Source organism: Tsuneonella dongtanensis, assembly GCF_001698205.1.
GTDB classification, from domain to species: Bacteria; Pseudomonadota; Alphaproteobacteria; order Sphingomonadales; family Sphingomonadaceae; genus Tsuneonella; species Tsuneonella dongtanensis.
Genome location: NZ_CP016591.1, coordinates 1,180,457 through 1,291,245, shown reverse-complemented (window position 1 = coordinate 1,291,245; position 110,789 = coordinate 1,180,457). Strand labels below are relative to the sequence as shown.

The 110,789-nt window shown below is 66.6% G+C and carries 114 protein-coding genes and 2 tRNA genes (2 of these 116 running past the window's edge); 69 read left to right on the top strand and 47 right to left on the bottom strand.

All coding sequences use genetic code 11. The annotated features are described in order from the left end of the window. Both A6F68_RS06165 and A6F68_RS06160 read left to right on the top strand, forming a co-directional pair. Positions 1–374, top strand: partial view of an ABC transporter ATP-binding protein gene (locus A6F68_RS06165; protein WP_232308208.1) — the 3' portion only. The gene continues 316 nt to the left of window position 1, outside the view; 374 of the gene's 690 nt are visible here — the last part of the coding sequence; its start codon lies beyond the left edge, outside the window; it ends in the stop codon at positions 372–374. 10 nt (positions 375–384) lie between these two features. Then, positions 385–2,895, top strand: coding sequence for an ABC transporter permease (locus A6F68_RS06160; RefSeq protein ID WP_084001722.1), 2,511 nt, complete (start codon positions 385–387; stop codon positions 2,893–2,895). Here the strand turns inward: A6F68_RS06160 and A6F68_RS06155 are convergent. The 3 genes from A6F68_RS06155 to A6F68_RS06145 form a co-directional block, all read right to left on the bottom strand. After that, a complete protein-coding gene (locus tag A6F68_RS06155; protein ID WP_067677424.1) occupies positions 2,892–3,329 on the bottom strand; it encodes a DUF805 domain-containing protein in 438 nt (145 codons plus the stop codon). The two genes, A6F68_RS06160 and A6F68_RS06155, sit on opposite strands and share 4 nt — an antisense overlap. A gap of 64 nt (positions 3,330–3,393) precedes the next feature. After that, positions 3,394–3,846, bottom strand: a complete 453-nt coding sequence (locus A6F68_RS06150; RefSeq protein WP_067677422.1) for a DUF805 domain-containing protein — start codon at positions 3,844–3,846, stop codon at positions 3,394–3,396. Between the two features lie 114 nt (positions 3,847–3,960). Next, positions 3,961–6,621 carry a TonB-dependent receptor gene (locus tag A6F68_RS06145; protein ID WP_067677420.1) on the bottom strand — a complete coding sequence of 887 codons (2,661 nt, stop codon included), beginning with the start codon at positions 6,619–6,621 and terminating at the stop codon, positions 3,961–3,963. A 255-nt stretch (positions 6,622–6,876) separates the two neighbouring features. Between A6F68_RS06145 and typA the strand changes: the two genes are divergently transcribed. Further along, complete coding sequence (typA, locus tag A6F68_RS06140) at positions 6,877–8,706, top strand: translational GTPase TypA (protein WP_067677418.1); 1,830 nt, start codon at positions 6,877–6,879, stop codon at positions 8,704–8,706. On the opposite strand, the gene A6F68_RS06135 is transcribed toward typA, so the two are convergent. The 3 genes from A6F68_RS06135 to bufA2 form a co-directional block, all read right to left on the bottom strand. Then, positions 8,703–9,485, bottom strand: coding sequence for an HvfC/BufC N-terminal domain-containing protein (locus tag A6F68_RS06135; RefSeq protein WP_067677416.1), 783 nt, complete (start codon positions 9,483–9,485; stop codon positions 8,703–8,705). The two genes, typA and A6F68_RS06135, sit on opposite strands and share 4 nt — an antisense overlap. Further along, positions 9,482–10,318: an MNIO family bufferin maturase gene (gene bufB, locus A6F68_RS06130; RefSeq protein ID WP_067677414.1), complete on the bottom strand. Its 837-nt coding sequence runs from the start codon at positions 10,316–10,318 to the stop codon at positions 9,482–9,484. Before bufB ends, A6F68_RS06135 begins: the two co-directional genes overlap by 4 nt. A gap of 90 nt (positions 10,319–10,408) precedes the next feature. After that, positions 10,409–10,693: a BufA2 family periplasmic bufferin-type metallophore gene (gene bufA2 / locus A6F68_RS06125; protein WP_067682174.1), complete on the bottom strand. Its 285-nt coding sequence runs from the start codon at positions 10,691–10,693 to the stop codon at positions 10,409–10,411. Positions 10,694–10,856: 163 nt separating this feature from the next. Between bufA2 and A6F68_RS06120 the strand changes: the two genes are divergently transcribed. From A6F68_RS06120 to A6F68_RS06095, 6 genes are read left to right on the top strand one after another with little or no spacing between them, the layout of a single operon-like run. After that, positions 10,857–11,135: a BufA1 family periplasmic bufferin-type metallophore gene (locus A6F68_RS06120; protein ID WP_067682171.1), complete on the top strand. Its 279-nt coding sequence runs from the start codon at positions 10,857–10,859 to the stop codon at positions 11,133–11,135. Between the two features lie 5 nt (positions 11,136–11,140). Continuing rightward, the gene (locus A6F68_RS06115) at positions 11,141–11,614 is read left to right on the top strand and encodes a DoxX family protein (RefSeq protein WP_067677412.1); all 474 of its coding nucleotides are present in this window, start codon (positions 11,141–11,143) and stop codon (positions 11,612–11,614) included. Next, the gene (locus A6F68_RS06110) at positions 11,611–12,141 is read left to right on the top strand and encodes a sigma-70 family RNA polymerase sigma factor (RefSeq protein ID WP_067677410.1); all 531 of its coding nucleotides are present in this window, start codon (positions 11,611–11,613) and stop codon (positions 12,139–12,141) included. Before A6F68_RS06115 ends, A6F68_RS06110 begins: the two co-directional genes overlap by 4 nt. Positions 12,142–12,145: 4 nt before the next feature. After that, on the top strand, positions 12,146–12,784 hold the full coding sequence (locus A6F68_RS06105; protein WP_067677408.1) for an NrsF family protein: 639 nt from the start codon (positions 12,146–12,148) through the stop codon (positions 12,782–12,784). A gap of 55 nt (positions 12,785–12,839) precedes the next feature. Next, complete coding sequence (gene putP, locus A6F68_RS06100; protein WP_067677406.1) at positions 12,840–14,303, top strand: sodium/proline symporter PutP; 1,464 nt, start codon at positions 12,840–12,842, stop codon at positions 14,301–14,303. Positions 14,304–14,338: 35 nt separating this feature from the next. Continuing rightward, positions 14,339–15,016: an extensin family protein gene (locus A6F68_RS06095; protein ID WP_067677404.1), complete on the top strand. Its 678-nt coding sequence runs from the start codon at positions 14,339–14,341 to the stop codon at positions 15,014–15,016. Positions 15,017–15,020: 4 nt separating this feature from the next. Here A6F68_RS06095 and A6F68_RS06090 read toward each other — a convergent pair whose 3' ends face one another. From A6F68_RS06090 to A6F68_RS06060, 7 genes are all read right to left on the bottom strand, one after another. Beyond that, complete coding sequence (locus A6F68_RS06090; protein ID WP_067677402.1) at positions 15,021–15,638, bottom strand: response regulator transcription factor; 618 nt, start codon at positions 15,636–15,638, stop codon at positions 15,021–15,023. A 174-nt stretch (positions 15,639–15,812) separates the two neighbouring features. Continuing rightward, a complete protein-coding gene (locus A6F68_RS06085) occupies positions 15,813–16,571 on the bottom strand; it encodes a proteasome-type protease (RefSeq protein WP_067677400.1) in 759 nt (252 codons plus the stop codon). 65 nt (positions 16,572–16,636) lie between these two features. Continuing rightward, entirely contained in the window at positions 16,637–17,452 is an 816-nt protein-coding gene (locus tag A6F68_RS06080; RefSeq protein WP_067677398.1) for a transglutaminase family protein, read from the bottom strand. 16 nt (positions 17,453–17,468) lie between these two features. After that, positions 17,469–18,413 carry an alpha-E domain-containing protein gene (locus A6F68_RS06075; RefSeq protein ID WP_067677396.1) on the bottom strand — a complete coding sequence of 315 codons (945 nt, stop codon included), beginning with the start codon at positions 18,411–18,413 and terminating at the stop codon, positions 17,469–17,471. 1 nt (position 18,414) lies between these two features. Next, positions 18,415–19,842: a circularly permuted type 2 ATP-grasp protein gene (locus A6F68_RS06070; protein WP_067677394.1), complete on the bottom strand. Its 1,428-nt coding sequence runs from the start codon at positions 19,840–19,842 to the stop codon at positions 18,415–18,417. A 69-nt stretch (positions 19,843–19,911) separates the two neighbouring features. Beyond that, a complete protein-coding gene (locus A6F68_RS06065) occupies positions 19,912–20,673 on the bottom strand; it encodes an esterase/lipase family protein (RefSeq protein ID WP_067677392.1) in 762 nt (253 codons plus the stop codon). Between the two features lie 31 nt (positions 20,674–20,704). Next, on the bottom strand, positions 20,705–21,247 hold the full coding sequence (locus A6F68_RS06060) for a DUF3617 domain-containing protein (RefSeq protein WP_067677390.1): 543 nt from the start codon (positions 21,245–21,247) through the stop codon (positions 20,705–20,707). 114 nt (positions 21,248–21,361) lie between these two features. Here A6F68_RS06060 and uvrB point away from each other — a divergent pair, with 114 nt between their 5' ends. The 4 genes from uvrB (at position 21,362) to A6F68_RS06040 (ending at position 26,561) form a co-directional block, all read left to right on the top strand. Next, entirely contained in the window at positions 21,362–23,557 is a 2,196-nt protein-coding gene (gene uvrB / locus A6F68_RS06055) for an excinuclease ABC subunit UvrB (RefSeq protein WP_067677388.1), read from the top strand. A 105-nt stretch (positions 23,558–23,662) separates the two neighbouring features. Then, a complete protein-coding gene (locus A6F68_RS06050; RefSeq protein ID WP_067682168.1) occupies positions 23,663–24,448 on the top strand; it encodes a class I SAM-dependent methyltransferase in 786 nt (261 codons plus the stop codon). Positions 24,449–24,492: 44 nt separating this feature from the next. After that, positions 24,493–26,001: a S10 family peptidase gene (locus tag A6F68_RS06045; protein WP_067677386.1), complete on the top strand. Its 1,509-nt coding sequence runs from the start codon at positions 24,493–24,495 to the stop codon at positions 25,999–26,001. Then, a complete protein-coding gene (locus tag A6F68_RS06040) occupies positions 25,998–26,561 on the top strand; it encodes a hypothetical protein (RefSeq protein WP_067677384.1) in 564 nt (187 codons plus the stop codon). The genes A6F68_RS06045 and A6F68_RS06040 overlap by 4 nt, the downstream gene beginning before the upstream one ends. Here A6F68_RS06040 and A6F68_RS06035 read toward each other — a convergent pair. Continuing rightward, positions 26,524–28,578: a protein-disulfide reductase DsbD family protein gene (locus A6F68_RS06035; RefSeq protein ID WP_067677382.1), complete on the bottom strand. Its 2,055-nt coding sequence runs from the start codon at positions 28,576–28,578 to the stop codon at positions 26,524–26,526. The two genes, A6F68_RS06040 and A6F68_RS06035, sit on opposite strands and share 38 nt — an antisense overlap. A 25-nt stretch (positions 28,579–28,603) precedes the next feature. Here A6F68_RS06035 and A6F68_RS06030 point away from each other — a divergent pair, with 25 nt between their 5' ends. Further along, positions 28,604–29,818 carry a UbiH/UbiF/VisC/COQ6 family ubiquinone biosynthesis hydroxylase gene (locus A6F68_RS06030; RefSeq protein ID WP_084001719.1) on the top strand — a complete coding sequence of 405 codons (1,215 nt, stop codon included), beginning with the start codon at positions 28,604–28,606 and terminating at the stop codon, positions 29,816–29,818. Here the strand turns inward: A6F68_RS06030 and A6F68_RS06025 are convergent. The 5 genes from A6F68_RS06025 to A6F68_RS06005 form a co-directional block, all read right to left on the bottom strand. Further along, positions 29,815–30,399, bottom strand: a complete 585-nt coding sequence (locus tag A6F68_RS06025) for a JAB domain-containing protein (protein WP_067677378.1) — start codon at positions 30,397–30,399, stop codon at positions 29,815–29,817. The two genes, A6F68_RS06030 and A6F68_RS06025, sit on opposite strands and share 4 nt — an antisense overlap. Further along, the gene (locus A6F68_RS15195) at positions 30,339–30,851 is read right to left on the bottom strand and encodes a hypothetical protein (RefSeq protein ID WP_198152694.1); all 513 of its coding nucleotides are present in this window, start codon (positions 30,849–30,851) and stop codon (positions 30,339–30,341) included. Before A6F68_RS15195 ends, A6F68_RS06025 begins: the two co-directional genes overlap by 61 nt. Positions 30,852–30,870: 19 nt before the next feature. Continuing rightward, positions 30,871–31,209, bottom strand: coding sequence for a hypothetical protein (locus A6F68_RS06015; protein WP_067682160.1), 339 nt, complete (start codon positions 31,207–31,209; stop codon positions 30,871–30,873). A 32-nt stretch (positions 31,210–31,241) separates the two neighbouring features. Beyond that, positions 31,242–31,799, bottom strand: a complete 558-nt coding sequence (locus A6F68_RS06010; protein WP_067677376.1) for a helix-turn-helix domain-containing protein — start codon at positions 31,797–31,799, stop codon at positions 31,242–31,244. A 91-nt stretch (positions 31,800–31,890) separates the two neighbouring features. Next, positions 31,891–33,090, bottom strand: a complete 1,200-nt coding sequence (locus A6F68_RS06005) for an LL-diaminopimelate aminotransferase (RefSeq protein WP_067677374.1) — start codon at positions 33,088–33,090, stop codon at positions 31,891–31,893. 97 nt (positions 33,091–33,187) lie between these two features. Here A6F68_RS06005 and A6F68_RS06000 point away from each other — a divergent pair, with 97 nt between their 5' ends. After that, the gene (locus A6F68_RS06000) at positions 33,188–35,038 is read left to right on the top strand and encodes a PHA/PHB synthase family protein (protein ID WP_067677372.1); all 1,851 of its coding nucleotides are present in this window, start codon (positions 33,188–33,190) and stop codon (positions 35,036–35,038) included. A gap of 165 nt (positions 35,039–35,203) precedes the next feature. On the opposite strand, the gene A6F68_RS14990 is transcribed toward A6F68_RS06000, so the two are convergent. The 3 genes from A6F68_RS14990 to A6F68_RS05985 form a co-directional block, all read right to left on the bottom strand. Then, positions 35,204–35,422 (bottom strand): hypothetical protein, encoded by a 219-nt coding sequence (locus A6F68_RS14990; protein WP_157096672.1) that lies wholly within the window; start codon positions 35,420–35,422, stop codon positions 35,204–35,206. A gap of 76 nt (positions 35,423–35,498) precedes the next feature. Continuing rightward, positions 35,499–35,807: an addiction module antidote protein gene (locus A6F68_RS05990; protein ID WP_067677368.1), complete on the bottom strand. Its 309-nt coding sequence runs from the start codon at positions 35,805–35,807 to the stop codon at positions 35,499–35,501. Then, complete coding sequence (locus A6F68_RS05985; RefSeq protein WP_067677366.1) at positions 35,807–36,100, bottom strand: type II toxin-antitoxin system RelE/ParE family toxin; 294 nt, start codon at positions 36,098–36,100, stop codon at positions 35,807–35,809. The genes A6F68_RS05990 and A6F68_RS05985 overlap by 1 nt, the downstream gene beginning before the upstream one ends. Positions 36,101–36,764: 664 nt before the next feature. On the opposite strand from A6F68_RS05985, the gene A6F68_RS05980 reads away from it, so the two are divergent. Further along, complete coding sequence (locus tag A6F68_RS05980; RefSeq protein ID WP_067677365.1) at positions 36,765–37,616, top strand: phasin family protein; 852 nt, start codon at positions 36,765–36,767, stop codon at positions 37,614–37,616. 162 nt (positions 37,617–37,778) lie between these two features. Continuing rightward, positions 37,779–38,144, top strand: coding sequence for an ATP-dependent Clp protease adapter ClpS (gene clpS / locus A6F68_RS05975; RefSeq protein WP_232308207.1), 366 nt, complete (start codon positions 37,779–37,781; stop codon positions 38,142–38,144). A gap of 4 nt (positions 38,145–38,148) precedes the next feature. Here the strand turns inward: clpS and A6F68_RS05970 are convergent, their stop codons facing one another. Further along, complete coding sequence (locus A6F68_RS05970; RefSeq protein WP_067677363.1) at positions 38,149–39,417, bottom strand: hypothetical protein; 1,269 nt, start codon at positions 39,415–39,417, stop codon at positions 38,149–38,151. A 118-nt stretch (positions 39,418–39,535) separates the two neighbouring features. On the opposite strand from A6F68_RS05970, the gene A6F68_RS05965 reads away from it, so the two are divergent. The 3 genes from A6F68_RS05965 (at position 39,536) to A6F68_RS05955 (ending at position 42,237) form a co-directional block, all read left to right on the top strand. Then, positions 39,536–40,771 carry an LptF/LptG family permease gene (locus A6F68_RS05965; protein WP_074428284.1) on the top strand — a complete coding sequence of 412 codons (1,236 nt, stop codon included), beginning with the start codon at positions 39,536–39,538 and terminating at the stop codon, positions 40,769–40,771. 9 nt (positions 40,772–40,780) lie between these two features. Beyond that, positions 40,781–41,878 (top strand): LPS export ABC transporter permease LptG, encoded by a 1,098-nt coding sequence (lptG, locus tag A6F68_RS05960; RefSeq protein WP_067677361.1) that lies wholly within the window; start codon positions 40,781–40,783, stop codon positions 41,876–41,878. A 62-nt stretch (positions 41,879–41,940) separates the two neighbouring features. Next, a complete protein-coding gene (locus A6F68_RS05955; protein ID WP_067677359.1) occupies positions 41,941–42,237 on the top strand; it encodes a hypothetical protein in 297 nt (98 codons plus the stop codon). Between the two features lie 48 nt (positions 42,238–42,285). On the opposite strand, the gene A6F68_RS05950 is transcribed toward A6F68_RS05955, so the two are convergent. Next, complete coding sequence (locus A6F68_RS05950; protein WP_067677357.1) at positions 42,286–43,410, bottom strand: fatty acid desaturase family protein; 1,125 nt, start codon at positions 43,408–43,410, stop codon at positions 42,286–42,288. Positions 43,411–43,517: 107 nt separating this feature from the next. On the opposite strand from A6F68_RS05950, the gene A6F68_RS05945 reads away from it, so the two are divergent. Continuing rightward, positions 43,518–44,672, top strand: coding sequence for a hypothetical protein (locus tag A6F68_RS05945; RefSeq protein WP_067677355.1), 1,155 nt, complete (start codon positions 43,518–43,520; stop codon positions 44,670–44,672). A gap of 136 nt (positions 44,673–44,808) precedes the next feature. Beyond that, on the top strand, positions 44,809–45,270 hold the full coding sequence (locus A6F68_RS05940) for a response regulator (protein ID WP_067677353.1): 462 nt from the start codon (positions 44,809–44,811) through the stop codon (positions 45,268–45,270). A 253-nt stretch (positions 45,271–45,523) separates the two neighbouring features. Here A6F68_RS05940 and A6F68_RS05935 read toward each other — a convergent pair whose 3' ends face one another. Continuing rightward, complete coding sequence (locus tag A6F68_RS05935; protein ID WP_067677351.1) at positions 45,524–46,168, bottom strand: Crp/Fnr family transcriptional regulator; 645 nt, start codon at positions 46,166–46,168, stop codon at positions 45,524–45,526. 239 nt (positions 46,169–46,407) lie between these two features. On the opposite strand from A6F68_RS05935, the gene A6F68_RS05930 reads away from it, so the two are divergent. Beyond that, on the top strand, positions 46,408–47,199 hold the full coding sequence (locus tag A6F68_RS05930) for a response regulator (protein ID WP_067677349.1): 792 nt from the start codon (positions 46,408–46,410) through the stop codon (positions 47,197–47,199). Between the two features lie 37 nt (positions 47,200–47,236). On the opposite strand, the gene A6F68_RS05925 is transcribed toward A6F68_RS05930, so the two are convergent. Continuing rightward, positions 47,237–48,961, bottom strand: coding sequence for a CHASE domain-containing protein (locus A6F68_RS05925; protein WP_067677345.1), 1,725 nt, complete (start codon positions 48,959–48,961; stop codon positions 47,237–47,239). Positions 48,962–49,173: 212 nt separating this feature from the next. Here A6F68_RS05925 and A6F68_RS14985 point away from each other — a divergent pair, with 212 nt between their 5' ends. The 3 genes from A6F68_RS14985 to A6F68_RS05915 all read left to right on the top strand — a co-directional run bounded on the left by A6F68_RS14985 (position 49,174) and on the right by A6F68_RS05915 (position 51,221). Continuing rightward, the gene (locus A6F68_RS14985; RefSeq protein WP_198152693.1) at positions 49,174–49,314 is read left to right on the top strand and encodes a NepR family anti-sigma factor; all 141 of its coding nucleotides are present in this window, start codon (positions 49,174–49,176) and stop codon (positions 49,312–49,314) included. Beyond that, positions 49,314–49,925: a sigma-70 family RNA polymerase sigma factor gene (locus A6F68_RS05920; RefSeq protein WP_067677343.1), complete on the top strand. Its 612-nt coding sequence runs from the start codon at positions 49,314–49,316 to the stop codon at positions 49,923–49,925. The genes A6F68_RS14985 and A6F68_RS05920 overlap by 1 nt, the downstream gene beginning before the upstream one ends. 78 nt (positions 49,926–50,003) lie before the next feature. Beyond that, positions 50,004–51,221, top strand: a complete 1,218-nt coding sequence (locus tag A6F68_RS05915) for an AI-2E family transporter (RefSeq protein ID WP_067677341.1) — start codon at positions 50,004–50,006, stop codon at positions 51,219–51,221. 12 nt (positions 51,222–51,233) lie between these two features. On the opposite strand, the gene A6F68_RS05910 is transcribed toward A6F68_RS05915, so the two are convergent. Together A6F68_RS05910 and A6F68_RS05905 are read right to left on the bottom strand one after the other, a co-directional pair. Next, positions 51,234–51,845, bottom strand: a complete 612-nt coding sequence (locus A6F68_RS05910) for a superoxide dismutase (protein ID WP_067677340.1) — start codon at positions 51,843–51,845, stop codon at positions 51,234–51,236. A 50-nt stretch (positions 51,846–51,895) separates the two neighbouring features. Beyond that, positions 51,896–53,176, bottom strand: coding sequence for a dicarboxylate/amino acid:cation symporter (locus A6F68_RS05905; RefSeq protein ID WP_067677339.1), 1,281 nt, complete (start codon positions 53,174–53,176; stop codon positions 51,896–51,898). Positions 53,177–53,461: 285 nt separating this feature from the next. Here A6F68_RS05905 and glmM point away from each other — a divergent pair, with 285 nt between their 5' ends. From glmM to thiD, 3 genes are read left to right on the top strand one after another with little or no spacing between them, the layout of a single operon-like run. Continuing rightward, positions 53,462–54,799, top strand: coding sequence for a phosphoglucosamine mutase (gene glmM, locus A6F68_RS05900; RefSeq protein ID WP_067677337.1), 1,338 nt, complete (start codon positions 53,462–53,464; stop codon positions 54,797–54,799). After that, positions 54,799–55,026, top strand: a complete 228-nt coding sequence (locus A6F68_RS05895; RefSeq protein ID WP_067677335.1) for a DUF1272 domain-containing protein — start codon at positions 54,799–54,801, stop codon at positions 55,024–55,026. The genes glmM and A6F68_RS05895 overlap by 1 nt, the downstream gene beginning before the upstream one ends. After that, positions 55,023–55,847 (top strand): bifunctional hydroxymethylpyrimidine kinase/phosphomethylpyrimidine kinase, encoded by an 825-nt coding sequence (gene thiD / locus A6F68_RS05890; protein WP_067677333.1) that lies wholly within the window; start codon positions 55,023–55,025, stop codon positions 55,845–55,847. Before A6F68_RS05895 ends, thiD begins: the two co-directional genes overlap by 4 nt. 17 nt (positions 55,848–55,864) lie before the next feature. Here the strand turns inward: thiD and A6F68_RS05885 are convergent, their stop codons facing one another. Together A6F68_RS05885 and A6F68_RS05880 are read right to left on the bottom strand one after the other, a co-directional pair. After that, complete coding sequence (locus A6F68_RS05885; RefSeq protein ID WP_067677331.1) at positions 55,865–56,737, bottom strand: LOG family protein; 873 nt, start codon at positions 56,735–56,737, stop codon at positions 55,865–55,867. Positions 56,738–56,802: 65 nt separating this feature from the next. Further along, positions 56,803–56,876 (bottom strand) — tRNA-Gln (locus A6F68_RS05880). Between the two features lie 181 nt (positions 56,877–57,057). On the opposite strand from A6F68_RS05880, the gene A6F68_RS05875 reads away from it, so the two are divergent. From A6F68_RS05875 to A6F68_RS15370, 3 genes are all read left to right on the top strand, one after another. Next, a complete protein-coding gene (locus A6F68_RS05875) occupies positions 57,058–58,224 on the top strand; it encodes a Ppx/GppA phosphatase family protein (RefSeq protein WP_067677329.1) in 1,167 nt (388 codons plus the stop codon). Then, positions 58,221–58,895, top strand: coding sequence for an RlmE family RNA methyltransferase (locus tag A6F68_RS05870; RefSeq protein ID WP_067677327.1), 675 nt, complete (start codon positions 58,221–58,223; stop codon positions 58,893–58,895). The genes A6F68_RS05875 and A6F68_RS05870 overlap by 4 nt, the downstream gene beginning before the upstream one ends. Positions 58,896–59,015: 120 nt before the next feature. Further along, positions 59,016–59,150, top strand: coding sequence for a hypothetical protein (locus A6F68_RS15370; protein ID WP_257784461.1), 135 nt, complete (start codon positions 59,016–59,018; stop codon positions 59,148–59,150). Between the two features lie 31 nt (positions 59,151–59,181). Here the strand turns inward: A6F68_RS15370 and A6F68_RS05865 are convergent, their stop codons facing one another. After that, positions 59,182–59,871 carry a c-type cytochrome gene (locus A6F68_RS05865; RefSeq protein ID WP_067677325.1) on the bottom strand — a complete coding sequence of 230 codons (690 nt, stop codon included), beginning with the start codon at positions 59,869–59,871 and terminating at the stop codon, positions 59,182–59,184. A 168-nt stretch (positions 59,872–60,039) separates the two neighbouring features. Here A6F68_RS05865 and A6F68_RS05860 point away from each other — a divergent pair, with 168 nt between their 5' ends. Genes A6F68_RS05860 through A6F68_RS05830 form a run of 7 tightly spaced genes read left to right on the top strand, consistent with a single transcriptional unit; the run spans position 60,040 to position 67,125 of the window. Beyond that, positions 60,040–60,930 (top strand): prephenate dehydratase, encoded by an 891-nt coding sequence (locus tag A6F68_RS05860; RefSeq protein WP_067677323.1) that lies wholly within the window; start codon positions 60,040–60,042, stop codon positions 60,928–60,930. A 36-nt stretch (positions 60,931–60,966) separates the two neighbouring features. Further along, a complete protein-coding gene (locus tag A6F68_RS05855; RefSeq protein ID WP_067677321.1) occupies positions 60,967–61,626 on the top strand; it encodes a hypothetical protein in 660 nt (219 codons plus the stop codon). Continuing rightward, positions 61,623–62,894: a DUF4350 domain-containing protein gene (locus tag A6F68_RS05850; RefSeq protein WP_067677319.1), complete on the top strand. Its 1,272-nt coding sequence runs from the start codon at positions 61,623–61,625 to the stop codon at positions 62,892–62,894. Before A6F68_RS05855 ends, A6F68_RS05850 begins: the two co-directional genes overlap by 4 nt. After that, a complete protein-coding gene (locus tag A6F68_RS05845; RefSeq protein WP_067677317.1) occupies positions 62,891–63,853 on the top strand; it encodes an AAA family ATPase in 963 nt (320 codons plus the stop codon). Before A6F68_RS05850 ends, A6F68_RS05845 begins: the two co-directional genes overlap by 4 nt. A gap of 7 nt (positions 63,854–63,860) precedes the next feature. Beyond that, a complete protein-coding gene (locus tag A6F68_RS05840; protein ID WP_067677315.1) occupies positions 63,861–65,174 on the top strand; it encodes a DUF58 domain-containing protein in 1,314 nt (437 codons plus the stop codon). Next, on the top strand, positions 65,171–66,205 hold the full coding sequence (locus A6F68_RS05835; RefSeq protein ID WP_067677313.1) for a stage II sporulation protein M: 1,035 nt from the start codon (positions 65,171–65,173) through the stop codon (positions 66,203–66,205). The genes A6F68_RS05840 and A6F68_RS05835 overlap by 4 nt, the downstream gene beginning before the upstream one ends. Continuing rightward, a complete protein-coding gene (locus A6F68_RS05830) occupies positions 66,202–67,125 on the top strand; it encodes an RDD family protein (RefSeq protein WP_067677311.1) in 924 nt (307 codons plus the stop codon). Before A6F68_RS05835 ends, A6F68_RS05830 begins: the two co-directional genes overlap by 4 nt. A 36-nt stretch (positions 67,126–67,161) precedes the next feature. Here the strand turns inward: A6F68_RS05830 and A6F68_RS05825 are convergent, their stop codons facing one another. After that, positions 67,162–67,608: a hypothetical protein gene (locus A6F68_RS05825; RefSeq protein ID WP_067677309.1), complete on the bottom strand. Its 447-nt coding sequence runs from the start codon at positions 67,606–67,608 to the stop codon at positions 67,162–67,164. A 183-nt stretch (positions 67,609–67,791) separates the two neighbouring features. Between A6F68_RS05825 and A6F68_RS05820 the strand changes: the two genes are divergently transcribed. Beyond that, positions 67,792–68,256, top strand: a complete 465-nt coding sequence (locus A6F68_RS05820; protein ID WP_067677307.1) for a GNAT family N-acetyltransferase — start codon at positions 67,792–67,794, stop codon at positions 68,254–68,256. Further along, complete coding sequence (bla, locus tag A6F68_RS05815) at positions 68,253–69,167, top strand: class A beta-lactamase (RefSeq protein ID WP_067677305.1); 915 nt, start codon at positions 68,253–68,255, stop codon at positions 69,165–69,167. The genes A6F68_RS05820 and bla overlap by 4 nt, the downstream gene beginning before the upstream one ends. 4 nt (positions 69,168–69,171) lie before the next feature. Here bla and A6F68_RS05810 read toward each other — a convergent pair whose 3' ends face one another. Continuing rightward, positions 69,172–70,215, bottom strand: a complete 1,044-nt coding sequence (locus A6F68_RS05810) for an isoaspartyl peptidase/L-asparaginase family protein (protein WP_198152692.1) — start codon at positions 70,213–70,215, stop codon at positions 69,172–69,174. A 140-nt stretch (positions 70,216–70,355) separates the two neighbouring features. Between A6F68_RS05810 and A6F68_RS05805 the strand changes: the two genes are divergently transcribed. After that, positions 70,356–71,570, top strand: a complete 1,215-nt coding sequence (locus A6F68_RS05805) for a mechanosensitive ion channel (RefSeq protein WP_232308206.1) — start codon at positions 70,356–70,358, stop codon at positions 71,568–71,570. 39 nt (positions 71,571–71,609) lie between these two features. Further along, a complete protein-coding gene (locus tag A6F68_RS05800; RefSeq protein ID WP_067677301.1) occupies positions 71,610–72,128 on the top strand; it encodes a GNAT family N-acetyltransferase in 519 nt (172 codons plus the stop codon). 4 nt (positions 72,129–72,132) lie between these two features. Here the strand turns inward: A6F68_RS05800 and A6F68_RS05795 are convergent, their stop codons facing one another. Next, positions 72,133–72,891 (bottom strand): hypothetical protein, encoded by a 759-nt coding sequence (locus A6F68_RS05795; protein ID WP_067677299.1) that lies wholly within the window; start codon positions 72,889–72,891, stop codon positions 72,133–72,135. Between the two features lie 133 nt (positions 72,892–73,024). Further along, positions 73,025–74,047 carry a CorA family divalent cation transporter gene (locus A6F68_RS05790; protein WP_067677297.1) on the bottom strand — a complete coding sequence of 341 codons (1,023 nt, stop codon included), beginning with the start codon at positions 74,045–74,047 and terminating at the stop codon, positions 73,025–73,027. 70 nt (positions 74,048–74,117) lie between these two features. Here A6F68_RS05790 and ispG point away from each other — a divergent pair, with 70 nt between their 5' ends. Genes ispG through A6F68_RS05770 form a run of 4 tightly spaced genes read left to right on the top strand, consistent with a single transcriptional unit; the run spans position 74,118 to position 76,974 of the window. Further along, entirely contained in the window at positions 74,118–75,263 is a 1,146-nt protein-coding gene (gene ispG, locus A6F68_RS05785; protein ID WP_067677295.1) for a flavodoxin-dependent (E)-4-hydroxy-3-methylbut-2-enyl-diphosphate synthase, read from the top strand. A 2-nt stretch (positions 75,264–75,265) separates the two neighbouring features. Further along, positions 75,266–75,751 (top strand): GNAT family N-acetyltransferase, encoded by a 486-nt coding sequence (locus A6F68_RS05780; RefSeq protein WP_067677291.1) that lies wholly within the window; start codon positions 75,266–75,268, stop codon positions 75,749–75,751. Further along, entirely contained in the window at positions 75,748–76,236 is a 489-nt protein-coding gene (locus A6F68_RS05775; protein ID WP_067677289.1) for a thioredoxin family protein, read from the top strand. Before A6F68_RS05780 ends, A6F68_RS05775 begins: the two co-directional genes overlap by 4 nt. Before the next feature lie 24 nt (positions 76,237–76,260). After that, a complete protein-coding gene (locus tag A6F68_RS05770) occupies positions 76,261–76,974 on the top strand; it encodes a murein L,D-transpeptidase catalytic domain-containing protein (RefSeq protein ID WP_067677287.1) in 714 nt (237 codons plus the stop codon). Between the two features lie 7 nt (positions 76,975–76,981). Here A6F68_RS05770 and A6F68_RS05765 read toward each other — a convergent pair whose 3' ends face one another. Next, on the bottom strand, positions 76,982–78,397 hold the full coding sequence (locus A6F68_RS05765) for a L,D-transpeptidase family protein (RefSeq protein ID WP_067677284.1): 1,416 nt from the start codon (positions 78,395–78,397) through the stop codon (positions 76,982–76,984). A gap of 160 nt (positions 78,398–78,557) precedes the next feature. Between A6F68_RS05765 and A6F68_RS05760 the strand changes: the two genes are divergently transcribed. From A6F68_RS05760 to A6F68_RS05735, 7 genes are all read left to right on the top strand, one after another. Next, entirely contained in the window at positions 78,558–79,451 is an 894-nt protein-coding gene (locus tag A6F68_RS05760; protein WP_067682148.1) for a DMT family transporter, read from the top strand. 88 nt (positions 79,452–79,539) lie between these two features. Then, positions 79,540–82,212 carry an aconitate hydratase AcnA gene (acnA, locus tag A6F68_RS05755; protein ID WP_067677282.1) on the top strand — a complete coding sequence of 891 codons (2,673 nt, stop codon included), beginning with the start codon at positions 79,540–79,542 and terminating at the stop codon, positions 82,210–82,212. Next, positions 82,209–82,637, top strand: a complete 429-nt coding sequence (locus A6F68_RS05750) for a rhodanese-like domain-containing protein (protein WP_232308205.1) — start codon at positions 82,209–82,211, stop codon at positions 82,635–82,637. Before acnA ends, A6F68_RS05750 begins: the two co-directional genes overlap by 4 nt. 56 nt (positions 82,638–82,693) lie before the next feature. Beyond that, a complete protein-coding gene (locus A6F68_RS05745) occupies positions 82,694–83,392 on the top strand; it encodes a prolyl hydroxylase family protein (protein WP_067677280.1) in 699 nt (232 codons plus the stop codon). Positions 83,393–83,474: 82 nt separating this feature from the next. Then, complete coding sequence (locus A6F68_RS05740) at positions 83,475–83,822, top strand: hypothetical protein (RefSeq protein ID WP_067677278.1); 348 nt, start codon at positions 83,475–83,477, stop codon at positions 83,820–83,822. A gap of 39 nt (positions 83,823–83,861) precedes the next feature. Beyond that, positions 83,862–83,990 (top strand): hypothetical protein, encoded by a 129-nt coding sequence (locus tag A6F68_RS15365; RefSeq protein WP_257784460.1) that lies wholly within the window; start codon positions 83,862–83,864, stop codon positions 83,988–83,990. Then, on the top strand, positions 83,991–84,575 hold the full coding sequence (locus A6F68_RS05735; RefSeq protein WP_067677276.1) for a hypothetical protein: 585 nt from the start codon (positions 83,991–83,993) through the stop codon (positions 84,573–84,575). It abuts the gene before it with no gap. Positions 84,576–85,183: 608 nt separating this feature from the next. Here A6F68_RS05735 and ruvB read toward each other — a convergent pair. From ruvB to ruvA, 3 genes are read right to left on the bottom strand one after another with little or no spacing between them, the layout of a single operon-like run. Further along, positions 85,184–86,218, bottom strand: a complete 1,035-nt coding sequence (ruvB, locus tag A6F68_RS05730; protein WP_067677274.1) for a Holliday junction branch migration DNA helicase RuvB — start codon at positions 86,216–86,218, stop codon at positions 85,184–85,186. Continuing rightward, positions 86,215–86,631 (bottom strand): DoxX family protein, encoded by a 417-nt coding sequence (locus tag A6F68_RS05725; RefSeq protein WP_067677272.1) that lies wholly within the window; start codon positions 86,629–86,631, stop codon positions 86,215–86,217. Before A6F68_RS05725 ends, ruvB begins: the two co-directional genes overlap by 4 nt. After that, positions 86,628–87,224, bottom strand: a complete 597-nt coding sequence (gene ruvA, locus A6F68_RS05720; protein WP_067677270.1) for a Holliday junction branch migration protein RuvA — start codon at positions 87,222–87,224, stop codon at positions 86,628–86,630. Before ruvA ends, A6F68_RS05725 begins: the two co-directional genes overlap by 4 nt. 250 nt (positions 87,225–87,474) lie before the next feature. Here ruvA and aroC point away from each other — a divergent pair, with 250 nt between their 5' ends. Then, positions 87,475–88,557: a chorismate synthase gene (gene aroC / locus A6F68_RS05715; protein WP_067677268.1), complete on the top strand. Its 1,083-nt coding sequence runs from the start codon at positions 87,475–87,477 to the stop codon at positions 88,555–88,557. Positions 88,558–88,566: 9 nt separating this feature from the next. On the opposite strand, the gene A6F68_RS05710 is transcribed toward aroC, so the two are convergent. Then, complete coding sequence (locus A6F68_RS05710; protein WP_067677266.1) at positions 88,567–89,370, bottom strand: hypothetical protein; 804 nt, start codon at positions 89,368–89,370, stop codon at positions 88,567–88,569. A 9-nt stretch (positions 89,371–89,379) separates the two neighbouring features. On the opposite strand from A6F68_RS05710, the gene A6F68_RS05705 reads away from it, so the two are divergent. Continuing rightward, positions 89,380–90,009 (top strand): protein-methionine-sulfoxide reductase heme-binding subunit MsrQ, encoded by a 630-nt coding sequence (locus A6F68_RS05705; protein WP_084001709.1) that lies wholly within the window; start codon positions 89,380–89,382, stop codon positions 90,007–90,009. Here A6F68_RS05705 and A6F68_RS05700 read toward each other — a convergent pair. Next, the gene (locus A6F68_RS05700; protein WP_067677264.1) at positions 90,006–90,518 is read right to left on the bottom strand and encodes a helix-hairpin-helix domain-containing protein; all 513 of its coding nucleotides are present in this window, start codon (positions 90,516–90,518) and stop codon (positions 90,006–90,008) included. The genes A6F68_RS05705 and A6F68_RS05700 overlap by 4 nt on opposite strands. A 257-nt stretch (positions 90,519–90,775) precedes the next feature. Here A6F68_RS05700 and katG point away from each other — a divergent pair, with 257 nt between their 5' ends. From katG to A6F68_RS05675, 5 genes are all read left to right on the top strand, one after another. Further along, positions 90,776–92,980, top strand: coding sequence for a catalase/peroxidase HPI (gene katG / locus A6F68_RS05695; RefSeq protein ID WP_067677262.1), 2,205 nt, complete (start codon positions 90,776–90,778; stop codon positions 92,978–92,980). Positions 92,981–93,139: 159 nt separating this feature from the next. Next, entirely contained in the window at positions 93,140–94,753 is a 1,614-nt protein-coding gene (locus A6F68_RS05690) for a catalase (protein WP_067677260.1), read from the top strand. Between the two features lie 32 nt (positions 94,754–94,785). Next, positions 94,786–95,394, top strand: coding sequence for a Pr6Pr family membrane protein (locus tag A6F68_RS15190; RefSeq protein ID WP_067677258.1), 609 nt, complete (start codon positions 94,786–94,788; stop codon positions 95,392–95,394). Between the two features lie 68 nt (positions 95,395–95,462). Continuing rightward, positions 95,463–96,746, top strand: coding sequence for an MFS transporter (locus A6F68_RS05680; protein ID WP_067677256.1), 1,284 nt, complete (start codon positions 95,463–95,465; stop codon positions 96,744–96,746). A 129-nt stretch (positions 96,747–96,875) separates the two neighbouring features. Further along, entirely contained in the window at positions 96,876–97,595 is a 720-nt protein-coding gene (locus tag A6F68_RS05675) for a transglutaminase-like cysteine peptidase (protein WP_157096670.1), read from the top strand. Here A6F68_RS05675 and A6F68_RS05670 read toward each other — a convergent pair. From A6F68_RS05670 to A6F68_RS05660, 3 genes are read right to left on the bottom strand one after another with little or no spacing between them, the layout of a single operon-like run. Continuing rightward, complete coding sequence (locus A6F68_RS05670) at positions 97,592–98,170, bottom strand: Smr/MutS family protein (protein ID WP_067677252.1); 579 nt, start codon at positions 98,168–98,170, stop codon at positions 97,592–97,594. The two genes, A6F68_RS05675 and A6F68_RS05670, sit on opposite strands and share 4 nt — an antisense overlap. Then, a complete protein-coding gene (gene mltA, locus A6F68_RS05665) occupies positions 98,167–99,369 on the bottom strand; it encodes a murein transglycosylase A (protein ID WP_067677250.1) in 1,203 nt (400 codons plus the stop codon). Before mltA ends, A6F68_RS05670 begins: the two co-directional genes overlap by 4 nt. Before the next feature lie 22 nt (positions 99,370–99,391). Beyond that, a complete protein-coding gene (locus A6F68_RS05660) occupies positions 99,392–100,042 on the bottom strand; it encodes a Tim44/TimA family putative adaptor protein (RefSeq protein ID WP_067677248.1) in 651 nt (216 codons plus the stop codon). Positions 100,043–100,260: 218 nt separating this feature from the next. On the opposite strand from A6F68_RS05660, the gene secB reads away from it, so the two are divergent. The 5 genes from secB (at position 100,261) to A6F68_RS15185 (ending at position 105,683) form a co-directional block, all read left to right on the top strand. Beyond that, positions 100,261–100,794 (top strand): protein-export chaperone SecB, encoded by a 534-nt coding sequence (gene secB, locus A6F68_RS05655; RefSeq protein ID WP_067682139.1) that lies wholly within the window; start codon positions 100,261–100,263, stop codon positions 100,792–100,794. Positions 100,795–100,834: 40 nt separating this feature from the next. Continuing rightward, entirely contained in the window at positions 100,835–102,406 is a 1,572-nt protein-coding gene (murJ, locus tag A6F68_RS05650; RefSeq protein WP_067677246.1) for a murein biosynthesis integral membrane protein MurJ, read from the top strand. A gap of 29 nt (positions 102,407–102,435) precedes the next feature. Beyond that, positions 102,436–103,473, top strand: coding sequence for a tryptophan--tRNA ligase (gene trpS, locus A6F68_RS05645; RefSeq protein WP_067677244.1), 1,038 nt, complete (start codon positions 102,436–102,438; stop codon positions 103,471–103,473). Between the two features lie 149 nt (positions 103,474–103,622). Then, positions 103,623–104,339 (top strand): DUF4136 domain-containing protein, encoded by a 717-nt coding sequence (locus tag A6F68_RS05640; protein WP_067677242.1) that lies wholly within the window; start codon positions 103,623–103,625, stop codon positions 104,337–104,339. A 990-nt stretch (positions 104,340–105,329) separates the two neighbouring features. Beyond that, the gene (locus A6F68_RS15185; RefSeq protein WP_067677239.1) at positions 105,330–105,683 is read left to right on the top strand and encodes a UrcA family protein; all 354 of its coding nucleotides are present in this window, start codon (positions 105,330–105,332) and stop codon (positions 105,681–105,683) included. A 27-nt stretch (positions 105,684–105,710) separates the two neighbouring features. Here the strand turns inward: A6F68_RS15185 and A6F68_RS05625 are convergent, their stop codons facing one another. The 3 genes from A6F68_RS05625 to A6F68_RS05615 form a co-directional block, all read right to left on the bottom strand. Further along, positions 105,711–106,262, bottom strand: coding sequence for a GNAT family N-acetyltransferase (locus A6F68_RS05625; protein ID WP_067677237.1), 552 nt, complete (start codon positions 106,260–106,262; stop codon positions 105,711–105,713). Positions 106,263–106,264: 2 nt separating this feature from the next. Continuing rightward, the gene (locus tag A6F68_RS05620; protein ID WP_067677235.1) at positions 106,265–107,443 is read right to left on the bottom strand and encodes an amino acid aminotransferase; all 1,179 of its coding nucleotides are present in this window, start codon (positions 107,441–107,443) and stop codon (positions 106,265–106,267) included. 85 nt (positions 107,444–107,528) lie between these two features. Further along, complete coding sequence (locus A6F68_RS05615) at positions 107,529–108,329, bottom strand: DUF1134 domain-containing protein (protein ID WP_067677233.1); 801 nt, start codon at positions 108,327–108,329, stop codon at positions 107,529–107,531. Positions 108,330–108,513: 184 nt separating this feature from the next. Here A6F68_RS05615 and A6F68_RS05610 point away from each other — a divergent pair. The 3 genes from A6F68_RS05610 to A6F68_RS05600 form a co-directional block, all read left to right on the top strand. After that, positions 108,514–108,606: transfer RNA gene (locus tag A6F68_RS05610), tRNA-Ser, on the top strand. A gap of 103 nt (positions 108,607–108,709) precedes the next feature. Next, on the top strand, positions 108,710–110,341 hold the full coding sequence (locus A6F68_RS05605) for a site-specific integrase (protein WP_067677231.1): 1,632 nt from the start codon (positions 108,710–108,712) through the stop codon (positions 110,339–110,341). Between the two features lie 7 nt (positions 110,342–110,348). Continuing rightward, positions 110,349–110,789, top strand: the 5' portion of a protein-coding gene (locus A6F68_RS05600) for a hypothetical protein (RefSeq protein ID WP_198152691.1). Its footprint extends 132 nt past the window's final position; the window shows 441 of its 573 coding nt (coding positions 1–441); its start codon is at positions 110,349–110,351; its stop codon lies beyond the right edge, outside the window.

Sequence of the window (110,789 nt, the reverse complement as noted above, 5' to 3'; positions counted from 1 at the left end):
CGATCGAGAACGTCGCGACCCCGATGGAGCTTGCCGGGATGGCCGACGCGCGCGAGCGCGCCAGCGCCGAGCTCGATGCCGTCGGCCTGGGCCACCGCAAGGACCACTACCCCGCGCAGCTTTCGGGCGGCGAGCAGCAGCGCGTCGCGATCGCCCGCGCCACCGCGCCGCGTCCGCCCTTGATCTTCGCCGACGAGCCGACCGGCAACCTCGACGCCGCCACCGGCCACGCGATCATCGACCTGCTCTTCGCGCAGGCTCGCGACACGGGCGCGACGCTGTTCGTGATCACCCACGACGTCGAGCTGGCCGAACGCTGCGGCCGGGTCATCACCATCGGCGACGGCCGCATCGCGAGCGACGTCACGAAATGAGCTGGCAAAAGTGACTTGGGGCGCAGCCTGGCGCATCGCACGCCGCGACCTCTCGGCGCGGTTCAGGGGCCTGCGCCTCCTTCTCGTATGCCTGTTCCTCGGCACCGGCGCGCTCGCCGCGATCGGCACGCTGACCGGCACGATCGAGCAGCAGCTGGAGGAACGGGGCCGCGAATTCCTCGGCGGCGACCTCCAGGTCGGGGTATGGCAACGCGCCCTCGCGCCCGACGAACTGGACGCGCTCGAAGAGCTCGGCACGGTCTCGCAAGGCACGCGGATGCAGGCCATGGCCACCACAGGTGAGGCGGCCGCACCGGTCGAACTGAAGGCGGTCGACGACGGTTGGCCGCTCTACGGCACCGCGACTCTCGTCGGCGGCCGGTCGATCGGCGCTCCGCCCGCCGGGACCGCCTGGGTCGCACAGGGCGCGGCGGATCGTCTTGGCGTGGCCGTGGGCGACAGGTTCTCGGTGGGCACTGCCGAACTCGAGGTCGGCGGCATCCTCGATGCCGAACCCGACCGGCTGGGCGAAGGTTTTCAACTCGGCCCCACGGTGATCGTGCGGAGCGATGTGCCCGCCGCCGCCGGGCTCACCGCGCCGGGCGCGATGTATCGCACCAAGACCAACGTGAAGTTCGCCTCGGCACAGGATGCGCAGGCGGCGGAGGACGCGCTCAAGGCCCGCTTCCCGAACGCCGGGTTCGAGATCCGCACCCGCGATCGGGGCGCGCCGGGGGCGGACCGCTTTGTCGGCCGCATGGGCGAATTCCTCACGCTCGTCGGCCTCGCCGCGCTGGTCATCGCGGGGATCGGCATCGGCGGCGGGGTCTCGTCGTACCTCGACGCGCGGCGACAGGGCATCGCGACGCTCAAGGTGCTCGGCGCGACCAGTGCGGACATCGCCAGGATCTACGCGCTCGAGATCGGCGCGGCGGCCCTCGTCGGCAGCCTGGCGGGCATCGCCGTAGGCGTGGCGGTGACGCCGATCCTCGCCAGCGCTCTCGACGGGCTTCTGCCCGTGGGCAGCGGAGTGACCTTCGCGCCCGGGGCGCTCCTCACGGCGCTCGCCTATGGCCTGCTGGTCGCGCTGGTCTTCGCCGCGCCGCCGCTGGTGCGCGCGCGGCATTTTCCCGCGATGGCGCTTATGCGCGAGCGGGTCAGTCCGCTGGCGCGCGACCCCAAGGCGGTGATCCCGGTGCTTGCCGGCCTTGCCGCAATCGCCGCGCTGGCGCTCGGCACTGCGCGCGATCCCCTTCTGACCGCAGGGTTCCTTGCCGGAGCGGCAGGAGCGCTGGCGCTGCTCGCGCTCATCGGCTGGGGTATCCGCAAGGGGGCAGCCGCCCTGCCCCGCCCGCGCGATCCGCTGCGGCGCGCGGCGCTCGCCAACCTCCACCGACCCGGCGCGGCGACCGGCACGCTCGTGACGGCGCTCGGCTTCGGCCTTGCCGCGTTCGTCCTCCTCGCCGCGGTGCAGACGAGCATCGACGGCACCGTCGCCCGCCGCGTTCCGGCGCAGGCGCCCGACTACTTCGTGCTCGACCTGCCGAAGGACCGCGCGGCCGAGTTCGGCGCGATCGTCGAGAAGGACGCGCCGGGTTCTGAAGTGCGTACCGTCCCGGCCCTGCGCGGCGCGATCCTCGCCTATGGGCCAAAGGACGCGATGACGCGGGTGGCGACCCTGGGCGACAACCTGCCGGAGGGCGCCTGGGCCCTGCGCGGCGAGCGGGGGCTCACCTATTCGACGGCCGTGCCTGAAGGGAACACGGTGACCGAAGGCGAATGGTGGCCGGGAGACTATGCCGAAGAACCGCTTGTCTCCGTGGACGAGGACCTGGCGCAGGCGATCGGACTCGAGGTCGGGGACTACCTGACGATCGGCGTGCTCGGAGTCGAGCGGACCGCACGGATCGCGTCGCTCCGCCGGATCGACTGGCAGACGATGGGCTTCAACTACGTCCTCGTGTTCAGCCCCAACACGCTCCAGGACGCCCCGCACAACCTCGCCGCCACGGTCGAACTCAAGGATGAGGCGGGCAAGAGCGCGCTGCTCCAGTCGCTGGTGCGCGCCTTTCCCTCGTCGAGCGTGATCGAGACCGGGCCGGTCCTGCGCCAAGCGCGCGACCTGCTGGCGCAAGTGGGCCTCGCCACGCTCGCCGCGGCATCGGTCGCGGTGCTCGCAGGGCTTGCGGTGCTGCTCGGCGCGATCGCCGCGGCGCGGGCGCAGCGGATGTACGATACCGTGGTCCTGCGCGTGCTCGGCGCGAGCCGCAGGCAGGTGCTGGTCCTTGCGCTGGCCGAATACGGCGCGCTCGCCGCGGTGCTTGCGGGCGTGGCCCTCGCCATCGGGCTCGGCGCGGCGTGGTTCGTGGTCACGCAGATGTTCGAGTTCGAGTGGCTGCCCGCCTGGCCGGCCGTGTTCGGCGTGCTCGGCGCAGGCCTTGCGCTGGTGGTCGCCTTCGCGATGGTCGGTGCGCTGCCGCTCCTGCGCGCGAAGCCGGCGCAGGCCCTGCGGGCTCTTTAGGCGAAGACGTCGGCGACTTCGCGGGCGCCCAGCGGCGGGCCCCAGCGATTCTCGGTCCGCTGCCCCGGCAGGCCCATGGCCACGAAGTAGCCAAGCCAGCCAAGGATGTTGAGGAAGATCAGCGCCGCGAACACCGCAAGAAGCAAGACTCCACTCAGACCGATGTCGTGCAGGCGCCGGGTCGTGAGCGCCAGGCCCGGCACGAAGTTGGCGAGGAAGAAAAGGCCCCAACCGCCCATGAGCACCAGTCCTATGGAGGACTCTCCGGCACCCGATCCAGCGGCTATGACGCCCACTGCGAAAATGGCGAAATAGCCAAGGACAAGGAACAGGCAGTACCACCAGAACTCGCGCCGACCGGAACGGCCACGAAAGTCGGCGTAATGCCGCAGAGGCCTCAGCATCCAGCCGCGCCAGGTCGGGTTCTCCGTCATTCCACTTTCCCAAATACACGGCCCGCCTCCGCTCAGGAGGCGGGCGCGTGCTTGCTGACGGTGTTCAGGCGAAGGTTTCGGCTTCGCCAGCGCCCTTGGGATCGGGGCCGAACCGGTTGGAGCCGGGTGTGCCGGGCAATGCCAGCACCACCAGGAATGCGATCGAGGCGATGAACCCGACATAGGGCACCAATCCCGCGACAATCGCCCCGAGATACCACCAGCCGCTGAGATCGCGGTCGTGCAGGCGACGGATCGTTACCGCGATGCTGGGAATGAAGATCGCCAGGACATATAGCAACACGAGCAGCCCGAGGCCGCCGAAAAGGGCCGCAGCCCCTTCGCCCGGGTCGGCACTCGCGTCGAGCAGGCCGGCCGCTCCGCCCGCACCGAACGCCACGAACACGAGGACCATCATGACGATCAGGTTGAAGAGCGTGAACATCCAATATTCCATGCGGCGCGAACGGCCGGTGAATTCCGCGTAGCGCTTGAACGGCAGGATCATCCAATTCATGCCGAAACTCCCCCTTTGATTGTCGACAGGCAGCAGGAATCATACCCGCCCCGACCGCGCAACAAAAAAGGGCCCCGCGAACGGGGCCCTTCTTCTTTTCGTCGGATCAGGCGATCAGAACTTGAAGCGCGCCGCTACGCCGTAGGTGCGCGGCTGGTTGGTGTAACCCGAAACCGAGCCGTTCTGCGCTGTCGAATCGAAGATACCGGTGATGTTGCGGTCGTCGAGCAGGTTGCGCCCCCAGACGGTCAGTTCGAGACCCATCTCCATCGCATAGGTGAGCGACGCGTTGAGGTCGTTGACCTCGGCCCGGAACGGACGCGCCGCAGCGAGGTTGGCAGCGACGCTACCGAAGCGGACGAGGCCCTCGGCAACCTGGATCGGCGACTGATAGCTGAAGTCCGTCCGCGCAATGAGGCGGTCGCCACTGGCCAGCTCCTGGTCCCACTGCGCGCCGAACACCGCCGACAGCTTGGGGATGTTGACGATCGACGTGCCCGAGATGTCGCCGTACGGCGATGCCGTGTAACGCGCGTACTTCGGATCGAGGTAGGTCATCGCGAGATTGAACGTGAGCTGGTCGGTCGGACGGACGTACCCGTCGAATTCGACACCCCTCGTTTCCTGCTTCTCGGCGTTGCCGATCGCGAAACCAAGTCCGGTAAACACGTTGGTCTGGAAATTCTTGATCGACTGCTGGAACAGGGTGAGATTGGCGGCGGCGATGCCCCAGTTGCCCTTGATGCCGACCTCGTAGACCTCCGAATTCTCCGCAGCTGCGAAGCGCAGGCCGCATGTCAGATTGGTGACCGCAAGGCCGCCAGATATCAACGCAGCGCAATCACCGGCCGGCACACCATTGATAAATGTTGCGGGCCGGCTGTCGCGCGAGAGGTTGAAGGACGGTGCCTTGTAGCCCGTCGACCAGCTGGCGTAGGCGTTCAGCGTCGGGCTGAATTCATACGCAAGGCGCGCAGTCCAGCTCCAGTCGCCGTCGCGGGTACGGCATGCCTCGACCGCGTTGGGGCAGTTCTGGAAGGGTGGCAGGAACTGGAACGGCGTGAGCGCGAGGATTGATGCCGTTCCGGTCGTTGCCGCAGCCTGGATCGCAGCGAGCGTCGCGGCCTGCACCGGACCTGCGGCAGCGAACGCTGCGATCTGTGCCGGAGTGGCAAAGGCCACCGCCGGGGTCAGCCGCGCGCCGACCTGGCCCGCCACGGTTGCATTGATTGCGGTCTGCCGGATGGCGGGGAGGTTGAGGCCCGAGAAGACATCCGTGCTGACCGAATTGGTCGTCACGTCCTTCGCATCGTGCGTGTAGTTGGCGCCGAGGGTTATCGTCAGCGCGTCGGACACCTCGAAATCCACGTTGCCGAACAGCGAATACGCCTCGTTGTCCTGGCTCATGTCGTTGAAGAAGCCCTGCCCGGCGGCGAAGAAGCGGTTCGTGAAGTTCTGACCCGTAAGCGCGCCGAACTGGGCCTCGAGCCCCGCGACGGTCGTACCGGGGGGGGCCTGCTGCGACAGCAATGCTCCGACATAATTGCGGAAGTCGGCGCCGAAGACGATCTGGTCGGCGCTGCGGGCCTTCTCGTTGAAATAGTAACCGCCGAGCAGGAAGTTTAGCGGACCGTCGAAGTCCGAAGCGACGCGCAGTTCCTGAGTGAAGGTCTTCAGGCTGACCTGACCGATGTTCGCACCGGTCGCGAGGCGCGCGCTCGAGAAATCGACGTCCTGGTCTGCGTCGAACTGTGTATCGCGATAGGCCGAGATCGACGTCAGCGTCAGCGCGCCGAGTTCGAGGTCACCCTGTCCGGAGATGCCCAAGTTGCGGACCTTGCTGAATGGTACAACGTCCGAATAGACGACATCGGCATCGGGAACATCGCGGAAATCGTTGATGCGGCCGCCGACGGCTTCGACCGCAGTGGTAAAGCCGAACGGCGATCGCTGCAGGTTGAAGGCCGCGCAGCACTTCTCGTCGATCTCGTCGTAGTCGCCGATAACCCGGAACTTGAAGGTGTCGCTGGGTTCGATGAGCACCTGCCCACGGGCGAACCAGCGGTTGCGATTGTTGAGGTCGTCACCGTTGAACAGGTTCGTGACGTATCCGTCGCGGCGGTTGTAACCCGCAGCAAGGCTGGCGGCGATCGAATCGCTGATCGGACCGGTTACGTAACCCTTGACCACCATCGCGTCGTAATTGCCGTAGCTCGCCTCGAGCGAGCCTCCGAACCGGAAGCTGGGTGCCTTCGTGACCAGGGAAATCACGCCCGCCGAGGCATTCTTGCCGAACAGGGTCGACTGCGGGCCGCGAAGGACCTCGACGCGCTGGATGTCCGGAAGGTCGGAAATCTGCGCGATCGCGCGGCTGCGATAGACGCCGTCGACGAACATGGCGACCGACGGTTCGAATCCGATGTTGTTGCCCGACGTGCCGAAGCCGCGGATGGAGTAGGTCGTGGCCACCTGGCTCTGGCTCTGCGTCACGCGGAGCGAGGGGACGACGGTGGCAAGGTCGGTGACGTCGCGGATCTGCGCGCGCTCGATCGTTTCGGCGGTGGTCACGCTGACCGCGACCGGGACTTCCTGCAGCGTCTGTTCGCGCTTCGTCGCGGTGACGACGATCTGGTTGCCGCTCGCTTCTTCTTCCTCGACGGCCGCATCGTCGGCCGCGTCCTGGGCGTGTGCGATGCCCGGCAGCGCCAGGGCGGCGGCCCCCGCAAGCAGGGTGAATCGGGCCGAGCCGGCGAATCCGGTGCGCGTCTTGATCATGAAACGTCCTCTCCTAAGCGGGAAGATCGGCACCTTGCTTTGGTCGCCCAACCTGCCCCAACTGACAGCGCGGTCAATAAACTTGCCCGTAAGCCCGCTCAAGCGACATTTCGTAAGCCCGATAACGGTCTAGACACTGTGGCAGGAGCGACACACCTCTTGCAGGGCCGGGCCCGGTTGTGTTCGCGGGCGCGCTCGGCTAGGGGCGCGCCGACTTCGCAGGCCCACGGCCCGCCCCCGAACAAGAGAAACCCGATGTCCCTTCGCAACGTGGCGATCATCGCCCACGTCGACCACGGCAAGACAACGCTCGTCGACCAGCTTTTCCGCCAATCCGGCACATTCCGCGAGAACCAGCGCATCGAAGAGCGCGCGATGGATTCGAACGACCTGGAAAAGGAACGCGGGATCACCATCCTCGCGAAGCCCACCTCGGTCGAATGGGCACCCGAAGGCGGCGGCGAGACGGTGCGGATCAATATCGTCGACACCCCCGGCCACGCCGACTTCGGCGGCGAGGTGGAGCGCATCCTTAGCATGGTCGACGGGGTCATCCTGCTGGTCGACAGCTCCGAGGGCGCGATGCCGCAGACCAAGTTCGTCACCGGCAAGGCGCTCGCGCTGGGCCTGCGCCCGATCGTCGTCGTCAACAAGATCGACCGCCCGGACGAGCGCATCCAGGAAGTGCTCGACGAGGTGTTCGACCTGTTCGTGTCGCTCGATGCGAACGACGAACAGCTCGACTTCCCGGTACTCTATGCCTCGGGCCGCAACGGCTATGCCAACGAGGACCCGTCGTTGCGCGAAGGCACGCTGATCCCGCTGTTCCAGAAGATCGTCGACCACGTCCCCGCCCCCGAGGCCGATGTGCACGGCCCCTTCGCCTTCCTCGCGACGCTGCTCGACCGCGACAACTTCATGGGCCGCGTGCTCACCGGCCGCGTCCACTCGGGCACGGTCAAGGTCAACGACCCGATCCGCGCGCTCGACATGGACGGCAAGGTGATCGAGGTCGGCCGCGCGACCAAACTGCTCGCCTATCGCGGGCTCGACCGGGTGCCGGTCGACAGCGCGCAGGCGGGCGACATCATCGCGCTCGCGGGCCTCGAGAAGGCGACCGTCGCGAACACCATCGCCGATCCGTCCGTCAGCGAGCCCATCGCCGCCCAGCCGATCGACCCGCCGACGCTGTCGATGCGCTTTGCGGTCAACGACAGCCCGCTCGCGGGGCGCGAGGGCGACAAGGTCACCAGCCGCATGATCCGCGACCGCCTGATGCGCGAAGCGGAAGTCAACGTCGCCATCCGCGTGACCGAAAGCGCCGACAAGGACAGCTTCGAGGTCGCCGGCCGCGGCGAACTCCAGCTCGGCGTGCTGATCGAGACGATGCGCCGCGAGGGCTTCGAGCTCGGCATCAGCCGCCCCCGCGTTCTGTTCCGCGAGGAAGACGGCCAGCGCACCGAGCCGTACGAGACCGTCGTGATCGACGTCGACGACGAACACTCGGGCACGGTCGTGGAGAAGATGCAGCGCCGCAAGGCCGAGCTGACCGAGATGCGCCCGAGCGGCGCGGGCAAGACCCGCATCACTTTCAGCGCCCCCAGCCGCGGCCTCATCGGCTACCACGGCGAGTTCTTGTCCGACACGCGCGGCACCGGCATCATGAACCGCCTGTTCGAGAAGTACGACGCCTACAAGGGCGCGATCGAGGGCCGCCAGAACGGCGTGCTGATCTCGAACGCCACCGGCGAGGCGGTCGGCTACGCGCTCAACAGCCTGGAAGAGCGCGGCATCCTGTTCCTCGGGCCCCAGACCAAGCTCTACGAAGGCATGATCATCGGCGAGAACGCCAAGCCCGAGGATCTCGAGGTCAACCCGCTCAAGTCCAAGCAGCTGACCAACTTCCGCTCGACCGGCAAGGACGACGCGATCCGCCTGACCCCGCCCAAGATCATGACGCTCGAACAGGCCATCGCCTACATCGACGACGACGAGATGGTCGAGGTGACGCCGAAGAGCATCCGGCTGCGGAAGGCGATCCTCGACCCGCACGAGCGGAAGAAGGCCAAGCGCAAGGCGGACTAGGGCTTTCGGGGGCCGATCGCCGCGAGCATCCCGTCGCAGATCCAGCGCGTGAGCATTTCGCCCGCAGCGGCGGCGGCGCTCGCCTCGTCCGCGCGGCGTTCGCCGAGCAAAGCGCAGACCTCTCCGAAAGTCGCGCCCCCGGCCGCAAGCGCGAGGCAGTCCGCCTCGCCCGCGGAGGCGGGCCGGAACACCGATCGCAGCCCCTCGCGCCAGACGACGATGCCGGCGGCTTCGGCCAGCCGGTAGTCCGAGGGAAGCTCGGCGTTGGACGTGGCGGCGGTCCAGATCGCGGGGATATCGTGGGACACGCGCCGCGCGGCGAGTCCGGGGAGGGTCGTGAACCGCAGCGCTGCGATGTCCTCAGGATCAACCGTGCCTATCGCCGCGGCGAGCCCCGCTTGGTCGAGCGGCACCGCGTCGCGGGCGACGAAGGCAAGGTGCATATGCCATTCGAGCCATGCGAGTTCGGCGACCTCTGGATCGTTCGCGAACAGCTCTTCCAGCGTTTCGTCGAAGCCCGCGCCCAGATGGTCGAGCGACCAGCTCGAAGGAGGGTTGACGATCGCATGGTGCGCCGCGGCCCGGGCGAAGGATTCGTCGCCGACCCAGGCCTTCACCGCGGGAAACGTTTCGCCGAGGGCACCCACCAGTTGCGCGCGATAGGCGTTGCGGTAGATGGCCATCCCCGTCCGCTCGCGCGCCGACCAGTGCGGCGGCATGGCGGCATCCTCGTCGAGGACCTGGGCGAGAAAATCGTGTTGGACGGCGGCCAGGCTCACGCCGCGCGCCTTTCCACCGCGCTCGCGAAGCCTCGCGCGACGTCGAGTTCGGCGAGCAAGTCGGTGAGCGGCGGCACGTCGTCGTCGCGCTCGATCATCGTCGCTGCGTGGCCGAAGCGCTCGACCGCCCTGGCGTAGAGGTCCCAGACGCCGTCGCATACCGGCCGGTCGTGGGTGTCGATCAGGATCTCGCCGGGTGTATGCCCGGCAAGGTGCATCTGCCGCACCCGGTCGGCGGGGAGCCCGGCAAGAAAATCCTCGGCTTCGAATCCGTGGTTGTGCGCGCTGACGTAGACGTTGTTGACGTCGAGCAACAGGCTGCACCCGGTCCGACGCGCCATCTCGGCGATGAATTCCCACTCGCGCATCTCGTCCTCCGGGAAGGCGAGGTAGCTCGACGGGTTCTCGAACAGCATCGTGCGGCCCAGAGCATCCTGCGCGCGGTCGATGTTGCGGCAGACGAGGTCGAGCGCCTCGCGGGTGTAGGGCATCGGCAGGAGGTCGTGGGTGGTGTGCGCGTTGGTGCCCGTCCAGCACAGGTGATCGGACACCCATAGCGGCTCGATCCGGTCGGCGAGGTCGCGCAGCCGCCGGAGATACCCGTCGTCCAGCCCCTCGGCCCGGCCGATCGACAGGGAGACGCCGTGCATCGCCACCGGGTAGTGCGCGCGCACCTTGTCCAGCGTCGCCAACGGACGGCCGCCGTCGACCATGTAGTTTTCCGAGATGATCTCGACGAAATCGACTGCCACCCCGCCCTCGACGAAGTCGGCATAATGCTCTCTGCGCAAGCCGAGGCCGAAGCCGGAAAAGGCAGTGGGTTCAGTCGGCATGGAAATCTCGTTCGCTTCCTGCGGTAAAGCGTCCCGCCGGGGACGAGGAGGGGGGTACGGGACCCCGGCGGGACGCAGGGCCGACTGTCGTCAGCCAAGGTCGCCGATGGTGCCGCCCTTGGCGAGGCACTGGCCCGCGGCCATCGCCTTGAAGCCATGGCCCTTGCAGACGTTCTGGCCCTTGCACTCGTTGGCGGTGGTCTTGCAGTCCGCGTTGCCCTTGCAGCTGTGGACGCCGTAGCAATGCACCGTGTCCTCCTTTCCGAGGGCCCGGCCGGTGCTGCCGGCAGGCGGCTCGGCGGCGAAGACCATGGCGGACATCGCGAAGAGCGCGGCGGAAGCGGCGATGCTGGCGCCGCTGCGAATCGTGGTCATGTGGAAATCTCCCGTGTGCTTGCCGGTGATCGGCACGGGCTGGTTCGCCCCCATGGAGCGCGCCGTTACAGCGCAAGGAAAAAAGAAAGCGGCTGTAACCGCACCGGCAGACTTCCCGAATTGGCAGGGCGAGACCCACCCCGAACGAAAAGGGAAGACTGCCATGAACAAGACCTCGATTGCCGCCGGATCGATCGCACTGGCGGCCATTGCCGCCACCTTTGCGCTCGGCGCCCCCGCCCACGCCGCCGACAAAATGGAAAAGTGCTACGGCATCTCCAAGGCGGGCAAGAACGACTGCGCCGCCGGCCCCGGTACGAGCTGCGCGGGCACATCGACCCGCGACTACCAGGGCAATGCCTGGAAGCTCGTCAAGGAAGGCACTTGCGTGAAGACCCAGACCCCCAAGGGCAAGGGTTCGCTCACCCCGGTCAAGCGCTGATCGCCATGGGCACCCTCGTCCACCCTGGAATCCGGCACCATTGGGACCGGCTCGCCGGAATGCTATCGTCGGCCGCGGTCGAAGCGGCTGCCCTGCTGCTGACCCGTCTTGCGCTCGGCGGCGTGTTCTGGCGCTCGGGCCGGACCAAGGTGGTCGAGGGGACCTGGATGGAACTGAGCGACACCTCCCGCTTCCTCTTCGAGAGCGAGTACGCGGGCGTCCCGGTGCCGGCTGGGCTGTCCGCGCAGATGGCGCTGTGGGGAGAAACGGTCCTGCCGATCCTCCTCGTGCTCGGACTCGCCACCCGGCTCTCTGCGCTGGGCCTCATCGGCATGACGCTGGTGATCCAGCTCTTCGTCTATCCCGAAGCGTGGTGGCCGACCCACTCGCTGTGGGCGGCGATGGCGCTGGTACTTGTGGCGCGCGGCGGCGGCTTGCTCTCGCTCGATCACCTGCTCGCGCGGCGCGTGGTCCAGTGATCGCCGACGAGGCCACCCTCGCGCAATTGATGCGCGCCAGCCAAGGCGGCGACCGAACTGCCTACAACGCGCTCCTGCGCGAATGCGGTGGCTGGCTTACCCGCTACTTTCGCCGTCGGGTCGCACCGGAACAGCTCGACGACCTGGTGCAGGAAGTGCTTGTCAGCCTGCACGCCAAACGTGCCAGTTACGACCCGGCGAGGCCGTTCCTGCCGTGGCTCGCGGCGATCGCGCGGTATCGCTGGGTCGACCACTTGCGCCGCGTCTATCGCAACGAGGAAGTCGGCATCGAAGGATATGAGTTCGAGCAGTTGCCCGAGCAGGACGCCGTCGCCGCGCGGATCAGCCTCGATCGCCTGTTCGAAAGCCTGCCCGAGGCGCAGGCCACCGCCATCCGCCTTGTCAAGATCCAGGGCCAGCCGGTGAGCGACGCCGCCCGCATCTGCGGACAGAGCGAGTCGCTTGTCAAAGTGAACGTCCACCGGGGGCTCAAGCGCCTTGCCGCCCTCGTCGAAAAAGCGAATTGAAGACATGATGCACGACAATCCCCTGATCGACAGCCTGGTCGACGACCTCGCGCCGGTGCGGCCGCTCAAGATGCGCTCCGGGGCGGCTGCGGTAGGCCTTGCCTTCGCCGCGACGGTGGCGGCCGTGTTCGTGATGTTCGGACGGCCCGTATTTCTCGACGAACCTATGGCGGAGATGTCGATCGTCGCCAACGGGCTCCTCCTGCTCACCGGCATTTCATCGGCATTGGCGGTGGTCGCCATGGCGTCCCCGCGTGTTGGCGCCGCCTACGATGGGCCCAAGTGGGCCATGGCGGGACTGGCGCTGCTGCCGCTCGCCGCGCTGATCGCGTGGATGGCGCCGGGCGTTTCTCACGGCCCGACGATCGACCGATGGATCGACCTCGACTGTGCCTTGAAGGCGGGAGCATCCTCGCTTCTGGTCGCCCTGTCGCTTGGCCTGTGGCTTCGCCGCGGGGCACCGGTCGCGCCCGAACGAGCAGGACTTTTCCTCGGGGTCGCCGCGAGCGCCCTGGGGTCTGCGGCCTATGGGCTCACGTGTCCGCTCGATGGGCTGGCCCACTTGGGCGTCTGGCACATCGTGCCGGTGTTCGTGACGGGGCTCGTCGGCCGGATTGCGGGACCGCGCCTTATCCGTTGGTGACGATGCCGGCTGGCTCGCTGGCCAGTGGCCCGGGGAAGCGCTAACACCCGGCACCATGCAGACCGGCGTCCTCGTTTCCCTCGCGCTTTATTTCCTGCTCATGCTCGGGATCGGGCTCTACGCCTGGCGCAAGTCGACTGCGGACAGCGAAGGGTATCTGCTGGCCGGCCGCAACCTCTCGCCGGGCGTGGCGGCGCTCTCTGCCGGGGCCAGCGACATGTCGGGCTGGCTGCTGCTGGGCCTGCCGGGCGCGCTCTACGCGAGCGGTCTTGTCGAGGCGTGGATCGGGATCGGGCTTTTCGTCGGCGCCCTGGTCAACTGGATCGTCGTCGCCCCGCGCCTCCGCCGCCAGACCGAGGCGCTCGGCGATGCCCTGACGATACCGGAATTCCTCGGCAACCGCTTTCCCTCCCACGCGGTCGCCCTGCGACTGACGAGCGCGGTGATCGTGGTGCTGTTCTTCACCGTCTACACCGCGGCCGGCATGGTGGGCGGCGGAAAGCTGTTCGAGATGGCGTTCGGCGGCGATTACATGACCGGCATCTGGATCACGGCGAGCGTCGTGCTGGTCTACACCATGATCGGCGGCTTCCTGGCCGTGAGCCTGACCGATTTCGTGCAAGGCATCATCATGTTCGGCGCGCTCGTCCTGATGCCGCTGGTCGTGATGTTCGGCGAAGGAGGCAGCGCCGGCGGAAGCATCGCCGCCGTGCCGCAGGAGGGCTTCCTCAGCCTGACCCAGGGTCTCACCGTGGTCGGCTGGCTCTCGGCGGTGACGTGGGGCCTGGGCTATTTCGGCCAGCCGCACATCATCGTGCGGTTCATGGCGATCCGCTCGGTCGCGGATGTCCCGAAGGCGCGGTGGATCGGCATGGGCTGGATGGCGATCTGCCTGGCCGGCGCGATCGGGGTGGGCCTTGCCGGTCGCGCCTATGTCGAGCGCAACGGCCTGGTGCTGGGCGATCCGGAAACGATCTTCATCCTGCTCGCCAACGCGCTGTTCCATCCGCTGGTGACGGGGTTTCTCTATGCCGCGCTGCTGGCTGCGATCATGAGCACGATCTCCTCCCAGCTTCTCGTTTCATCCAGCTCGCTGACCGAGGATTTCTACCGCCTCTTCCTGCGCAAGAGCGCCGGGGAGCGCGAAGCGGTGAACGTCGGCCGTCTGTGCGTGCTGCTCGTGGCGCTGGCGGGAATCGCGATCGCGGCGGACCCCGAGAGCGAGGTCCTCGGCCTCGTCGCGCACGCATGGGCCGGGTTCGGCGCGGCGTTCGGTCCGTTGATCGTGCTCTCGCTGACATGGCAGCGGATGACCGGCGCAGGGGCCCTGGCGGGACTCGTCACCGGCGCGGCAGTCGTGATCGTATGGGTTTGGCGGCGCTGGGACGCAGCATTCATGGGCGGTCCCGGAGTCTACGAAATCCTGCCCGGCTTCGTGGCGGCCTGGGTCGCGATCGTCGCCGTCAGCCTGCTGACCGCACCGACCGCTCCATCGACCGAGCCGACCCCCGCCGATTAGGGATTGGTTAACCATGATGCGGGAGAGTGGCGTCCATGCTTCGCCGCCCCGCCTCTGCTCTGGCTTTATCGCTGGCCCTGACGCTCGCCGCGTGCGGCAACCTCGTGCCGGGTGGACGCGAGCCGGTGCGGCCACAGGCGCAGGCTGCGCCGCGCGCGGTGGCGGTCGCGCCCGAAACGCAGGTCTGCCTCGGCGAACTCGGCGCGCGCGGCGCGAATTTCTCTCCCTTGCCCGATCGCTTCTACGGCGCGGGCTGCGCGACCGTCGGCACCGTAAGCCTGACCGCGCTGCAGGGTGACGCGGCGCGTTTCCAGTTGACCAACCTCGGCCCGGTGTCGTGCCCGCTGGCCGATACCCTGGCAGCCTGGGCGCGCTTCGGGGTCGACCGCGCGGCGCGCGAAGTACTCGGCGCCCCACTCGCTCGGATCGAAACGATGGGCAGCTACTCGTGCCGCACGATCGCCGGAAGCGACCGGATGTCGGCCCACGCCACCGCGCAGGCGGTCGACATCGGCGCGTTCGTGCTGGCGGACGGGCGACGCATCAGCGTGCTCGAGGACTGGAGCGGCGGCACACCGGACGAGCAGCGGTTCCTGCGGCTGGTGCACGCCAGCGCGTGCAAGCGCTTCGGGACGATCCTGGGACCGGCCTACAACGCCGCGCACCGCGACCATTTCCATCTGGAAGCGACCGGCCGCGGTTTCTGCCGCTGACGCCCTAGAGCCGCGCCCCGTCGAGGCGCGCCTCGATCCGCAGGCGCACCGCCTCGGCGGCATGGCTGGCACCGAGCTTGGTCATCATGTTGGCGCGGTGGATCTCGACCGTGCGCGGGCTGATCTGGAGTTCGCGCGCGATCGCCTTGTTGCTGCTGCCCATCGCCAGCCAGTCGAGCACTTCGCGCTCGCGCGTAGAGAGCGCGCCGATCCGGCCGCGCGCCTCGACCATCCGTCGGCGCGCCTCGGCATGCTCGCGCGCCTCGTCGCCGATCCGTTCGAGCATGGCATCGAGCCGTTCCGGCTCCAGCGGCAGCGGCAGGTAGTCGAGCGCGCCCGCCTTGATCGCGGCGACCACCCGCGCGGTCCGCGGCGCTTCGTCCATGGCGACCACCGGCAGCCAGATCCCGACCCGGGCAAGCAGGTCGAGCGTGGCCTCGATCCCGCCGCTCTCCAACTGGTCGCGAACGACGACGATGCCGCGCTGCGGCGGATGCTCGCACAGTTCGCCGAGATCGGCATAGACCTCTGCGTGATGCCCCATCGCGAAGGCCGTGCGGGCGAGGTCCGCCCGCATGCGAATGTCCGCGTCGACGAAGTGGATGACGTTGCGCTGACCCATGCCGGCGATGATGCCGGGGATGCAGATATTTACAATTCAGGTCGACTACCGAATCGGACGTAATGAATTAAGTAATCTTCCCAAAGCGTCATCCGTGCGACTGCACGGCATTCATCCGCATCGGACGCAATTCTACGAGCTTCTGCGGAGTAATTGCTCCGCCGTCGGGCCAACTCAGGCCGTTTCGTCTGCCTGCGCGAAAAAGCTGTAGTCGGGAAGCTCGTTGAAGGCATTGCGCAGTGAATCGCTCCACCCGGCCGAGATCGCCTGGAAATAGCTGTCCTCGTGCGTGATGCGCCTCTGGTGCCCGGCAATGAACGTGTCGCGCTCTATCACCATCATATCGAGCGGCAGGCCGACAGACAGGTTTGCCTTGAGCGTGGAATCGAAGCTGACCATCAGCAGCTTCACTGCATCCTCGAAGCTCATCGACCTGTCGTAGGCGCGGATGAGGATCGGCCGGCCATACTTGGTTTCGCCGATCTGGAAGAACGGGGTATCCCAGCTGGCCTCGATGAAGTTGCCTTCCGGGTAGATCAGGAACAGCCGCGGCTCCATCCCCTTGATCTGTCCGGCGACGATGATCGAGGCGGTGAAACGTCCCTGGCCAGCGCTGCCGTTGGCGGCCTGGCGCTCGTCGATCGTATCGCGCAGCAGGCGTCCGATCTCGGTCGCCACCTGGAACATGGTCGGTGCGTCATACACCGTGTTGTGCCGCTCGCCGGGAGCCTTGGTGCGCTCCTCGAGCTGGCTGATGACTGCCTGGGTGGTGGCAAGGTTGCCCGCGGTCATCACGGCGATGATGCGTTCTCCGGGCTGCTCCCAGAACATCATCTTGCGGAACACCGAGATGTTGTCGACGCCCGAATTGGTCCGCGTGTCGCTCATCAGCACGAGGCCCTTGTCGAGCACCATTCCCACGCAATAAGTCATTTCATCGAAGGCCCCCCGGCCGGCGTCTGCTGCTTGGCTTGAATGTAACTAAAGCTTGGACGCGTTCACTGTTCCTGCCGCTGTTGCTCCACAGCCACGTCGACGTGCAAGTCCTCGGTGGACGTGCCGAAGACGATCCCGGTGATCGGCGCCGCGTCGCGGTAGTCGCGGCCCGTGGCGACGCGAACGTAGCGCGGGTCCGGGCTGATCCCGTTCGACACGTCGAACCCGACCCAGCCGAGCCCGTCGACGTGGGCTTCGGCCCACGCGTGGGTCGCTTCCTGATCGATGCGATCATTCATCATCAGGTAGCCCGAGACGTAGCGTGACGGAACACCGACGCTGCGCGCCGCAGCGATGAATACATGGGCATGGTCCTGGCACACCCCGCACCCCGTTTCGAGCGCCTGTTCGGCGGTGGTCGTAACACCGGTCGAACCGGTCTGGTACGCGACGTTCTCGCGCACCGCGGCCGACAGCGCATGGAGGAATTCCAGCCGCCGCTGATCGGAGAAATCGAGCGCGCGGACCATCTGCCGCAACCGCGGGCCCGGCTTGGTAAGCGAGGTCTGGCCGATGAAACTCCACAGCGGCAGGTGACCCGCGTGGCGACCGATGACCCCGGCTTGATCCTGGGTCTGCACCGTTCCGCGGCAGGTAACGGTAACTTCGCGCGCGCCTTCGTCGACGGCAACGAGCGTCACGGTGTTGTGGTGCTGGTCCTCGTATTCGAGCTCCTGCCGCGCATTCTCGTATTCCATCGACCAGTCGAGGATCGATTGCCCCTGCGTGGTCTTGGGCGTCAGCCGCAGGCGCTGGAGCGCGTGCGCAACGGGTGCGGCGAAGGTGTATTTCGTGGTGTGGCGGATCGCCAGGCGCATCGCGTCTATCCCTCCCTCACCGCAGGAACCGATAGTCGTCGGCGATCGCACGCGCGATTTCGGCGTTCGATCGCATGAAGCGGGTCAGGAACTCGTGCAGGCCTTCGTCAAAGACCTTCTCGATCGTCAGGTCGCCGAGCATCGTCGAGGATTGCTCGATCAGCCGGCTGCTCTCGGCCTCCGTCTTGTGGATGCGCGCCAGCGCCTTGAGGTTCGCGCGGAGCATCATGTGGCTGAACGCGAGGCTTCGGGGAAAGCGCTCGTCCATCACGAGGAATTCCACGATCCCGCGCGGGTCGGCCTGCCCCGCGTTGAGCCAGCGATAGGCGCGGTCGCCCGACACCGAGCGCAGGACCTGGTCCCATTGGCCGGAATCGAGGCTCGAGCCGACGTAGCTGAGCGAAGGCAGGAGCAGGTAGTACTTCATGTCGAGGATGCGCGCGGTGTTGTCCGCCCGCTCGACGAAGGTGCCCGCGTTGGCAAAGTTGTAGCCCGCATCGCGGAGCATCGAATTCACCATCGCGCCGTGCGCCAGCGTGCCCGCGCGGCGGATCATCGCGATCACCCCGCCGACCGCGCCCTGCCCCACGGGGCGCGACAGCGCGTCGTCGATCTGCATCCAGCTTTCGTTGACGACGCTCCACAGTTCGCCCGAGATCGCGTTGCGCACGAGGCGCGCGTTGGTGCGCACGTTGCGCATCATCTCAAGCACGCTGCCGGGGTTGTCGCGATCGCGCAGGATGTGGTTCCAGACCTGGATGCCGGTAAAGGTGCCATGCTTGGCGCGGTAGGCATTGCCCTGCCCGGATGCCTGGATGACCGACCGCCATTCCTCTTCGGCCGAGATGATGTCGCGCGTCAGCGCCATCCGCAGCCCGGCATCGAGCAGGCGCGCCGTGTTCTCCGCCCGCTCGAGATAGCGGAACATCCAGAACAGTCCGTTGGCGGTCCGGCCCAGCATGTCAGTCTTTCAGCACCCAGGTGTCCTTGGTGCCCCCGCCTTGCGACGAATTGACCACCAGGCTGCCTTTCTTGAGCGCCACGCGGGTAAGACCTCCGGGCGTGATCTCGACGCCTTCGGGCGACACCAGCACGAAGGGGCGCAGGTCGACATGGCGCGGGGCCAGGCCCTTGCGGGTGAATACCGGACAGGTGCTCAGCGCCAGCGTCGGCTGGGCAATGTAGTTGTCGGGATTGGCGACGAGCTTGCGCCGGAAATCGGCGATCTCGCGGCGGCTGGAGGTCGGGCCCACCAGCATGCCGTAGCCGCCCGAGCCGTGCACTTCCTTGACGACCAGTTCCGCAAGGTTGTCGAGGACGTACTTCAGCGTCTCGGGGTCCGCGCAGCGGTGCGTCTCGACGTTGGGCAACAGCGGCTTCTCGCCCGTGTAGAACTCGACGATGTCGGGCATGAACGAGTAGATCGCCTTGTCGTCGGCGATGCCTGTCCCGGGCGCATTGGCGATGGTGATCCCGCCCGAGCGATAGACGTCCATGATTCCGGGCACCCCGAGCATGCTGTCGGGATTGAAGCTGAGCGGATCGAGATACTCGTCGTCCACCCGGCGATAGAGCACGTCGACCGGCTCGTAGCCGCCGGTGGTGCGCATCGCGACACGACCGTCGATCACCCTCAAGTCGGGCGCCTCGACAAGCTCGGCTCCCATCTGGTCGGCGAGAAAGGCGTGCTCGTAATAGGCGCTGTTGTAGATTCCGGGGGTCAGCACCGCGACGGTCGGCTTGCCCTTGCACTTGGGCGGCGCGCACGCCGCGAGGCTGCGGGCGAGCTTGCGCGGATAGTCGCTGACCGTTTCCACCCCGACCCGCGTGAAAAGTTCGGGGAACATCGCCATCATCGTTTCGCGGTTCTCGAGCATGTAGGACACGCCCGATGGCGTGCGGGCATTGTCCTCCAGCACGAAGAAATCGTTGGGCCCCGTCCGCACGAGGTCGATCCCGACGATGTGGGTATAGACCCCGCCCGGGGGAGTGAATCCGACCATGTCCGGCAACCAGGCCGCGTTGTCGCGCAGCAGGCGTTCCGGCACGCGGCCCGCCCGGATGATTTCCTGCCGGTGGTAGAGGTCGTGGATGAACGCGTTGAGTGCGCGGACGCGCTGCTCGATACCTTTCGTCAGCTTGCGCCATTCGGCGGCGGAGACGATCCGCGGCACCATGTCGAACGGGATCAGGCGCTCTTCGGCGGCTTCCTCGCTGTAGACGTTGAAGGTGATGCCGGTACGCCGAAACACCGCTTCGGCTTCGCGGTCCTTGCGCTTCAGCCAGTCGCGCTCCTGCTCGTCGTACCACTGCGAGTAACCGGCATAGGCAGGACGCACCGCGCCCGCGGGATCGCGCATCTCGTCGAACGGATCGGTCGCAGCGCTCATCGTCCCCCGGCGGTCATCGACCGCACCCTAGAGGGCTTGGCGCGAATTGCACCCCCATATTGCAGTGCATCATTCGGCATCCAGCTCGCGCAGGACCGCCGCGATCGCCTGCGGATCGTAGGCGAAGCCCATGTGCGTGCATCGCAGCGCCACTTCGCGGTCGCGCTCGCCCGGCGCGCCGCGGGCGCTGCGCGGATGGACGATGCCGTCGCGCGGGCTCCACAGGGCGACCGTTTCGACCGGCGGCTTGGCCGACAGCTCGACCTCGACCGGCGGCTCTTCCACCCGGTGGCCGGTCAGGAAGTGATACGCGCGCCAGACGTTGTTCGCCCGCGGGCTGAACGAGAACGGCGAGCCCATCGTGACGACCTTGGCGACCTGTTCTGGCTGCCGCTTGGCGAGTTCGCGCGCGAACAGCCCGCCCAGGCTCCAGCCGACCAGCACCACCGGCTCCGCGTGCCGCTCCACCAGAGTCCCCAGCCGCGCCTGCAGGCGGTCGAGCGTGTCCGCCCGCGCGCCCCAGTTGAAACCCATTCCCCAACGCTTGACGGTATGACCCGCAGCCTCGAGCCGCCGCGCCATGTAGCGCATGCGGACGGGGTGCGTGGCAAAGCCGGGGAGCAGCATCACGGTGCGCGGCCGGGCAGCAGCGAAGGGTTCGTGTCGCCGCACCACCCGCCGGAATGGCTCGGCGAACATCTCGAGCTCGCCCACGAGCCGCCGGACAGGCGGCCCTGAAATCTCGTCGGGTGCGGGCTCGCGGGCCAGCGCGATGCGCGTGCGCAACGCCTGCGCGTAATCGAAGCGTTCGCGAATTCCGGTACCCGTCATGAGGGTGAAACTCTGCCCGAGCCGGTAGGTTTCAGGCGCCGGCCGAAAGGCACTCCCCGACGCGTTTGGAATCCATCTTCATTTCCATCCGCATCTCCCCGCCGGGGATCATCGCCGCCTTCTGCACCATGGTCATGTGCATCGACGAGGATTCGGCGCCTGTCGTTCCATCGAGCGTCATCTCGGCGGTCATTCCCTGTGGGCCCTTGCAGGTGAGCTGAGCATCGAGCTTGCCGCCATCCACGTCGAATCGACCGAACTGGCAGTCCATCTGCCCCTCGCCCTGGGTCATCTTGCGGACCTGGTCCTCGAAGCCCTTCTTCGCCTCGGCCTCGGTCAGGCAGTAGGCGTTGTTCTCCGCCTGCATCTTGCCCATCATCGACTTCATCTGGTCGGCCTGTTGCGGCGGGAGGCCGGGGATCGAGAACTCGATCAGCTCGACTTTCGTTTCGTACTGGCCCGGCCGCGGGGAATCGAGCTCGCCCGCCTCGGCGATGACTTCGTCGACGGTTCGCGGCTCGGACGGCTCGCTTCCGCAGGCAGTGAGCGCAAGGACGGCGGCGACGGCGGACAAGGGGCGTAGCATGGACATACTCCAGACGTGGGTGCGATGCGGCCACGCTACCAATGCGCGGACCCCGCGCCAACCGTGCTTGCGTGTGCCCGTTTCGTTCCCCATATCCGCGGCATGAGCGAGCTCGTCATCCGCCGTGGCCTCGAAGAGCCCGACACCTCCGAGAAATTCGTCCCCCACAAGCCCGCACGACCGGACAAGTCGATGGGCGGTCGGCGGTTCGAGCTGGTCAGCGAGTACACCCCGTCGGGCGACCAGCCGACCGCGATCGCCGAGCTCGTCCAGTCCGCGCGCGACGGCGAGCAGACGCAGGTGCTGCTCGGCGTCACCGGCAGCGGCAAGACCTTCACGATGGCCAAGGTGATCGAGGAACTTCAGCGCCCGGCGCTGGTCCTCGCGCCCAACAAGATCCTCGCCGCGCAGCTCTATGGCGAGTTCAAAAGCTTCTTCCCCAACAACGCGGTCGAGTATTTCGTCAGCTACTACGACTACTACCAGCCCGAGGCCTATGTGCCCCGGTCGGACACCTACATCGAGAAGGAAAGCTCGGTGAACGAGGCGATCGACCGGATGCGCCACTCGGCCACCCGCGCGCTGCTCGAACGCGACGACGTGATCATCGTGGCGAGCGTGAGCTGCCTCTACGGCATCGGCTCGGTCGAGACCTATTCGGCGATGATCTTCGACCTCAAAAAAGGCGCGAGCGAGGATCAGCGCGAGATCATCCGCAAGCTCGTGGCGCTGCAATACAAGCGCAACGACGCCGCGTTCCAGCGCGGCAACTTCCGCGTGCGGGGCGACAGCCTGGAAATCTTCCCCAGCCACTACGAGGACATGGCCTGGCGGGTGAGCTTCTTCGGCGACGAGATCGAGGAGATTTCGGAGTTCGATCCGTTGACCGGGCAGAAGGGCGCCTCGCTGAACAGCGTGCGCGTCTATGCCAACAGCCACTACGTCACGCCCGGCCCGACGATGAAGCAGGCCACCCAGGCGATCAAGTTCGAGCTCGAGGAGCGGCTCAAGGAACTGCACGCCGAGGGTCGCCTGCTCGAAGCCCAGCGGCTGGAGCAGCGCACCAACTTCGACCTCGAGATGATCGCCGCCACCGGTTCGTGTGCAGGCATCGAGAACTACAGCCGCTTCCTCACCGGTCGCCTCCCCGGCGAGCCGCCGCCGACGCTGTTCGAATACCTGCCCGACAATGCGCTGCTTTTCGTCGACGAGAGCCATCAGACGGTGCCGCAGATCGGCGCGATGGCCAAGGGCGACCATCGCCGGAAGCTGACGCTGGCCGAATACGGCTTCCGCCTGCCGAGCTGCATCGACAACCGCCCCTTGCGCTTCAACGAGTGGGACGCGATGCGCCCGCAGACCTTCGCGGTCAGCGCGACTCCCGGCGACTGGGAGATGAACCAGACCGGCGGCGTGTTCGCCGAACAGGTCATCCGCCCTACCGGCCTGATCGACCCGCCGGTCGAGATCCGCCCGGTCGAGGACCAGGTCCAGGACTGCATCGCCGAGTGCAAGGCCACCGCCCAGAAGGGCTACCGCACGCTCGTCACCACGCTGACCAAGCGCATGGCCGAGGACCTGACCGAGTTCATGCACGAACAGGGCGTGCGGGTGCGCTACATGCACTCCGACGTCGAGACGCTGGAGCGCATCGAGCTGATCCGCGACCTGCGATTGGGCGTGTACGACGTGCTCATCGGCATCAACCTGCTGCGCGAGGGGCTCGACATTCCCGAGTGCGGCCTGGTGTGCATCCTCGACGCGGACAAGGAAGGCTTCCTCCGCTCGGAAACCTCGCTGATCCAGACGATCGGCCGCGCGGCGCGCAACGTCGATTCAAAAGTCATCCTCTACGCCGACCGCATCACCGGCAGCATGCAACGGGCGATGGCCGAGACCGAGCGGCGCCGGACCAAGCAGGAGGAATACAACGCCGAACACGGCATCACTCCGACCACGATCCGCCGCGGCATCCAGGACATCGTCGCGCACACTGCCAGCCAGGACGGCGTAACGGTCGACACCGGCGATCCCGAACGCAACAACCTCGTCGGCCACAACCTGCGCGCCTACATCCAGGACCTCGAAAAGCGCATGCGCACCGCCGCCGCCGACCTCGAATTCGAGGAAGCCGGCCGCCTGCGCGACGAGATCAGGCGGCTCGAAGCCGACGAACTCGGCATCCCCGACGGGCAGAAGGCCGCGCCGATCGTGGGCCGCAGCAACGAAGGCAAGCCGGGCACCCGCAAGGACCGCTTCGGCAAGACGCGTTACAAGCGGATGGGCGGGCGGCCCTAAGACGTCCGAAGGTTCGTCGCATCGCCAACGGCGTTGGTCGAACCGGGAATGGCCAGAGCCCCATTCGGGAGCATGGCGGACCCGTCTGTCAAAGGGGAACCCGTCATGCGCCTGCTTGCCGCTTTCGCTGCCGTTTCGCTGCTTTCGCTTTCTGCCTGCGCTTCGATGGAAGTGGGTCAGCCGCTGGCGCGGATGGCGTCGCCTTCATCGCTCGAGGCCGCGGTCGCCGCGCCCGGCCGCCCGGCCGAGGCGCGCGCGCTCGACGAGAGCCGCAAGCCGGCCGAAACGCTCGCCTTCCTCGGCCTCAAGCCCGGCATGGTCGCCGCCGACCTCATCCCCGGCGAGGGGTACTGGACCGAGATCATGGCCCACGCCGTCGCGCCCGGGGGATCCGTCGTCGGCCTGCAGCCCGCCCAGTTCTACAACGGCACGAAGGACGCCGAGGCTTGGACCGCGCTCGAGGCGCGGGCACCGGGGGTCAGCATGGAGCGATATCCGTTCGACAAGTTCGCCTACGCCCCCAACAGCCTCGATTTCGCGATCAACAACCTCAACTATCACGATCTCTACTGGGTCTCGGAGCAGTACAAGATCCCCTACACCGACCCCGACGCGTACCTGCGCGCGCTCTATGCCGCGATGAAGCCGGGCGGGATCGTCGGCGTAATCGATCACGTCGGTTCGGGAAGCGACACACGGGCGCTGGTCGACAAGCTGCACCGGATCGATCCGGCGGTCGTCCGCGCCGACTTTGCCCGCGCCGGATTCAAGCTGGCTGCGCAAAGCGACCTCCTTGCCAACCCGGCCGACGATCACACGAAGAACGTGTTCGACCCGGCGATCCGCGGCAAGACCGACCGGTTTCTCTACAAGTTCGTGAAACCCAGATAGCGTCTGCGTTTACCGCGCCGCGAGGCTTTGCCATAGGACCGCCCATGTCTGTCCGCTTCCTGCCGGCTGCCGCCGTGCTCGCCTTTTCGTTCATCTGGGCCCTGCCCACCGCGGCTGCCGACGATGACAAGTCGAAGCCTGCGGCGGCCTCGCCGAAGGATTACAAGGCGAACAGCGCCTCGAAGTCGCTGTCCGGCACGTTCGGCGGGCGGGCGATGCGCTATACCGCGACGGTCGAGGAGCAAGTGCTCAAGGACGACAAGGGCGAGGCTAAGGCCGCGATAGTCACGAGCGCCTATATCGCCGAGCCGCGCGATCCGTCGCGGCCCGTGACGTTCCTGTTCAATGGCGGGCCGGGCTCCGGCTCGGTCTGGCTGCAGATGGGCGCATTCGGACCCAAGCGGGTCGCCATTCCGAGCGATGCACGCGACGACGGCGGACCGCCCTACCCGATCCTCGACAACCCCGACTCGCTGCTCGACGTCACCGATCTCGTCTTCATCGACCCGGTCGGTACCGGCTTCAGCCATCCGATCGGCGACACCAAGGGCGAGGAGTACTGGGGCGTCACCAAGGATGCCAAGTCGGTCGCCCAGGTGATCCGGCAGTGGCTGAACAAGAACGGTCGGTGGAACAGCCCCAAGTTCCTCGGCGGCGAAAGCTACGGCACGACCCGATCGGCCGCAGTCGTCAACGAACTCGAGGGCGCATACAACGACGTCTCGCTCAACGGCGTGATCCTGATCTCGACGATTCTCGACTTCGGCGCGGGCGCCGAGACCGAGGGCGCGGAGCTCGGTTACGTTACTGTGCTGCCGACCATGGCGGCGACCGCGCTCTACCACGGGAAAGCCAGCGCGCCGTCGGTCGAGGCATTCGTCGAGGAAGCGCGGCAATTCGCGATCGGGCCTTACGCTGCCTTCCTCCTCAAGGGACAGAAGGCGAGCGCCGAGGAGCGCGCCGCGATACGCCCGCAACTGGCGCGCTTTACCGGCCTGTCCGAGGAATTCCTCGAGCGCGCCGACATGCGGGTCAGCAGCGGGCGGTTCTACAAGGAATTGCTGCGCGACCGCGGGCTGACCGTGGGCCGCCTCGACAGCCGCTATATCGGCAGGGACTACGACAATGCCGGCGAAGAGCCCGACAACGATCCCAGTTTCTACGGCATCGACGGCGGCTATGCGGCGGCGATCAACGCGTGGATGCGCGAGAGCATCGGTTACCAGACCGACCGCCCCTATGTGACGATCGGCAGCGTGCAGCCGTGGGACTGGACGATTGCGGGAGGGCGCGACCGCAACGCCTACTTCACCGTCGCCCCCTATCTGGGCCGGGCCATGCGCGAGAACGCGTCGATGCGAGTGTTCGTGGGTCAGGGCTGGTACGATTTCGCGACCCCGTTCTTCGCGGCCGAGTATGCGCTGTCGCGCACCGGTTTCCCGCAGGACCGCATCGAGTACCGCTACTACGACGCTGGCCACATGATGTACGTCCGGGACGAGGATCGCCGCAAGCTGTCGGACGATCTGCGTGCCTTCATTCGCGCACGGTGAGGCGCCTCTCGATCATCGCGCTCGCCGCGCTTGCCGCGTGCCGCCCGCCGGCAAGCGATCGCTATGTGGAGCGGATCGCCCTCGATGACGAGGCGAGCGCGCCGCAGGTCCTGATGGTGTCGCCGGGCACGGAAGGAGCGATCTGGGCGGGCAGCGGCGGGCCGGAGCGGATCGTGTTCGGCCACCCCGGCAAGGCACCCCTGCTTGCGCTCGAATGCGCCGACGGGGGTGCGATGCTCAAGGTCACGCGCTTCGCCCCGACCGAGGCGCGCGCGAAGGGCATGATGGCGCTGATCGGCAATGGTCACGTCGAGCGGCTCAAGATCGATGCGCTGGCGGCCGGGGAGAAGCGCGGATTCTTCTGGCAGGGGCGCTATGACCCTGCCGATCCCCGGCTCGATGCGCTGACCGGTGTGCGCGGGCTCGAGCTCACGATCCCGGGCGCGGGAACTCTCAAGCTGCCGGGCAGCCCCCGCCCCGCCGAGTTGATCGAACGCTGTCGCCGCCTCGGCGCGCCCGAGGCTACGATCCAGCCGGAGCCGTCCCCTCCGCCAGCGTAACGAGGCTTTCGGGCGTTAGAACCTGCGGTAGCTGCACGCCCTCACCGCCCGCCGGATACCACATGTAGAGCGGCACGCCCGCCGCGCCCTGGCGGGTGAGGAACCGGGTGATCTCAGGGTCGCGCCGCGTCCAGTCGCCCACCAGCGCGACGACGCCCGCCTTTTCGAAGGCGGCCTTCGTCGCTTCGCGCTCGATGGCGACACCCTCGTTGACCTTGCACGTGAGGCACCAGTCGGCGGTGAACCAGACGAACACCGGCTTGCCCGATGCGCGCGCTTCGGAGAGCCGCGCTTCGCTGAAAGGCTGAGCAGGGATCACGTCCTGAGCTCTGGCCGCGGTGGGCTGTTCGGCTATCGCCGCGGGCAGCGCGACTGCGGCGAACACCGCGAAGGGTGCTGCCAGTAGCGCGAATGTCCGGCCCGCGGGCTTGCCGACGTGCTGCCGCCGGCCCGCCGCCCATAGCGCGACAAGCACGCCGAGCGCGAGTATCAGCGATACCGCGGTGAACCATGCCCCGCCGAGCCGCCAGCAAAGCCACACGAGCGCCACCGCGGTGAGCCCCATCGGCACCGCCATCCAGCGCTGGAATCGCACCATCCACGGCCCGGGCCTCGGCAGCATACGCCGCAGCGGCGGGACGAAGCCGAGCAGGAGGAACGGCAGGGCCAGGCCAAGGCCCAGCGCGCCGAACAGCAGCAGTGCCTGCAGCGGCGGAAGCAGCAGCGCCGCGCCCATCGCGGCCGCCATGAACGGCCCCGTGCACGGGGTGGCCACGAACGCGGCGAGCAGGCCGGTGGCAAAGGCGCTGGCCGGTTCGCCGCCCCGCGTGACCGAGAGCGCCGGCAACTCGTACAGCCCCGCAAGGTTGGCAGTGATCGCCACCGCCAGCACGAGCAGACCCGCCACGACCGCCGGCTCCTGCAGCTGGAATGCCCAGCCGACCGCCTCTCCCGCGGACCGCAGGCCCAGCAGCAGCACGCCGAGCGCCAGCGTCGCGATCACGACGCCCGCGGTATAGGCCAGCCCTTCGGCGCGGGCCCTGGCATCGCTTTCGCCCGCGCGGGCCAGGCTGAGCGCCTTGAGGCTGAGAATGGGAAACACGCACGGCATCACGTTGAGCAGCAGTCCGCCCGCCAACGCGCCGAGCAGGAGCAGCCACAGCGGCCCGGTGTCGGCGGACGCGATCTTTAGCGGCACGCCGGCTGCGGGAACGGTCCCCTTTTCGCCGACGAAGCGCACGCCGTCGCCGTCGCCGAAAGACAGGATCCCGCTGATGGGATCCGGCGCGACGACCGCATCCGCCAGCGGAATTTCGGCGATGAGCAGGTCCCCTTCGCGCGAGAAGGTCTGCACGGCGGCGTATTGAACGAGGTCGCGCTGGCCGACGAACACGTGCGGTTCGGGCAGGGCCACCGCGGCCGGCAGCGGCACCGCGATGCGCAGGCGCTTGCCGTCGATGGCATAGGTTACCGGCCGGTCGAGCAACGCCGGGATCGCCGCCCGCCAGCGGTCGAACGCCGTCGGCTGCGGCGGCGCGCTGGACAGGTCGAGCGTCAGCCGCGCCTGTTCCGGCACGCAGATTTCGTCGGTGCAGGCGAGCCACTGCGCATCGACCACGATCGGTGCAATGTTCTGCACCGCCGCGCGCTCGGGCACGGCCAGGTCGACCAGAACCGCGTACGGGCCCTTGTAGACGTGGTTCATCAGCCCGCCGATCACGAGCTTGCGCGGCACCGGGTATTGGGATTCACCGGCCTGCCAGCCCTCGGGAAGCTGCCAGTCCAGCTCCATCCCGTATCCGGCATCGCCGGGGTTGGACCAGTACCCGTGCCAGCCCGGCTCGGGGTCGAATGCGATCGCCAGCGTCAGCGGCCGACCCGGCTCGACCGGACCTTCGGCCACGAGCCGCGCGGCGATGTGGTTCGCGCGTTCCTGCGCCAGCGCGAAACCGGGCAAAAGCGCGGCGATCAGCGCGCAGATCGCGGCCAGCAGCGGCAAGGTCCTTGCGCGGATCATGTGCGGCGCTCTAGGGCCGGGACCCATGGACGACAAGCGCGACCTCGTGATCCTCGGCGGCGGACTGGTCGGCATGACTCTCGCCCTCGCTGCAGCGAAGAAGGGGATTTCGAGCTACGTGGTCGACCGTGCCGATCCGGCCGAACTGACCGCCGAGGGGTTCGACGGTCGCGCCAGCGCGATCTCGACCGCGAGCTGGAACCTGTTCTCCAATATCGGGCTCGCCGAACGGCTCGAACCCTTTGCCTGTCCTATCGAGCGGATCGCCGTGAGCGACCAGCTCAAGCCCGGGCGGATCGACTTCGTGCCCGAACCGCACGAGGGTTCGCTCGGCCGGATGTTCGAGAACCGCCGACTGCGGCTTGCGCTCTACGAGGCTGCGGAGCGCGAGTCGCTGATCGCGTTCCACCCCCGTGCCGAAGTCGTCGGGCGTGAGCGTGGGCCGCACGGCGTCGTCGCGCGGCTGGCCAACGGGCGCGCCCTTGCGGGCAGCCTGCTCGTCGCCGCCGAAGGCCGTCGCTCTCCCACCCGCGAGGAAGCAGGGATGGCGGTCGCGACGTGGGACTATCGCCACCGCGCGATCATCTCCTCGCTGACCCACGCCCTGCCCCACGAAGGAACTGCCTGGGAAATCTTCTGGCCCGCCGGCCCGTTCGCGCTGTTGCCGATGCGCGACGATGCGCAAGGCCGTCACCGCAGCGCGCTGGTCTGGACGGTCGACGAAAAGGATGCGGCGGGCACGCTCAAGCTGGGCGAGCGGGCATTCCACGCCGAAGTCGTCAAGCGGATGGGCGACGTACTCGGCGAGGTGACCGCGATCGGACCGCGCTCGTCCTATCCGCTGGGCTTCCACCATACCGCAAAAGTGGTCGACGATCGCCTCGCGCTTGTCGGCGATGCCGCGCACGGGATTCATCCGATCGCAGGCCAGGGGCTCAACCTCGGCCTGCGCGACGTCGGGGCACTGGTCGAAGTGATTGCCGACGGGATGCGGCTGGGTCTCGAGCCGGGCGATGCGCAGGTCCTCGCACGATACGAGCGCTGGCGCGGGCTCGACGCTTTCTCGGTGGCGCTCGCGACCGACGGCCTGACGCGGCTGTTCGGCTTGCCGGGTAAGACGGCGAGCGCAGTCCGCCGGTTCGGCATGGCCGGGGTCCAGCGCCTTTCCCCGCTCAAGACCTGGTTCATGGACGAGGCGCGCGGCGTGTCGGGCGCGCTGCCCGAAATGCTCAAGGGCTAGAGGCACCCCCCGTCGCGCATCGAGAATACGCTGCGCCGCGTCACGATCAGGTGATCGACCAGGGTCAGTTCCAGCGCCTCGGCGATCGCCGCAAGCTGCCGGGTAGCGGCGATGTCGTCGGCACTCGGCCGGCACACGCCCGAGGGGTGGTTGTGGGCCATCAGGAAACCCGCCGCCCCAAGCGCCAGCGCGCGCTCGATCACGGGCCGGGCCCGGGCCTCGATTCGCCTGGCATCGCCCGCCGCCACCGTTTCGTCGGCAAGGTAGCCCCGCGCCGCGTCGCAGTAGACGACGTGCAGCCGTTCCGTGTCCGCGGCGACCAACCGGGCGCGCAGGTAGCGGTGGAGCGCGGGATCGGCACCATCGACCGGGGCGCGGACCAGCTCTTCATCGAGCGCGGCCTCCACAAGGCGCCGCGCTCCGGCGATGGCGGCGCAGGCGGCCTCGTGCCCGCCGGCGGCGGCGTGCAGTTGCGCGGGGCTTGCTGCAAGCGCCCGGGCCAGCGAGCCGAAGCGCGCAATCAGCCGGTCGGCCAGTTCGGCGGCGCCGTCGCCCGCGAACGGGGCGAGGAGGTCCGCCACGACCGATAGGGGCCGTACCGCAATTCCCGACGGCGATGGCACCAGATGCCCACTGCCAGAACTATGATCTGACAATACGAGGGTCCGATGTACATCACGAGGTACGCGAGCGGCGCCGCCTCTTGCGCGACGTCGCGGGCCAGGTGCGCCATCACTGCCAGAAGCTGAAAGCTTGCGAACCATAGCGGGTAAATCCGGTTAGCCCTGAGCGCGACGGCAAGCGAAACCGCCAGTGCGACAAGATCGATGACCAGATGACCGGTGTCGACCGTCATGTAACGGTCGTCGACCTCGAAGAGGGCGTGATTGATCGCATCCCCGGCACTGAACCAGACCAGCACCCCGGCGAGCAGCCTCTCCGGCCCCCTGCCCCACCGCCAGGCGGAGAGTGCTAGGAGTCCGAAGATGGCGGCTTGAAGCCAGTAGCGCGTATCGGCTGAAGTCAGGTCCACGGGCGCGTGATACGGGCATTCACGCCTCGATCAACGCGGGAATGTCCTCAGCGACAGCGGCCTGCGCGATGACGGTGTTGCCGTCGCCATCGCCGCCCATCGTCTCGCGGGCGACCTTGCTCAGTTCGTCGTGTACGCGAAGGAGGCTGGTCGAAAGCGAAAGGGCCTGGGCCTCGGCCTGGGTAAGGCGCATCAGGGCGCGCTGTCCGGTGTCCACGTTGATGTCGGGATTCTGGCGGGCGCGAACCATGGCCTGCTTGAGGCGCGCGCAGGCGATGAGAACCTCGTCGCTGACGGCTTCGGCTTCACGGACGAGCTTGCGCAGGTTGAGTGCGTCTTGGCGGATCTTGTCGGACATTGTGATGAACTCCGGCGGACATCCGCCGGCGCTCATCCCGACGGTTGCGATTGGTCTGCGGGGACCGTGGCCCTGCCCTCCAGCGCTTCGCTCAGCGAGAGCGAGGCCGTCACCACCAGGACGATTGCAGCAACAAGGCCGAATGCGATCCCGATGATGACGGCTAAGCGGAGGAGGACGGCGTTACCACCGTCGAGCGCCCCCGGGACTACCCGGGGCTCGCTCTCCATCGACCACGGCGCCTCGATCGCATACAGCGCAGCGTCGGAGAGAACGAATTCCCCGGGTGCGACCCGGCCTCCCGTTTCGCTGCCGATCGCCGTTCGGGGAACCTGCGGATTTCTCCATGCAGAATTTCTGCAGTCCGCATCCTCTTTGATTTCAATATCTTCCGCGCGCCACGCATCGACCAGGTCGGACAGATTGTTGACCTCGAAGCGCTCTTTCAAGGCGCGCACGTGCTGGTTGACCCGCGATTCCGAGACGCCCAGCTCGGCCGCGATCGATTTCAGCGGCAGGCGCCGGTCGATACCCCCGAGCACCGCGCGCTCGCGTTCGGACAGTTCGGCAAGGCGGCTGGTCACCGGCATTACCCTAGCTCACTCCTCCGGGATCAGAACTTAGCATATCGCAACCCTCGGCTAACGACAACGCGGCAAGGGTTAACGGTTTCCGCGCAGGTCATGCTGCGGAGCTATTGATTCCCATCTGCTGGAACCAGCGCTTCACGTTGCGCGCCGCCTGACGCAGTCGCTGCTCGTTCTCGACGAGTGCGATGCGGACGAAGCCTTCGCCGTCCTCGCCGTAGCCGACACCCGGCGCAACGGCGACCTCGGCGTGGATGAGCATCTGCTTCGAGAACTCGAGGCTGCCCATATGCTTGAGAGCGGGGGGCAGCGGCGCCCAGGCGAACATCGACGCGGGGGGCGGCGGGATGTCCCAGCCCGCCCGGCCCATGACCTCCACCAGCACGTCGCGCCGCTTGTGATAGAGCTGGCGGTTCTTCTCGACGATGTCCTGCGGTCCGTTGAGCGCCGCGCAGGCGGCCGCCTGGATCGGGGTGAACGCGCCGTAGTCGAGGTAGCTCTTCACCCGCGTCATCGCCGCGATGAGCTTCCTGTTGCCCACCGCGAAGCCGATCCGCCAGCCGGCCATCGAAAAGGTCTTGCTGAGCGAGGTGAACTCGACCGCCACGTCCTTCGCGCCCTTCACCTGAAGGATCGAAACCGTGGGTTTGCCGTCGTAGTAGAGCTCGGAATAGGCAAGGTCGGACAGGATCCACACCTTGTTCTCGCGCGCCCAGGCGACCAGCCGTTCGTAAAAGGCGAGGTCCACCGTCTCGGCCGTCGGGTTCGACGGGTAGTTGACGACCAGGATGCTCGGCCGGGGCACGGTGAAGGCCATCGCCCGCTCGAGCGACGCAAAGTAGTTCTCGTCGGGCGTGGTGGGCACGCTGCGGATGGTGGCGCCGGCGATGATGAACCCGAACGTGTGGATCGGGTAGCTCGGATTGGGCGCCAGCACGACGTCGCCGGGCGCGGTGATGGCGGTCGCCAGGCTCGCGAGGCCTTCCTTCGACCCCATCGTGACGACGACCTCGCTCTCGGGATCGAGCTCGACCCCGAACCGGCGGCCGTAATAGTTCGCCTGCGCCTTGCGCAGGCCCGGAATACCCTTCGACTGCGAATATCCGTGCGCATCCGGCTTCATCGCCACTTCGCACAGCTTGTCGATCACGTGCTGCGGAGGCGGCAGGTCGGGATTGCCCATGCCGAGATCGATGATGTCCTTGCCCGCAGCGCGTGCTGCTGCCCGCATGCCGTTGACTTCGGCAATGACGTAAGGCGGCAGTCGCTTGATGCGGTAGAATTCGTCGTCCATCGGTCCCAAACCAAAGCCGCAGGTGCGTTGCGGCGCGATAGGCTGTAAGCGATTCCGCAACGCAGCGAAACAGCCTTAGCTAGGTAAGGACCGCGAGATGGCCGACGAATCCCGACCGACCGACCCGTTTGCCGGGTTCTTCGACATGCAGGGCGAGGCCATGCGCGAGCTCTGGGGCCAGTTTGCGCCGCAGGGCGCGCCCGTGGCGAAAGACTGGGGCGAAATCGCCGGCTGGACCGATACGGCGCAGAAGATGCAGGCCATGTGGCTCGAGTTCATGGGCGAAAAGGCGCGCGCGGCGCAGGCGGCCCCGGCCATGATGGATCCGACGCAATTCATGCTGATGAGCCAGGGATGGGCGAAGGCCGCGCAGGACGGGATGGCGATGCAGGCGCGCCTGGCCGAAGAGGGCATGAAGCTGTGGCAGGGCGTGCTCGGCGGCGCAATGGCCGGCGGCGAGAGCGCGCCCGACCTGCCGCGCAAGGACCGGCGCTTTTCGGACCCTGCCTGGCGCAGCCACCCGGCGTTCGCGCTGCTCCACCAGACCTATCTCATGCTCGCCGAGTATTTCGTCTCCGCGGCGCAGGCGATCGAAGGCGTCGATCCCGAGAAGAAGGAGCAGCTGACGTTCGCGACGAAGGTCGCGCTCGAGGCGATGAGCCCGGACAACTTCCTCGCCACCAACCCGGTCGTGCTCCAGCGGACGATCGAGACCAGGGGCGCCAACCTGGTGAAGGGCCTGCAGCACCTCATCAACGACCTCAGGCGCGGCCAGCTGACCCATACCGACGCCGACGCCTTTCGCCTTGGCGAGAATATCGCCACGACGCCCGGCAAGGTGGTGCACGAAGGGCCGCTCTACCAGCTGATCCAGTACAGCCCGACCACCGAGACCGTGGCCGAAACCCCGTTGGTCATCTTCCCGCCGTGGATCAACCGGTTCTACATCCTCGACCTCACCCCGAAGAAGAGCTTCATCAAGTGGGCGGTCGACCAGGGGCTGACCGTGTTCGTCACCAGCTGGAAATCGGCCGACGCGAGCATGAAGGACGTCGTCTGGGACGACTACATCCGCGCCGAGATCGAGGCGATCGACGTCATCCGCGACCGGCTCGGGGTGAAGGCGGTGCACACGATCGGCTATTGCGTCGCCGGCACCACGCTCGCCGCAGCCCTTGCGATCCTCGCGCGGCGGAAGGAGGCGGACAAGGTCGCCAGCGCCACCTTCTTCACCGCCCAGGTCGACTTCGAGAAGGCGGGCGAGCTCAAGCATTTCATCGACGAGGGCCAGCTCGAGATGATCGGCAACCTGTCGAAGGAAGGCTTCCTCGACGGGCGCTACATGGCAGCCACCTTCAACATGCTGCGCGGGCGCGACCTTATCTGGAACTACGTCGTCAACAACTACCTGCTCGGCGAGGATTACCCGGCGTTCGACCTGCTCCACTGGAACGGCGACGTCACCAACCTGCCCGCCAAGTGGCACGGGGATTACCTGCGCGACCTCTACCGCGGCAACAAGCTGGTGGTGCCCGACGCGATGGAAGCCGACGGCACGCCGATCGACCTCACCCGGATCGAGACCCCGATCTACATCCAGGCGGGGCGCGAGGATCACATCGCGCCTGCCGAAAGCGTCTGGCGGATGACCCGGCACGTGCGCGGCGACACCACCTTCGTGCTCGCCGGCTCAGGCCACATCGCAGGGGTGGTTAACCACCCCGACGCCGGCAAGTACCAGTACTGGACCGGCGACAGCGCGGCACCGAGCCTCGAGAAATTCGTCGAAGGCGCGACCGAGCACCCCGGGAGCTGGTGGCCGCACTGGCGCAAGTGGCTGGAAGCGCGCGGCGGAAAGCAGGTGTCCGCAACGGGCAAGCGCAAGCCCGGAGGAAAGGGCGACAAGGTGATCGAGGACGCGCCGGGGCGGTATGTGAAGACGCGCTAAACGGTAGAATTCAGTGCGGCGAATTCGCTATAGGGATTCCGCAATCTGCGAGAGTTCCGTTGGCTCGAATTATATGCACGGTCACCGTATTTCTGGAATGCCTGCGTCTCCCATCGTCGGACAAAGACGACGTTTTCGCCGTTGTGCGGACTTATGCGGAGTTCGTCAGCCCGGGTATTTCGCTACAATATCATCGACAGTGTGAGGCGCATGGACCGCGCGGAGACACTGGCAATAAGTGCGGATGATGTATTCCCGGCTCATGGGGTTCTTCCCATGACCAGAGCTTTCGCGTTGTTCGACGCTGGCAATAAGCTGAAGCAGCTTAAAAGCAACTTCCTCTGGCGAGTTTTCGCCGGTGTGAACGGCAGATTGATCGGCCATCTTTCCTCCTAATTCCGCGATCGGAATCAAGAAGTTAACGTGGAAACCGAGAGAGTCGAGTCGGGCTCCGTGGGGCTTAGGCGGCCTCTAAAACTCTTTCCGCGGGCTCCACTGCTAGGCGCAAGCCCATAGCGGCAAGTATGGATCGAATGGTCTCAAAGGATGGATTGCCATCCTCTCCAAGCGCTTTGTAAATTCCGGCACGGGTCACCCCACTGCGATGGGCGAGGTCGGAGACCCCATGTGAGCGGGCAACGGTGGAAAGGGCGCTACGTAGCTCCTGAGGGGTAGAATCCTCAAGATAGGCGTCGAGATACGCGGCGATTGCCTCAGCGGTATTTAGATAATCCGCAGAGTCGAAAGCGGTCGTTTCGATCTTAGCCATCACTCAATCTCCTTTGCCAATTCCTTGGCTTCCTCAATGTCCGCGTCTTGGGTGGACTTATCGCCGCCGCAAAGCAGCAGGATCAGTTCCTGCCCTCGCTGAATGAAATACACCCGATAGCCCGGCCCATAGAAAATCCGCATTTCTGAGATGCCTTCCCCTACGGGGCCGACATCTCCAAGGTTTCCGGCTTGCGCTCGATCAATCCTTTTCAGGATGCGACCGCGAGCCCTTTCGTCCCGCAGACCCGCCAGCCAAGTGGCAAAACGGGTTGTCTGCCGGACCTCGAACATGTGTATCCTATAGTCGACGCCAGAGTCGTTGTCAACTGGGGTTGACAAGGCGCTAACGAATCTAGCGCTTGCGGCGTTCCCCCAATTTCGCGGGGAAGTTTCGCCAGCTTAGGATTACGGTGACAGAGCACTTAATTTTCCCCCAGGAGGATGACGCAGCGTAGCGCGACCTGCTCGCCAAGCATTGTGCGATGGTCGGTGTCTCCGTGTGGAGTTGGGTTCTGATGCCCAACCACGTGCACCTGATCCTCGTGCCGGAACACGTCGATGCGTTGCGTGCCGCCTTGTCCAAGGGCCAGTTTCCTACAGTGGGTTCATTTGATAGCGCGGTGGAATGCCGTGTGATCCCGCCCAAACCTTCGGCGCGCCCTGCCGACGCATGGCGCACGCGCGATCTCGGCCTTGCGAGCGGCGGGCGGGGCCGGTGGCCAGTCGTGGAGCGAAAGTCACGCCTCCTACATGCGTGTTTCCGCTAACCAACTGTAATACCAAAGCTTCTCCTCCTCACGAAGTTTTGGATTGCATACCGGTCGGCGTGACACGAAGGTCCACAGGCGACCCGGATAAAGGGTCGGAGAACGGTTTATGTTGCACTGCACAAAAAATCCTTGACTTCGCAGTTGCAATGCCTATTTTGTGCACTGCAACATAGGAGCGAAGTTTCATGGCTACCCAGCCCGAGACCAAGATTGATACCGCCAAGGCTGATGCCGCCGCCGAAAAGGCGTATGCGGCCGCCGCTGGCGACGTGACCGTCAACAAGGCCTCCGTCGCCGAGACCGCCAAGGTCGAAGCGCCGAAGGTCGACACGCCGAAGATCGACAAGGCCGTTGCCGAAGTGAAGGCCGCGCCTGCGAAGAAGGCCGTCGCCAAGAAGGCCCCGGCCAAGAAGGCTGTGGCCAAGAAGGCCGCGCCGAAGAAAGTCGCGAAGAAGGCCGTCGCCGCCAAGGCTGCGCCGAAGAAGACCGCCCTCAAGGCGAAGCCGGCTGCCAAGCCCGCCGCCAAGAAGGTCGCGAAGACCGCCAAGACCCCCGTTTCCACCGTTTCGAACCTGAAGGACAAGATCATGGCCACTGCCAAGAAGACCGCCGACGCCGATTACGCCGCCAAGGCGAAGGAATTTGCCGCCGACGCGCAGACCCGCGCCAAGGCCGCCTACGACAAGCTCCAGGCTGTCGCCGGCGAGATGACCGAATTCACCAAGGGCAACGTCGAAGCCCTCGTCGAGTCGGGCAAGATCCTCGGCACCGGCGTCCAGGACATGGCCCGCGGCGAGCTCGCGGTTGCCAAGGGTGCGTTCGAGACCGCCACGGCCGATCTCAAGGCGATGGCCGCGGTCAAGAGCCCGACCGAGCTGTTCAAGCTGCAGGGCGAGATCGCCCGTCGCAACTTCGACGCCGCCGTCGCGCACTACTCGAAGAATGCCGAGACCGGCATGAAGATCGCCAACGAAGCTTTCGCGCCGCTTTCGAGCCGCGTGAGCCTCGCGGTCGAGAAGTTCTCGAAGGCCGCCTAAGCGCCTTCGACCCGCGCGCCCTCCTCTCCCCCTTTCCAAGGGGCGCGCGACATAGAAACGGGCCGGACGGTGCAATCCGTCCGGCCCGTTTTCGTTTGCCATGGCTTAACCAGCGTCGCTGCATCTTGCTTGGCAGCCCGGCGATACGATATTGCGAGACCGATGACCGACCGCTTCCCTACCCTGCAAGACCCCGTCCGTGCCGCCGGGAAGGACGACGATGCCGATACCGGCGATGCGGTCGGCGTCGCCACCAAGACCCGCACCAAGCCCAAGAAGCCGAGCCAGTACAAGGTGCTGATGCTCAACGACGACTACACTCCGATGGAGTTCGTCGTGATGGTGCTGAAGCGGTTCTTCCGCATGGACCTCGAGCAGGCGACGCGGGTGATGCTCCACGTCCACCAGCGCGGCGTCGGGGTGTGCGGGGTGTTTCCCTACGAGGTCGCCGAGACAAAGGTGAACCAGGTGATGGACTTCGCGCGCCAGAACCAGCACCCGCTCCAGTGCACGCTGGAGAAGGCCTAAGCCGCTAACCCGGCGGAGGCGGAGGCAGCGGTTGGGGCAGCGCCTGCCCCTTGCGATTGAACTGGGTCACGCAGGCATCGCGCACGTCGATGCTCATGACCCCTTCCCGCTCTTCGCGCGCCATGCAGGCCATGATCCGGTCCCACGCCTGGTCGTAGGTCAGGTCGTTGACAAGGGCGTAATCGAGCACCCAGTCGGCGTAGGGCAGCGCGAACGTCCGCTGCGAGGATGGCACCGCGACGTTGAGGATCGGGTCCGACCCGCATGCCTCGCGCAGCGCCTTCACGTCACGCCAGTCCTCGTCGACATGGTTGGGCGCATTCCACGCTCCCGGTTCGCCGATCCGGTAGGGGTTCCCCGTCTGCCCCGGAGACGTCACGACCAGATAGCCTTCAGCGTCGCGGCCCAGCTGGGCGTCGTAACCGAACATGACCAGCGCAGGCTCGCGGCTGTCCAGCCGGAAGCACCCGTCTTTGAGGGTGATACGTCCGGTGCCGAGCGCCGTCAGCCGGATCGTCGCGTTGGTCTCCTCGCGCGCGAAGCTGCGGACGAGCCCGGCCAGGTTGGGATCGGCAAAGGCTGTCGGCTGCGCGGGGCTGAACTTGAAATCGACCTCGTCGCCCCAGCTCCAGCCCTCTCGCCGCGCGACCTCGCGGAACTGCGCTTCGGTTACCCCGAGCGAAATCTCTAGCCGACCGAGCGAAGGATCGCTGCTCATGCCATAGCCGCCCGGTACCTTCTCCAGACGCTTGAACCAGAGCCCGCGCAGGGTCTGCATTTCGCTTTCGGTGAGACCACCGGTCTTCGCGAAGAAGCGGGGATCGCGCGTGTACTTGGCGAGGGTCGCGGCTGCATCGCGCTTGAACCAGACTTCCGCGCCGAGCAGCGGCGCCGGAAACGTCTCTACCGTGTCGTCGCGCGCCAGTCGCAGTTCGACGAAGTTGCCGCGCTCGGCACCGGGCAGGAGCTGCATCAGCCGCTCGACCTCGCGCTGGAAGTCCTCGGGCCCGTTGGCATCTTCCCGCGCCTTCGCCCGATCGGCCTCGGAACCCGTCGCCGTTCGCCGCTCGAACGTGTCGAGCCTGGCCGGTTGGGGCGGCGGGTCCTCGGGCCACGCGGCGGGCGGCACCTTGCCGATCGTCGCGAAGCCCGAAGGAGAGCGGGTCGCTCCGGTCGGCAGGTCCGAAACCGAAGCCATATCTTCCGGGACTGGAGTGGATGTGGTGCAGGCGGCAAGCGCGAGCGGCGCGGCAAGGCAGGCGAATTTCTTCATCGGCCATGGAAACGACCCTTCGCGGGCAACGTTTTCGCTGCACCCCCGAACAGGGGGCATGACCGCGGGCGATTTTGTCGCTAACGCACCTCGACAAGCGAGACATACCGCCACACCCGTGCTCAAATTCCTGCCCGCCATCGATCGCTACATCCTGCGGCTGACCATCGTTCCGATGTTCGGGGTGTTTGTGCTCGCGGCCTCGTTGCTGACGCTCGAGAAGATGCTCCGCCTGCTCGATTTCGTCGCGGTCCAGGGTGGGCCGATCGGCGTCGTGTTCAAGATGCTCGCGACGCTCATCCCCGAATACGCCAGCCTGGCGATCCCGCTGGGTCTGCTGCTCGGCGTCCTGATGGCGTTCCGCAAGCTCGCGACGAGCAGCGAACTCGACGTGATGCGCGCCGTCGGACAAGGCTATGGGCGGCTGCTGCGGGTACCTTACATGATCGCCGCCGTCCTGATCGCGATCAACGTGGCGCTGGTGTTCTACGTCCAGCCGGTGAGCCGGTATTGGTACGAACGGCTCGACTACGAACTGCGTTCGGGCGCCTTGGGCGCATCGATCAAGGTGGGCGAGTTCACGACGCTCAAGGACCGCATGGCGCTGCGGATCGAGCGTAGCGAGGACGACGGCCGCCGCCTCGTCGGCATCTTCGCCCGCGTATCCAACGAGAAGGGGCAGGTCTTGTCGATCTCGGCCAAGGAAGGCGCCTTCCTCGCGACGAGCGACAATCCGGACACGATCATCTTCCGCCTGACCGACGGGATCATCGTGCAGGACATGGGCGGCAAAACCACCCCGCGTGTGCTCAGCTTCACCCGCCACGACCTGCCGATCGACCTGCCCGCCGTGGAGCGCTTCCGCGCGCGCGGCGACGAGACCCGCGAGTACATCCTGCCCGAGCTCTTGCGGATCGGCTGGGGCGATACGGCCGAGGCTGACCGGGCGGCGCGGGTCGGTAGCCAGGCGAGCTTCAACTTCCGGCTCGTCGAAGTGGTCATGATGCTTCTGATGCCGCTGCTGGCGGTGGCGCTGGCGATCCCGCCCAAGCGATCGACCAGCGCGCTCGGGGTGTTCGTGTCGATCGTGATGGTGGTCGCCTATCACAAGATCAACCAGTACGCCGAAGACTATGCCACCTTGGGCCGTGTCGACCCGACGCTCGCGCTGTGGGTGCCGTTCCTCCTGTTCGCCGCGCTGATCCTGTGGATGTACTACCGCGTCGCCTATGTGCCCGGAGGACAGGCGATCGGCGCGCTGGAGACCGCGTTCTCGAAGCTCGGCAAGCGTATGCGCAAGCTGCTGCGCCGCCGCCCACCGGCGCGGCTGGCCGCCATGGCGGCCGCGGAGTAGCCCGAAGCCATGCAGTTCGACTTTTTCCCTTCGCGCACGCTGACGCTCTACCTCGCGAAGATGTTCGCGGTTCGCATCTTCGCGGTACTCGTGATGCTCGTGCTGGTGCTGCTGATGCTCGACCTCCTTACCGCGACCGGCAAGATCCTGGCGGTTCCGGGCAACGGCCAAGGCGAGATCCTGACGTACGCCGGCTTGCGGCTGCCGCAGCTCGTCGCGCGCTTCCTGCCGTATTCGGTGCTGCTGGCGACGATCATCACGCTGGTCGGGCTCAATCAGAACAGCGAAGTGATCGCGATGAAGGCTGCTGGCCTCAGCGCCCACCAGGTGCTTGCGCCGCTTCTGTTGACCGCCTTCGTCGTCGGCATCGGCAGCTTTGCCTTCAACGAACGGGTCGTGACCCGCGCGACCGCGACGCTGAAGGCGTGGGACGCCAACGAGTTCAAGGCGGTGCCGAAGGATTCGGGCGTCCGCGCGAACGTCTACATCGCCGAAGGGTCGGACATCCTCTCGGCCGCTATGGTCACCGGAACCGGGCGCGCCACCCAGCTGAGCGGTGTGACCTGGTATCGCCGCTCGCCGAGCGGAGGCATCGCCGACCAGATCCGCAGCCCGCGCGCGACCTGGACGGACGATGGCTGGAAGCTGGAAGAGGCCGTGCGTTTCGAGATCGCCGGGGGGCGTTCGTCGACGCTGGACGAGACGGTGCTGGGCAAGGACATCACCCCCGAACAGGTCGCGCTGGGCAGTGTCGATCCCGACGCCACCTCGTTCTGGGACCTGCGTCGCTCGATCGACGAATACGCCGAGGCCGGGCGCCGCACCGCCGAACTCGAGTCCAAGTGGTGGCACAAGCTCGTCAGCCCCATGTCATCGATGCTCATGCCGCTCTTGGGAGCGGTGGCGGCGTTCGGACTCGCCCGGTCGGGGCAGCTGTTCGTGCGCGCAGTGATCGGCATGGCGCTGGGCTTTGCCTACTTCGTCGTCGACAACGCCGCGCTCGCGATGGGCAACTTCGGCGGCTATCCCCCGCTGCTCGCCGCGTGGGCCCCGTTCGTCCTCTTCGCGCTGGTCGGCGAGACCGTGTTGGTCCGTACCGAAGAGTAATTGTGGCGGAACCTTGGCAGCATTGATCCGTTGGGATGGTCAATGTTTCCAGGAGTTACACCATGAAGAAGTTTGCCATTCCCGCCCTCGCCGCTGCGCTCGCGCTGGCTGCCTGTGCCGACAGCACCCCGGAAGACGCCGACGCGATGGCCACTGCCGAAGGCGATGCCGCGGCAATGGAAGCGGCCCCGATGGCGACCGAGACCACCGTCGTCACGACGCCCGCCGACGGCACGACGGCGACTGACACCTCGGACAAGGTTTCAATCGGCCCCGACGGCGTCAAGGCCGATGTTGGCGATGCCGATACGCGCGTGAAGGTCGACACGAACAGCGGAACGCTGAGCGTCGAAGACTAATTGCAATCAGTCGTCACGCACGGCCCGGGCTCATGCCCTGCCGGCGTCTCAAGGGGTCGCCTCAGCCGAGGCGGCCCCTTTTTGCTGCACTGAGGACTGGCGGCGCCCCATGGTACTCGAAGCGATCTTGCCGACGAGCGGAGCCATCCCGCGATAGTGAGCGCGGTTGTAGGTCGCCTGCGCCAGCTCATGCGCCGCAAGCCTGCGATGCGCTTCGCCCAGCGAATGGTACGGCAACGAGGGCAGCAGGTGGTGCAGCGCATGATACCGAAGGCCGACCGGCGCCCACAACGCGGCGATGAAGCCTGGTGGCGGCACGTTGACGGTGTCGAGATATTGCGCGGTCACGCTCATCGGCTCGCCGTCGTTCTCCCACAGATGCGCGACGAGCGTGCGGAGCTGATTTAGGATGCCGACCGCCGAGAACACCGCGAGTGCGACGACCAGCGGGCGCCAGCCGATCCAGAACACGCTCGCAATCACCACAATGCCCCAGATCGCCGCTCCGGTCTCGAGCAGGATGAACCGCTTGCGGTCGCCATCCGCCGGCGGACGCCGGCGAAAATCGGGATTGATCGCCAGGGTCGAGAACCGCTCCCAGTTCAGCCGCCGCAACGGCGGGATGAGCAGGCCGAGCGGCGCCAGGATGCCATAGCGGATGACCAGTCCGATCGGCGCGAGCAGTGCGACGAGCACGAAGACCGGCAGCGACCACGGCTTCATCAAAGCGAGCGGAAGGTATTCGGGATCGTCGGGCGTGCCGTAGCGCTTGCGCGAATGATGGATCGTGTGCCCATCCTCGTACATGAAGCTCGGCATCAGCATGGGAATGCCGACGAGGATGTTCCAGGCGGTCCGAAAGCCCGGCAGCGCATCACGGTGGATGTGGGTCAATTCGTGGATGAACAGGAGCGCCCGATAGAGCGCCAGCGTCGCGATCACGCCGAGCAGCAGGGTGACCCACAGCGTGTCCGATACGATTGCGCCCGCCAGCGCAGCGTACCCGACGAGCGCTGAGCCGAGCATGTCGGGCCAGTAGATCGACGCCTTGGCTTCGCCCAGGTCGCGGGTGAGTTCCACCGCGGCGCGCAGCAACGCCTTGTCGTCCTCGTTGCGCGCGCCGGTGTAGGTCGGCGATGCCTTTGCGGGCGGGTTGGCGAGCTGCTGGGTCATAATCTGCTTTTCAACAACGGGGTGCGCGGCCTATCCGCCTGCGCGGTTCGTGCCGACCGATAGCGGTTTCGCGGCATATGCGAAATGAACGAGGTCAAAAACGCTTCATGCGCCAGATAGAGATCACGCCCGTTTCCAACAAGCGCGAGCGGCGCGAATTCGTCGATCTCGCTTATCGACTGAATGGATCGGACCCCAACTGGGTCCCGCCCCTGCGGATGGAGGCCATCGAGCTCGTCACCCCGGGCAAGAACCCGTTCTTCGAGCACGCCGACGTCGAATTGATGATCGCGCGCGAGAACGGGCGTGCGGTGGGTCGTATTTCCGCCCACATCGACCGCCTAGCCCTCGCCCAACCCGCCGAACAGGGGATGGGGCCGGGAACGGGTAACTGGGGACTGCTCGAGGCCGAGGACGAAGAGGTCGCCCACGCGTTGATCGCAAGGGCCGAGCAATGGCTGCGCGGCAAGGGTATGACCCGCGTGCTCGCCCCCCTCAGCATGTCGATCTGGGAGGAGCCGGGGCAACTCGTGAAAGGCCACGATCATCCGCCCACGATCATGATGGGGCACCAGCCCGAACGCTATGCCCGCTATATCGACAGCGCGGGGGGATACGAACCGGCCAAGTCGCTGCTGACCTACGACCTCGACGTCACCCGCGAGTTCCCGCCGCTGATCCAGCGGATCGTCGCCGCCGGAGAGAAGAACGCACGGATCCGCATCCGCAACGTCGACAAGTCGCGTTTCGACGAGGAAGCGAGGCTGATCCTCGAAATCCTCAACGATGCCTGGTCCGACAACTGGGGTTTTGTACCCTTTACCGAGGCGGAGATCGCCTACGCCGGCAAGAAGTTCAAACCCGTGGTGTTCGAGGACCTCATCATGGTCGCCGAGTACGATGGAGAGCCCGTCGCCTTCATGATGACCCTGCCCGACCTCAACGAGGCGATCGCTCCGCTCAAGGGACGGCTGCTTCCCTTCGGATGGGCCAAACTCCTGCTCTGGCTGCGCAAGCCGCAAGTGCGGACGATGCGGGTGCCATTGATGGGCGTGAAGAAGAGGCTCCAGTCGTCGCGCATGGCGAGCCAGCTCGCTTTCATGATGATCGAGCACATTCGCCGCAACGCCATTGCCCACTACGGTACAAAGCGCGGCGAAATCGGCTGGATCCTCGACGACAATCAGGGGATGGTCGCGATCGCCGACGCGATCGAAAGCAAGGTCAATCGCGAGTACGTGATCTACGCCAAGGACTTGTGACTGGCCGTCTGTGGCCGCAAAACCACGGCACACCGCAATCCTCTCCCGCCTGGGAACCGCACGCGCCAGCGACCCGTTCGCAGCATGTGATGGTCGGTCGTTGGGACATGATCGTCGGAGGGATGCGGCAGTGCGGATGTCGAAGTCAGCAAAAAAGCGCAACCCCGGCAAGAAGCTGGGTGACATTCTGCTGGTAGAGGACGACGCCCTGATCGCGGTCGCCCTCGAGGGCTCGCTGCTCGACGCAGGGGCCAAGTCGGTGAAAATCTGCACCACCACGGAAGACGCGCTCGCGGCACTGCGCGAGCACAAACCCGATGGTCTCGTGCTCGACGTGCACCTAGCCGATCGCGACGACGGCTGGGCGATCGCCGAGCTCGTCAATTCGGTAGGACCGAAGCCCCCGCGGATCGTGTTCTCTACCGGCTCGCCGCAGGACATTCCGGCAGAGATCGCCGAACTGGGGCCGGTGCTCCAGAAGCCCTACGATCATGCGGAACTGATCGACGCGCTGTGCCGCCCTCCCCGCGAAGGCCTGATTGCGCGGCTGCGCGATGCCCTCGGCAAGGGCGAGCCGGAGCCCACTTCCGCATCCTGATTGACTGAGATCCCCGGCGGATCGAGCGGCATCCGACAGCTCGCTCCTGTTGTTGTCCAGTCGAATTTCCGAAAGGCACAAAAAAAAGGCCTCCGCTCTGCTTTCAGAGCGGAGGCCCTTCGGGATCGTATCACCAGCCGCTTGGACGGGAGGGGGGGTCTCGGCGGTGACAATGATAAAATGCCCGATGCGAAAACGCGTTCCCGGCCCGATCAAAAAAAATGCGAGGGCTTGGAAAAAACTTACAAATATCTCAAATGTAAGGACTTTTTCGCGGGTTGGGTGCGCCTACTCGGGCAAATTCGATCGCGCGACGCATGTCCGGTATCACAAGAAGGGTCGGCTTCCAGTCGACCAGATCGTCTCGCCGAAGGCTCTGCAACGTGCGGTTGGCGTGCACGGGGGACAGCCCCATCATATCAGCGATCTGGACCTGGGTCATCGGGATCGCCAGTCGATTGCCGTCCTCGGCCAGTCCGGTCGCGATCGCGCGTTCGAGCAGCCAGACCGCCAGAGCGGTAACCCGCTCGCGGGCGTTGCGTTGCCCCAGCGAGACGATGTGCTGTTCGAGCTCGGTTTCTTCCTTCGCCGCCATCCACACGATGTCGAAGCCGAGCCGGGGGTGCGCCGCGATGAGCGGCTGGAAGTCGGCACGATCGAAAACGCAGACCCGCGCAGGGATCAGCGCTTCCACCGAATGGCCGCAGGGCTCGTCGAAGGCCGCCTGGAGGCCAAGGAGGTTGCCGGGGAACATGAAGTTGACGATCTGCCGGCGCCCGTCGTCCAGCGTTCGATAGCGGATAAGGATGCCATCGAGCACGGTATACATCTCGCCCGTGCGCTGACCCTGCGCGTAAAGCAGCTGGCCCCGCTCGAGCGATCGCTCGCCCCGTTTCATGGCCTGAATGGTTCGGGTCTGCTCATCGCTGGGAGGACACAGCGCCTCGACCGAGCGGAGCGGGCAAGCGAAACAGTCGTGGAGCGATGCCGATACGGCTTTTACCCCCAACTCCCCAACTCCCCTTTTCCCCGCAACAGCACGCACTATGTTTACCCCGCGCACATTGTCAAACCGAAGCCGGAACCTTCGGACGCAGGGCACGTTCTGTGCGCAGGATTTTAACGGGAAGGGACTGCATGTCGCTCGGGGATCAAGTCGCCGCCAATCTACCTTATCTGCGTCGCTATGCGCGTGCGCTCACCGGCTCTCAGCAGACCGGCGATGCTTTCGTGCGTGCCACGCTCGAAGCGGCGCTCGCCGACGAAGGGCTGAAGGAATCGCTCTCGGGCGGCCGCGTGCCGCTCTACAAGGCCTTCAACAAGGTCTGGGCCAGTGCCTACCTCGAAGTCGCCGACGCCGGAGACCACGGTGATCACGAAGCGGCGGCGCAGGATCGCCTGCGGACGATCACGCCGCTCAACCGGCAGGCTCTTCTCCTGACGACGCTCGAGGATTTCTCGATCCCGGAAGCGGCCGAGATCATGGAGATTGACGCCGCCGACATCGAGACGATGGTCCAGCAAGCCGTCGACGAAATCGAGCGCGAGTCGTCCACCAGCGTCCTCATCATCGAGGATGAGCCGCTGATCTCGATGCAGCTCGAAGATCTCGTACGCTCGCTCGGGCACGACATCTGCGGCACGGCGGCCACGCGCACGCAGGCGCAGGAAGTCGTCGCGGAGCGCACGCCGGGCCTCGTCCTCGCCGACATCCAGCTCGCGGACGGCTCATCGGGCCTCGATGCGGTGGATGACATCCTTGCGATCGACAGCGTGCCGGTGATCTTCATCACCGCCTACCCCGAACGACTCCTGACGGGCGACCGGCCCGAGCCGACCTACCTGGTGACAAAGCCGTTCCAGGAATCGACCGTCCGGGCGGCCATCAGCCAGGCGCTATTCTTCGGATCGAGCCGCCCGCTGGGCTAAGCTTCGAACCAGCGTTGTGAATGTGGAAAGGGGAGCGTCAATCGCTCCCCTTTTTCGTTTCCTTTTCCGAAGCCGCCACTGCAGCCCGTCGGCGGGCGCGCAACTCGAACTCGCTTGGCTGGCGAACGGGGACATGCAGCGTGCAGACCACCCCGCTCTCTTCGAAGCGCAGGTCGACCGGATGGCGCAGTTCGTGCGCGACGATCTTCTGGATCAGGTCGGTTCCGAACCCGCGCGGGCGCGTGGCCGGAACGGGCGGCCCACCGGTCTCCACCCACCGGATGCTGGCAAGGTCGTCCCGGTCGAGCGCCCAGGTGATCCGCACCTTGCCCCCCGGGGCCGAGAGCGCGCCGTATTTGGTGGCGTTGGTCGCGAGTTCATGGATTGCCAAGCCCAGCGAGAGCGCATCGTTCGGAGCCAGCTCGACCAGCGGACCGGCGATTTCCAGCGCCCCCTCGGACCGCGCATAGGGCGCCAACTCGGCTTCGATCACATCGCGGATCGGGGTCGTCCCCCACTCCGACTGGGTCAGCAGGTCATGCGTTGCGGATAGCGCCCGGATCCGTCCGTCGATCCCTTCGGCAAAGTCGTCGAGACTGGTTGCGCGCCTGCGCGTCAGACTGACGATCGACAGCACGTTCGCCAGCGTGTTCTTCACCCGGTGATTGAGTTCGCGCGTAAGGGTGTCGCGGATCGAGTTCTGCTCCGCCAGCCAGTCGAGAGATGTCTGGTCCTCGACCGCCTGCTGGGTCAGGAGGCGGGCGACGATCATCAGCAGCGTCGCGACGAGCAGGCCGAACAGCAAGGTCAGCATCGACAGCATCGACAGCGATGACCCGCGAGCGGACTGCACTTCGAGCAGCATCGTCCGATTGGCGACGGCGATGCTCTTTCGCAGGATGCGCTGCGTGGCCGCATCGCCTGGAAGTTCGGCAAGCAACACATCGGGATCGGCAACGTCGCCGTCGTATAGACGTACGCCCATGCCGTTCCGGTTCTCGAGTTGCAGCGCCGATTCCAGGAAATCGCGTCCGTTGAAGGGGCTGTATATGAAGCCCTTGAGGTTCCTGCCCCCTTCGACCTGGTCGAAGACCGGCATGTAGACGAGGAAACCGGGGGCCGGGACGTCCCCTTCCTGCACAAGCACGACGCGGCCGCTGGCCGTCGGCCGGACCGTGCGTTCGGCCTCGTCCATCGCTTCGCGACGGACGGGCTCGGAATACATGTCGAAGGCCAGCGCGCGGCGGTTACGCTGCGTGTCGGGCTGGATATAAGTGACCGGCACAAGGTGCACCCGGCTGCTGGTCGGCGCCGGACGCACGCGTGGTCTGCCGGGTAGCTCTTCGGCGAGCCGCTCCTCGAAGTCGGGAATCTCGTCCGCTGTAATGGTTTCCGCCCAGCCCAGCCCCTCGGCGCCCTGGTAATCGGAATCGAGCCGCAGCTCGCTCACGAACCGGCGGAACAGGCTTGGCGGGACGCTTTCGACCGTGCCGAACAGCGCTGCACCCGCGCGCAGGTAGGCCGACGACGTGTGGCCGCGACGTTCGATCGCCGATGCCACCGCCTGCGCGGTTTCGGATAGCCGTGCTTCGTCCCGCCGCCGCTCTCCGCGCTCGATCGCGAAGACGCTGAGCGCCGTGATGGCCGCGATCAGAAGGAAGATCGTCAGCGGAGTCGCGCGCGGATAGGATATCAGCCAGCGACGCGAACGCCGCTGACCCTGCTCGTGCCGTTCCACTTCGATCGCCCCGATGAGCCCCATCCTGCTGCCTGCCCGAAACGTTGTTCGGGTGAAGGGGGAACAAAGATCGCCGAGTAACGTTCCCCTGTTTCATCGGCTTGCTTCACCTTTCCCTGCGCAGCGCGGACGCAGCGGTGGCGAGCCCGGGATACTGGTGCTTAACTGGGGCGGAAGCTACATTGGACAAGAAGAAACCGGCCGCGGGTTCTCGCGAGGGGAAGAAGACAATTTCTGTGACTGCTGAAAAGACTGCGGGCGGTCCCGGCACACCGGGCTGGGCCAATGGCCTGCGCCAGCTATACGACTCCGTCGTCGAAGAGCCGCTTCCCGACACGTTCAAGGACCTGCTGTCGAAGCTGGACTCCAAGAACTGATGTCCGAGGCGAAACGGACGGCCTCCGAACAGGCCGACTTCAAACGCGAGCTGACCGATGTCGTGCCTCACCTGCGTGCGTTCGCGCGCGGGTTGTGCGGGCGCCCCGACATGGCCGACGATCTGGTCCAGGAAACCCTGCTCAAGGCATGGGCTGCGCAAGAGCGTTTCGAACCCGGCACCAGCATGCGCGCGTGGACGTTCGTCATCCTCCGCAACGCTTACCTGACCGACATGCGCCGGAACCGCTTCCGCGGCGACTATGACGAGACCGTTGCCGAGCGGATCCTTACGGCGCCGGCCGGGCAGGAAGAGCCGATCCACCTGAGCGACATGCGTCGCGCATTGCTGACCCTCCCGCCCGAGCGGCGCGAGGCACTGCTGCTCGTGGGTGCAGGCGGCTTTTCGTACGAAGAGGCAGCCGAGATCTGCGGCTGCGCCGTTGGAACGATCAAGAGCCGCGTCGGCCGCGCACGGGCTGCGCTGACGACGATGCTCGACGATGGCGACGTTCCGCAGCGTTCGATCGAGGACGTGAATGCCCATCGCGCCATCCTCGAAGAACTCGACGAGGTAGCCGCCGGCAACGGCGTCAGCGAACCGACGCGCTGATCCGCACGCAATCGCACGTGACCGCTTGAACGGATCTCGCCTTCGCGGCAGACTCGTCGCACACGCGAAAGGCGGTTCATGAGCGAGGCGCGTCCCACTACCGATCTCGACGCACCCGCCGTGCCGCGGCGGACCTCGCGCACGGCACGAATGACGTTCGCGGCGCAGGAATTGCGGCTGATTTCGGCGCTGGTGGTGATCCTCGGCCTCGGGCTGTTTCTCGCGCTGCCGTTCGTCCTCTCGGTCGGGTCGGTGGTCTTCCTCCCGCTGGTCACCGCGCTCATCCTGACCATCGTGCTGTCGCCCCTGGCCGACAAGCTGGCGAGCTGGGGCCTGCCCAACGTGCTGGCATCGCTCCTTTCACTGCTGGTCATGCTCAGCGTCCTGGTCCTCGCGGCAGTTCTCATCCTCCAGCCGGCGATCACCCTGTTCGATTCGCTGCCCGCCATCCTCGATCAGCTCGGCGAGCGCTTCAAGGACCTGCAGCGGCAGTTCTACTGGCTGGGCGAGGCGAACCGTCAGATCGCCGAAATCACCGGCGAAACGGCGCCCGAGGTCGTGGTCGCTACGCCGTCCATGATCGAGGAGTTCGCATATGCGACCCCGACCGTGGTGCTCGAAACGTTGCTCACTTTCCTCATGGCGTTCTTCATGGTCGAGGCGCGCGTGCGGATGCGGCGCCGGCTGCTGCTGGAGCGCAGCGACTTCGGCGCAAGCCTCAAGGCCGCGCGGGTCATCCGCGAAGTGCAGGACCGGGTGGCGGCCTATATCCTCACCGTCACCATGATCAACGCGGGCGTAGGCGTGGTGGTGGCACTGGGAGCCTGGGCCCTGGGGCTCGACGCTCCGGTCATGTGGGGCGGGCTCGCGGCGATCCTCAACTTCCTGCCCTACATCGGGCCACTGACGATGGTCGCAGTGCTGGCGCTGTTCGGCGTCGGTACGGCGGACACGGTCTTTCTCGGGATCATACCTGCGGCGGCCTACCTTGCCCTCCACACGATCGAATCGAACGCCGTCACCCCGGCGGTGCTCGGCAAGCGGTTCACGATGAACCCTGTGCTCATCCTGATCGCGCTGAGTTATTTCACTTGGATCTGGGGAGTGCTGGGGGCGCTGCTTTCGGTGCCGATCCTGCTCACGCTGACCGCTTTCTTCGACCACGTGGGGCGCCCCAACCTCGTCGGCTTCCTGTTCGGAGAGCCGCTGTTCGGAGAACCACCCGTCGCCGAAGCGGCCGAAGGAGTGCCCGACGGCCCGCTACCCGCTCCTCACGAGCGCGAGCGGACCGTCTGAGCTTTCGCCCGATCAACCAGGATACTGCCAGGTAGATCCGCGCGTCAGGTTCTCGGCCGCGAAGCCCCAGTTAAGCTTTCCGTCGACGACCGCGTCGAGATAGGCCGGACGCGCATTCTGGTGGTCGAGATAGTAGGCGTGCTCCCACAGGTCGATCACCAGAAGCGGATTGCAGTCCTGGTCGGCCATCGTGTCGCCATCGTGGGTTTCGCCGATCTCGAGCTTGCCGCCCTTCTCGACGAGCCACACCCAGCCGCTGGCGAAGTGGCCTGCACCCTTTTCCTTGAGCTCTTTCTTCAGCCCGTCGAGCGAGCCGAAGGCATCATCGACCATCGTCTTGAGTTCGTCGCCGAGGTGACCGGGGTGCTCGCACAGCGAGTGCCAGTAGAAACCGTGGTTCCAGCTCTGTGCCGAGTTGTTGAAAAGACCCTGGTTGGACCCGCGCGCCTTGGCGATCACTTCCTCGAGCGTGGCATCGGCCATGTCGGTGCCCTCGATCGCGGCGTTGGTTTTGTCGATATACGCCTTGTGATGCTTGCCGTGGTGGTAGCTCAGCGTTTCGGCCGAGATCGCCGGGGCGAGCGCGGTGTCGGAATAGGGCAGCGGCGTGACTTCGAAGGGCATGATGTACTCCAATGAACAGGCTGTTCATGGAGTCCAATGCTTGAGGCGCGCTACGGTTGCGTGTCGCCCGCCCTTTTTCGATCGACCGCGGCCGCGAGGCCGACGTCGGCGGTGACGTTGCCCAGTGTGCGCATGAGGTCGGGCATCATCTCGACGGCGACCAGCAGCGCGAGCGGGCCGATCGGCACGCCCATCGCCAGCGCGATCGGGCCGACCGAGATCACGAAGCTGATCGTCCCCGGCAGGCTGACCGAGCCGATCGCGATGATGAACGCGACCGCCGCGCCCGCCACCAGCGTCAGGGCGGACAGCTCCACCCCGGCCAGGTGCGCGACGTAGATCGCCACGGCCATGTTCATCGCCGGGCTCGTCGCGCGGAAGATCGCGACTGCCAGCGGCAGGACGAATTCGGCGGTTTCCTCGCGCAGGTCGAGCTTGCGCGCGCTCACCAGCATGGCCGGGAGGCTGGCCAGCGAGCTCTGGGTGGAAAGCGCCACGGTCTGCGCCGGAATCAGGGCCTTGCCGAAACGCAGCGGCGAAATTCCTCCGCCGAGCCACGCCAGCAGGTACCCGCCGACGAAGATCACCGAGCCGACCGCCACGACGATCAGGATGTAGTGCGCGAGCGTTGCGAAGGCCGCGCCGCCGCTGGCCGCGCCCACCCCCACCGCCAGCGCGAAGACGCCGACCGGCGCCACCCACAGCACCCAGCCGATGATCAGCAGCATGGCGTTGGCGAGCGCGCGGAAGACGCCCAGCAGCGTCGTGCGCTGTTCGTCGGGCAGTTTCGACACCGCCACCGCGAAGGCGGCGAAGAACAGCGTCAACGGCAGCATCGCGGTCTCCGCTGCGGCCTTCACGACGTTCGAGGCGACGAGCGATTCCACGAAAGCGGCAAGGCCCGGAACCTCCTGCGCCTCACCGCCCGCCGAAAGCACGCCCGCGGCCGCGGCGGGCGGCGGGAACAGCTCGAGCAGCAGCGGGGTCAGGAATGCGCTCATCAGCCCCGAAAAGGCGAGCACCCCCGCGACGATCAGGAGCATCCGCCGCGCCGTCGCCCCGGCCCGCGCCGCCATCGCCATCTGGGCGATGCCGATCACCAGCAAGCCCGCGACCAGCGGCACGATCGTCGCCTGCAGCGCGCGCAGCCACAGCGCACCGACCGGTGCGGTCACCGCGAGAACCTCTTCGAGGGCGCTCGTGCGCGCCATGACGATCCCGGTCAGCAGCCCCGCGATCAGCCCCGCGAGCGTCCAGCCGGCGGGAATGCGCACCGTTACCAGCTGGCGCTCGGTGCGCGCGCCGGCTGCTTCGCCAAGGCTTTCCTGCATCAGCGCGATCCTTTCGCGAACGCGGCGGTGTCACACCGAAACACCGATTTCGCGAAACGCCGCGGATCCTGTTTAATCCATGACAGGAGACACTTATCGAGAAAACCGGGGTTGGATTCGTGACCTTGCATTCTCGCTCCCTCGCCGTCCCGGGCCCATCAGTCGACCCAACGGTCCCGATGCCATAGCGAGCCGAATGCGTGTAGGACAGCCTCCTCACTAGTGACATCGCGCCCTCCCCGCGCCATTGCGCTGGGCGAGACGATACGAGGTTCGCATAACGACATGGCACGCAAGTTCTTCGGTACCGACGGCATACGCGGGCGCACCAACGCCGGGGTGATGACCGCCGCCACCGCGATGAAGGTCGGCCAGGCCGCGGGCCGCCATTTCCTGCGCGGCAGCCACCGCCACCGCGTGGTCATCGGCAAGGACACCCGCCTGTCGGGCTACATGCTCGAGAACGCGCTCGTCGCCGGGTTCACCAGCGTCGGGATGGACGTGGTGATGACCGGCCCCCTGCCCACCCCCGCCATCGCGCTACTCACCCGCGAACTGCGCGCCGACGTGGGCGTGATGATCAGCGCGAGCCACAACCCCTACGAGGACAACGGCATCAAGCTGTTCGGCCCGGACGGCTTCAAGCTGTCCGACGAGGACGAGCTGGCGATCGAGGCGCTGATCGACGAGGACCCGGTGCTCGCCGACGCTGCGGAAGTCGGCCGCGCCCGCCGCATCGACGATGCCCGCGGGCGTTATATTCACGCGGTCAAGCAGTGCGTTGCGAACGACATCCGCTTCGACGACCTCAAGGTCGTGGTCGATTGCGCCAACGGGGCCGCCTACCAGGCCGCGCCGTCGGCGATATGGGAACTGGGCGCCAAGGTCATCCCGCTCGGCGTTTCGCCCAACGGCACCAACATCAACCGCGACGTCGGCTCGACTTCGCTGGCGGCGATCAAGGCCAAGGTGGTCGAGGAAGGCGCGGATATCGGCATCGCGCTCGATGGCGACGCCGACCGGCTGATCGTGGTCGACGAAAAGGGCCAGACGGTCGACGGCGACCAGATCATGGCGCTGATCGCCTTGCGCATGAAGGAGCGCGGCTCGCTGCGCGGCGGCGGCGTGGTGGCGACGGTGATGTCCAACCTCGGCCTCGAACGGCACCTGCAGGCGAACGGCCTTACCCTTGAGCGCACTGCGGTCGGCGATCGCTATGTGCTGGAGCGGATGCGCGAAGGCGGCTTCAACGTCGGCGGCGAGCAGTCGGGCCACATGATCCTGCTCGACCACGGCACCACCGGCGACGGCACGGTCGCGGCGCTGCGCGTGCTCGCCAGCCTCGTGCGCTCGGGCAAGCGCGCGAGCGAACTCCTGCACCAGTTCGACCCCGTGCCGCAGCTTCTCAAGAACGTCCGCTACTCCGGCGGAAAGCCGCTGGAACACGCCGCGGTCAAGGCGGCCATCGCCGACGCGGAAGCCGAGCTTTCCGGCAAGGGGCGGCTCGTCATCCGCGCTTCGGGCACCGAACCGCTGATCCGCGTCATGGCCGAGGGCGACGACGCGGGCCAGGTCGAGCGGGTGGTCGACACCATCTGCGATGCCGTGAGGAGCGCCGCCTGATGCCGCTCGAAATGCGCCCAGACTGCGAACGCTGCGGAACCGACCTGCCGGCCGAGGCGCCCGGCGCGTTCATCTGCAGCTTCGAATGCACCTTCTGCGCGGAATGCGCCGACGCGCTCGACGATCGCTGCCCCAACTGCGGGGGCGAGCTGATGGACCGGCCGACCCGGGCGAAGGCCCTGCAGGCGAAATACCCGTCGTCGACGGAGCGGAAGTTCCGCGGGTGACGAGGACTCCGCCCCGCATCCTCGCCATCGCCGGATCCGACAGTTCGGGCGGCGCGGGCATCCAGGCCGACATCAAGACCATCGCCATGCTCGGCGGATATGCGATGACCGCGATCACCACGGTGACCGCGCAGAACACCGTCGGCGTGCAGGCCATCGCGCCGATGAGCGGCGACGTGGTGGCCGAGCAGATCCGCTCGTGCCTGTCCGATATCGGCGCTGACGCGATCAAGGTCGGCATGGTCCATGACCTCGAGATCATCGAGGGGATCGCCGGCGCGCTCGATGCCCTGCCCGAAGGCGCGCGGGTGGTGCTCGATCCGGTGATGATCGCCACTTCCGGCGCGGCGCTGATCGCGCCCGAGGCGATTGCCGCGCTGAAGGAACGCCTGTTCCCGCTGGCGACGGTGATCACGCCCAATTTTCCCGAACTCGAGCACCTCGCGGGACGCACCCTGCCCGATCGCGACGAAATCGCAGCGGCGTCCCTCGCCCTGGCCCAGCAGTACGGCTGCGCGGTCCTCGCCAAGGGCGGTCACGCCCCGTCGGACGACGAAGGTGACGATCGCATCGTCGACCTGCTGATGATGCCCGACGGGGAATTCGCGCAATTCGCCGACCCGCGGATCGCTACGGTCCATACCCACGGCACGGGCTGTACGCTGTCGTCCGCGATCGCGACCCTGCTCGGCCACGGCCTGCCGCTCGAGCATTCGGTCAGGCTCGCCCGGCAGTTCGTGCGCCGCGCCATCGCGGCCGCACCCGGTTTCGGACGGGGCGGAGGGCCGCTCGGCCACCAGGCGGTGCGCGGCCTCGACTGACCGCCGGGGTTCGGCCCCTAGTCGCCGAGGTCGTAGAATGCCTTGATGTGGCCCCAGGCCTCGTCGGCAGTCTCGCACCAGCGGAACAGGTCGAGATCCGTCTTCGAGATCGTCCCTTCTTCGGCGAAGGCCTCCCAGTCGATGATCCGGGTCCAGAAGTCCTTGCCGAACAGCAGGATCGGCATCGGGCGGATCTTGCCGGTCTGGATCAGGGTCAGCAGCTCGAAGAACTCGTCGAACGTGCCGAAACCGCCGGGGAACACGGCGACCGCCTTGGCGCGCAGCAGGAAGTGCATCTTGCGCAGCGCGAAGTAGTGGAACTGGAAGCTGAGATACGGCGTGACGAAACGATTCGGCGCCTGCTCGTGCGGAAGCACGATGTTGAGCCCGATCGATTCGGCCCCGGCATCGCTTGCGCCCTTGTTGGCCGCCTCCATGATCGACGGCCCGCCGCCCGAGCAGATCACGAACTGGCGCTTTCCGTCCTCGACGATCGCGCGTTCGCTGACCATCCGGGCGAGCTTGTAGGCCTCGTCGTAATATTTGGCCTTGGCCGCGAGCCGCTCGGCGACGACCTTGTTCTCCTCGTTCGCGTTCTTGACCAGCGCTTCGGCGTGGTCGGGCGAAGGAATGCGGGCAGAGCCGTACATCACCAGCGTCGAACCCACGCCGGCCTCGTCGAGCAGCATCTCGGGCTTCAGGAGCTCGAGCTGGAAGCGCACGGGCCGCAATTCCTCGCGCAGCAGGAAATCGGTATCCTGGAACGCCAGCCGGTAGGCCGGATGGCGGGTCTGCGGCGTGTCGGGCGTGCTCTTTTCGGAGAACGCCGCTTCCTGCTCGGCGCGGTAAAACTTGCGATGGGAAAGATCGCGCTCTTCTCGTTCGGTCATTGGACGTCCGATAGGCGCGCCGCGCACGGCGCACAATGGTCTGGGGAGGGCAGGACTGCCAGCGCTGGATGCCCCGCAAGGATTCGAACCTTGATTGACGGAGTCAGAGTCCGCTCTCTTACCATTAGAGGACGGGGCATCACCGGCGGCGAAGGCGGCGTGCCGCCTCGCGAGGGGGCGCACTTAGTTTCGCTTGCGCGCCCGGTCAAGGGCGCGCGGCCTCGCGGTGCTTGCCGTTCGCGCCGCTCATCGCTAGCATCGGCGCCAGGTCCCTGCTCCGCTTCGGGTCGAGCGGCGCGGGAGGAACAGAAAGTATTGTAATGGCGGGTCTATTTCCGCCGGACACGAACAAGAATTCGGGAAGGAAGACAGGCGGCAAAAGGGGCAGATCGTCCGGCAAGGTAGCCGATTTCCGCTACAAGCGTCCCTCGCAGTCCACTCCCCCGAGCAACGGTGCAGCGCCGAAAAGCGTCGCGCAGGTCATCCCCCAGGGGGATCGCAGCACGCGCCGCCAGGCCTATGCCGCGCTCGACCTGGGCACCAACAACTGCCGCCTGCTGATCGCCCGCCCCGAAGGCGAGCACTTCACCGTCATCGATGCCTTCAGCCGCGTGGTTCGCCTCGGCGAGGGACTGGCTGCCAGCGGCCGTCTTAGCGATGAGGCGATGGACCGCGCGCTCGGTGCACTGCAGGTCTGCGCCGAGAAACTGCGCCGCCGGAACGTGTTCCTTGCCCGCTCGGTGGCGACCGAAGCGTGCCGGCGTGCCGCGAACGGCGCCGCGTTCATCGACCGGGTGCGGGCCGAGACCGGCATCGCGCTCGACATCATCTCCGCGCAGGAAGAGGCGCGACTCGCCGTGCTCGGGTGCCACATCCTGCTGGAACAGGGGCACGGTCCCGCGGTCATCTTCGATATCGGCGGCGGGTCGACCGAACTCGTCCTGATCGAACCGGGCGAGCGGGTGCCGCGAATCATCGACTGGGCGAGCGTGCCCTGGGGCGTCGTCTCGCTGACCGATACCGTGGGCCGGGGCGAAGGGTCTTCGGAGGCCGATCGTCTCGAGCGCTACAATCGCATGCGGATGCTGGTGTCGGACAGCTTCGCCCCGTTTGCCGAGCGCGTCGTCGGCGCGTCGCGCGCCGAGGATATCCGCCTTCTCGGCACCAGCGGAACGGTCACGACGCTCGCCAGCCTGCACCTCGAGTTACCGCAATACGACCGCCGCGCGGTCGACGGCCTGATCGTCCCCGCCGCCTCGATGCGCGACATCAGCGTGCGGCTTTCCACGATGGCGCCGGAGGATCGCCGGCAACTGCCGTGCATCGGCAACGACCGCGCCGACCTCGTGGTGGCGGGTTGCGCCATCCTCGAATCGATCCTCGACATCTGGCCGGCCGAGAAGCTCGGCGTGGCCGACCGCGGCATCCGCGAAGGTATCCTGCGCAGCCTGATGGCGGGCAGCCTCACACCGATTCGCAGCCAATGACCCGGTCGGGAGGCCGGTCGGGCAAGGATCCCGGCAAGCGGGTGAAGACCGCGCGCGGTCGCACCGCATCCTCGAACCGCTGGCTGTCGCGCCAGCTCAACGATCCCTACGTCCGCCAGGCCAAGGCCGAGGGCTATCGCAGCCGCGCGGCCTATAAGCTGATCGAGCTCGATGAGAAGTTCGGCATCCTGAAGGGCGCGAAGCGCGTGGTCGATCTCGGCGTGGCGCCGGGCGGCTGGGCGCAAGTCGTGCGCAAGAAGCGCCCGCAGGCCGCGGTCGTCGGCATCGACCTTCTGCCCACCGAACCGCTCGAGGGCGCCACCTTCCTCGAGATGGATTTCATGGCCGACGCCGCCCCCGCCGCGCTGGTCGAGGCGCTCGGCGGACAGGCCGACCTCGTGCTGTCGGACATGGCGGCCAACACGGTGGGCCACAAGGCAACCGACCACCTGCGCACGATGGGCCTCGTCGAAGCGGCAGCCTGGTTTGCGGTCGAGAACCTGGAGCCGGGCGGCGCCTTCGTCGCCAAAGTCTTTGCCGGCGGCACCGACGCGGACATCCTCGCGCTGCTCAAGAAGCATTTCCGCTCCGTAAAGCATGCCAAGCCCCCTGCCAGTCGCAAGGACTCGAGCGAATGGTACGTCATCGCGCAGGGGTTCAAGGGAACCTGAGAGCATGCCAACCGTTGGGCGGTTCAAAGGGCCACCTCCATTTCGGGGTGAAGCTTCGTCGCGCGCGTCATGGTGGGCTGCTGCGGACGACTGAGCGACAACGAGCCCAGGAGTCGCACAATGGAAATGCGTTTAGTCGTCGCCTACGCGATCATCGCCGCGATCGCGATCGCCCTTGCGGTCGGCACCATGGTCTGGCGATCGCGGGTCCTCGAGCGCCGACGCATCATGCGTGGCCATTCGCGCCGGGCTTGATACCGATGGGCGCGCCCGAGCGCGCCCGACATCACTGAACCGGAACGGTGCTCTTCGCAGGGCCTTCGCCCGCGGGGGCTGCGACCGCGCCTGCCGCATCCGCGCCTGCCGTCGCCGCCGGACCTGCCGCCGCCGTCGGATCGCCGGCTGCGGCCGCTTCCGCATCTTCGGCCGCAGGGGCCGCGGCGGGGGTCGGCAAGGCCGGGCCGCCGCCCTGCTGCTTCATGTAGAGGATGATGTTGGCACGATCCTGCGCGTTCGACAGGCCGGCGAAGCTCATCTTCGTTCCCGCGGCGAATGCCTTCGGGCTCTTCAGCCAGGCATCCATGTTCTCGTAAGTCCACTCGCCGCCGTGGCCGGAGAGCGCGCTTGAATAGGCAAAGCCGGCAGCGTGCTTGCCGATCGGGGTTCCGAGCACTGCGTAGAGGTTCGGACCCTGCTTGGCAGCACCGCCCTGGTCGAAGGTGTGGCAGGTGCCGCAGCGGCCCTGCGCGGCCTTCTCGCCCGCAGCCACGTCGCCCGAGGCGAGCAGCGTCGCGAGATCCGGACCCGATTCCCCGCCGACGCCCTCTTCCTCGACGCCTTCGATGGGATAGCCCATCTCGTGCGGACGGTGGGGCTTGTCGGCCTGGAAGTACTTCGCGCTCACGCTCGAAAGGCCGAGCGCGATGATGCCGGAGAACAGGACCCAGCCAGCGGCGGTGTTGAAACGATCTTGCATGCGTGCAGTGATCCGCGATTAGGATTGGACGTGCGGGTTTGCGCCGCGCTCTAGTCAGCGCCGCCCCCGCGCGCAAGTGCCCTGACGCTCCCACTCCCCGTGAATGTGTCACTTTCGCCGGATGGCCGCTTGCGGCTCGATGGGCCCCCGGCTACGCGCCGCCGCGAGATGAGCAGTTTCCCCGCCCCCGCGCGCGCGATGGTCGAAGCGATGCAGGCGTCGGCCGCCGAGGACCCCGCACGCGCGGTCGCCTTCGCCGGAGCGCCCGGCGCGAACTCGCACCGCGCCGCGCTGGAGATGGTGCCCGGTTGCCTCCCGCTGCCGTGCTTCTCGTTCGAGGACGCGATCGACGCGGTGAAGGCTGGCCGCGCGGGCTGTGCGGCGATCCCGATCGAGAACAGCCAGCACGGCCGCGTGGCGGACATTCATTTCCTGCTCCCCGAAAGCGGCCTCAAGATCGTCGCCGAACACTTCCTGCGCATCAACCACGCCCTGATGGCGCTGTCCGAGGGCCCGTTCGAGGCCGCGTACAGCCACCCCCAGGCGCTGGGTCAGTCGCGCCGCTACTTGCGCGAGCGGGGCATCGTGCCGCTCAGCTATGCTGACACCGCCGGCGCGGCAGCCCACGTTGCCGAGCGCGGCGAGGCGGCCATCGCGGCCATCGCCCCGCCCCTTGCCGCCGAGCTCTACGGCCTGAAGATCGTGGAGAGCGACGTCGAGGATGCGGCCGACAACACCACCCGGTTCCTTCTCCTCGCAGCCGAGGCGCTGGACCCCGCCACGATCGGTCGGACCGCGATCACCACCTTCGTGTTCGAGGTGAAGAACGTGCCGGCCGCGCTCTACAAGGCGCTGGGAGGGTTCGCGACCAACGGGGTCAACATGACCAAGCTCGAAAGCTACCAGGCGGGCGCGAGCTTTTCGGCGACGATGTTCTATGCCGACATCATCGGCGCCCCGGGCGAGCCTGCCGTCGACCGCGCGCTCGAGGAACTGGCGTTTCATTGCAAGGAATTGCGCATGCTCGGCACATACCCGCAGGAACGCGCGCGGGGTTAGTTGCGCAGTAATGAGTGGCGTGCCACCACGGGCGATGTGACAAGCACGGGCGCAGGGGACATCGCGGACGCAGGCAAGGCGTGGGAAGCCGTGCGCGCCGACGATACCATCCAGTTCGCTCCCCTCCCCGTCCGACCGGAGAAGCCGCCGGAGCCGCCTGGGTGGCTCGAAGCGCTTTTCCGATGGCTCGGCGAAATGCTCGAACCCGTCGGCCGCGCATTCGGCATGAGCTGGCCGGTCTTCAAGTGGGTGCTGCTGGCGATCGGCATTGCGCTCGCGCTGCTGCTGGTATGGCGCATGGTCGCGCCGGCCCTCGGCTGGCGGCCGCAAAGGCGCGCCGAGATCGACGACGCCGGATGGACGCCCGAGGCCGCGGCGGCGCTCGCGCTGCTCGAGGACGCCGACCGGCTCGCGGCCGAGGGCCGCTACGACGAAGCGACCCATCTCCTTTTACAGCGAAGCGTCGGCCAGATCGCCGAGGCGCGTCCCGACCTCGTCGAACCGGCGACGACCGCGCGCGAGCTGTCGACGATCGCCGCGCTGCCCGAAGGCGCCCGGACCGCGTTCGGGGTGATCGCTGCCCGTGTCGAACGGAGCCTGTTCGCCCTGCGAGCGCTGGGCGTTGACGACTGGCAGGCCGCCCGCGCCGCCTATGCCGAGTTCGCGCTCGCGCCGATCGCACGAGCCCAGCCGTGAACGGCGCGTTCAACCCCCGCACGGTCCTCGGCGTCCTCGTGGTGGGCGCGCTCGCCTTTCTCGCGATGCTCTGGTTCATCGGCCAGGGCGATACCGGCTCGGGTCCGGACAACGGGGAGGCGCACGCGGCGGGTCATGGTCTGGCGGGATACGCGGGCCTCGCCGACTTGCTCGAGCGACAGGGGTACGAGGTCGAGCGATCGCGGAACCCGGGCCGGCTCGACGACGAGGTCCTGCTGGTGCTCACGCCGACCCCATGGACCGATGCCGACGACCTTGCCGAAGCCATCGGCAAGCGGCGCTACGCCGGCCCGACTCTCGTCATCCTCCCCAAGTGGTATGCCTTGCCGCTGCCGGGCGGCACCAAGGACGCGAAGAAAGGCTGGGTCCGCCTTGCGGGTGCCGGCGCACCGGGCTTTGCCAAGGACCTCGAGGACCAGCTCGAGATGGCAGTCAAGGTCGAGGCGCTGAAAGGCGGTCCGGCGGACTGGCAAGGGCTTGGCCTTGCCGGCGCGCTGCCCGATCGCGGGAAGGTCTTGGGCCTCGACGGCGGCCCCTTCGTCGGGCTGGTGAGCGATTCTGCCGGGCGTGACCTCGTCGGGTTCGCCGACGACCGAGGTTGCTACGCCGTGCTCGAGGACGCCGCCGGGGTGGAGCCGCTCGGCGAGGACGAGTGCGAGGCGAAGTGGGCGGTAACCGTCGCCTTCGAGCCAGACCTGTTCAACAACTGGGGCATGGCCGACCGCAACCGTGCGCAGCTCGCCGCCCGGGTCGTCGACCTGGCGAGCGAAGGCGAGGATTTCCCGATCGTGTTCGACCTGACGCTGGCGGGGCTCGGCGGGCAGCGGAACCTGCTGACGCTGGCGTTCACTCCGCCGTTCCTTGCCGCCACGCTGTGCCTGATCCTTGCGCTGGGCATCGTGGCGTGGCGCGCGTTCGGCCGGTTCGGGCCGCCGCTTCACGAAGGACGCGCGGTCGCGTTCGGCAAGACCCAGCTCGCGGCCAACTCCGCCGGCTTTTTGCGCCGCAGCGGGCGCCTGCACCTGCTCGCCGCCCCCTATGCTGCGATGATCGCGCGGCGTCTGGCGAACGCATTCGGGCTGCGCAGCGCGGATCCCCGGGCGATCGACGCCGCGCTGGCCCGGCGCGCGCCCGACGCAGCGCCTTTCTCGACCCTTGCCGCGCGGCTCGAGGCCGCACGGGGACCCAACGAATTGCTGCGCGCCGCGCACGCCCTCCACACGCTCGAAAGGACTGCCCGCTTATGACCATCCCGCTCGACGAAGTCCGCACGCTGGCCTCCGCAATCCGCGGCGAGGTGGCGAAGGCGGTCGTCGGCCAGGAGGAGGTGGTCGAGCACCTGCTCGTCGCCCTGCTGGCCGAAGGGCACGTGCTGCTCGAAGGGCCGCCGGGAACCGCCAAGACCCTGCTCGCGCAATGCTTCGCCGCTTCGCTGGGGCTCGACTTCGGCCGCATCCAGTTCACGCCCGACCTGTTGCCCGGCGACATCCTGGGATCGAACCTGTTCAATTTCCAGACGAGCCAGTTCACCCTCACCCGCGGGCCGATCTTCTGCGACCTGCTGCTGGCGGACGAGATCAACCGCACCCCGCCCAAGACGCAGGCCGCGCTGCTCGAAGCGATGCAGGAACGCCGCGTCACGCTCGATGGCGAAACCCACGCGCTGCCGTCGCACTTCATGGTGGTCGCGACGCAGAACCCGATCGAGAGCCAGGGCGTCTACCCCCTGCCAGAGGCGCAGCTCGACCGCTTTCTCTTCAAGCTCCTGGTGCCCTACCCCACGGCCGAGGAAGAGGCGGCGATCGTCGACCGCTTCGGCCAGCGTTTGGGCCCGCCGCGCCCTTCGGACTTCGGCATTGCGGCGGTCGCCGACGCGGCGCGGATCGACGCCGCGGGCGCGGCGCTCGATCAGGTGACGGTCGCGCCTGAGATCGTCGACTACGTCGTCCGGCTCGTGCGCGGCACCCGCGAAAGCGCCGACCTGTCGAGCGGCGCATCGCCGCGCGCCGCCGTCGCGCTGGCGGGAGCCGCCCGCGCCCGCGCTGCCCTCGAAGGGCGCGATTACGTTGTCCCGGACGACGTCAAGGCGCTCGCCACCGCCGTGCTACGCCACCGCCTCGTCCTCAGCCCTCCGGCCGAGATCGAGGGGCGCCTGGTCGAGGACCTCGTCGGCGAGCTGATCGAGCGGACCGAAGCGCCGAGGTGATGCCCTCGTGATCGTCCCCACTGCCCGCACGGCATGGATCGCGGCGCTGTTCGCGCCGGTGGCGCTGATCGTCGCGGCCTCGACCCCGGGCGCCTGGACGGTCGCCCCGGCGGCGGCGCTGGTGCTTGTGTTGCTGGTACTGCTCGACGGCGCGATGGCGGGACGACTGATCGAATGGCGGGTCGTCGCGCCGGCCGACAGCGAGGTGGGTGAGCCGCTGGTGGTGCGGGTGCTGGTCGACCTTGCGGGCCGCGTGCCGGGCGGATCGATCGAAGCCACTCTCGCATTCGATCCGCGCCTCGATCCCTCGGGCCGCACCGCGATGGCGCTTGGCCCGGCCGACGGCGCATGGCAGGGCGAAGCGACCGTCAGGCCGGTGCGCCGCGGGACGGCGCCGCTGGAGCGCGTCTGGCTCCGCTGGAGCGGTCCGCTCGGCCTCGGCGCGCGACTGGCCACGCACTCCCTCGACCAGGCGGTGCGCATCTGGCCCGACCTTTCGCCCGTCCGCAGCCCGGCGCTTCAGCATTTCATGCGCGACGCCTCGCTCGGCACCGTCGCCCGGCGCATCCGCGGCGAAGGCACCCAGTTCGAGGCGCTCAGCGAATACCAGCCGGGCATGGACCGGCGGCGGATCGACTGGAAGTCGAGCGCACGCCACTCGCGGCTCTATGCCCGCGAGAACGAGGCCGAGCGCAACAACCAGATCGTCTTCGCCTTCGACTGCGGGCAGGCCATGTGCGAGCCGGTCGAGGGATTGCCGCGGATCGATCGCGCGGTCAGCGCCGCGCTCACCGCCGCCTGGGTGGCGATCAAGGGCGGCGACCGGGTGAGCCTGTTCGGCTTTGCCCGGCGGCCCGAAGTCATGACCCCGTTCTATGGTGAGACGCGCGCATTCCACCGCCTGCAATCGGCCGCCGCCGCGCTCGATTACCGTGCCGAGGAGCCGAACTTCACGCTCGCCCTGGCGACGCTCGCGGCGCGCCTCAGGCGGCGCAGCATGATCGTCCTGTTCTCGGAGTTCTCCGATCCGACGAGCGCCGAGCTGATGGTGGAGAGCCTCGGGCGGCTAGTCGACAAGCATCTCGTCCTGTTCGTGACCGTCGAGGACAGCGAACTCGCCGCGATCCAGCGCGAAGAGCCTGCCACGATCGACGCGCTGGCCACCGCGGTCGCCGCGGACACCCTCGCCCGCCAGCGCGCGCTGGTGCTCCAGCGCCTGCGCCAGCTGGGCATCGACGTGATCGAAGCGCCGTGGGACGCGATCGGATATCGCCTCATCGACCGCTACCTCGACGCAAAGCGCAAGGGAGCGATCGCGTGACCGCACTTGCCACCGATGGAGGGGCGATCGAGGCCGCGGTGCTGCGCTCGGACCGGTTTCGCCTGGCGCGCGAGGACGACTGGAAGCGGCTCGAACGCATCGTCGGCGAGATGGAGAAGGGGCGTTTCCGCAAGCTGTCGGACGAGGACGTGCTGGCACTTCCCGCGCTCTACCGCACGGCCGCATCGAGCCTGTCGGTCGCGCGCGAGACGTCGCTCGATGCGGCAACCCTCGCCTACCTTGAGGGTCTCGTGCAGCGGGCCTGGTACCAGGTCTACGGCCCGCGGCAGGGTTTCGCCCGGTGGTTCGCCGAATTTCTCGGCGGAGGCCTCAGCGCCGCGGTGCGCGGCATCTGGCTCGACATATGCATTGCCCTCGCGGTCATGATCGCGGGCGGCATCGCGGGCTGGCTGCTCGTCCATCAGAACGAGGACTGGTACTGGACCCTCGTCCCGAGCCAGTTCGCCGACACCCGTGTGCCGGGAGCCAGCCGCGAAGTTCTGCTGAAGGCGCTCGGCACCGAAGAGACCGCGGCTGGCCTCAGCGGCTTCGCGGCATTCCTCTTCCAGAACAACGCCGGGGTTGCGATCCTCGCCTTCGCACTGGGGTTCGCCTTTGGAATTCCGACGCTGATGCTGCTGCTGAAGGAAATGGCGACGCTCGGCGCGATGATATGGCTGTTTTCGACACAGGATCTGACGCTGGATTTCATCGCCTGGCTGTCGGTCCACGGCACGACCGAACTGTTTGCGATCCTGCTCGCCGGTGCGGCGGGACTCCATGTCGGGCGCGCGATGGCGTTTCCCGGAGACCGCTCGGTGATGGCCGCGACCGCCGCCGCCGGGAGACGCGCGGCTACGGTCATGGCCGGGGTCGTGCTCATGCTGGTTATCGCCGCGCTGCTCGAAGCGTTCCCGCGCCAGCTCGTGGGGGAAACGTGGGAGCGACTGACGATCGGCGGCGCGATGCTCGCCGGCTGGCTCGCCTACTTCTTCGCGTTCCGCCGCAGACCCTCGGGGCAGGCATCGTGACCGCGGCATCGGCACGATACGATGCGAAGCGTCGGCGCACGGTGGTGACACCCGAGGGCATTGCCCTGCCCTTCGTGCTCGCGACGCGCGGCGCAAGGGCGGGGGCGCTGTTCATCGACTACCTCATCCTGCTGTTGGGGACGATCGCGGTCACGACGCTTTTCGCATGGGTCGCGGGCGGCCTCCAAGGGCTCGACGATGGCGGCCGGAAGGGCGGCGCAGGCGAATTCCTGCAGATCGTGTGGATGCTGTTCTGGTTCCTTGCGTGGAATGGCTACTTCCTCGCATTCGAGCTCGGTCCACGGGGAGCGACGCCGGGCAAGCGCATCCTGGGCATCCGGGTGGCCGCCCGCCCCGAGCAATCCGGAGGCGGCGGCAGGTTGACCGCGGAGGCGGTGATCGCGCGAAACCTGCTGCGCGACATCGAGCTGTTCCTTCCCCTCGTCCTGCTCCTGGTCGCACCCAGCGGCGAAGCCGGTTCGGCGGGGATCGCCGGGCTCGTGTGGCTCCTCGTCTTCGCGCTGTTTCCGTTCTTCAACCGCGACTCGCTGCGGGCCGGCGACCTTGTGGCGGGCACTTGGGTGGTCGAGGCGCCGCGGACCAGGCTGGCGCAGGCGCTCTCGATCGAAGGCGCGGCACGCGGTCCCAGCGCAGCGACCGGTGCGACCTATCGCTTCGGAGATGCGGACCTCGCCGTCTATGGCGAGCACGAGCTCCAGACGCTGGAACGCGTGTTGCGCGAGAATCGGCCGGAAGCGATCGTATCGGTCCACGCTGCGATCTGCCGAAAGATCGGGTGGGATCCGGGCTCCGGCGACGAACGCGCGTTCCTGGAAGCCTATTACGCGCAGCTGCGCGCCCGGCTCGAGGGAGGGATGCGCTTCGGCAAGCGAAAGGCGGACAAGTTCAGCACCGGCTGAACCCGCCCGCCTTTTCCCCCTGCCTGAGAGGCTAGGTTACTTCTTCCATTCCTGCTTGCGCAGCAGCATCGAGCCGCCGACGGTGCGGTAGGTCGCACGCCCAGCCGATTCCTCCTGCAGCTTCTGCTCGGTCCGCTTGTAGCGTTCCATCATGATCTTACGGCGCTTCTCGCCTTCCGCATTGTCGATGAACTTCGGGAAATAGCGGACGATGTAGATGTCCGGCTCGCCCTTGCGCGGGAATTCGTTGGTCAGCAGTTCGTAGCGGGTGTTCCAACCCTGCGCGACGAAGAAGTCCTCGTTCGCGCGCCACTCGCCGGCGAGCCATTGGGCATAGCGCAGCGCGGCGCCGTCGCTCAGTTCGATGCCGGTCACTTCGACATAGTCGCCGCCAACGAGCGGATACGGATCGTCCTGCGCGAAGGCCGGAACCGAAACGACCAAAGCAGCCGCACCCAAGGCGGCCAGTCCGAGTTTCATCATCTGATATTCTCCCCAAAGCGACCCGCGCAAAAGCGCGCTCCTGCATGCTTTGGAGTCGGGCGACCCTTCGAATAGCCCCTATTGTACGGGCCGGCCCCAAGCCCTTGCACATTACCGGTAATTCCCGGCATGTCGAGTCTGCCGACCGCGGTCATTCGTTCGGCTTTCAGGGATAGCTTACCGATGCGAGGTTACTCCGTCCTGCACGATGATCTGACCGGTTCCGCGGTTCTTGCACTTCTCCAACTGCATCTCGACGAGATGCATCGCTGGTCTCCTGCGTGCAAAGTTCACGCGATGCCCGCCGAACGACTGCGCGCATCGGATGTGACGTTCTATTCCGCCTGGGACGGAAACGAACTGGCAGCGGTGGGTGCACTCAAGGATCTCGGAGACGGGCACGGCGAGCTGAAGTCGATGCGCGCCGCTCCGGCGTATCGCGGCAAGGGCGCGGGCCGCGCGATGCTCGACCATCTGATTGCCGAAGCCAAGGCGCGCGGAATGACCTGGCTCGGGCTCGAAACCGGCCGCCCTGCCCCGTTTGCCGATGCCCATCGTCTCTACGCTGCCAACGGATTTGCCGAATGCGCGCCCTTCGGAGACTATGTCTCCGACGAATTCAGCCTGTGCATGGAGAAGCGCCTGTGAGGATCGATCGGAGGGGCATCATCGTCGGCGCGGCGGCGGTCGCGGCGAGCGGCTGCGTGCCTCTGAATACCGCGCCCGACGGCAGGCTGGAGGCCAAGCTGCGGCTGATCGAGGTCGCCGCCGGCGGGCGCTTGGGGGTCGCGTTCGTCGACCCGGTCCAGCGGCTGACGCTGGGATACCGGGCGGGCGAACGCTTTCCGATGGCCTCGACATTCAAGGCCTCGCTCGCCGCGCTGTTGCTGGCGAAGGCGGACGATGTCGATGCCGACAGGGTCATGCGCTGGACCGAGGCGGACCTTCAGTCCTATGCCCCGTTCGCGAAAGAGCGACTGGCGACCGGCGCAACCTTGCGCGAACTGGCGCAGGCAGCGGTGGAGGCTTCGGATAACACCGCGGCGAACCTGCTGCTCGCGCGTCTCGGCGGCCCTGCGGCGCTCACCGCTTTCTGGCGCGCGTTCGGCGACGATGTCAGCCGCCTCGACGACATCGAACCGCAGCTCAATTTCGTGCCGCAAGGCGATCCGCGCAACACCACCACCCCCGCCGCGATGGCAGGCACGATTGGGCGGTTGCTGGGCGAAAGCGTGCTTCCGGTCCCATCGCGAGCGAGTTTGCGCAAATGGCTGGCGGGTGCGACGACCGGCCTCACGAAAGTCCGCGCAGGCGTGCCGAGCACTTGGGAAGCAGGCGACAAGACTGGCAACAGCGGCAACTGGCCGGGCATGGGTTATGCCCGCGGCGATATCGGCTATGTGGTCGGGCCTGCTTCCGAGCCGATCGCATTCGCGGTGTATCACCAGTCGCCGGTGGACGCCCCGATCGCCGCCGCAAAAGTCGACGAGGCCTTTGCCGAGGTCGGGCGCACGCTTACCACGTGGGTCCGCCGCAATTACACGATCGTGCTGACCTGACCGGTCACTCGTCGGCGAAGATCGCCACTTCGTTGAGGCCGTTGGCAGTGGCCCGGCCGCGGTACATGCCCGGAGTGTTCATCGAGAACACGGGCTCTCCGCTGGGGCTGACGACGATGACGCCGCCGTCTCCGCCGAGTTCGCCGACCTCGGCAATCACGCCATCGACGATGCCCTGAAGTACTTCGGTCGTCAGCGGCACGTCCTGCGTTTCGCCGGCCAGGGTCATGCGGCGCGCGGCCTTGACCCGCTCACAGATCGAATGGGCGACCGCCACGCGGATGAAGTATTCGCCCGACCCGGTCGCGCTTACAGCGCACGAGGCGTCGTCGGCATAAGTGCCGGCACCGATCAGCGGGCTGTCGCCGATGCGGCCCCACCGCTTGCCGGTCATACCTCCGGTCGAAGTACCCGCCGCGAGGTGGCCCGCGCTGTCACGTGCAACCGCACCGACGGTGCCGTACTTGAACTCGACATCGAGCGCGGACAGGTTCTTCGCCTTAAGCCTTTCGAGCTGCTCGCGCCGTTCCTCGGTGGCGAAAAATTCGGGCGGGACGATCTCCAGATCGCGGTCCATCGCGAACTCTTCGGCGCCCTTGCCCGACAGGAGCACGTGGCGTCCGTCTTGCATCACCGCCTTGGCGAGCAGGATGGGGTGGCGGACGACATGGACGCCTGCGATCGCACCGGCCTTGCGCCCGTTTCCGTCCATGATCGAGGCGTCGAGCTCGTTGATCCCCTCCCAGGTGAACACCGCCCCGCGGCCGGCGTTGAACTTGGGATCGTCCTCGAGGATCGTGATCGCTGCGGTCACCGCGTCGATCGACGTTCCGCCCTCGCGGAGGACCTTGGACCCTGCGTCGAGCGCAGCCTGCAGCGCGGTCCGGTACTCCGCCTGCTTCTCGGGTGTCATGCGGTCGCGCTGCAGGACGCCCGCACCGCCGTGGATCGCAAAGCTCCAGTCCGGCTTGGAAGGAGCATCGTGCGCCAAGGCCGGCATCGTGAATGTCATGGCGAGCCCCAGGATGGCGAGGAGAGATTTCCGCATTCCGGCGGGATAGCCGTCCGCAAGGGGTCTGTCGACGACTGCGCGCGAAGGCGACTTATCCACCGCCCGATTTCGCGAATTACCCTACGACATGATAGACTTGTGGCCTTATCGCTGAAGGGGAGAGCGGTGTTATGCAAATGGGAAGTTATCGCTTCGACGAAGCCCTGGCCTTGGAGATCGGGCAGAAGATCCTGCTCGCTCTGGCAGTCCTGGTCGCGACCTGGCTCCTGGCGCGAGCCGCCAAGTGGGCATTCGCAAAACTGGTCGACAACGTCGGCTTCTTCCGGCGTGCTACAGGGAGTGGTGCGAGCCTGGGAGAAAGCCTCGGCAAGATCGTAGGGCTGCTGATCTGGCTGTTCGGCCTGATGGTGATCCTGAGCGTTCTGGGCCTCGGCAACGTGGTCGGCCCGCTCGACACCTTGCTCGACAACGTCATGGCGTTCCTGCCGCGGCTCGTCGGTGCCGGGCTGATCTTCTTCATCGGCCTCATGATCGCCCGCATCGTGCGCGACATTGTTGTCACCGCCTTGCAGACGGTCGACTTCGACAAGTGGGCCAACCGTGGCGGCGTCGACACGATGACCGGCAACACCGCGATTTCGACCACGATCGGCACGATAGTCTATGCCCTGATCGTGATCTTCGTATCGATCCTGGCCCTCGACGCGCTCGACCTCGAAAGCGTCTCGGCACCTGCGAGCGGGATGCTCCAGCTCATCTTCGACGCGATCCCGCGGATCATCGGCGCGGCGCTGCTGCTCGGCATCGGCTACCTCATCAGCAAGTTCGTCGTGACGCTGATCAAGGAGGTGCTCGTCGGACTGGGCGTGGACCGGGCGATCGGCGCGACCGAGCTGCTGCCCGACAACACCACCGCGACCGACGTCATCGCACGGGTCACTCAGATCGCCATCGTGCTTTTCTTTGCCATCGCCGCGACCCGGTTGCTCGGTTTCCCCGAGCTGACCGCCATCCTCGACCAGGTGCTCGAGCTCGGCGGCCGTGTAGTCTTCGGCGCGGTCGTGATCATGGTCGGCTTCCTGATCGCGCGCCTTCTGGTGCGGATGATCAGCGGCGCGGGCGAGGAGAGCCTGGCGGCCACCATCGTGAAGTTCGCGACGATCTTCGTATTCACCTTCATGGGTCTCAGCTTCATGCAGGTGGGCGACGAGATCGTCAGGATATTCTTCGCCGCGCTGGTGATCGGCGGGGCAGTGGCGGCGGCGCTGGCCTTCGGGCTCGGCGGGCGCGACTGGGCAGGCCGCAAACTGGAGCAATGGGACGCCGAGCTGCCGGGCGGGCGCAGCCCGAGCGCGCGCACGCGCAAAACGGACGTTCCGCCCACGGTCTGACTTCAACCGGGATGGGAATTCGCCTACGGGGCGCAGGAGATGATCCTGCGCCCCGCTTCCTTGAACGATGTGGAAGAGCTGGTCTCGGTCGGCCGGCGCAGCTTCGCGGATGCATTCGGCCATCTCTATGCGCCCGAGGATCTCGAGAAGTTCTTCACGGAATGGCGCACGCAGGAGCGGTTCGCGGCCGCGGTCGAAGACGCCGATACGAGCCTGACGGTCTGCGAAATCGGCGGCGCGATCGTCGGGTACAGCCTGACCGTGGTCGGCAAGGGCATGGAGGAGCGGCCCGAACCCAAGCCAGCGTCGCCGGCCTTCCTCAACCAGCTCTACTGCCTGCAATCGGCGACCGGCCAAGGCATCGGCGCGGCGCTGATGGATGAGGTGATCAGCGAAGCGCGCCGGCGCTCCTGCGACGCCATCCAGCTATCGGTCTACAGCGAGAACTTCGGCGCCCAGCGATTCTATCAGCGGTACGGCTTCGTCAAGGTCGCGGACATAGACTTCTGGGTCGGCAATCACCGCGACGACGAGTTCCTGTACGAACTGCGCCTCTGAAGCCCTAGACCGCAGCGGGCGACCTGTTGGCGTCGCCCTTCTGACGCCAGGCCATGCGCTCGACGTGGAAGAATGCGACGACCATCAGGAAGGTCAGGTTGAGGAAGGCGAATTCCCCTCCGTCTTCCAGCCAGGCCTGGAAATTGGTCTGGGCAAGTGTGTGCGGACCCCACGTGACCATCATGTCCACGACCACCCCGAAAACCGCTGCGCAGCCGATGCCGCAGGCGATGTAGAGACTGCGCACCGCGGCCCGTGCCTGTGCCCCGAATACCGCGCTCGCCAGACCGATCAGCCAGAACCCGCCGATCATACCGAAAAACAGCATTTCGCCGATATCGTTGGCGTGCACCGGAGAATTGGCCGGGAGCGAAATGAACGGTGCGACCCAGTGTCCGAACTCCTCATGGAATTCCATCAGGTTGTCGAGCGTCAGCCAGACCATCAGAAGCGCGTTCGCAAGGTAGGCAGTCTGGCCCAGCCGGCGCCACATTGCGAAAAGCATCAGCGCACTCGAACCCGTCAGCGCGTACTCGAAGCACTCGCCAAGGCTGTGATCCTGCGAGATGAAGAACTGGGCGGGCAAGGCCGCGCCGGTCGCGTCTCCGTAATGCGCGGCAAGGTCGAGCCCGACGATGACCCCAACGAACGGTCCCAGCCAAAGGATCGCCGTGCGGATCGCCGGGCTCGTCAGAATGGCAAGAACTTCACTGCGGGCTTCGCCAGCGAGCGAATACATCCAGGCGATCAGGGCACGGTTCATCCGCTAGGGTCCTTCGAAACTGCCGGAAGGAAATAGCCGGTTTCCCGGGACCTGTCGGTTAACGCGGACCGTTATTATCGACCCGATTGATAGCCGGTCCCGCAGCGGGACAGCGTGCGACGTGGGGGTTAACTCAGATCCACTTCAAGCGCCGGAACAGGACGACGACCAACGCGGAGAGGAATACGCATGTGCCCGCGATGATCCAGAACCCGTAGGGGTGCCCCGGCATGTCCGCCCACGGCATTCCGCCGACGTTGATGCCGAACAGCCCCACGAGGAAGGACAGCGGCAAAAAGACGGTCGCGACAAGCGTCAGGCGGCGGTTGGTCCGCTCCGACAGCGCGAGAGCGCGGCTGCGCAGTTCGTCCATCAGCACGACCGCGCTTTCCTTGCTGACATCGATATCGTCGAGGAACCGGCGCAGGAGGGCTATTGTCTCTGCAATCTCCCGGCGGTCGTGCGGCTCGAACCATTCGGGCGCGTCGCGGCTTATCGCTTCGAGCGCGACGTGCTGCGGCCCCATGTGACGCTGGAGCGCGAGGCAGTTGCGCCGGATTGAGGCGATCTTGGTGAGCAGGGCCGTGTTGTCTTCTACCGCGAAGTCGAGGTCCTCGAGCCGGTCGATCTCGTCGTTCATGTCAACGATCGCGTTGTTCATGCGCTGGACGAGGTGTTCGGTCAGCTGGGTTACGAGCGCCCCGGCGTCGACCGGGCCCTTTCCGGCATCGATATCCGCCAAGGTATCCCGCGGGGTCTGGAGCGGCAGGCGACGCAGACTGATCAGCCGCTTCCCGTCGCTCCACAGCTGCATCGAGACCATGTCCTCGGGCAGCGCACCGGGGTTGAAATTGATGCCTCGAAGAGTGGCCGCAAGCGTTTCCCCGTCGCGAAACGCGCGCGGCCGGGTGGCGTCCCCGGTCAGCAGTTCGGCAGTCGGTTCGGGTATTCCGAGTTCGCTTTGAAGCCAGTCGGCCATGCCTTCCGCGCGCCGGTCGAGATGCAGCCACAGCACCTCGCCCGGCAGGTTCGGCTGCCAGCCTTGCGCCTGCTCCCAGGTGATCGGGTGCCCCCCGCCCTGCCCGTCGAGGACGCGTCCGAACAGGAGCGGTCCGCCTGCAGAGATGTCGTCGGTGGGGTCGCGTGACGGCGTCATGGGCACTCCATGCCGCATCCCGAACGCGCTGTCATTGCCCCTTCGTGCGCCGCCGCCTATATCGCCGGCCATGTCCTCGATCCGACCCTGGCGCGACATCGCGCGCCGTCAATCCCGCCAGATCATGGTCGGCAACGTGCCCGTTGGCGGCGACGCGCCGATCAGCGTCCAGACGATGACCAACACCCCGACAGAGGACGTGCGCGCGACGATCGACCAGATCCGCCGCTGCGAGGATGCGGGCGTCGACATCATCCGGGTGTCCTGCCCCACCGAGGAAGCGACCCGGCACTTCGACCAGATCACCCGCGCCGCCAAAGTGCCGGTCGTCGCCGACATCCATTTCCACTACAAGCGGGCGCTGGAAGCCGCCGACAAGGGCGCGGCGTGTCTGCGAATCAACCCAGGCAACATCGGCTCGTCCGAGCGCGTTGCCGAAGTCGTCCGCGCCGCGAAAGCGAACGGCTGCGCGATCCGCATCGGCGTCAACGCCGGCTCGCTCGAGAAGGACCTGCTCGAAAAATACGGCGAGCCCTGCCCCGAGGCGCTCGTCGAAAGCGCGCTCGACCACATCAAGCTGCTGCAGGACCACGACTTCCACGAATTCAAGGTGGCGGTAAAGGCGAGCGACGTATTCCTCGCTGTCGCCGCCTACATGGGCCTGGCCGAAGCGGTCGATTGTCCGCTCCACCTCGGCATCACCGAGGCCGGCGGACTGATCGGCGGCACGGTCAAGAGCAGCATCGGCATCGGCAACCTGCTGTGGGCGGGCATCGGCGACACGATACGCGTCTCGCTCAGCGCCGAGCCCGAACAGGAAGTGAAGGTCGGCTTCGAAATCCTCAAGAGCCTTGGCCTGCGCACCCGGGGCGTCCGCATCGTTTCGTGCCCGTCATGCAGCCGCCAGGGTTTCGACGTGATCCGCACGGTGGAGGCGCTAGAGAAGCGGCTCGAACACATCAAGACGCCGATGAGCCTGTCGGTCCTCGGCTGCGTGGTCAATGGCCCGGGCGAAGCGCGCGAAACCGACATCGGCATAACCGGCGGCGGCGCGGGCAAGCACATGGTCTATCTGTCCGGGGTGACCGATCACCACGTGCAATCCGACGACATGCTCGACCACATCGTCAGCCTCGTCGAGGCCAAGGCGGCCGAGATCGAGGCGGGTATGAGCGACGCCGGTCGAGCAAACGAGGTCGTCGAGGCGGCGGAATAACGATGGGCCTGACGATCCGGTCGGCCACCCGTGCCGATCTGCCGCTGATCGCCTCGTTCATCCGGGATTTGGCAGAATACGAGCGGCTGGCACACGAAGTTCGCTTCGATGAAGGCGAACTGGCGACGACGCTTTTCGGCGAACGTCCCTATGCGGAAGTCCTGATCGGCGAAATTGCGAGAGAAGCGCAGGGTTTCGCGTTGTTCTTTCACAATTTCTCGACTTTCGAGGGCAAGCCGGGGATTTGGCTCGAAGACCTCTTCGTGCGGCCCGACGCGCGCGGTGCGGGCCTTGGCAAGGCGCTGCTGGCGGAACTCGCCCGGCTGGCAAAGGAACGAGACTGCGCACGTCTCGAGTGGTCGGTACTCGACTGGAACACGCCGTCGATCGCGTTCTATCGCGATCTCGGGGCGCGCTCGATGGACGACTGGACGACGATGCGCGTCGACGGCGCAGCATTGTCGGCATTGGCGAATTTGCACGCATGACGAGGTCCCTCGCCCTCGCGGTGCTTCTTGCACTGGGTGCCTGCAGCACGACGGGCGGCACGCATCCAGAGGCATCGCTGTTCGATCCAGCTATCGATGCATCGCAGTCGTTCGCCGCTGCCCGCGAGCGATCGGCGGTATCGGGCAAGCCCCTGCTCGCCGTGCTCGGCGCGAACTGGTGCCACGACAGTCGGGCACTCGCAGGATGGCTGGAAACGCCGCGATTCCGGCAGCTTGTGGCCGACAGCTTCGAACTGATCTTCATCGACGTCGGCCATCCGCAGACCGGTGACGGACGGAATCTCGAGATCGCCAGAGGCTTCGGCATCGACGGGTTGGCCTCGACCCCGGCGCTGCTGATCGTCGCGCCGGACGGCACGCTCCTCAATCCCGACAGCGCGACTAGGTGGGGGAACGCAGGCAGCCGTAGCGAAGACGCGATCTTCGCCGAGCTGGCACGCCATGCCCGTTCACCGCTTGGATAGGCCGATGTGTGCTATAAGGACCTCATGAAACGGCGCGAACTCCTTGCGGGTACGATCGCAGCCGCCGCCGCGCTGGCGGCCCCCGTCGCGCGCGCCCAGGTACCGGCCGTTCCGATCTCGCTCGGCATGCGCGACCGTCGGCTGTTCGCCATCGCGCAGGAGCAGCTGGCGAAGCATGGTGCCGGTTTGTGGCATCGCGATATCGTCGGCGTGGTCGACTACGGCCTGCATTCGAGCCTGCCGCGCCTTCACATGGTCAACTTCGATACCGGCACGGTCGACAGTTACCGCTGCTCGCACGGCATGGGTTCGGACCCCGAGCACGACGGCTGGCTCAACTGGTTCTCCAACGTCCCCGAATCGTGGTGCAGCAGCAATGGCGCCTACATGACCTTCGGCTGGTACACGGGCAAGTTCGGCACTTCGGTCAGGCTGGAAGGGCTCGACCGGAGCAACTCCAACGCGCTCGACCGCGCGATCGTCATGCACCGCGCCGCCTACGCAGAGCCGTCGCATGTCGAACGCTATGGCCGAATGGGCCGCTCGAACGGCTGCTTTGCGATGAGCGACGCCGATTTCAAGGTGGCCCTGCTCCGCCTCGCCGGCGGACGCCTGCTGTTCTGCGACAAGCTCGGCATTGGGCCTGCGGGCGAAACTGTGACACAGCCCCCGAAGGACCTCCAGCTTATCGTGCCCGAGGGCGCGCCGCAGCCGCCTCTGGTTCCGGGAGCGTTCTGAGCCGCACTCAGGTCGTCTGCAGGTCGTCCACGATCTCGACGGCTTCTTCGCTCGTCGCGCGAGCACGATTCGCCTGCCGCGGTGCATCGAAGCTCGCCAGAACGGGCGCGTCGCGGCCGTAGATGTCCTTGAATTCGCGCAGTTTGCCCTCGATGTCGCGGCCCATCGTGAAATAGGTGATGTAGACCGGCATCGACTTCTGGATCGGCACACGGGTGTACTTGCCGCTGGTGCTGATCGCGACGGCTTCGTCGGCGGCCGCCTTGCGCGCTTCGGGCGTCGTGGCGAGGTTGCCCAGGATCGCCAGCGTTATCGCCAGCTCCTGCGCGCGTTCGGTCCGCACGCAGCCGTGGCTGAGCGCCCGGTTCTCCTGGTTGAACAGGTTGCGGTTGGGCGTGTCGTGGAGGAAGATCGCGTGCGGATTGGGCATATCGAGCTTCATCAGGCCGAGCGAATTGTTCGCGCCCGGCTGCTGGACCACGGTGACGAACCCTGTCTCCTTGTCCTTCCATCCGCGGTATCCGGCGGCCTTGGCCCAGCCCGGATTGCCGAGCACTTTCGCGCCAAGTCCTTCGCCCTTCACGATCGACTGCGGCACGGTCCAGGTCGGGTTGAAGATAACCCCTTCGACGGTCTCGGCGAGCTGCGGGGTCGCGGTCCGACCCGGCTTGCCGACGATCGTGCGATAGGTGCTGATGATCTTGTGGTTGACCGTCAGGCGCAGCTGATACTCGGGAACGTTGGTCAACAGGAACTGCGGGCCGAGGTCACGGGCCAGCCAGCGCCAGCGGTCCATGTTCGCACGGATCAGCTTGCGCTTGGCGGGGTCGGTCGTGTTGGCGAGCTCCGCCTTGAGGTGGCCGTAGTCCGGGTGCTCCGGATTGAGCGCCATGAGGCTGGCGGCAATCGAACGATTGGCCAGCGCCTGGGCCATCACTTCGCCGGTGCGATAGCGATCGGGGTCGGGATCGACGACGAACCACTGCTTGCGCGCCTCCATCGGCGTGCGTCCGTCGCGCAGGTCCTCGACCAGCCACGCAAAGCTCCGGCTGGCGGCCTCGTTCAGGGCCTGTCCCGGGCCTGCGGCGATGGCGGCGGCGAGCTGGTCGGGCTGGTAATCCTTGGGATCGAGCCCTTCGCTGCCGATCGAGGCGATTACGCCCACCAGCGCGCGCGCATCGGCGACAGTCCACACCTGGACTTCGGGAGCAACCGGCTGGACGGTGGCGGCCATTTCCGCGCGCTTGCCCATCGCGTCGATCGATGCGGTGACATCGTCGGGGCTCATGACCTTCTGCGGAGCGACGATCGGCGGTTCGGGGGGCAGGAGATTTTCCGGGCCCCTGGCCTGCGCCCATGCGCTTGCCGGCAACGCCGCCAGGGCCGCGCCGATCAGCCAGAACCGCTTGCTTCCCTCGATCACCGCCAGAATTCCTCGTCTTTCCCGGCGCCGCCCACCGCGGCGCCCTCCACTCGCAAAAGGTCTATAGCCCCTGTGCCCCGCGTCCTTCAACGCGCGCGGCTGAAGCTCGGCTGAATCCCGCTTGACCGGTGGCGCGAATGTCACGAACGGCGCGCAGGCCATGCCGCGCAGCGATCATCCCGTCCTACCCCTGCTTGCCGCGGTGCTGGCGATCGGGCTGCTGAGCTGGATGGACGCATTCATGAAGAACGCTTCGCTGGCGGTCGGGGCCTACAGCGCGCTGCTGCTGCGCGCGCCACTCGGATTCGCGGTGGCGTTTCCGGCGTGGCGCCTATCCGGCGGGAAATGGCCCGCGCGGCCCGCATTGCGCATCCACCTGGTCCGCGGCGTGGTCGTCGCCGTGATGGGGTTCCTATTCTTCTACGGCCTCACATTCCTGCCGCTGGCACAGGCGATCGCGATCAGCTTCGTGGCGCCGCTCATCGCGCTGTTCCTCGCCGCGGTGCTGCTCGGCGAGAAGATCGGGCGCCGCGTGATCATCGGAGCGCTTCTCGGGCTCGTCGGCGTTCTCGTTATCCTCGCGGGCAAGATCCTGCGCGAAACGATGACCGGCAATGCCCCGCTCGGCATCGCTGCGGTCCTCGGATCGGCGCTGCTCTATGCGTGGAACCTCGTCCTGCAGCGCCAGCAGGCACTCGTTGCCAAACCGCTCGAAGTGGTGACCTTCCAGAGCGCGATCTCGTTTCTGGTGCTGATCTGGTTCGCGCCGTTCTTCCTCGTCTGGCCCGATGCCGGCGCCTGGCGCGATATTGGCATAAGCACCCTGCTTTCCTATTCGGGCGCGATGCTGCTGACCTGGGCCTACGCCCGGGCGGAGACCCAGCGCCTCGCTCCGCTCGAGTACACCGGCTTCCTTTGGGCCGTGCTCTTCGGCTGGCTGTTCTTCGGTGAGGCGGTCTCGATCTCGACCACCGCGGGCGCCATGCTCATTGTCGCCGGTTGCTGGATCGCCACGCGCGGCAAGCCCCCGGAACCCGAGCAGACCGCGCTCTGACCCTACCCCTCCCCTTGACCTCGCCCGACGGTGCGCGCAGGAGCGCGGGCAATATTTCCGCTCACTCAAGCCAAGGATCGACGCACGCATGACCCAGGTCGGCAAGGACTCGCTCGGAACCCGCAGCAATCTGAACGTGGGAGGGCAGGACTACGCTTACTACTCGCTGAAAAAGGCATCGGAGACGATCGGCGACGTCAGCCGCCTGCCCTTCAGCATGAAGGTCCTGCTCGAGAACCTGCTGCGGTTCGAGGATGCGGGCTTCACCGTCTCGGTCGGCCACATTCAGGCGCTCGCCGATTGGCAGAAGAACCCCGTAACCGGCTCGGAGATCCAGTACCGGCCGGCACGCGTGCTGCTGCAGGACTTCACCGGAGTGCCCTGCGTCGTCGACCTGGCCGCGATGCGCGACGCGATCTCGAAGCTTGGCGGCGACACCAGCAAGATCAACCCGCTGGTCCCGGTCAACCTGGTGATCGACCACTCGGTCATGGTCGATGAATTCGGCCACCCCAAGGCGTTCGAGGAGAACGTCGAAATCGAATACCAGCGCAACATGGAGCGCTACGACTTTCTCAAGTGGGGGTCGAAATCGCTCAACAACTTCTATGCCGTGCCGCCGGGCACCGGCATCTGCCACCAGGTGAACCTGGAAAACATCGCGCAGGCCGTCTGGACCAGCAAGGATCAGGCCGGGGCGACCGTCGCCTATCCCGACACCTGCGTCGGCACCGACAGCCACACCACGATGATCAACGGTCTCGGCGTGCTGGGCTGGGGCGTGGGCGGGATCGAGGCGGAGGCGGCGATGCTCGGCCAGCCGGTCTCGATGCTGATCCCCGAGGTTGTCGGCTTCAAGCTGACCGGGAAGCTCAAGGAAGGCGTGACCGCGACCGACCTTGTGCTGACTTGCACCAACATGCTGCGCAAGCACGGCGTGGTCGGACGCTTCGTCGAATACTACGGCCCCGGCCTCGCCTCGCTCAGCCTCGCTGACCGCGCGACGCTGGCCAACATGGCGCCCGAATACGGCGCGACCTGCGGCTTCTTCGGGATCGACGACAAGACGCTCGACTACCTGCGACTGACCGGCCGGGAAGAGCAGCAGATCGCGCTGGTCGAGGCCTATGCCAAGGAACAGGGCCTGTGGATCGATCCTTCGGCCGCCGACCCGGTGTTCTCTTCGACCCTCGAGCTCGACATGGGCAGCGTGGTCCCCTCGCTCGCCGGGCCCAAGCGCCCGCAGGACCGTGTCGACCTGACCGAAGTGGACGACGTCTTCGCCCAGGACATGGCGGAAACCTACAAGAAGAGCGTCACGCGCGTGCCGGTCGAAGGCAAGGACTTCGACGTGGGCGACGGCGACGTGATGATCGCCGCGATCACCAGCTGCACGAACACCTCGAACCCGGGCGTGCTCGTCGCCGCCGGCCTCGTTGCGAAGAAGGCCGACGAGTTCGGCCTCAAGCCCAAGCCGTGGGTCAAGACGTCGCTTGCGCCAGGGTCGCAGGTGGTCACCGACTACCTGGTGAAGGCCGGCCTTCAGAAGCACCTCGACAACATCGGCTTCAACCTCGTCGGCTACGGCTGCACGACCTGCATCGGCAATTCCGGTCCGCTGGCCGAGCCGATCAGCAAGGCGATCAACGACAACGGCCTCGTCGCCAGCGCGGTGATCAGCGGCAACCGCAACTTCGAGGGCCGCGTTTCGCCGGACGTGCGGGCCAACTTCCTCGCCAGCCCGCCGCTCGTGGTTGCCTATGCCCTCAAGGGGACGGTGATCGAGGACTTCACGACCACCCCGATCGGCCAGTCGAGGGACGGTGTGGACGTCTATCTCAAGGATATCTGGCCCTCGAACGAGGAAGTGGCCGAGACAATGCTCGCCAACGTCGATCGGGAAATGTTCCAGACCCGCTACGCCGACGTCTACAAGGGCGATGCGCACTGGCAGGCGATCGACGTGACGGGCAGCGAAACCTACAAGTGGCGCGCCGGATCGACCTACATCGCCAATCCGCCCTACTTCGACGGCATGACGATGACCCCGGCGCCGGTGACCGACATCGTCGACGCCAAGCCGCTGCTGGTGCTGGGCGATTCGATCACCACCGACCACATCAGCCCGGCCGGCTCGATCAAGGCCGATAGCCCCGCGGGCCAGTGGCTGATGGAGCACCAGGTCGCGAAGGCCGACTTCAACTCGTACGGCGCGCGCCGCGGTCACCATGAAGTGATGATGCGCGGCACTTTCGCCAACATCCGCATTAAGAACGAGATGGTCCCCGGCACCGAGGGCGGCTTCTCGAGCTACAAGGGCGAGACAATGCCGGTCTACGACGCGGCGATGAAGCACAAGGCCGACGGCACGCCGCTGGTCGTCATCGCAGGCAAGGAATATGGCACCGGCTCGTCACGCGACTGGGCGGCCAAGGGCACCAACCTTCTCGGCGTGCGCGCGGTGATCGTCGAGAGCTTCGAGCGGATCCACCGCTCGAACCTCGTCGGGATGGGCGTTCTCCCACTGCAGTTCAAGGACGGCGAGAGCCGGACCTCGCTCGGCCTCACCGGCGACGACAGCTTCACGATCCGCGGGCTCGCGGACATCCAGCCCGGCCAGGACGTCGAAGTCGAGGTGACCAAGGCCGACGGGAGCACGACCAGCTTCACCGCGCTGTGCCGGATCGATACCGCGAACGAGCTCGAATACTACTTCAACGGCGGCATCCTGCACTACGTCCTGCGCAAGCTGGCGTCGTGACGGTGCGGACGCGGTTATCTGTTGCCGCCGCCGCACTCGCGCTGGCGGTGACCGGATGCTCGACATCCGAGGCGAACACCGCCGCCGCAGACGTCGCATCGGTATCCGAGGGAATCGCGTCGCTTGACGCACGGCAGCTTGGCGCGCTGGTCGATGCCGGAAAGGTCGTGCTGGTCGACGTCCGCACGCCCGAGGAGTTTGCCGAAGGCCATATCGCGGGCGCAGTGAACATGCCGCTTGACCAGTTCGAACCGGGCGCGGTCCCGCAAGTCGCGGACAAGCAGACCGTCCTCTATTGCCGCTCGGGCAAAAGATCGCTGACAGCGGCGGAGATGCTCGAAGATGCGACCGGCAGCGCGGTCCACCTCGCCGGCGGCATTCTCGCCTGGCAGGAGAGCGGGCGGTCGGTCACCGCCTTGCAGTGACTTCCGCCGACGGAGAGTTAAGCGTTATTTGACTGGCTGAAGGTACAGTGGACGGCATGAACGCCGTCTCCTCCGACATCGATCCCGCCGCGATCGAGGAAAGCCGACGCCAGCGCGCCCTTATCGGGCAATGGGTGCGTGCCCGTCTGCAGGCCCATCCAGCCGTAGAACAGCTGGTTTCCGACGGCGGCGAACTGTACCGGGTGCCGAAGTTCCTCGGCCGGACCGATTGCCGAGAGATCGTTCGCGTGATCAATTCCCGCGCGGTCCCTTCGACAGTCCTGGGTGACGGCGTCCATAGGGAGATTCGGTCCAGCTCTACGCACCATTTCGACCGTGAGGACCCGCTGAACTGCAGCCTTGAGGATTACGTCGACGAATTGCTCGGCATCAGCAAGGTCTTCTCGGAACCGATGCAGGGTCAGCGATATCACGTCGGTCAGCAGTACCGCCATCATCACGACTTCTTCCACGGCGCCGACCGGATCACATCCGATGAATCGGCGCGTGGCGGGCAGCGGACGTGGACCGCGATGATCTATCTCAATGAGCCGCGCGAGGGCGGGGAAACCGAGTTTCCCAAGTTCGACCTGCGGCTCGCGCCCGAAGCGGGTACGCTCGTCATCTGGAACAACATGCGGCCTGACGGGTCGCCCAATTCGAACACGCTGCACGCAGCGCTGGCTGTGAAGCGCGGTATCAAACACGTCATCACGAAATGGTACAGGCAAGGACCGTACCGGCTCCTCGCCTAGCGCCGATGCGAAAAGGGGCGACCTCCGCGTAGGAGGCCGCCCCTTCGCATGGCGGTCCTGCTTCGAGGCTCAGCCCGCCTGCTTGGCCTTTTTCTTGCGCCGCACGAGTGCTGCTGCTGCGGCTGCACCGAACAGTATCGTCATCGGCGGCGCGGGAACGGGCGTGCCGCTTGAAGAGCCATGCCAGCCGCTCGACGATCCCGACGACGACCCGCTCGAGGACGAGCTGGAGCTCGACGATGAGGAGCTCGACGACGAGGACGAGCCGCTGGTCGAGGTGGTCATGTTGCCCGAGCTTGAACCGCTCGTCGACATGCCGCTGCTGCTGCTCGATCCGCTGCTGCTGCCCGACGAGCTGCCGCTCGACCCGTTCGATCCGCCCCACCCGGACGAGCCGCGGCTCGAGGAGCCATGGCCTGACGATCCATAGCTGGACGATGCGTGGCCACCGGACGAGCCATATCCGGGCTTGCCCGAAGTGCCGCCCGAGCTGGAGCTGCTGCTGCTCGAGGAAGAGGAAGACGACGAAGAGCTGGAAGACGATGACGAGGACGACGAACTGACGTTGCCCGAGGTCGAGGTCGACGTACTCGAATAGTTGCCCGACGAGCTGGAGACGTTGCCCGATGACGAGGAGACGTTGCCCGACGATGTCGACGAGGAACTCGAGACATTGCCCGAACTCGATGACACGTTTCCTGAGCTCGAGCTCACATTCCCCGAGCTCGACGACACATTGCCCGACGTGGAGCTGACATTGCCCGAGCTCGACGTGCTGGACTGGCTCTGGTTCTGGTTCGACGAGTTGTTCGAACTGTTGTTGTTGTTGTTGTTATTGTTGATGACAATGCTGATGCCGCTCGACGAGCCGCTGCTCGACGGAGGCGGCGGTGAGGGATCGCCGCTGCTCGAAGGCGGCGCACCCGGAGGGAAATCTCCGCTGCTCGAGGGCGGAGGTGGCGACGGGAAATCGCCGCTGCTGCTGCCCGAGGTGGAGGTAGAAGTCGTCGAGGTCACGGTCACGCTGCCGCCGCTCGAACCGCCCCCGCCGAAGAACCCGCCGAAGAACCCGCCGCCAAAGCCGCCGCCGAAGCCGCCGCTGCCGCCGATCACGGTCACGCCGCCGCTGCTGCCGCCGCCGACCGGGGCCGGGGGCGGAAGAGCGATCGGGGCCATCGCATAGGCGTAGGTAGGCGGGCAATTCGGGTCGATCGCGCCGTGGGCTCCATGGGCCGGACCGTGCGCCATGCCCGACGTGGCACCGTAGGCACCGATCGCCGCAGGACCCGCAGGCACGCACTCGATCTCGCGCTTCACGATGGTGCGCTTACGCTTGACGGGCCGGGGCTCATGGCGGTGCGTCACCGTACGTTGCTTGACGTACTTGACCGGCTGCGCCTTCACCGACTTGACCGACTTGACCTGCTTCGGGCCCGCGGCCTGCGTCTCGGCGACATGGGCAGCGCCGCCCACGAGCAGCGCGGTTCCGGCAGCGGTTGCAGACAGTTTCGCCAGGGCCATCTTGACCGACATGGGCAGTACCTTCGTTTCCTGCGGGGACTCCCTGCCGGCGGCTCCGGCGGAATTAGGCCCCTGTCGCATCAGGAAACGGCAGCCACTCCTTACCGACAATTGAATTAACCAAGAAAAACTCGGCCGAACTCCTCTTTTCGAGACCCACCGGGGTTCGCGGGCCGGGTCTGTCCCAATCCGGAACCGGTTTTCTAACGCCGGTTAACCGTTCGGCCGCAGAACGCGGAGGAACAGGGTCAATTTGGCGTTAACCGCGAATCACTTGTCGCCGAGGTCGAACAGGCCTGTCTGCGAGCCTGCGGGCGGCTGCATTTCGAGATGCTGCCAGCCCGCATCATTGAGGCAGCGCCCGCGGGCAGTGCGGGCGACGAGGCCGAGCTGGATCAGGTACGGCTCGATCACTTCCTCGATCGTGTCGCGCGGCTCGGAAAGCCCTGCGGCCAGCGTCTCGACCCCCACCGGCCCGCCCTTGTAGGTGCCCGCGATCATGCGGAGGTAACGCCGGTCCATCGCGTCGAGGCCGAGGTTGTCGATCTCCAGCCGGGTGAGCGCGGCATCGGCCACCCCCGCAGTCACCGCAACGTCGCCCTGCACGTGCGCGAAGTCGCGCACCCGGCGCAGAAGCCGGCCTGCCACGCGCGGTGTGCCGCGGCTGCGGCGGGCGATCTCGCGCGCACCGCCCGGACCGAGCGGAAGGCCAAGCAGTCCCGCCCCGCGCGTCACCACCCGTTCGAGCTCCTCGACGGTGTAGAAATTGAGCCGCACCGGGATGCCGAACCGGTCGCGCAGCGGCGTGGTCAACAGTCCCTGCCGGGTCGTCGCGCCGATCAGCGTGAACGGCGGCAGGTCGATCCGCACCGAGCGCGCGGACGGCCCCTCGCCGATGATCAGGTCGAGCGCGCGATCCTCCATCGCGGGATAGAGCACCTCCTCGACCACCGGATTGAGCCGGTGGATCTCGTCGATGAAGAGGACATCGTTCGCTTCCAGGTTGGTGAGCAACGCGGCCAGATCGCCCGCCTTGGCGATCACCGGGCCAGATGTTGCGCGGAACCCCACCCCGAGTTCCTTCGCCACGATCTGCGCGAGCGTCGTCTTGCCGAGACCCGGCGGACCGAAGAACAGCACGTGGTCCATCGCCTCGCCGCGCGCCTTGGCCGCATCGACGAACACGCGCAGGTTCTCCCGCGCCGCCTCCTGCCCGACGAACTCGCCGAGCGACTTCGGCCGCAGCGCGGCGTCCGGGTCCTCCGGCTGGCGCTGGGGGGTATGGAGAGGAACGGGTTCCGTCACCCTCGCTTGCCCCACATGGCGTCGATCCCGAACTTGCCCGATCCGGCCGCAGCGAAATGGAGGCCCAGGAACACCAGCACGATCGCCGGCCACCAGCCGCGGAACGGCTCGCTCCAATGGACCATCGCGACCGCCACGACGAAGTTCGCCGCGATCAGCAGGCCGGCAACGCGCGTGAACAGGCCCAGGATCAACAGTATCCCGCAACCGAACTGGATCGCCACCGAGAGCGGGGCCATAAGCTGCGGCGCGGGGAATCCGAACTGGTCGAGAAATTTCACGAACTCCGCCATCCGCACGGCGCTGGAGACATTGTCCCAGGTCTCGTGGACGAGGAAGGCGCCGGTCAGCGCGCGCAGACCGAACAGCGTAAGGTCGCTGAACCGGGAAAAACTGGCGAGTTTTACATTCATCCTGCGGCCCTTCTTAACGCAATCCTGATCAAGTCGCTTTCCGCTGCACATTCGCCCAGTTCGTCGATCGCGCGGGCGACGGCGGCGGCGGCGATCTGGGGCTTGAAGCCGAGGTTCTGAAGCGCGCTGACCGCGTCGGCGCTCGCCCCGCCTTTCGGCATCGGCATGGCGACACCAGCGCCCAAAGGCAACGCGCCGGCCTTGTCCTTCAGCTCGTTGACGATGCGGCCGGCCAGCTTCGGCCCGACGCCTTGCGCGCGGGCCACGCTGGCGGCGTCCTGCGCGGCGCAGGCGCGTTGCAGTTCTTCGGGGCTGAGCGCCGAGAGGATCGCCAGCGCGACCTTGCTGCCCACGCCCTGCACCTGCGTGAGCAGGCGGAACCAGTCGCGCTCCGTCCCGCTGGCGAAGCCGAGCAGGCGCATGTCGTTCTCGGACACCTGCAGGTCGGTGTAGACCGTGCACGCCTCGCCCGCTTCGCCAAGCGCGGCCAGCGTCTTCGACGAGCAGTGGACGAGGTAGCCGACGCCCGCGACGTCGATCACCGCCCAGTCGGTGCCGGTTTCGTCGAGGATACCCTTCAGCTTGGCAATCATGGCCGGTTCGTGCCCGAGCGAAGCGCGCTTGACCAGTCGGTGCGCGGCGTTCTCCGCAAGCGAAAGGCGACACGAAGTCTACACCTGAAACCGGCCACCCGATCACGTATCACGACTTCAACCCTGTCGACGTGGGACGAGAAGGAACAGGGCGCGAACATGGCCTTCCCGCCTGACACAAATGCAGCCTTGTAGGACAGCAAAATCTGCATCGCTCGACATGACCATCATTCGGGCTATGGAAAGGCCCATGAGCTGGAACACCTTCGGACGCGTATTCCGCATGACGACCTGGGGCGAAAGCCACGGGCCGGCGCTGGGCGCGGTGGTCGACGGATGTCCTCCGGGCCTTTCGCTGAGCGAGGCGGACATCCAGCCCTGGCTCGACGCGCGGCGGCCGGGGCAGAACAAGTTCACCACCCAGCGGCAGGAACCCGACGCGGTGCGCGTGCTGTCGGGTGTGTTCGAGGGCAAGACGACCGGCACGCCGATCAGCCTGATGATCGAGAACGTAGACCAGCGTTCGAAGGACTATTCCGAGGTCGCCAAGGCCTATCGCCCGGGCCACGCCGACTATGCCTACGACGCCAAGTACGGTTTTCGCGACTATCGCGGCGGCGGGCGCTCGTCCGCGCGCGAGACCGCGGCGCGGGTCGCGGCGGGGGCGGTGGCGCGCCTGGTCATCCCCGAGGTGCGGATCGAGGCCTACGTCGTCGAGATCGGCGGCGACGGCATCGACCGCGCGAATTTCGACCCGTCGGAGGTCGGCAACAACCCCTTCTGGTGCCCCGACGCCGAGGCGGCCCAGCGCTGGGCCGCGATGGTCGACGAGGCGCGGCTCGCCGGCTCCTCGCTCGGCGCGGTGGTGGAATGCGTGGCGCACGGCGTCCCTGCCGGATGGGGGGCGCCGATCTATGCCAAGCTCGATGCCGACCTTGCGGGCGGCATGATGGGGATCAACGCGGTCAAGGCGGTGGAGATCGGCGACGGGTTCGCCGCCGCGCGACTGACCGGCGAGCAGAACGCCGACGCAATGCGTCCTGGGCGCCCCGGCAACGACGGCCCGCGCTTCGAGGCCAATCACGCGGGCGGGATCGCGGGCGGCATCAGCACCGGGCAGCCCGTGGTCTGCCGCGTGGCGTTCAAGCCGACCAGTTCGATCCTCACCCCTGTCGAGACGATCGACCGAGAGGGCAACGCCACGGAAATCCGCACCAAGGGCCGCCATGACCCCTGCGTCGGTATCCGCGGCACACCCGTGGTCGCGGCGATGATGGCGCTGGTGCTGGCTGATCACAAACTGCTGGACCGCGCGCAGGTCGGCCCGCGCTAGCCGCGGACATTAGCCGAACCAGCGGCGCCGATTGTCGACGTGGCGCAGTGCGGCGACCGTTGCGAATATGACCGTGAGCGCGGCTGCGAGGGTCGCGAACGCCACCAGCGACGCACGTTGCCCGCCATCCGCATGGATCGCAAAAAGGGCGTAGAGGAACACGGCCGCGTAGACCGGGTTTCCGCGCTCCCGGTAAACGGCAAGCGCCGCGATCACCCCGCCCACGATTATGATCGCCGCGGCCAGCGCGGGCTGGCTGCCGTTTCCACCCCAGCCGTAGAATGTCAGGGCAGAGGTCACGTTGACGATCGTCGCCGCCGTCAGCCAGGCGGCCAGGGCGCTGAGCGGCAGCATGACCAGCCACCGTTCCCTCGTCGCGAGCGGCCGTTCGAAGCGCGCGATCCGGCGATAGGCGATGAGGGCGCATGCGAGGCTGGCGGCGATGATGACGACCGATACCGCGTCGATCGCGGCGGTCTGGACGTACAGCGACCATACCCCGTTGGCTGCGAAGGTCCCCGCCGCGGGCCATGCCACCCGGTCCAGCAGGCGGTCGGCTCGTTGTGCCGGAAGCAACTGGTATATCGAGAACAGGACCGCGCCGGCGAACAGCGGCCCCCAGATGGCGAACGCCCAGCCCGCAGGGGTCACGAGCGTGTCCACCGTGTCGGAGCGCGCACCGACTTCCTGCCCGATGCCGAGACGCGGCAGGAAGCCTGCCCCGATCTGCAGGATCACCGCCATCAGGACGGCGACTTTTTGTGCGACGGGTCTTAAGGCGCTGGCGCCGGCTTCGTCGGAATGCAAACTCATGAGCGTGTAATGGGCAGTTCAAGTCAGGGTTCCGAGATCCGGCCTGGTCCGGTGACGAAGCGCGGACCAAGCGCGAGACCGCTCCTTTGGCTGATCCTGGCCCTGCCGGGCCTGTGGATCGGCTGGCGCTGGACGATGACGCCCGATGCCTACGGCTTCGGCCATGCGGTCAAGGACAGCGGGGACTGGGCCGCGTGGCTGCTCCTCGGCACGCTGGCGGTGACGCCGCTGCGGCTGGCGATCGGAACGAACCCGTTCACGCGCTGGCTGCTGCTCAGGCGGCGCGACCTCGGGGTGGCGAGCTTCGCCTATGCCGCGGGGCACACCGTGATCTACCTTGCCGACAAGGCTTCGCTCGCCAAGGTCGTGGAGGAAGCGGGCGGCGCCGATTTGCTCACCGGCTGGCTGGCGCTGGCGCTGTTCGTGCCGCTGGCGGTCACGTCGAACGACGTGTCGGTCCGCAGGCTAAAGCGGGCCTGGAAGCGGCTCCACCGCCTGGTCTATCCGGCGGCGGTGCTGGTGTTCGTGCACTGGGCGCTGACGGCATTCGATCCGTTCGTCGCCTATGCGCACATCGCGATCCTGGCCGCCATCGAAGGGGCCAGGATCGCGCTGCAGTATCGTCAGAGGCCTATTTAGAGCGTAGTGTAGCTGCGCAGGCGCGCGACTTCGGCCTCGTCGACGTACTTGCCGATCTCGCGGTCGAATTCGGCCATGTCGGCGTAGGGGCGATATTCGAGGAACTCACCGACCATCTTGTCGGTCATGCCCGGGATCAGCTTGATCGCGTCCTCGCTCGCGGTGTTGAGGTTCACCGGCACGAAGAGCTGGCGCAGCAGGCTCGTCGCCGCTTCGGGCGCCATGACCTTCTTGAGCGCCGCATCGAACGCGACGACGTCGGCGTAGGGGCGACCGTCGACGATCGCCTTGGCGATCTCGGGAGTGACACCGGCGATGCCGGCAAGCTGCTGCTCGGTCGCGGTGTTGGCATCGACGATCGTCGGCGCAACCGGGGCGGCAGCGACGGTCTCGGTGGCGGCCGGAGCGGCAGTTTCGCCCTCGACGGTGGCTTCGTCGGCACCGCCCGAACAGGCGGCGAGGACGGCGACAGAACCAGCCAGGACGGAGGCCATAACGATCTTGCGCATGAAAGGTCTTTCCTTGTTGCTAAAGGGTCGCATTAGCAGAAAGCATCGCCATGCGAAGGCCTTTCATCACCTCTGCGACGAACTGATACGCTTCAGGCCGGTAATCGATCCAGGCGTTCAATCGCGTTTGATTGATTTATTCGCTCAACCTTATCGAGTCATCGCGTTTCCCCGTCGGGGCGCCGATTGCTAGGTTTGCGGCAGCAATTTCGCGCGGCACGAGTCGCGCCCACTCAACCGATACGCAGGAGAGCGAAATGGACGCCAAGACAGGATCGATCGAAGGCGGTTGCCCGATGGGGCATGGCGATGGCGGCGTGCGCGCGCTGCTCGGCCGGACCAACAAGGACTGGTGGCCGGAAATGCTCGCTACCGAGATCCTCAACCCCAACGGGCCGACCAATCCCTACGGCGACGACTACGACTACGCCGAGGCGTTCAACACGCTCGACTACAACGCATTGAAGGCCGACCTGACCGCGCTGATGACCGACAGCCAGCCGTGGTGGCCGGCGGACTATGGCCACTACGGTCCGTTCTTCATCCGCATGGCCTGGCACGCGGCCGGTACCTACCGCACCGCCGACGGTCGCGGCGGCGCCAACAGCGGCCAGCAGCGCTTTGCTCCGCTCGACAGCTGGCCCGACAACGGCAACCTCGACAAGGCCCGCCGCCTGCTGTGGCCGATCAAGCAGAAGTACGGCAAGCAGATTAGCTGGGCCGACCTGTTCATCCTTGCCGGCAACGTCGCGATCGAGAGCATGGGCGGACCCGTGTTCGGCTTCGGCGGCGGCCGCGCCGACGTCTACGAGCCCGAGCGCGACATCTTCTGGGGCTCGGAAGACAAGTGGGTGAACGAGGGCGTCCAGACCCGCATCAGCCCCGAGCACGGCATGGAGGTGCTCGAAGGACCGCTCGCGGCGATCCAGATGGGCCTCATCTACGTCAATCCCGAAGGCCCGGGCGGCAATCCGCACGACGATGCGGGCATGGCCCGCGACATGCGCGAGACGTTCAAGCGCATGGCGATGAACGACGAGGAGATCGTCGCGCTCACCGCCGGCGGCCACACGTTTGGCAAGGCGCACGGCAACGGCGATCCCTCGACGCTCGGTCACGCCCCGGCAGGCGGCGATCTCGTCGCGCAGGGCTTCGGCTGGGTCTCGGGCGAGGAGCACGGCGGCATCGGCGAGCACACCGTCACCAGCGGCATCGAAGGCGCCTGGACCAACACCCCGGACAAGTGGAGCGAGAACTACTTCCGCCTCCTGCTCGACTACGACTACGAACTGGTGAAGTCGCCCGCTGGCGCCAACCAGTGGCAGCCGATCGACCAGAAGGAAGAAGACATGGCGCCGGCGGCCTGGGATCCGTCGATCAAGGTGCCGACCATGATGACCACCGCCGACATGGCGCTGAAGCGCGATCCGGGCTTCCGCAAGATCAGCGAGAAGTTCCGCACCGACCACGAAGCGTTCAAGGACGCCTTCGCGCGGGCGTGGTTCAAGCTGACCCACCGCGACATGGGCCCCAAGGTCCGCTACCTCGGCCCCGAAGTCCCGTCCGAGGACCTGATCTGGCAGGACCCGATCCCGGCCGGCAAGATGCCTTCGGATGCCCTCGTCGCCGAGGTGAAGAAGAAGATCGCCGACAGCGACCTGACGGTCAGCCAGCTGATCAAGACCGCGTGGGCTTCGGCCTCGACCTATCGCAAGTCCGATCATCGCGGCGGCGCCAACGGCGCGCGCGTGGCGCTCGAGCCCCAGAAGAACTGGGAAGTCAACGAGCCGGCAATGCTCGCCAAGGTGATCGACACGCTCAACGGGCTGCGCGGCGAGATGAGCCTGGCCGACGCGATCGTGCTCGGCGGCGTCGTGGCGCTCGAGAAGGCCGGCGCGAAGAACGTGCCGTTCACCGGCGGCCGAGGCGACGCGACGCAGGAACAGACCGACGTCGAAAGCTTCGACTGGATGGAGCCCGAGGCCGACGCGTTCCGCAACTACGTCGGCAAGAAGAAGCTGGCCGTGAAGACCGAGGAAATGATGCTCGACCGCGCGTCGCTGCTCGGCCTCTCGGTGCCCGAGATGGTGGTGTTGATCGGCGGCCTTCGTGTGCTCGGCGCCAACCACGGCGAGCGCGGTCATGGCCACTTCACCAAGCGGTCGGGCCAGCTCACCAATGACTTCTTCGTCAACCTCTACGACATGACCAATGTGTGGAGCGAGAGCGAGGGTTCAAACGGCGAGGAATACATCGCCAAGGACCGCAAGTCCGGCGGCGAGACCTGGCGTGCGACCCGGGCCGACCTGATCTTCGGCTCCAACTCCGAACTGCGCGCGATCGGCGAGGTCTATGCCGAGAACGGCAACGAGGAGAAGTTCATGACGGACTTCGTGAAGGCATGGACCAAGGTGATGGACGCCGACCGGTTCGACCTGACCTGGGCCAAGTACCACAAGTAACAACCATCGACCTTCGGGTTGCAAAGAGGCCCCCGGCAGTCCGCTGCCGGGGGTCTTTTCGTTGATCGACCATCCCGATCAGCATCGCGTTTTTAATCGCAGGAACGGAACACGCGCGCCGACCGTAGCAGGAGTCAGCTCTTTGCAAGGATCGCACCCATGGCCGACACACCCCGAATCCCCGTCACCACCACCGATGCCGGCATCCCCGTACAGTCGGACGAGCATTCGCTCACCATCGGCCGCGATGGCCCCATCGTGCTCAACGACCACTACCTGATCGAGCAGATGGCGAACTTCAACCGCGAGCGGATCCCCGAGCGCCAGCCGCACGCCAAGGGCTCGGGCGCGTTCGGCCATTTCGAAGTGACGAACGACGTCTCGCAGTACACCAAGGCCAAGTTCCTCCAGCCGGGCGCGAAGACCGAGACCGCGATGCGTTTCAGCACCGTCGCGGGCGAGCGCGGCAGCCCGGACACGTGGCGCGACCCGCGCGGCTTCTCGGTGAAATTCTACACCGAGGACGGCAATTTCGACATGGTCGGCAACAACACGCCGATCTTCTTCATCCGCGATCCGCTGAAATTCCAGCACTTCATCCGCAGCCAGAAGCGCCGTGCGGACAACGGCCTGCGCGACCACGACATGCAGTGGGATTTCTGGACGCTGAGCCCGGAAAGCGCGCACCAGGTCACCTACCTGATGGGCGACCGAGGCATTCCCAAGAACTGGCGCGAGATGAACGGCTACGGCAGCCACACGTACATGCTCGTCAACGAGGCGGGCGAGAAGTTCTGGGTCAAGTGGCACTTCATGACCGATCAGGGCACCGAAAGCGGCAACGCCCACCTGACCCAGGACGAGGCCGACCGCATGGCCGGGATCGACGGCGACTATCACCGCCGCGACCTGTTCGAGCATATCGCGAAGGGCGAATATCCGAGCTGGACGCTCAAGTTCCAGGTCATGCCCTTCGAGGATGCCAAGACCTATCGCATCAACCCGTTCGACCTGACCAAGGTATGGCCGCACGGCGACTATCCCCTGATCGAGGTCGGCAAGCTCACGCTCACGACCAACCCGATCGATTGGGACACGCAGATCGAGCAGCTGGCTTTCGAGCCGAACAACATGGTCCCCGGGATCGGCCTAAGCCCGGACAAGATGCTGCTCGCCCGCGGGTTCTCGTATGCCGACGCCCACCGCGCGCGGCTGGGCGTGAATTACAAGCAGATCCCGGTGAACCAGGCGAAGAACGCAGAGGTCCACAGTTATTCGCGCGCCGGTCAGGGCCGCACCGTCAACGCTGTCGATCCCGTCTATGCGCCCAACAGCTATGGCGGACCCGGCGCCCAGCCGCAGGTAGGCGGCGAGGCGACCTGGATGGCCGACGGCGACATGGTGCGCCAAGCCTACACCCTGCGGCCCGACGACGACGACTGGAGCCAGCCGGGCGCGCTGGTGCGCGAAGTGATGGATGACGAGCAGCGCGAGCGGTTCGTCGGCAACGTCGCCGGGCACCTGTCGAACGGGGTGAGCGAGCCGATCCTCGTCCGCGCGTTCGATTACTGGCGCAATGTCGACAAGGAGATCGGGGATCGCATCGAGAAGGCCACCCGTGACCTCATAGGCGGCAAGTCCGAAGCACCGGGCATGGCGAGCGCCGAAAGCATCCCGGGCTACCTGGGCGTGCCCGAAACCGCCTCGATCGCGAAGGGCGAGGGACAGAAGAACGCCAGCGAAGACCTGCGCGAACCGATGCCCGCCAAGTAGGCACGTCCGGACAATCTCGATAAAGGGCGGGGATGGACCAACCATCGCCGCCCTTTTCGCGTATCCTCGCCGCCGCGATAGCCGCCGCCGGCCTTGCGACCGTCGCGCTGCAGACGACCATCAACCTTGAGGTCGAAGGTTCGCCGCTGGTCGCATTCGCCAAGCTGCTGCGCTTCTTCACGATCTGGACCAACCTCGGCGGCGCGCTGATGTTCGCCTGGCTGGCGAGCGGCCGCGGCTTTTCCGCGCGGACGCTCCTGTCGCTGGCGACCGCCTATGCGGTCGTGGCACTGGTCTATCATGCGCTGCTTTCGGCGACGCATCACCCCATCGGGCTCGACTGGTGGACCAACCTCATGTTCCATACCGTCTTGCCCGCCGCCGCCATCGGATGGTGGCTAGCCTATGCACCAGCCGCCGCCTGGCGCGGCCTTCCCGCCGTGACGATCGCACCGGTGATCTATACTCCGTTCGCGCTGATCGTCGGGGCGGCGACCGATTTCTACCCCTACTTCTTTCTCGATCAGCCGAAGCTCGGCTGGGCCGCGCTGGGCGGCTGGCTTGTCGCGTTGGCCGGCTTCTTCCTCGTCATGGGCGCGATCCTGCGCGGCATCCAGGGCCTCCTCCCCCGACGCAGGTAAGCTCCCGACATTTCGGCTCGACTCCGCGCACCCTGCGTGGAACATCCTGCGCCGGGGGGATTGGACTGATGGAAGAAGCACGCAGCGAAGTGCGCCCGCAGGTCACGCGCGCGCAGCTCGGCTCGGTGGCACTGGGCAACGCGCTCGAATTCTACGATTTCATGATCTTCAGCTTCTTCGCCATCCAGATCGGCGAGACGTTTTTTCCCTCGACCAACCCCGTCAACAGCCTGCTCGCCGCGCTGGCGACCTTCGGCGCAGGTTTCCTCACGCGGCCGCTCGGCGCCTGGGCCATCGGGCGATACGGGGACCGCGTCGGACGCAAGCCGGCCATGCTCCTGTCGTTCGGCCTGATCGGCGTCTCGAGCCTCGCGCTCGCGCTGATCCCGTCCTACGCCGCGATCGGCATCGCTGCGCCGGTGCTGGTGATCATCGGCCGGCTGGTCCAGGGGTTTGCCCTGGGCGGCGAAGTGGGCCCGAGCACCGCGTTCCTTGCCGAGTGCGCGCCGATCGAAAAGCGCGGGCGCTACATCTCGCTCCAGTTCATCAGCCAGGGCGCGGCGATCCTGGCTTCGGGCATCGTCGGCGTGGCGGTGGCCAAGGCGTTCGGCGATGCCGGGCTGACCGAGTATGGCTGGCGCATCGCCCTTGCCCTCGGGGCGCTGATCGTGCCGGTCGGCTTGGTCCTGCGGCGCTCGCTGGTCGAGACCCTGCCTGAGCCTTCATCCGAAGAACCCGCCAGCTCCGCGCCCTATGCCCGTGTCATCGTGCTCGGATTCTTCATCCTTCTCGCCGGCACGATCGGTACCTACGTGATGACCTACCTGACGACCTATGCGCAGTCGGTCCTGGGGCTACCGCCCGACATCTCGCTCGGCGCGACCGTGGCGGGCGGCCTCGCCTACATGCTCGGCGCCGTGGCCGGAGGCGTCGCGGCCGACCGGATCGCGCGCCGGCCGGTGATGCTGGTGCCGATGGGGCTGTCGTTCGTGCTGATCCTGCCATCGTTCTGGTGGCTCAACGCGAACCCTTCGGAGGCCGTTCTCTACGCGGTCGCCTTCTGGCTGCGCTTCATCCTCACCATGGGCATGACGGCCGGGTTCATCGCGCTGACCGAAGGCCTGCCGCTGCGTGTGCGCGCGGGCGCGCTGTCGCTGGTCTATGCCGTCGCGATCTCGGTCTTCGGGGGCTCGACCCAGTTCATCATCGCATGGCTGACCGATGCGACCGGCGATCCGATGGCGCCGGCCTGGTACCTGCTGGCGGCCACCGGGATCGGGCTGGTCGCGATGGCGCTGATGCGTGAAAGCCACCCGCGCCGCACTGCCCCGGTAACGCTTTCGGCCGCGTGAGTGCGGCGCGCGGTGCGCGAAACGAGTCGAAGCGTCGCCCCCCGGCTTGCCCCTTCCCCACGCGGGCCGCATGGTTCGCCGACCATCGGGAGCGGGGCGTAACGGCGCGTGGGGTCAGAGTGGAAGATAGTGGCGGCGTTCGCCCTTGTCGCGGCGCCGATGCCTGTCGCGGCGCAGGAAACCGCAGCCGCGCCGACTCCGGCCTGCGATGCCAAGCCGGAACCGTTCGTCATGCCGACCACGGGCGCCGTGTTCACCCTGCCGCCCGAACCCGATACTCTCGCGGCTTGCGAGCCTCCTCCACCGCCGCCCCCGCCGCGTCCTCCGGCACCTAGCCTGTTCCGGATGGTCGCGATGCCGATCGGCGGCAACGCGGTCGCATCCAAATGGGACGCTGCGCGTGCCGGCGTGATCACCGATCGCTCCGGACCGTGGGACGAGCTGATGTCGGAAGTGCGGCGACTGCCCGCCGCGGACCCCATCAGCATGGTCAACCAGTGGGTCAACTGGCACGTCCGTTTCCGTGACGACGCCGGGCGCGACGAGTGGTCGCCCGCCGCGGAAACGCTCATCCGCGGGTACGGCGATTGCGAGGACTTCGCGCTCGCCAAGATGGGCCTGCTGCTCGCGCTCGGCGTGCCGGGCGACGACATGTATCTCGTCCTGCTGCGCGACCGCGCGGCGACCGATCACGCTGTCCTGGCCGTCAGCCGCAACGGGCAACTGTTCGTTCTCGACAACCGTACCGACAAGATCCTCCCGGCAAGTGCCATCGCCGACTACACGCCGGTGATCAGCTTCTCGGGACAATACGCCTGGACCTATGGCCACCGCGCAGCGGCGCGCTAGCGTGTCCGTCTGAGAACGACGTAGAGCGCACCTTCGCCGCCGTGGCGGATGTGCGCCTTGCGGATCGCGGCGATCGCCGGGGCGTGGCTCGACGCGGCGAGCCAGTCGAGGACCTTTGCCCGGATCGCTCCGCGCTGTCCGGCCCGGTCGGCGGCAGCCGCGGGGCGCGGCTTGCCCGCGATCAGCAGCACGACGCGCGCGCCCATCGCGCGGGCCTGCGCCAACCCGTCCATCAAGCGGGCGTGGGCGCTGTCCAGCGTGTGGCCGTGGAGGTCCAGCGTGAAATCGGGCTCGATGGCGCCTGCGCGAAACTTGCGGTCCCAGTGCGAATCGAGCCCGGGATCGGGGCTAGCGGCCCGATCGCCGCGGGTGGCTGCGCGCGGCGCCGTGCCCACGGTCTGAGGGGTTTTCGTACGCGTCGGCGCTCCGCTTTCCGGGGCGCTGCCGCCAGCAGATGGCAGAGGTTTCGCGACGGCTTTCGGTGCGGCACGTCCCCGCTCGATCGGTGCTACCGTCGCCGCGACCCTTGCCCAGGCCTCCGCCTCGTCGGCGGTCAGCCCGCGCGGCGGTTTCACTTGCCCGCGGTGGTCGGCGATCCGAAGCGCGCGACGGTGCCCTTGGGAAGGAACAGCAGCGCCTTTCCGCGTGCACTCATCCCGCCAGCGATCAGCCGCGCATCGTCGCCCGCGCCCCAGAAAGTGTCGAAGCGGTTGGCACCCTTGATCGCGCCGCCGGTGTCCTGCGCGATCCACATGCCGTCGGCCTCGGGCCGGTCCATGTCGAGCCAGACCGGCGCGCCCAGCGGCACGAATGCGGGATCGGCGGCGACCGAGCTTTCGCGGCGGACCGGCACATTGAGCGCCCCGAGCGGCCCGTCGCCGGTCAGCTCCTTGAAGAAGATCCAGCTCTTGTTTTCGTTCATGATCGCGCGACCTTCGTCGGGATGGTCGCGGATGTAGCTCATCAGCCCCTGCATCGAGGTGGCATAGCCGGTATCGCCGCCGATCAGGCCGCGTTCGCGCATCACCCTGCCGATGCCGGTGTATTCGCGCCCGTTCTGCCCGGCATAGCCGATGCGGATCACCCGGCCTTCGGGGTCCTTCAACCGGCCCGAACCCTGGATCTGGAGGAAGAAGAACTCGACCGGGTCTGCGGCCCAGGCGATCTCGAGCCCGCGGTTGGCCAGCGCCCCAGCGACGATCTCGGCGCGCTCGTAATAGGGGACGAACCTGCCCGACGCATCGCGGCGACCGAGTTGCTGGCGTCCGGTGCGCTCGCTTTCCGGCGTCTCGTCCCACCATCCGCGCTCCAGTTCGGGCGGCAGGGCATAGACCGGAACGTCGTAGCCTGGGCGGCGGGTACGGCTGCCGGCGATTTCCGGCTCGTAGTATCCGGTGGCGAATGCACTGCCATCACCGACGCGGGCGGTCTCGAAGTAGCGGTCGAAGAAGGCCAGGGCGTCGCCTTGCCCCCAGGCGCGCGCGGCGGTGCAGGCGGGCTCCCATTGCGATCCCGAGGTGAGGCCGCTGGCATCGTCGCGCGACAGCAGCTTGGGGCACGACTCGCGAAAGCTCGCGAGCGCGCCGGCGGCATCGGCACCGCGAATTCCCAGCGAGGAAATGGCGGGGCCCGCCACCAACCCTGCGGCCGCCGCATTGGCGAAGACCGGGGCGGGCGGGGTCGGAGTGATCGGGGTAGCGGTTTCGGGCACCAGCCGACATCCGCCAAGCAGGACCGTCGCCAATGCAATCGTTATCGCGACCCTCGAACGCATGCCCACTCCCCCGCCCGGTCGATCAGGCTTCGTCGGTCTCGTCGAGCAACCAGTGGGGATCGGCTTCGGTCACATCGCGCTTGAACGTCCACAGGTCGCGCGCCTCGACCGCATCGTCGAGCGAGCCGGCGACCACGTTGCCGTCCTTGTCGCGGGTGACAGCAGCGATGTCGGCGACGAAGCGCATGCGGACGCGCGCGGTGCGGCCGACGAGTTCGGCCATGTCGATCGTCGCATCCTCGATCCGGACGAGGCGATTCTCAAGCGTTTCGCCCGCGGCTTCGCGCGCCGCGATCGCGGCATCGAAGCCGGCGTAGACGTCGTTGTCGCACAGTTCCCTGAGCGTCTCGCGGTCGCCGCTCCAGAAAGCCTCGAGCACCATGGCATAAGCCGCCTTGGCCCCGTCGACGAAGCCCGACACGTCGAAACGCTTGTCCGCCGCCGCGATGTCGCGCACGCCGCGTTCCACTGCGGGAACCGCACCTTCGAGCGCGGCGGGGCGCGCCGGCTGCGCGTTGCGTAATTGGGGCACGACGCCGGTCGCGGAATCAGGTGCCTCGAACCGGCTCGGATCAGGCTGCTCCTCATGCTCCGCGCGACGCCCGAGCACCGAGTAGAGGCGCAGGCCAAGGAACGCCGCAATCATGGCGAGGATGACGATCTGGATAATCACCGTTTCAGTCCGTTTCCGCTTTGGCTGGGCAGTCGACACCACACCCGTCGCCCGCCAGCCGTTTAACCGTGCCCTAGATAGGGACGAAATACAAACGAACAACGCGCGAAACGGGCAATCGGGTGCGGCGTTGCGGCGGGCGGAACACGGTGCTAGGCGCGCCGACGATTCCGCGCGAGCCGATGCGGCAGCGCCAACCAGCAGGATACACCCCGATCATGGCCGACGAAGGCGACGTTCTCACCGACCTCAACATGGACCCCGCAGCGACCGGCAACGGCGCCGACAACCAGCCGGTTGCGGGAATTATCTCGCAATACGTCAAGGATCTGTCGGTCGAGAACCCGAACGCGCCCGCCTGCTTCCAGTGGCAGAGCGCGCCCAACATCGACGTGCAGTTCAACATCGCCGCCGAGCCGGTGAGCGAGGAAGTGAGCGAGGTCGAACTCAAGATCAAGCTCACCGCCAAGGCGGACGAAGGCGACCTCTACCTCGTCGAGCTGGCCTATTGCGGCCTCATCGGCATGCGCAACCTGCCCGAGGAACACGCCCACGCGTTCCTCTATGCCGAAGCACCGCGGATCCTGTTCCCCTTCGCCCGCCGGGTGATCGCCGACGCGACCCGCGACCTCGGCTTCCAGCCGATGATGATCGACCCGATCGACTTCAACGGGCTCTACCTCCAGCAGCTCCAGCGGCGCGCCGACGAAGAGGCTGCGGCGATGGGCCAGGCGCCGGCTGGCGAGGCCTGACGACACCTCCGGTAGCCATCGGGCACAGGAGGCTTAGGCGATGAGCCTGGTCAAGAACGTCGGCACGATCGGCGGGCTCACAGCGATCAGCCGCGTTTTCGGCTTCGTCCGAGACATGATGCTCGCCCGCGTGCTCGGCGCGGGCGGGGTCGCCGACGCGTGGCAACTTGCCTTCCAGTTGCCCAACATCTTCCGCCGCCTGTTTGCCGAGGGCGCCTTTGCCAGCGCGTTCGTGCCGCTGTTCAACCGGCGGATGAAGGAAGAAGGCGAGCTGAGCGAGGCGCGGCGCTTTGCGGAAGACGTGCTCGCGTTCCTGGTCCCCGTGCTGATCGTCTTCGGTGCTGTTGCGCTGATCTTAATGCCGTGGATCGCCGGGCTGTTCGCCAACGAAGGGATGGATGCCGATCCCGCGCTGTTCGACCACGCGGTCCTGATGGCGCGGATCACCTTTCCCTACCTCCTGTTCATGAGCCTCGCGACGCTGTGCGCGGCGGTGCTTAACTCGCTGTCGCGCTTTGCCGCGGCGGCCGCGGCGCCGATCCTCCTCAACATGTGCCTGCTTGCGGCGCTGACCTGGGGGGCGATCCAGCCCGACAGCGAAACGACCCGCTACGCGACCGGATTCTGGCTTGCGGTCGCGGTCTCCGCCTCAGGGCTACTGCAACTCCTTTGGCTTGTTTTCTGGATGCGCCGCGCGGGCTTCCGGCTGTCGCTCAAGGTGCCCAAGATCACCGCCGGGGTGAAGGAACTCGGCATTCTGGTTGTTCCGGCCGTGTTTGGCGCCGGGGTGTACCAGATCGCCCGCTTCATCGACCTGTTCTTCCTCTCGACCCTGCCTGACGGCAGCTACACCTACCTGGCGATGGCCGACCGCTGGAACCAGTTGCCGCTGGGTATCATCGGCATCGCGCTGGGCACGGCGATCCTGCCCGCACTGTCGCGCTTCCTTTCGCGCGAGGAGGCGGACGAAGCGGCGCGGCTGCAGTCGAATGCGATCGAGCTGGCCATGCTGCTGACGATTCCCGCCGCAGTCGCGTTGTGGATCACCGGCAGCGCTTTCACCCGGGTGTTCTTCGTCGGCGGCGCCTTCACGCTCGAGGACGCGCTGATCACCGGAACGGTCGTCGGGGGGCTCGTGCTGGGCCTTCCCGCATATGTGCTGGTCAAGGTGCTGACCCCCAATTTCTTCGCCCGCAAAGACACGCGCACCCCGGTCCTGACCGCGGCCGCGAGCCTCGTCGTCACGGTTGCCGGCAATTTCCTGCTCGTTCCCAGCCTCGGCGTGCTGGGTCTTGCGGTCGCGGGTTCGATCGGCGCGTGGTGCAACGTGGCGCTGTTGATGGCGGTATTGGCCAAGCGTGGGTTCTTTCGTCTGCCCGGCAGGATCGTCGGCCGCATCGTCCGCATCGGCATAGCTTCGGCCATCATGGGCATGGCGCTCTGGATGCTGATGGGCCCACTCGACTCCTGGTTCAGCGGCAGCACGATCGAACGCATGGTGGCCATCGGGGCCGTGATCGCAGCAGGCCTGGCAAGCTTCGCGCTCTCGGCGGCCGCCCTGGGGGTCCTCGACAAGCAGACGATCCAGCGCCTAAGGCGCCGCCAGGCCTGACCCCCGTTTTCAATTCCCAGGACAAGTCCATGCGCGTCGTCTCGGGCATCCAGCCCACCGGTAACCTCCACCTCGGCAACTACCTCGGTGCGATCCGCAACTGGGTGCGGATGCAGGACAGCCTGTCCGGCGGTGCTCAAGTAGCCGGAGGCGGTAGCGCGCAGGAACGCGGCCAGTGCCTGTTCTTCCTTGCCGACCTGCACGCGATCTCGATGCCGCACGATCCGGCCGAGCTGAAGCGCGGCACGCTCGAGATGGCCGCGGCGCTCGTCGCTTGCGGAATCGACCCGGCGCGTTCGGTCCTGTTCAACCAGGCGCAGGTCCCCGCGCATGCCGAACTGCAATGGCTGCTCGGCGGCACGGCCCGGATGGGCTGGCTGAACCGCATGACGCAGTGGAAGGACAAGGCCGGCAAGAACCGCGAGGGGCAGTCGATCGCGCTGTTCACCTATCCGGTGCTGCAGGCGGCCGACGTGCTGCTCTACCAGGCGACCCACGTGCCCGTGGGCGAGGACCAGAAGCAGCATCTCGAGCTCGCGCGCGACATCGCGCAGAAGTTCAACAACGATTTCGGCGAGACTTTCACGTTGCCAGAACCGATCGTCCCGCCCGAAGCGGCACGAATCATGAGCTTGCGCGACGGCAACGCCAAGATGAGCAAGTCGGACGCCAGCGACATGGCGCGGATCAACCTTGCCGACGATGCCGACCTGATCATGCAGAAGGTCAAGAAGGCCAAGACCGACCCGGAACCGCTGCCCTCCGAGATGGCCGGGCTCGAGGGACGCGCCGAGGCGCTCAACCTCGTCACCATTTACGCCGCACTGGCGGGAGAGACGCCGGATGCGGTCCTGTCGCGCTTCGGCGGGCAGGGTTTCGGCGCGTTCAAACCGGCTCTGGGCGAGTTGCTGGTCGAGACGCTGGCCCCGATCTCGGCGCGCTTCCGCGCGCTCCTGGGAGATCACGAGGCGCTCGATGCGATCCTGGCGCGCGGCGCTGCGCAGGCCCGCGAGATCGGCCTGCCGACGCTCGACGCCACCTACCGGGCGCTCGGTCTGGTCCGGTGATCGGGCGCAACTGGCATAACTATTGCTAAGTTGGCCATTCAAACTCGGTTCACCGCGAATCCTTTACTCCCTGCCGTATCGATGACAGCTTGCGCACGTACCGGTGGGGCGCGCAGCCGACTCGCTCACCACTCGAAGGGTTTCGAACCATGTCCATTCTGACCAACTGGTCGCGCACGCTGAAGCTGATCGCCGCGCCGCTCGCATTGGGCGCCCTGGCTGCCTGCGCGACGCCGTTCAACGCCAACGTCCAGCGTTTCCAGAGCGCGCTTCCCGCGCCGCAGGGCCAGACCTTCGCGGTCGTTGCCGATGATCCGGCGCTGGCCGGCGGGCTCGAGTTCGCGCAGTATGCGGACTACGTCGAGAACAACCTTACCCGTCTGGGCTACACGCAAGCCGCTTCGCCCGAAGCCGCCGACCTTTTGGTGCGGTTCGACTACGGGATCGACAAGGGCCGCGAACGCGTCCGCCGGACCGGTTTCTACGATCCGTTCTACGATCCGTGGTACGGGTATGGGCGGATCGGCTACAGCCGCTTCGGCTACTGGGGTCCGTCGTACCACCGCCGCGGTTTTTACGGCCGCAGCCCGTGGAGCTATGGCTTCTACGATCCGTTCTTCGACAACGGGCTCGACGTCTACACGGTCTACACCAGCGGGATCGAGATGAAGATCGACCGCCGCGCCACCGGCGAACGCCTGTTCGAAGGCAAGGCCGAAGCGCTGTCGACGTCCAGCCGGCTCCAGTACTTGGTGCCGAACCTGGTCGAAGCGATGTTCACCGACTTCCCGGGTCGCTCGGGCGAGACCAAGCGGATCTCGGTCGCGCCGGAGAACATGCCGGTGCAGCGCAACTCCAAGCGCTGACACACACCCGTTTGGGGGCAAACATCGAGCGGGCGGGTCGTGGGATACCACGGCCCGCCCTTTTCATTGATCGTTCTCGAAGCGAGTGAGGTCAGTCGTCGGCACGCCCTCGATCGGGATTCTCGCTGGCCGCTCGCGCTTCGACATCGGGGCGATCGGCCATGGAATCGACAGTAGTCGCTGGCGCTGAGTCGCCCGCATAACTTCCATAGATGATGGTGTGCGGCTCCGGATCACTCGGCCTCTCCGCAGCTTCCGGCGACATGGTGCGGAGGTTCCTTATGTCATGCGCGTACCGCGCCACCCGGTCGAAGTGGTTTTCACGCGCTGCGCCTTCGCTTGCAGAACTCGCCCTCATCAACTCGACCTGATGTGCGTGGAGCAGTTCGTTGAGATCCATGTCCCGCACAGGCGCAAGGGGCGCGGCTCGCTTCGCGCTCATCCTCCGTCACCCAGCAGTTCGTTCTCCAGCTTGGCCATGCGGCGCGCTTGCGCGATCGCGTCGCCAAGGGTGGTGTATCGATACCCTCCCACTGAATAGGTCTCGCTCATGTGGCGAACGATCCCCAGAGTGGCCGCAGCGTCCGCGGATGCAGTGCTACCGCCCTCGTTCTCCCACGATTGGGGCTTGTTTTCGCTTGATTCTGATTGGGATGAAGACACGACGCTGCTCCTCTGCCGTAAGCGGGAGCGCACAGTCTCTCAGTCGAGGGCGCTCACGATCGGGAAGCCGCTTCGATGCTTTCAAGGTGGTGCTCGCGGCCCGGATTACAAGCTGACGGGTCCGGGCGTCGAATCGTTCGCCCCATCGCGTGGGGAAGGTCCGGTCGAGGATACTCCCGGTCCCTCTTGATCGAGATCAAGGTAAGTCGTCGACGGGCAGGTCTACAATCCCGGTACCGGCGCCGATGCACCGGTTGTCGTAGCGAGGGTCCGGCCCTGATGCCGGCCTCAGCCGCGGCATCATTCGTTGAGAGAAAGGAAAGGACCATGCGCACGCTTCGCGCGGTTGCCTTGCCGGTCATTGGCGGGGCCTTCCTCATGCTGAGCCCTGGCAACGCCTTCGCCCAGACCCCGGAGATCGTTGTCTCGGCGCGCATGCCGGTTCCCGAGGGCCACGAAGCCGTCAAACTCGTCGTCGGCATCGAGGACTTCGATCTGACGACGCCTGCCGGAGCGGCGGGAATGGAGAAGCGCATCGGTGCGGTGATCAAGCGGTTCTGCGCTCCGCCGCCCCGCGCCCAGCGGTGGGCCGTCAAGGACGGCAAGGCCTGCAGCGAATACGCCTGGGCAAGCGCGCGGCCCCAGATGGATCAGGCGGTGAAGGCGGCGCGCCGGATGTGATCCCCGCCGGGCGGGACTGCGCCTCGATCAGCGGTTCAAGGGGCCTCGCGCAAACTCCGCGCGGTCGATCTCGAAGTAGACGTTGGTCGAGGGCTGGCCGGCCTTGATCTCCTGCTGCCGCCGCTCGGTCAGCCTCCCGCCGATCCGCTCCATCGCGGTGCGCGAACGGAGGTTCGTTTCCCCGACGCGGAAGCGGACATAGTTCACCTGCGACAGGGCATGCGCGAGCATGAGGCGCTTCATCTCGCGGTTGGTGCCGCCGCCCCAGTGTGACCGGGCAAGAAACGTAAAGCCGATCTCCACCGACGGCCCGCGCCCGTCCTCGTCGGGCTGGTAATCGTAGAACTGCGATGCGCCCGCGATCTGCCCGGTGCCCTTGTCGATCACGACCAGCGCGCCCGCGTTCCGCAAGGCATTGCCGAAGTATTCGCGAAACACCGGCTCCTGCCAGCGATCGTGCGCCGGGTGACCTGCCCACAGTTCGGGGTCCGAAGCGACCGCGAAAAGCGCGTCCCAGTCGTCGGCGCGAAGCGGCCTCAGGCGGAGCCGCTCCCCTTCGAGGACCGGCTGCCTATCCATGATCAGGCCGTAACCTCGGCCAGCGCGCCGATGAACTTGCCGATATTCCCCTCGGTCAGGCCGGCGACGTTGATCCGGCCCGATCCGGCCATGTAGATCCCGTGATCGGCGCGCAGCGACGCGATCTGGTCCTTCGACAGGGGGAGGACCGAGAACAGGCCGTTCTGGCTGCCGAGCGGCGCAAGGTCGACCGTTCCCGCGGTACCCGCGTTCGCCAGCTTTTCGCGGACCTGGCGCATGCGGGCGCGCATCGTGTCGAGCTCGTCGAGCCACATCGCGGTCAGCGCCGGATCGCGCAGGATCAACCGTACTGCCGCCGCGCCATGATCGGGCGGCATCGACCAGTTCGCCCGCGCGAGGCCATAGGCGTTGGACATGATCGCGGGCAGCTGCCCGCTGTCCTGCGCCATCACGTAGAACGCGCCCACGCGGTCGCGGTAGAGGCCGAAATTCTTGTCGCAGCTATAGGCGATGAGCGCTTCCGGCACTGCAGCCAGTACCGTGCGCATGCCGACGGCGTCTTCATCCATCCCGTGGCCGAGGCCCTGGTAGGCGACGTCGATGATCGGCAGCGCAGCACTCTCGGCAAACGCCGCCGCGATCGCGTTCCACTGTTCGGGCGTGTAGTCGATACCCGTGGGATTATGACAGCACCCGTGGAGGAGCACCGCATCGCCCTCCTGCGCGCCGCGGATGGCGGCGAGCACCGCATCGAGGTTCGCAGTGCCGTCGGCATTGGCGTGCGCGAACGAAGCGACCTCCAGATCGAGATCGGCAAGGATCTGCGCGTGGTTGGGCCAGCTCGGCGTGCCCATGTGCACGCGGCGGGTCCCCGCGGCCTTGGCGAGCGCGGTCGCGAGGCGGACCGCGCCGGTACCGCCGGGGGTCTGCATCCCCTCGATCCGGCCGCCCATCGTCGGGTTGCCGGCACCGAACACGTACGGCATCAGCGCCTCGACGAAGCCCATGTCGCCTTCGGGCCCGAGGTAGCTCTTCGAATCCTGCGTCTCGACCAGCAGCCTCTCCGCCGCCTTGATCGCGCCGAACACCGGGGTCCCGCCCTGGCCGGTGCGATACACGCCGACGCCGAGGTCGATCTTGTCGGTACGCGGGTCGTCGCGATGGAGCTTGATCAGCGCGAGCAGCGCATCGGGTGCCTGGGGAGCGAGACGGTCGAGCATGGGCGCGCTTTACCGGATACGCGAAGGGCCGCAACGGCCAAACCGTTGCGGCCCCGCGAACCGAAGGGCAGTTTTTCTTAACGGCTCAAAACGGGAGCCAGCGCTGCTTCTTCGAAAACTTCATGTAGCCCGCGTTGACGCCGAGCCGCAGGCCCGCACCCACGCGGATGGGGATGAGCACCACGTCGCCCTTGCGCATGTACGAGGCATTGAGCCCGCCGATGGCGTAGGCCGCGCCCTCGCCGGCAGGATAGCGCTCGTAGAGCTCTTCGCTGTCGTAGAGATTGTAGACGAGCACGAAGGTATTGCCTGCGTTGGCGCCCGCGTCGAACCCGATCGACGGGCCCGTCCAGTATACCGGGCGTTCGCCTTCCACCTTGTGGTGGAGCGTACCCGAGCCATAGCGCGCGCCGACGATGAAGGCGCCGCCCGCTTCGCGCCCGACGATGTAGGCGTTGGGCTCGCCCTGCTTCTCGAGCAGGTTTTCGATCATCCGCGCGAGGCCCTCGGCTCCCTTGCCGAATACGCCCTCGGCCGCACCGATGAGATCGTCCTTCTTGTAGGTATCGCCCTGCACCGCGGCCACTTGCGGGTTGGCGGCGGCCTGCGTCGCGGCGGTCGAGGCGTCGCTGCTCGTGACCACGGGATCGGCCCACTCGGGCGCGACCTCGGCCGGCGCCCCGGCGGGCGGAGTCTGGCTGTAGGTCGTCGAATTGTCGTAGGGCGCCGGTTCGCCGGGGTTCTCGGCGGGCTGCGCCAGATCGGCGTCGATGCCCGCATTGGGATCGATCGTCTGGATCTGCGCCGCCCCCGGAGCGGCGACGAAAGCGGCTGCGCCGATTGCGACTACCCAGCCGCGGCGCGCGAGTGCCTTGAATAGGCCCATGATTTCCCTCCGTTCCCGAAAGCGGGATGCGTCCGGCACGCAAGAGAGTCCTTTGCCCGTGAAGCGGCAATGAACGCGCGACGAAGCGAATCCGTTTTGCGGTGAAGCGAGTCGGAAAAGTGCGCAAACGGCCCCTTGCGACCCCCCCACCCCCTCGCTATAGCGCCCGCCTGCCGCCGGGCCTGGAGACGTGGGTGAGTGGCTGAAACCAACGGTTTGCTAAACCGTCGTACTGGTAAATCCGGTACCGAGGGTTCGAATCCCTCCGTCTCCGCCAGCCGCCCTGCAACCTCTTGATATTGAAGAAAACGGTAGAAAACCGTGGGTTGCGCCGGTAGCGTTGCCCCAATGACTGCTACAAAATCCCACTCCAGTTAAACATGCAACGGGTTGCAAAGTACCTCTACGTCCGTGGGAGGAGCTACACCTTCCGTCGGTCGGTGCCGCCATATGCACGTCCCGCCTTCAATGGCGTCACAGAGTACGTGCGCAGTTTGGGCGATATAGCCGAGAAACGCGCCTTGGCGCTTAGGGCGGTTCATGAAGAACTGACGGACCAGAAGATTGCGGCAGCCAAAGGCAGAGATCGCGCGAAGCAGCGCGTGGATGACGTTCTGCGGATCAAGCACGTCCCCGATCGTGAAGAGATCGAGCGTGCAGTTCGGAGTTGGCTGGTCGAGACGGAGACGAGGTCCTCTGAGCAGCCCCCTCGCGGACGCCAGCGCACCGACGACCATGTGCGCGATCTGGGTCTGATAGACGCGGAGGTCGTGCGTGTCATGCGATCGAACACGGGTGAAGCGCCGCTCATGACGCGGTGGATTGCCGAGGCTATGATCCAGTCCCACGGCTGGTCGATGCCGCCCGTGGGTCCGCTTCGTTCGATGTTGGAAGACCGTGTCGCTCGTGGGCAGCGCGAATTGGTCGCCCGGCAACGTTCCGAGCTAACATGGGACGACCAGCCGCAACCCACGCACCGCCTGTTTTCTCCCGAGGAATTTGCTCGCGACCGGGAGGTTGTTCAAGCGCCTATACTGCGCTCAGTTTCTCTCTTGGATGTGCTGGATCAGTATTTCGCAGAGCAGCAGCCCTCGATCGCCACGATCAAAAAATGGACAACTGCGCTGAGCTCCCTGATCGATCATCTTGGACATGATGATGCCGCTCGGGTCACGTCAGATGACATCGTGGGCTGGAAGAACGCCCTACTTGCCCCGAACAGCGAAGGTGAGCGGACGCGAGGCCAGATGACGGTTCGTCATGGTTATCTAGGCGCGGTGAAGCCTGTCTTCGGCTGGGCTGTCGCGAACAAACTATTACCATTCAATCCGGTCCTCGGGGTGAAGGTATCAGTGCCCCGTCGAACGCGCACGAGGTCGGAAAAGGGTTATACCGATGCCGAGGCGAAGACGGTACTGTTGGCAGCTCGAGCCGTCGATTGTACCTCCGACAGGTCATTCGGCGCCTTCGCCCGACGCTGGTTGCCGTGGCTTTGTGCTTACACGGGCGCTCGCGTCGGCGAGATGGCCCAACTGCGCGCGGGCGACGTAGCGCAGGCCCACGACGGCATTTGGTACGTCACGATCACACCAGAGGCAGGAACCCAAAAGGGGGGTTTTGCGAGAAAGGTTTCACTTCATCCGCATTTGATCGAGCAAGGCTTCGTCGAGGCGATCAGGGGACGTAAGGGACCGTTGTTTTACGATCCGAGCCTCAAGAAACTCGGGTCGAAGGGAAATCCGCAGCACAAGAAGGTTGCCCAGCGTGTTGCCGATTGGGTTCGTTCTCTCGGCATCACCGACCGGGAGTTGCAGCCAAACCATGGTTGGCGACACCGCTTCATCACGATTGCCCGAGACATCGGCATGGACCCAGATGTCCGTCGAGCGATCACCGCCCACGCTGCGAAAGATCAGCACCAGGACTACGGCGATGTGCTCGTGCGCAGCAGCTATCGCGCTCTGATACGTTTCCCTCGGTACGAGTGGAGACCCGATAGTGACAACACATAGAACCACAATGTCGCGTGATTTTGCAACGAGTTGCACTGACGCTCAAACGTTCGTGATTGCCGACCTTCATTTCGGCGACGAAGGCACCTGTGTCGAGGGCCGGCGCCCTTTTCGCGATGCCACGGAAATGGGTGACGAGATCGAGCGCCGCTGGAACGAGGTGGTGGGTGACGACGACACCGTGCTCGTGCTTGGGGATGTCGGGAGACGTCATCACGCCCTTCGCGTCGGCCAACTCAAGGGGCAAATACATCTGATCGCGGGTAACGGCGACGACATCGAGGGCATCGCGTTAAGAAAATTGTTCGCGAGCATCGCAGTCGCCCGATGGCAGCACGGCTTTCTCTTTACGCACATTCCTGTGCATCCCAGCCAACTAGGGAAGCAGACGATCAACGTGCACGGTCACCTTCATGGCACTCGCATAGATGATCCACGGTATCGCTGC

What these genes read in the sequence shown, in the direction of transcription:
- A6F68_RS06155 (WP_067677424.1), bottom strand. Translation starts at nt 3,329, where the DNA reads ATGACGGAGAACCCGACCTGGCGCGGCTGGATGCTGAGGCCTCTGCGG.
- A6F68_RS06150 (WP_067677422.1), bottom strand. Translation starts at nt 3,846, where the DNA reads ATGAATTGGATGATCCTGCCGTTCAAGCGCTACGCGGAATTCACCGGC.
- A6F68_RS06145 (WP_067677420.1), bottom strand. Translation starts at nt 6,621, where the DNA reads ATGATCAAGACGCGCACCGGATTCGCCGGCTCGGCCCGATTCACCCTG.
- typA (WP_067677418.1), top strand. Translation starts at nt 6,877, where the DNA reads ATGTCCCTTCGCAACGTGGCGATCATCGCCCACGTCGACCACGGCAAG.
- bufB (WP_067677414.1), bottom strand. Translation starts at nt 10,318, where the DNA reads ATGCCGACTGAACCCACTGCCTTTTCCGGCTTCGGCCTCGGCTTGCGC.
- bufA2 (WP_067682174.1), bottom strand. Translation starts at nt 10,693, where the DNA reads ATGACCACGATTCGCAGCGGCGCCAGCATCGCCGCTTCCGCCGCGCTC.
- A6F68_RS06120 (WP_067682171.1), top strand. Translation starts at nt 10,857, where the DNA reads ATGAACAAGACCTCGATTGCCGCCGGATCGATCGCACTGGCGGCCATT.
- A6F68_RS06115 (WP_067677412.1), top strand. Translation starts at nt 11,141, where the DNA reads ATGGGCACCCTCGTCCACCCTGGAATCCGGCACCATTGGGACCGGCTC.
- A6F68_RS06105 (WP_067677408.1), top strand. Translation starts at nt 12,146, where the DNA reads ATGATGCACGACAATCCCCTGATCGACAGCCTGGTCGACGACCTCGCG.
- putP (WP_067677406.1), top strand. Translation starts at nt 12,840, where the DNA reads ATGCAGACCGGCGTCCTCGTTTCCCTCGCGCTTTATTTCCTGCTCATG.
- A6F68_RS06095 (WP_067677404.1), top strand. Translation starts at nt 14,339, where the DNA reads ATGCTTCGCCGCCCCGCCTCTGCTCTGGCTTTATCGCTGGCCCTGACG.
- A6F68_RS06090 (WP_067677402.1), bottom strand. Translation starts at nt 15,638, where the DNA reads ATGGGTCAGCGCAACGTCATCCACTTCGTCGACGCGGACATTCGCATG.
- A6F68_RS06085 (WP_067677400.1), bottom strand. Translation starts at nt 16,571, where the DNA reads ATGACTTATTGCGTGGGAATGGTGCTCGACAAGGGCCTCGTGCTGATG.
- A6F68_RS06080 (WP_067677398.1), bottom strand. Translation starts at nt 17,452, where the DNA reads ATGCGCCTGGCGATCCGCCACACCACGAAATACACCTTCGCCGCACCC.
- A6F68_RS06075 (WP_067677396.1), bottom strand. Translation starts at nt 18,413, where the DNA reads ATGCTGGGCCGGACCGCCAACGGACTGTTCTGGATGTTCCGCTATCTC.
- A6F68_RS06070 (WP_067677394.1), bottom strand. Translation starts at nt 19,842, where the DNA reads ATGAGCGCTGCGACCGATCCGTTCGACGAGATGCGCGATCCCGCGGGC.
- A6F68_RS06065 (WP_067677392.1), bottom strand. Translation starts at nt 20,673, where the DNA reads ATGACGGGTACCGGAATTCGCGAACGCTTCGATTACGCGCAGGCGTTG.
- uvrB (WP_067677388.1), top strand. Translation starts at nt 21,362, where the DNA reads ATGAGCGAGCTCGTCATCCGCCGTGGCCTCGAAGAGCCCGACACCTCC.
- A6F68_RS06050 (WP_067682168.1), top strand. Translation starts at nt 23,663, where the DNA reads ATGCGCCTGCTTGCCGCTTTCGCTGCCGTTTCGCTGCTTTCGCTTTCT.
- A6F68_RS06045 (WP_067677386.1), top strand. Translation starts at nt 24,493, where the DNA reads ATGTCTGTCCGCTTCCTGCCGGCTGCCGCCGTGCTCGCCTTTTCGTTC.
- A6F68_RS06035 (WP_067677382.1), bottom strand. Translation starts at nt 28,578, where the DNA reads ATGATCCGCGCAAGGACCTTGCCGCTGCTGGCCGCGATCTGCGCGCTG.
- A6F68_RS06030 (WP_084001719.1), top strand. Translation starts at nt 28,604, where the DNA reads ATGGACGACAAGCGCGACCTCGTGATCCTCGGCGGCGGACTGGTCGGC.
- A6F68_RS06015 (WP_067682160.1), bottom strand. Translation starts at nt 31,209, where the DNA reads ATGTCCGACAAGATCCGCCAAGACGCACTCAACCTGCGCAAGCTCGTC.
- A6F68_RS06010 (WP_067677376.1), bottom strand. Translation starts at nt 31,799, where the DNA reads ATGCCGGTGACCAGCCGCCTTGCCGAACTGTCCGAACGCGAGCGCGCG.
- A6F68_RS06005 (WP_067677374.1), bottom strand. Translation starts at nt 33,090, where the DNA reads ATGGACGACGAATTCTACCGCATCAAGCGACTGCCGCCTTACGTCATT.
- A6F68_RS06000 (WP_067677372.1), top strand. Translation starts at nt 33,188, where the DNA reads ATGGCCGACGAATCCCGACCGACCGACCCGTTTGCCGGGTTCTTCGAC.
- A6F68_RS14990 (WP_157096672.1), bottom strand. Translation starts at nt 35,422, where the DNA reads ATGGCCGATCAATCTGCCGTTCACACCGGCGAAAACTCGCCAGAGGAA.
- A6F68_RS05990 (WP_067677368.1), bottom strand. Translation starts at nt 35,807, where the DNA reads ATGGCTAAGATCGAAACGACCGCTTTCGACTCTGCGGATTATCTAAAT.
- A6F68_RS05985 (WP_067677366.1), bottom strand. Translation starts at nt 36,100, where the DNA reads ATGTTCGAGGTCCGGCAGACAACCCGTTTTGCCACTTGGCTGGCGGGT.
- A6F68_RS05980 (WP_067677365.1), top strand. Translation starts at nt 36,765, where the DNA reads ATGGCTACCCAGCCCGAGACCAAGATTGATACCGCCAAGGCTGATGCC.
- clpS (WP_232308207.1), top strand. Translation starts at nt 37,779, where the DNA reads ATGACCGACCGCTTCCCTACCCTGCAAGACCCCGTCCGTGCCGCCGGG.
- A6F68_RS05970 (WP_067677363.1), bottom strand. Translation starts at nt 39,417, where the DNA reads ATGAAGAAATTCGCCTGCCTTGCCGCGCCGCTCGCGCTTGCCGCCTGC.
- lptG (WP_067677361.1), top strand. Translation starts at nt 40,781, where the DNA reads ATGCAGTTCGACTTTTTCCCTTCGCGCACGCTGACGCTCTACCTCGCG.
- A6F68_RS05955 (WP_067677359.1), top strand. Translation starts at nt 41,941, where the DNA reads ATGAAGAAGTTTGCCATTCCCGCCCTCGCCGCTGCGCTCGCGCTGGCT.
- A6F68_RS05950 (WP_067677357.1), bottom strand. Translation starts at nt 43,410, where the DNA reads ATGACCCAGCAGCTCGCCAACCCGCCCGCAAAGGCATCGCCGACCTAC.
- A6F68_RS05945 (WP_067677355.1), top strand. Translation starts at nt 43,518, where the DNA reads ATGCGCCAGATAGAGATCACGCCCGTTTCCAACAAGCGCGAGCGGCGC.
- A6F68_RS05940 (WP_067677353.1), top strand. Translation starts at nt 44,809, where the DNA reads ATGTCGAAGTCAGCAAAAAAGCGCAACCCCGGCAAGAAGCTGGGTGAC.
- A6F68_RS05935 (WP_067677351.1), bottom strand. Translation starts at nt 46,168, where the DNA reads ATGAAACGGGGCGAGCGATCGCTCGAGCGGGGCCAGCTGCTTTACGCG.
- A6F68_RS05930 (WP_067677349.1), top strand. Translation starts at nt 46,408, where the DNA reads ATGTCGCTCGGGGATCAAGTCGCCGCCAATCTACCTTATCTGCGTCGC.
- A6F68_RS05925 (WP_067677345.1), bottom strand. Translation starts at nt 48,961, where the DNA reads ATGGGGCTCATCGGGGCGATCGAAGTGGAACGGCACGAGCAGGGTCAG.
- A6F68_RS05920 (WP_067677343.1), top strand. Translation starts at nt 49,314, where the DNA reads ATGTCCGAGGCGAAACGGACGGCCTCCGAACAGGCCGACTTCAAACGC.
- A6F68_RS05915 (WP_067677341.1), top strand. Translation starts at nt 50,004, where the DNA reads ATGAGCGAGGCGCGTCCCACTACCGATCTCGACGCACCCGCCGTGCCG.
- A6F68_RS05910 (WP_067677340.1), bottom strand. Translation starts at nt 51,845, where the DNA reads ATGCCCTTCGAAGTCACGCCGCTGCCCTATTCCGACACCGCGCTCGCC.
- A6F68_RS05905 (WP_067677339.1), bottom strand. Translation starts at nt 53,176, where the DNA reads ATGCAGGAAAGCCTTGGCGAAGCAGCCGGCGCGCGCACCGAGCGCCAG.
- glmM (WP_067677337.1), top strand. Translation starts at nt 53,462, where the DNA reads ATGGCACGCAAGTTCTTCGGTACCGACGGCATACGCGGGCGCACCAAC.
- A6F68_RS05895 (WP_067677335.1), top strand. Translation starts at nt 54,799, where the DNA reads ATGCCGCTCGAAATGCGCCCAGACTGCGAACGCTGCGGAACCGACCTG.
- A6F68_RS05885 (WP_067677331.1), bottom strand. Translation starts at nt 56,737, where the DNA reads ATGACCGAACGAGAAGAGCGCGATCTTTCCCATCGCAAGTTTTACCGC.
- A6F68_RS05875 (WP_067677329.1), top strand. Translation starts at nt 57,058, where the DNA reads ATGGCGGGTCTATTTCCGCCGGACACGAACAAGAATTCGGGAAGGAAG.
- A6F68_RS05870 (WP_067677327.1), top strand. Translation starts at nt 58,221, where the DNA reads ATGACCCGGTCGGGAGGCCGGTCGGGCAAGGATCCCGGCAAGCGGGTG.
- A6F68_RS15370 (WP_257784461.1), top strand. Translation starts at nt 59,016, where the DNA reads ATGGAAATGCGTTTAGTCGTCGCCTACGCGATCATCGCCGCGATCGCG.
- A6F68_RS05865 (WP_067677325.1), bottom strand. Translation starts at nt 59,871, where the DNA reads ATGCAAGATCGTTTCAACACCGCCGCTGGCTGGGTCCTGTTCTCCGGC.
- A6F68_RS05860 (WP_067677323.1), top strand. Translation starts at nt 60,040, where the DNA reads ATGAGCAGTTTCCCCGCCCCCGCGCGCGCGATGGTCGAAGCGATGCAG.
- A6F68_RS05845 (WP_067677317.1), top strand. Translation starts at nt 62,891, where the DNA reads ATGACCATCCCGCTCGACGAAGTCCGCACGCTGGCCTCCGCAATCCGC.
- A6F68_RS05825 (WP_067677309.1), bottom strand. Translation starts at nt 67,608, where the DNA reads ATGATGAAACTCGGACTGGCCGCCTTGGGTGCGGCTGCTTTGGTCGTT.
- A6F68_RS05820 (WP_067677307.1), top strand. Translation starts at nt 67,792, where the DNA reads ATGCGAGGTTACTCCGTCCTGCACGATGATCTGACCGGTTCCGCGGTT.
- A6F68_RS05810 (WP_198152692.1), bottom strand. Translation starts at nt 70,215, where the DNA reads ATGCGGAAATCTCTCCTCGCCATCCTGGGGCTCGCCATGACATTCACG.
- A6F68_RS05805 (WP_232308206.1), top strand. Translation starts at nt 70,356, where the DNA reads ATGGGAAGTTATCGCTTCGACGAAGCCCTGGCCTTGGAGATCGGGCAG.
- A6F68_RS05800 (WP_067677301.1), top strand. Translation starts at nt 71,610, where the DNA reads ATGATCCTGCGCCCCGCTTCCTTGAACGATGTGGAAGAGCTGGTCTCG.
- A6F68_RS05795 (WP_067677299.1), bottom strand. Translation starts at nt 72,891, where the DNA reads ATGAACCGTGCCCTGATCGCCTGGATGTATTCGCTCGCTGGCGAAGCC.
- A6F68_RS05790 (WP_067677297.1), bottom strand. Translation starts at nt 74,047, where the DNA reads ATGACGCCGTCACGCGACCCCACCGACGACATCTCTGCAGGCGGACCG.
- ispG (WP_067677295.1), top strand. Translation starts at nt 74,118, where the DNA reads ATGTCCTCGATCCGACCCTGGCGCGACATCGCGCGCCGTCAATCCCGC.
- A6F68_RS05780 (WP_067677291.1), top strand. Translation starts at nt 75,266, where the DNA reads ATGGGCCTGACGATCCGGTCGGCCACCCGTGCCGATCTGCCGCTGATC.
- A6F68_RS05775 (WP_067677289.1), top strand. Translation starts at nt 75,748, where the DNA reads ATGACGAGGTCCCTCGCCCTCGCGGTGCTTCTTGCACTGGGTGCCTGC.
- A6F68_RS05770 (WP_067677287.1), top strand. Translation starts at nt 76,261, where the DNA reads ATGAAACGGCGCGAACTCCTTGCGGGTACGATCGCAGCCGCCGCCGCG.
- A6F68_RS05760 (WP_067682148.1), top strand. Translation starts at nt 78,558, where the DNA reads ATGCCGCGCAGCGATCATCCCGTCCTACCCCTGCTTGCCGCGGTGCTG.
- acnA (WP_067677282.1), top strand. Translation starts at nt 79,540, where the DNA reads ATGACCCAGGTCGGCAAGGACTCGCTCGGAACCCGCAGCAATCTGAAC.
- A6F68_RS05745 (WP_067677280.1), top strand. Translation starts at nt 82,694, where the DNA reads ATGAACGCCGTCTCCTCCGACATCGATCCCGCCGCGATCGAGGAAAGC.
- A6F68_RS05725 (WP_067677272.1), bottom strand. Translation starts at nt 86,631, where the DNA reads ATGAATGTAAAACTCGCCAGTTTTTCCCGGTTCAGCGACCTTACGCTG.
- ruvA (WP_067677270.1), bottom strand. Translation starts at nt 87,224, where the DNA reads ATGATTGCCAAGCTGAAGGGTATCCTCGACGAAACCGGCACCGACTGG.
- aroC (WP_067677268.1), top strand. Translation starts at nt 87,475, where the DNA reads ATGAGCTGGAACACCTTCGGACGCGTATTCCGCATGACGACCTGGGGC.
- A6F68_RS05710 (WP_067677266.1), bottom strand. Translation starts at nt 89,370, where the DNA reads ATGAGTTTGCATTCCGACGAAGCCGGCGCCAGCGCCTTAAGACCCGTC.
- A6F68_RS05705 (WP_084001709.1), top strand. Translation starts at nt 89,380, where the DNA reads ATGGGCAGTTCAAGTCAGGGTTCCGAGATCCGGCCTGGTCCGGTGACG.
- A6F68_RS05700 (WP_067677264.1), bottom strand. Translation starts at nt 90,518, where the DNA reads ATGCGCAAGATCGTTATGGCCTCCGTCCTGGCTGGTTCTGTCGCCGTC.
- katG (WP_067677262.1), top strand. Translation starts at nt 90,776, where the DNA reads ATGGACGCCAAGACAGGATCGATCGAAGGCGGTTGCCCGATGGGGCAT.
- A6F68_RS05690 (WP_067677260.1), top strand. Translation starts at nt 93,140, where the DNA reads ATGGCCGACACACCCCGAATCCCCGTCACCACCACCGATGCCGGCATC.
- A6F68_RS15190 (WP_067677258.1), top strand. Translation starts at nt 94,786, where the DNA reads ATGGACCAACCATCGCCGCCCTTTTCGCGTATCCTCGCCGCCGCGATA.
- A6F68_RS05680 (WP_067677256.1), top strand. Translation starts at nt 95,463, where the DNA reads ATGGAAGAAGCACGCAGCGAAGTGCGCCCGCAGGTCACGCGCGCGCAG.
- mltA (WP_067677250.1), bottom strand. Translation starts at nt 99,369, where the DNA reads ATGCGTTCGAGGGTCGCGATAACGATTGCATTGGCGACGGTCCTGCTT.
- secB (WP_067682139.1), top strand. Translation starts at nt 100,261, where the DNA reads ATGGCCGACGAAGGCGACGTTCTCACCGACCTCAACATGGACCCCGCA.
- murJ (WP_067677246.1), top strand. Translation starts at nt 100,835, where the DNA reads ATGAGCCTGGTCAAGAACGTCGGCACGATCGGCGGGCTCACAGCGATC.
- trpS (WP_067677244.1), top strand. Translation starts at nt 102,436, where the DNA reads ATGCGCGTCGTCTCGGGCATCCAGCCCACCGGTAACCTCCACCTCGGC.
- A6F68_RS05640 (WP_067677242.1), top strand. Translation starts at nt 103,623, where the DNA reads ATGTCCATTCTGACCAACTGGTCGCGCACGCTGAAGCTGATCGCCGCG.
- A6F68_RS15185 (WP_067677239.1), top strand. Translation starts at nt 105,330, where the DNA reads ATGCGCACGCTTCGCGCGGTTGCCTTGCCGGTCATTGGCGGGGCCTTC.
- A6F68_RS05625 (WP_067677237.1), bottom strand. Translation starts at nt 106,262, where the DNA reads ATGGATAGGCAGCCGGTCCTCGAAGGGGAGCGGCTCCGCCTGAGGCCG.
- A6F68_RS05620 (WP_067677235.1), bottom strand. Translation starts at nt 107,443, where the DNA reads ATGCTCGACCGTCTCGCTCCCCAGGCACCCGATGCGCTGCTCGCGCTG.
- A6F68_RS05615 (WP_067677233.1), bottom strand. Translation starts at nt 108,329, where the DNA reads ATGGGCCTATTCAAGGCACTCGCGCGCCGCGGCTGGGTAGTCGCAATC.
- A6F68_RS05605 (WP_067677231.1), top strand. Translation starts at nt 108,710, where the DNA reads ATGCAACGGGTTGCAAAGTACCTCTACGTCCGTGGGAGGAGCTACACC.